Annotated in this window: 85 protein-coding genes and 2 riboswitches (2 of these 87 cut by a window edge); of the genes, 40 read left to right on the top strand and 45 right to left on the bottom strand. The window is 71.0% G+C overall.

Annotated elements, in window-relative coordinates; translation table 11 throughout:
- Window positions 1-504, bottom strand: the 5' portion of a protein-coding gene (locus ACZ3II_RS14430; protein ID WP_465518102.1) for a glycerophosphodiester phosphodiesterase. The gene continues 258 nt to the left of window position 1, outside the view; only the first 504 of its 762 coding nucleotides appear in the window; the start codon lies at window positions 502-504; its stop codon lies beyond the left edge, outside the window.
- A gap of 306 nt (window positions 505-810) precedes the next feature.
- Here ACZ3II_RS14430 and ACZ3II_RS14425 point away from each other — a divergent pair, with 306 nt between their 5' ends.
- The 9 genes from ACZ3II_RS14425 (at window position 811) to ACZ3II_RS14385 (ending at window position 12,799) form a co-directional block, all read left to right on the top strand.
- Window positions 811-2,940 carry an FAD-dependent oxidoreductase gene (locus ACZ3II_RS14425; protein ID WP_465518101.1) on the top strand — a complete coding sequence of 710 codons (2,130 nt, stop codon included), beginning with the start codon at window positions 811-813 and terminating at the stop codon, window positions 2,938-2,940.
- 271 nt (window positions 2,941-3,211) lie between these two features.
- The gene (locus ACZ3II_RS14420) at window positions 3,212-3,889 is read left to right on the top strand and encodes an L-type lectin-domain containing protein (protein ID WP_465518100.1); all 678 of its coding nucleotides are present in this window, start codon (window positions 3,212-3,214) and stop codon (window positions 3,887-3,889) included.
- A 79-nt stretch (window positions 3,890-3,968) separates the two neighbouring features.
- Entirely contained in the window at window positions 3,969-4,817 is an 849-nt protein-coding gene (locus ACZ3II_RS14415) for a glycosyltransferase family 2 protein (RefSeq protein WP_465518099.1), read from the top strand.
- Window positions 4,814-5,914 (top strand): glycosyltransferase family 4 protein, encoded by a 1,101-nt coding sequence (locus ACZ3II_RS14410; RefSeq protein WP_465518098.1) that lies wholly within the window; start codon window positions 4,814-4,816, stop codon window positions 5,912-5,914. The genes ACZ3II_RS14415 and ACZ3II_RS14410 overlap by 4 nt, the downstream gene beginning before the upstream one ends.
- Entirely contained in the window at window positions 5,911-7,809 is a 1,899-nt protein-coding gene (locus ACZ3II_RS14405) for a hypothetical protein (RefSeq protein WP_465518097.1), read from the top strand. Before ACZ3II_RS14410 ends, ACZ3II_RS14405 begins: the two co-directional genes overlap by 4 nt.
- Window positions 7,806-8,855, top strand: coding sequence for a hypothetical protein (locus tag ACZ3II_RS14400; protein ID WP_465518096.1), 1,050 nt, complete (start codon window positions 7,806-7,808; stop codon window positions 8,853-8,855). The genes ACZ3II_RS14405 and ACZ3II_RS14400 overlap by 4 nt, the downstream gene beginning before the upstream one ends.
- Window positions 8,849-10,366, top strand: a complete 1,518-nt coding sequence (locus ACZ3II_RS14395; RefSeq protein WP_465518095.1) for a lipopolysaccharide biosynthesis protein — start codon at window positions 8,849-8,851, stop codon at window positions 10,364-10,366. Before ACZ3II_RS14400 ends, ACZ3II_RS14395 begins: the two co-directional genes overlap by 7 nt.
- Entirely contained in the window at window positions 10,363-11,604 is a 1,242-nt protein-coding gene (locus ACZ3II_RS14390; RefSeq protein WP_465518094.1) for a glycosyltransferase family 4 protein, read from the top strand. Before ACZ3II_RS14395 ends, ACZ3II_RS14390 begins: the two co-directional genes overlap by 4 nt.
- Complete coding sequence (locus ACZ3II_RS14385) at window positions 11,579-12,799, top strand: glycosyltransferase family 4 protein (protein WP_465518093.1); 1,221 nt, start codon at window positions 11,579-11,581, stop codon at window positions 12,797-12,799. Before ACZ3II_RS14390 ends, ACZ3II_RS14385 begins: the two co-directional genes overlap by 26 nt.
- On the opposite strand, the gene ACZ3II_RS14380 is transcribed toward ACZ3II_RS14385, so the two are convergent.
- From ACZ3II_RS14380 to ACZ3II_RS14365, 4 genes are all read right to left on the bottom strand, one after another.
- Window positions 12,727-14,262, bottom strand: a complete 1,536-nt coding sequence (locus tag ACZ3II_RS14380) for a cellulase family glycosylhydrolase (RefSeq protein ID WP_465518092.1) — start codon at window positions 14,260-14,262, stop codon at window positions 12,727-12,729. The genes ACZ3II_RS14385 and ACZ3II_RS14380 overlap by 73 nt on opposite strands.
- Window positions 14,263-14,463: 201 nt before the next feature.
- A complete protein-coding gene (locus tag ACZ3II_RS14375) occupies window positions 14,464-16,065 on the bottom strand; it encodes a precorrin-2 C(20)-methyltransferase (RefSeq protein ID WP_465518091.1) in 1,602 nt (533 codons plus the stop codon).
- 17 nt (window positions 16,066-16,082) lie between these two features.
- Window positions 16,083-16,700 carry a precorrin-8X methylmutase gene (locus tag ACZ3II_RS14370; RefSeq protein ID WP_465518090.1) on the bottom strand — a complete coding sequence of 206 codons (618 nt, stop codon included), beginning with the start codon at window positions 16,698-16,700 and terminating at the stop codon, window positions 16,083-16,085.
- A 4-nt stretch (window positions 16,701-16,704) separates the two neighbouring features.
- Entirely contained in the window at window positions 16,705-18,090 is a 1,386-nt protein-coding gene (locus ACZ3II_RS14365) for a precorrin-3B synthase (RefSeq protein WP_465518089.1), read from the bottom strand.
- Window positions 18,091-18,186: 96 nt separating this feature from the next.
- A riboswitch (cobalamin riboswitch) is annotated at window positions 18,187-18,313 on the top strand.
- A 30-nt stretch (window positions 18,314-18,343) separates the two neighbouring features.
- On the opposite strand from ACZ3II_RS14365, the gene cobN reads away from it, so the two are divergent.
- Together cobN and ACZ3II_RS14355 are read left to right on the top strand one after the other, a co-directional pair.
- Window positions 18,344-21,928 (top strand): cobaltochelatase subunit CobN, encoded by a 3,585-nt coding sequence (gene cobN, locus ACZ3II_RS14360; protein ID WP_465518088.1) that lies wholly within the window; start codon window positions 18,344-18,346, stop codon window positions 21,926-21,928.
- Complete coding sequence (locus ACZ3II_RS14355) at window positions 21,925-22,422, top strand: GNAT family N-acetyltransferase (protein WP_465518087.1); 498 nt, start codon at window positions 21,925-21,927, stop codon at window positions 22,420-22,422. Before cobN ends, ACZ3II_RS14355 begins: the two co-directional genes overlap by 4 nt.
- A 38-nt stretch (window positions 22,423-22,460) precedes the next feature.
- Here ACZ3II_RS14355 and cobF read toward each other — a convergent pair whose 3' ends face one another.
- Window positions 22,461-23,219 (bottom strand): precorrin-6A synthase (deacetylating), encoded by a 759-nt coding sequence (gene cobF, locus ACZ3II_RS14350; RefSeq protein WP_465518086.1) that lies wholly within the window; start codon window positions 23,217-23,219, stop codon window positions 22,461-22,463.
- Between the two features lie 203 nt (window positions 23,220-23,422).
- On the opposite strand from cobF, the gene ACZ3II_RS14345 reads away from it, so the two are divergent.
- Window positions 23,423-24,190, top strand: coding sequence for a hypothetical protein (locus tag ACZ3II_RS14345; RefSeq protein ID WP_465518085.1), 768 nt, complete (start codon window positions 23,423-23,425; stop codon window positions 24,188-24,190).
- 110 nt (window positions 24,191-24,300) lie between these two features.
- Here ACZ3II_RS14345 and dinB read toward each other — a convergent pair whose 3' ends face one another.
- A complete protein-coding gene (dinB, locus tag ACZ3II_RS14340) occupies window positions 24,301-25,641 on the bottom strand; it encodes a DNA polymerase IV (protein ID WP_465518084.1) in 1,341 nt (446 codons plus the stop codon).
- Between the two features lie 122 nt (window positions 25,642-25,763).
- Here dinB and ACZ3II_RS14335 point away from each other — a divergent pair, with 122 nt between their 5' ends.
- On the top strand, window positions 25,764-26,171 hold the full coding sequence (locus ACZ3II_RS14335; protein ID WP_465518083.1) for an Hsp20/alpha crystallin family protein: 408 nt from the start codon (window positions 25,764-25,766) through the stop codon (window positions 26,169-26,171).
- On the opposite strand, the gene ACZ3II_RS14330 is transcribed toward ACZ3II_RS14335, so the two are convergent.
- The 7 genes from ACZ3II_RS14330 to ACZ3II_RS14300 form a co-directional block, all read right to left on the bottom strand.
- A complete protein-coding gene (locus tag ACZ3II_RS14330) occupies window positions 26,146-26,772 on the bottom strand; it encodes a carbohydrate-binding protein (RefSeq protein WP_465518082.1) in 627 nt (208 codons plus the stop codon). The genes ACZ3II_RS14335 and ACZ3II_RS14330 overlap by 26 nt on opposite strands.
- Window positions 26,773-26,786: 14 nt before the next feature.
- Entirely contained in the window at window positions 26,787-27,833 is a 1,047-nt protein-coding gene (locus tag ACZ3II_RS14325) for an ABC transporter ATP-binding protein (RefSeq protein WP_465518081.1), read from the bottom strand.
- A gap of 12 nt (window positions 27,834-27,845) precedes the next feature.
- Window positions 27,846-28,931 (bottom strand): ABC transporter ATP-binding protein, encoded by a 1,086-nt coding sequence (locus ACZ3II_RS14320; protein WP_465518080.1) that lies wholly within the window; start codon window positions 28,929-28,931, stop codon window positions 27,846-27,848.
- 35 nt (window positions 28,932-28,966) lie between these two features.
- A complete protein-coding gene (locus ACZ3II_RS14315) occupies window positions 28,967-29,950 on the bottom strand; it encodes an ABC transporter permease (protein ID WP_465518079.1) in 984 nt (327 codons plus the stop codon).
- A gap of 102 nt (window positions 29,951-30,052) precedes the next feature.
- Window positions 30,053-31,747, bottom strand: a complete 1,695-nt coding sequence (locus ACZ3II_RS14310) for an ABC transporter substrate-binding protein (RefSeq protein WP_465518078.1) — start codon at window positions 31,745-31,747, stop codon at window positions 30,053-30,055.
- 74 nt (window positions 31,748-31,821) lie between these two features.
- On the bottom strand, window positions 31,822-32,841 hold the full coding sequence (locus ACZ3II_RS14305) for an ABC transporter permease (RefSeq protein ID WP_465518077.1): 1,020 nt from the start codon (window positions 32,839-32,841) through the stop codon (window positions 31,822-31,824).
- Window positions 32,842-33,497: 656 nt separating this feature from the next.
- A complete protein-coding gene (locus ACZ3II_RS14300) occupies window positions 33,498-34,403 on the bottom strand; it encodes an LLM class flavin-dependent oxidoreductase (protein ID WP_465518076.1) in 906 nt (301 codons plus the stop codon).
- Between the two features lie 228 nt (window positions 34,404-34,631).
- Here ACZ3II_RS14300 and ACZ3II_RS14295 point away from each other — a divergent pair, with 228 nt between their 5' ends.
- Complete coding sequence (locus ACZ3II_RS14295) at window positions 34,632-35,072, top strand: TIGR03618 family F420-dependent PPOX class oxidoreductase (RefSeq protein ID WP_465518075.1); 441 nt, start codon at window positions 34,632-34,634, stop codon at window positions 35,070-35,072.
- Window positions 35,073-35,129: 57 nt separating this feature from the next.
- Here ACZ3II_RS14295 and ACZ3II_RS14290 read toward each other — a convergent pair whose 3' ends face one another.
- The 5 genes from ACZ3II_RS14290 to ACZ3II_RS14270 all read right to left on the bottom strand — a co-directional run bounded on the left by ACZ3II_RS14290 (window position 35,130) and on the right by ACZ3II_RS14270 (window position 42,121).
- Complete coding sequence (locus ACZ3II_RS14290; protein WP_465518074.1) at window positions 35,130-37,859, bottom strand: putative bifunctional diguanylate cyclase/phosphodiesterase; 2,730 nt, start codon at window positions 37,857-37,859, stop codon at window positions 35,130-35,132.
- A gap of 90 nt (window positions 37,860-37,949) precedes the next feature.
- Window positions 37,950-38,606: a response regulator gene (locus tag ACZ3II_RS14285; RefSeq protein WP_465518073.1), complete on the bottom strand. Its 657-nt coding sequence runs from the start codon at window positions 38,604-38,606 to the stop codon at window positions 37,950-37,952.
- A complete protein-coding gene (locus tag ACZ3II_RS14280; protein ID WP_465518072.1) occupies window positions 38,603-39,703 on the bottom strand; it encodes a sensor histidine kinase in 1,101 nt (366 codons plus the stop codon). The genes ACZ3II_RS14285 and ACZ3II_RS14280 overlap by 4 nt, the downstream gene beginning before the upstream one ends.
- A gap of 103 nt (window positions 39,704-39,806) precedes the next feature.
- Window positions 39,807-40,766, bottom strand: coding sequence for a DNA polymerase domain-containing protein (locus tag ACZ3II_RS14275; protein WP_465518071.1), 960 nt, complete (start codon window positions 40,764-40,766; stop codon window positions 39,807-39,809).
- Window positions 40,767-40,855: 89 nt separating this feature from the next.
- Window positions 40,856-42,121, bottom strand: coding sequence for an ABC transporter substrate-binding protein (locus ACZ3II_RS14270; protein WP_465518070.1), 1,266 nt, complete (start codon window positions 42,119-42,121; stop codon window positions 40,856-40,858).
- A 97-nt stretch (window positions 42,122-42,218) separates the two neighbouring features.
- Here ACZ3II_RS14270 and ACZ3II_RS14265 point away from each other — a divergent pair, with 97 nt between their 5' ends.
- Window positions 42,219-42,527: a hypothetical protein gene (locus ACZ3II_RS14265; RefSeq protein ID WP_465518069.1), complete on the top strand. Its 309-nt coding sequence runs from the start codon at window positions 42,219-42,221 to the stop codon at window positions 42,525-42,527.
- Here ACZ3II_RS14265 and rnhA read toward each other — a convergent pair.
- Window positions 42,470-42,970 carry a ribonuclease HI gene (gene rnhA / locus ACZ3II_RS14260; protein ID WP_465518068.1) on the bottom strand — a complete coding sequence of 167 codons (501 nt, stop codon included), beginning with the start codon at window positions 42,968-42,970 and terminating at the stop codon, window positions 42,470-42,472. The genes ACZ3II_RS14265 and rnhA overlap by 58 nt on opposite strands.
- A gap of 142 nt (window positions 42,971-43,112) precedes the next feature.
- Here rnhA and ACZ3II_RS14255 point away from each other — a divergent pair, with 142 nt between their 5' ends.
- The 9 genes from ACZ3II_RS14255 to ACZ3II_RS14215 all read left to right on the top strand — a co-directional run bounded on the left by ACZ3II_RS14255 (window position 43,113) and on the right by ACZ3II_RS14215 (window position 63,785).
- The gene (locus tag ACZ3II_RS14255; RefSeq protein WP_465518067.1) at window positions 43,113-44,054 is read left to right on the top strand and encodes an ABC transporter ATP-binding protein; all 942 of its coding nucleotides are present in this window, start codon (window positions 43,113-43,115) and stop codon (window positions 44,052-44,054) included.
- Complete coding sequence (locus tag ACZ3II_RS14250; RefSeq protein WP_465518066.1) at window positions 44,051-44,806, top strand: ABC transporter permease; 756 nt, start codon at window positions 44,051-44,053, stop codon at window positions 44,804-44,806. The genes ACZ3II_RS14255 and ACZ3II_RS14250 overlap by 4 nt, the downstream gene beginning before the upstream one ends.
- 134 nt (window positions 44,807-44,940) lie before the next feature.
- Window positions 44,941-45,777 (top strand): ABC transporter ATP-binding protein, encoded by an 837-nt coding sequence (locus ACZ3II_RS14245; RefSeq protein ID WP_465518065.1) that lies wholly within the window; start codon window positions 44,941-44,943, stop codon window positions 45,775-45,777.
- Window positions 45,774-46,562, top strand: coding sequence for an ABC transporter permease (locus ACZ3II_RS14240; protein WP_465518064.1), 789 nt, complete (start codon window positions 45,774-45,776; stop codon window positions 46,560-46,562). The genes ACZ3II_RS14245 and ACZ3II_RS14240 overlap by 4 nt, the downstream gene beginning before the upstream one ends.
- On the top strand, window positions 46,559-47,695 hold the full coding sequence (locus tag ACZ3II_RS14235; protein WP_465518063.1) for a sensor histidine kinase: 1,137 nt from the start codon (window positions 46,559-46,561) through the stop codon (window positions 47,693-47,695). The genes ACZ3II_RS14240 and ACZ3II_RS14235 overlap by 4 nt, the downstream gene beginning before the upstream one ends.
- Complete coding sequence (locus ACZ3II_RS14230; RefSeq protein ID WP_465518062.1) at window positions 47,692-48,309, top strand: response regulator; 618 nt, start codon at window positions 47,692-47,694, stop codon at window positions 48,307-48,309. Before ACZ3II_RS14235 ends, ACZ3II_RS14230 begins: the two co-directional genes overlap by 4 nt.
- Before the next feature lie 130 nt (window positions 48,310-48,439).
- Window positions 48,440-55,423 carry a Calx-beta domain-containing protein gene (locus ACZ3II_RS14225; protein ID WP_465518061.1) on the top strand — a complete coding sequence of 2,328 codons (6,984 nt, stop codon included), beginning with the start codon at window positions 48,440-48,442 and terminating at the stop codon, window positions 55,421-55,423.
- Window positions 55,424-55,428: 5 nt separating this feature from the next.
- Window positions 55,429-59,946 (top strand): Calx-beta domain-containing protein, encoded by a 4,518-nt coding sequence (locus ACZ3II_RS14220; protein WP_465518060.1) that lies wholly within the window; start codon window positions 55,429-55,431, stop codon window positions 59,944-59,946.
- Between the two features lie 304 nt (window positions 59,947-60,250).
- A riboswitch (cyclic di-GMP riboswitch) is annotated at window positions 60,251-60,329 on the top strand.
- Window positions 60,330-60,383: 54 nt separating this feature from the next.
- Window positions 60,384-63,785, top strand: a complete 3,402-nt coding sequence (locus ACZ3II_RS14215) for a Calx-beta domain-containing protein (protein WP_465518059.1) — start codon at window positions 60,384-60,386, stop codon at window positions 63,783-63,785.
- A 53-nt stretch (window positions 63,786-63,838) separates the two neighbouring features.
- Here the strand turns inward: ACZ3II_RS14215 and ACZ3II_RS14210 are convergent, their stop codons facing one another.
- The 3 genes from ACZ3II_RS14210 to ACZ3II_RS14200 are packed head-to-tail and all read right to left on the bottom strand — an operon-like array spanning window position 63,839 to window position 68,144.
- Complete coding sequence (locus tag ACZ3II_RS14210) at window positions 63,839-65,749, bottom strand: ABC transporter ATP-binding protein (RefSeq protein ID WP_465518058.1); 1,911 nt, start codon at window positions 65,747-65,749, stop codon at window positions 63,839-63,841.
- Window positions 65,746-67,485 (bottom strand): ABC transporter ATP-binding protein, encoded by a 1,740-nt coding sequence (locus ACZ3II_RS14205; RefSeq protein WP_465518057.1) that lies wholly within the window; start codon window positions 67,483-67,485, stop codon window positions 65,746-65,748. The genes ACZ3II_RS14210 and ACZ3II_RS14205 overlap by 4 nt, the downstream gene beginning before the upstream one ends.
- Window positions 67,479-68,144, bottom strand: a complete 666-nt coding sequence (locus tag ACZ3II_RS14200) for a TetR/AcrR family transcriptional regulator (RefSeq protein WP_465518056.1) — start codon at window positions 68,142-68,144, stop codon at window positions 67,479-67,481. Before ACZ3II_RS14200 ends, ACZ3II_RS14205 begins: the two co-directional genes overlap by 7 nt.
- A 127-nt stretch (window positions 68,145-68,271) precedes the next feature.
- On the opposite strand from ACZ3II_RS14200, the gene ACZ3II_RS14195 reads away from it, so the two are divergent.
- Window positions 68,272-69,903, top strand: coding sequence for a sulfatase-like hydrolase/transferase (locus ACZ3II_RS14195; RefSeq protein ID WP_465518055.1), 1,632 nt, complete (start codon window positions 68,272-68,274; stop codon window positions 69,901-69,903).
- Window position 69,904: 1 nt separating this feature from the next.
- Here the strand turns inward: ACZ3II_RS14195 and ACZ3II_RS14190 are convergent, their stop codons facing one another.
- Window positions 69,905-70,870 carry an Acg family FMN-binding oxidoreductase gene (locus ACZ3II_RS14190; RefSeq protein WP_465518054.1) on the bottom strand — a complete coding sequence of 322 codons (966 nt, stop codon included), beginning with the start codon at window positions 70,868-70,870 and terminating at the stop codon, window positions 69,905-69,907.
- A 71-nt stretch (window positions 70,871-70,941) separates the two neighbouring features.
- On the opposite strand from ACZ3II_RS14190, the gene ACZ3II_RS14185 reads away from it, so the two are divergent.
- A complete protein-coding gene (locus tag ACZ3II_RS14185) occupies window positions 70,942-71,481 on the top strand; it encodes a GNAT family N-acetyltransferase (protein WP_465518053.1) in 540 nt (179 codons plus the stop codon).
- A 10-nt stretch (window positions 71,482-71,491) separates the two neighbouring features.
- Window positions 71,492-72,160, top strand: a complete 669-nt coding sequence (locus ACZ3II_RS14180; protein ID WP_465518052.1) for an adenosylcobinamide amidohydrolase — start codon at window positions 71,492-71,494, stop codon at window positions 72,158-72,160.
- Here the strand turns inward: ACZ3II_RS14180 and ACZ3II_RS14175 are convergent.
- Window positions 72,157-72,687 carry a substrate-binding domain-containing protein gene (locus ACZ3II_RS14175; RefSeq protein ID WP_465518051.1) on the bottom strand — a complete coding sequence of 177 codons (531 nt, stop codon included), beginning with the start codon at window positions 72,685-72,687 and terminating at the stop codon, window positions 72,157-72,159. The genes ACZ3II_RS14180 and ACZ3II_RS14175 overlap by 4 nt on opposite strands.
- Window positions 72,688-72,971: 284 nt before the next feature.
- Here ACZ3II_RS14175 and ACZ3II_RS14170 point away from each other — a divergent pair, with 284 nt between their 5' ends.
- The 5 genes from ACZ3II_RS14170 to ACZ3II_RS14150 all read left to right on the top strand — a co-directional run bounded on the left by ACZ3II_RS14170 (window position 72,972) and on the right by ACZ3II_RS14150 (window position 79,110).
- Window positions 72,972-73,949: a class I SAM-dependent methyltransferase gene (locus ACZ3II_RS14170; protein WP_465518050.1), complete on the top strand. Its 978-nt coding sequence runs from the start codon at window positions 72,972-72,974 to the stop codon at window positions 73,947-73,949.
- A gap of 306 nt (window positions 73,950-74,255) precedes the next feature.
- Window positions 74,256-74,765 carry an FBP domain-containing protein gene (locus ACZ3II_RS14165; protein ID WP_465518049.1) on the top strand — a complete coding sequence of 170 codons (510 nt, stop codon included), beginning with the start codon at window positions 74,256-74,258 and terminating at the stop codon, window positions 74,763-74,765.
- 63 nt (window positions 74,766-74,828) lie between these two features.
- Window positions 74,829-75,968, top strand: a complete 1,140-nt coding sequence (locus tag ACZ3II_RS14160; RefSeq protein WP_465518048.1) for an N-acetyltransferase — start codon at window positions 74,829-74,831, stop codon at window positions 75,966-75,968.
- A gap of 14 nt (window positions 75,969-75,982) precedes the next feature.
- Window positions 75,983-77,641, top strand: coding sequence for an NAD(P)/FAD-dependent oxidoreductase (locus ACZ3II_RS14155; protein WP_465518047.1), 1,659 nt, complete (start codon window positions 75,983-75,985; stop codon window positions 77,639-77,641).
- Between the two features lie 2 nt (window positions 77,642-77,643).
- The gene (locus tag ACZ3II_RS14150) at window positions 77,644-79,110 is read left to right on the top strand and encodes an ATP-binding protein (protein ID WP_465518046.1); all 1,467 of its coding nucleotides are present in this window, start codon (window positions 77,644-77,646) and stop codon (window positions 79,108-79,110) included.
- A 118-nt stretch (window positions 79,111-79,228) separates the two neighbouring features.
- Here ACZ3II_RS14150 and ACZ3II_RS14145 read toward each other — a convergent pair whose 3' ends face one another.
- From ACZ3II_RS14145 to ACZ3II_RS14125, 5 genes are all read right to left on the bottom strand, one after another.
- On the bottom strand, window positions 79,229-79,945 hold the full coding sequence (locus ACZ3II_RS14145; protein WP_465518045.1) for a hypothetical protein: 717 nt from the start codon (window positions 79,943-79,945) through the stop codon (window positions 79,229-79,231).
- Between the two features lie 33 nt (window positions 79,946-79,978).
- Window positions 79,979-81,259, bottom strand: a complete 1,281-nt coding sequence (locus ACZ3II_RS14140; protein WP_465518044.1) for an MFS transporter — start codon at window positions 81,257-81,259, stop codon at window positions 79,979-79,981.
- A gap of 105 nt (window positions 81,260-81,364) precedes the next feature.
- The gene (locus tag ACZ3II_RS14135; protein WP_465518043.1) at window positions 81,365-83,200 is read right to left on the bottom strand and encodes a S9 family peptidase; all 1,836 of its coding nucleotides are present in this window, start codon (window positions 83,198-83,200) and stop codon (window positions 81,365-81,367) included.
- 4 nt (window positions 83,201-83,204) lie between these two features.
- Window positions 83,205-84,977 (bottom strand): N-acetylglutaminylglutamine amidotransferase, encoded by a 1,773-nt coding sequence (locus ACZ3II_RS14130; RefSeq protein WP_465518042.1) that lies wholly within the window; start codon window positions 84,975-84,977, stop codon window positions 83,205-83,207.
- A 12-nt stretch (window positions 84,978-84,989) separates the two neighbouring features.
- Window positions 84,990-87,566 carry a glutamate--cysteine ligase gene (locus ACZ3II_RS14125; protein WP_465518041.1) on the bottom strand — a complete coding sequence of 859 codons (2,577 nt, stop codon included), beginning with the start codon at window positions 87,564-87,566 and terminating at the stop codon, window positions 84,990-84,992.
- A gap of 197 nt (window positions 87,567-87,763) precedes the next feature.
- On the opposite strand from ACZ3II_RS14125, the gene ACZ3II_RS14120 reads away from it, so the two are divergent.
- Complete coding sequence (locus tag ACZ3II_RS14120) at window positions 87,764-88,834, top strand: NAD-dependent epimerase/dehydratase family protein (RefSeq protein ID WP_465518040.1); 1,071 nt, start codon at window positions 87,764-87,766, stop codon at window positions 88,832-88,834.
- A 120-nt stretch (window positions 88,835-88,954) separates the two neighbouring features.
- Window positions 88,955-91,069, top strand: a complete 2,115-nt coding sequence (locus ACZ3II_RS14115; RefSeq protein WP_465518039.1) for a SulP family inorganic anion transporter — start codon at window positions 88,955-88,957, stop codon at window positions 91,067-91,069.
- Window positions 91,070-91,186: 117 nt separating this feature from the next.
- Here the strand turns inward: ACZ3II_RS14115 and ACZ3II_RS14110 are convergent, their stop codons facing one another.
- The 11 genes from ACZ3II_RS14110 to ACZ3II_RS14060 form a co-directional block, all read right to left on the bottom strand.
- Entirely contained in the window at window positions 91,187-92,131 is a 945-nt protein-coding gene (locus tag ACZ3II_RS14110) for an endonuclease domain-containing protein (protein ID WP_465518038.1), read from the bottom strand.
- 254 nt (window positions 92,132-92,385) lie between these two features.
- On the bottom strand, window positions 92,386-93,159 hold the full coding sequence (locus ACZ3II_RS14105; RefSeq protein WP_465518037.1) for a ComEA family DNA-binding protein: 774 nt from the start codon (window positions 93,157-93,159) through the stop codon (window positions 92,386-92,388).
- Between the two features lie 28 nt (window positions 93,160-93,187).
- Window positions 93,188-93,673, bottom strand: a complete 486-nt coding sequence (locus tag ACZ3II_RS14100; RefSeq protein WP_465518036.1) for a hypothetical protein — start codon at window positions 93,671-93,673, stop codon at window positions 93,188-93,190.
- A complete protein-coding gene (locus ACZ3II_RS14095) occupies window positions 93,670-94,155 on the bottom strand; it encodes a YcxB family protein (RefSeq protein ID WP_465518035.1) in 486 nt (161 codons plus the stop codon). The genes ACZ3II_RS14100 and ACZ3II_RS14095 overlap by 4 nt, the downstream gene beginning before the upstream one ends.
- Window positions 94,156-94,218: 63 nt before the next feature.
- The gene (locus tag ACZ3II_RS14090; RefSeq protein WP_465518034.1) at window positions 94,219-97,500 is read right to left on the bottom strand and encodes a galactose-binding domain-containing protein; all 3,282 of its coding nucleotides are present in this window, start codon (window positions 97,498-97,500) and stop codon (window positions 94,219-94,221) included.
- A gap of 33 nt (window positions 97,501-97,533) precedes the next feature.
- Window positions 97,534-99,774, bottom strand: coding sequence for a discoidin domain-containing protein (locus tag ACZ3II_RS14085; RefSeq protein WP_465518033.1), 2,241 nt, complete (start codon window positions 99,772-99,774; stop codon window positions 97,534-97,536).
- A 58-nt stretch (window positions 99,775-99,832) separates the two neighbouring features.
- A complete protein-coding gene (locus ACZ3II_RS14080; protein ID WP_465518401.1) occupies window positions 99,833-101,365 on the bottom strand; it encodes a glycoside hydrolase family 13 protein in 1,533 nt (510 codons plus the stop codon).
- Between the two features lie 5 nt (window positions 101,366-101,370).
- Window positions 101,371-102,240: a carbohydrate ABC transporter permease gene (locus ACZ3II_RS14075; protein WP_465518032.1), complete on the bottom strand. Its 870-nt coding sequence runs from the start codon at window positions 102,238-102,240 to the stop codon at window positions 101,371-101,373.
- Window positions 102,237-103,172, bottom strand: coding sequence for a carbohydrate ABC transporter permease (locus ACZ3II_RS14070; protein ID WP_465518031.1), 936 nt, complete (start codon window positions 103,170-103,172; stop codon window positions 102,237-102,239). The genes ACZ3II_RS14075 and ACZ3II_RS14070 overlap by 4 nt, the downstream gene beginning before the upstream one ends.
- Window positions 103,173-103,174: 2 nt before the next feature.
- A complete protein-coding gene (locus ACZ3II_RS14065; RefSeq protein WP_465518030.1) occupies window positions 103,175-104,554 on the bottom strand; it encodes an ABC transporter substrate-binding protein in 1,380 nt (459 codons plus the stop codon).
- 199 nt (window positions 104,555-104,753) lie between these two features.
- Complete coding sequence (locus ACZ3II_RS14060) at window positions 104,754-105,758, bottom strand: LacI family DNA-binding transcriptional regulator (RefSeq protein WP_465518029.1); 1,005 nt, start codon at window positions 105,756-105,758, stop codon at window positions 104,754-104,756.
- A 394-nt stretch (window positions 105,759-106,152) separates the two neighbouring features.
- Between ACZ3II_RS14060 and ACZ3II_RS14055 the strand changes: the two genes are divergently transcribed.
- From ACZ3II_RS14055 to ACZ3II_RS14035, 5 genes are all read left to right on the top strand, one after another.
- On the top strand, window positions 106,153-106,656 hold the full coding sequence (locus ACZ3II_RS14055) for a methyl-accepting chemotaxis protein (RefSeq protein WP_465518028.1): 504 nt from the start codon (window positions 106,153-106,155) through the stop codon (window positions 106,654-106,656).
- A gap of 159 nt (window positions 106,657-106,815) precedes the next feature.
- Window positions 106,816-107,175: a YchJ family protein gene (locus ACZ3II_RS14050; RefSeq protein ID WP_465518400.1), complete on the top strand. Its 360-nt coding sequence runs from the start codon at window positions 106,816-106,818 to the stop codon at window positions 107,173-107,175.
- Between the two features lie 27 nt (window positions 107,176-107,202).
- Complete coding sequence (kynA, locus tag ACZ3II_RS14045) at window positions 107,203-108,054, top strand: tryptophan 2,3-dioxygenase (protein ID WP_465518027.1); 852 nt, start codon at window positions 107,203-107,205, stop codon at window positions 108,052-108,054.
- Complete coding sequence (gene kynU, locus ACZ3II_RS14040) at window positions 108,051-109,283, top strand: kynureninase (RefSeq protein WP_465518026.1); 1,233 nt, start codon at window positions 108,051-108,053, stop codon at window positions 109,281-109,283. Before kynA ends, kynU begins: the two co-directional genes overlap by 4 nt.
- Window positions 109,284-109,408: 125 nt before the next feature.
- Window positions 109,409-110,464, top strand: coding sequence for an amidohydrolase family protein (locus ACZ3II_RS14035; protein ID WP_465518025.1), 1,056 nt, complete (start codon window positions 109,409-109,411; stop codon window positions 110,462-110,464).
- A 34-nt stretch (window positions 110,465-110,498) separates the two neighbouring features.
- Here the strand turns inward: ACZ3II_RS14035 and ACZ3II_RS14030 are convergent, their stop codons facing one another.
- Complete coding sequence (locus ACZ3II_RS14030; protein WP_465518024.1) at window positions 110,499-111,524, bottom strand: Gfo/Idh/MocA family protein; 1,026 nt, start codon at window positions 111,522-111,524, stop codon at window positions 110,499-110,501.
- Between the two features lie 221 nt (window positions 111,525-111,745).
- On the opposite strand from ACZ3II_RS14030, the gene ACZ3II_RS14025 reads away from it, so the two are divergent.
- Complete coding sequence (locus ACZ3II_RS14025; protein ID WP_465518023.1) at window positions 111,746-112,573, top strand: methyltransferase domain-containing protein; 828 nt, start codon at window positions 111,746-111,748, stop codon at window positions 112,571-112,573.
- A 52-nt stretch (window positions 112,574-112,625) separates the two neighbouring features.
- On the opposite strand, the gene ACZ3II_RS14020 is transcribed toward ACZ3II_RS14025, so the two are convergent.
- The 3 genes in view from ACZ3II_RS14020 to ACZ3II_RS14010 are tightly spaced (at most 2 nt apart) and all read right to left on the bottom strand, a layout consistent with a single transcriptional unit that may run on beyond the window.
- Window positions 112,626-114,110 carry a glycoside hydrolase family 130 protein gene (locus tag ACZ3II_RS14020; protein ID WP_465518022.1) on the bottom strand — a complete coding sequence of 495 codons (1,485 nt, stop codon included), beginning with the start codon at window positions 114,108-114,110 and terminating at the stop codon, window positions 112,626-112,628.
- Window positions 114,107-115,189, bottom strand: a complete 1,083-nt coding sequence (locus tag ACZ3II_RS14015) for a glycosyltransferase (protein WP_465518021.1) — start codon at window positions 115,187-115,189, stop codon at window positions 114,107-114,109. The genes ACZ3II_RS14020 and ACZ3II_RS14015 overlap by 4 nt, the downstream gene beginning before the upstream one ends.
- 2 nt (window positions 115,190-115,191) lie before the next feature.
- Window positions 115,192-115,343, bottom strand: partial view of a glycosyltransferase gene (locus ACZ3II_RS14010; protein ID WP_465518020.1) — the end only. The gene runs 1,003 nt beyond the window's last position; only the last 152 of its 1,155 coding nucleotides appear in the window; its start codon lies beyond the right edge, outside the window; the stop codon is at window positions 115,192-115,194.

Below are 115,343 nucleotides of genomic sequence, written 5' to 3'. Positions count from 1 at the left end.
GGCGATCCGGAGCCGGGCCACCGAGCCCATGCCGAGGGAGGTGGCGAGCCGGGCGCCGCCGAGGGCGCGGGCCCGGGCGAGGCGGGCGTCGCTGAACGAGGCGAGCAGCACCCGGTCCTCGGCGCCGGTGTGCCGGATCGAGGCGACGGCCGGCTCGACCACCGCGTCGGACTTGACGTCGACGTTGAACCGGATCTCCGGCCAGGCGTCCAGCACCTCGTCGAGGCGGGGCACCACGGACGCCCCGCCGACCCGGACGGTGGACAGGTCGGTCCAGGTCAGGTCGGCGACCCGGGCGCGCTGCCCGGCGACCCGGTCCAGGTTCGCGTCGTGGATGACCACCGGCACGTGGTCGGCGGTGGCGTGCACGTCGGTCTCGATGTACCGGTATCCCATCGCGGCGGCCCGCCCGAAGGCGCCGGCGGTGTTCTCGTCCCCGGTGGCGGCGCCGCCACGGTGAGCGAAGGCGAGCGGCCGCGGAGCGTCGAGGAACGGGTGATCCACAGGGGCAGTATGCCGGGCTTGTTGCACAGGTGTAAAAGACGACTCGGGCCATTGACCGGGGCGGCCCTCGTGATGATCCTTGTCCACAGTTCGCGGGGTGGCGGCCCGAGTGGGAGAGGTGGCTCGAACTGGACACGATCGAAGGCGACGTGACGGTCCGGCGGCCGTTGTGTTCGCGTGCGCTCAAGACCCGGCTGGTGACCCGGCGCTTCGGCGCCCGGCGGGGCGCCCGCCTGCGGTCCGTGCCGAGATGGCCCCGGTTGCGGTGGCCGGCCCAGCCGGCCGGGAGCCGGGCGGGCTGAGGCGGTGACCGGGCCGGCCGTGGTGATCATCGGTGCAGGGATCGTCGGATGCGCGCTGGCCGACGAACTCACCGCCCGCGGCTGGACCGCTGTCACGGTGCTGGACCAGGGCCCGCTCTTCGTCACGGGCGGGTCCAGCTCGCACACGCCGGGCCTGGTGTTCCAGACCCATCCGTCGCGGACCATGACCCGGCTGGCCCGGTACACCGTGGAGAAGTACGCCCGGCTCGGCTGTTTCCAGGCGGTCGGCAGCCTGGAGGTGGCGACCGCCCCGGAGCGGCTCACCGAGCTGCACCGGCGGTTCGGCCTCGGCCAGTCCTGGGGCGTCGGCTCGGCGGTCGTCGAGCCGGACGCCTGCGCGGCCCTGTTCCCGCTGCTCGACAGGTCGATCGTGCTCGGCGGCCTGCACGTCCCGGGAGACGGTCTGATCCCGGCGATCCAGGCGGCGCAGACGCAGGCGGAACGCGCCGGATCACGCGGCGCACGATTTATCGGAAATAAGCGGGTCAGCAATATTTTATCGAATAACGGCCGGGTCACCGGTGTGCTGACCGCCGACGACGAGACCCTGCCGGCCGATGTCGTGGTCGCGTGCACCGGGTTCTGGGCCGCCGAACTGGCCGGCGTCCCGGCGCTGCCGGTGGTCCGTCAGCACGTGCGGACCACTCCGGCCGGCGCGTCCGACGGCCTGCCGATCCTCCGGCATCCCGGCCGTGACCTGTCCTTCCGGGCGTACGGGGACCGGTTCGGCATCTGCGCGCACCGCGGCGACCCGATCCCGTCCGGTCTCGACGACCTGCCCGGCGATGGGCATCCGGCGAAGCTGCCGTTCGTGCCGGAACGGTTCAAGCAGTCCTGGACGGCGGCCACCGAGCTGATCCCGGCGCTGCGCGGCACCGCCCTCGACGACGCCTCCGGCGGGGTGCTGGCGGTGACAGCGGACGGGTTCCCGCTGCTCGGCGAGGTGGAGGCGCCCCGCGGACTGTGGACCGCCGCCGCCGTCGAGGTGGCGCACTCGGCCGGCGCGGCGAAGGCGCTCGCCGAATGGATCGTCGACGGGCGGCCCGGCATCGACCTGCGCGAGTGCGATCTGCACCGTTTCACCACCGGTCAGCGTGCTCCGGCGTACCTCCGGGCAAGTCTTTCCAAGCCCGTCCGGGGCCTTCTGACCGGGCCGTTCCACGCACGCCAGGCCGAGCTGGGCGCGGTCTTCGGCGTTGCGGCCGGGTGGGAGAGGCCCCTCTGGTACGACACCGACCCGCCCGCCGGCGACGCCCGCCCCGGTTCCCCGGCGGCCGGGACCGAGGCCCGGCTGACCCGCCGCAAGGTGGGCCTGTTCGATCTGACCGCGGCCACCCGGATCGAACTGACCGGTCCGGTGGGTGGCCAGCCGGTGGGCTCGGTGATCGAGTCCGGCGCGATGATCGTCGCGCGCCCCGCCGAGCACCGCATGCTGGCCGTCGGTGGCCCGCTCGACCTGGACCGGCTGCGGCGGCAGGCCCCGCCGGGGGTCACCGTGCGTGACGTCAGCGGGGGCACCTGCGGCCTCGGCGTCTGGGGGCCGGTCGCCCGGGAGCTGGTCGCGCCGCTCGCCGGCTGGCGGACCACCGGCGAACCGGACGCCTGGGAGGGTTTCCTGGGCATGGTCCCGGTGACCGCGCTGCGGTCGCCGGTTCTGGGGGAGCCGGGCTGGGAGATCTACACCGCAGCGGGGTACGGCGCCCGGCTGTGGGACACGTTGTGGGCGGCGGGCCGGGAGTTCGGGCTGATCGCCGCCGGTCACCTCGCGTTCGAGAGTCTGCGGCTGGAGGCCGGCCGGCGGGTCGACCCGGAGGCCGAGGACCGGGCGGTCCCGGACCGCCGGCTGACCTGCCTGCTGCCGGCCGGGGACGGGGAGGTCCCGGCCGGTGGTGAGCCGGTGTACGCGGGCGGTTTCGTGGTGGGGCACGTGGCTGAGGCGGCGTACGGCTGGACCGTCGGCGCCCCGATCGCGTACGCCTGGTTGCCCGCCGTCCTGGCCGCCCCCGGCACGCAGGTGGAGATCGGATCCGCCGGTCGCCGGCTGCCCGCCTCGGTGGTGGCGGAACCGCTCCTCGACCGGGAGCACGCGGCGCATTCCCGCATCACTCGGTAACCGGTTAGGCCGGGATATACCGCATTTTCCCGATTTTCCGACATGCACTGGCCCTGCTGTGCCTACGATCGGTGACGACTCGCGTGGGATCACCATCCCTCGGGGGTAAATAGCGCGACTCGCTCACACGGCTTCGCGGACTGACCTAGCTTAGGCCAGGTCTAAGTCGGGCAAAGCCGTTGAAAGGGAGCATGTCGTGCGCTTTTCTCGTTCGTCCAGGACCGTCCGGGGCGGTGTCTGGGCCTCCGCCCTGCTTTCCATAGTGGCCGCGGTGAACGCGGGATCGGCCGGAGCGGCCGGCGCCGACCCGTCGTACAAACCGCCACTCGCCCTCAACGGAACCGCCTCGCTGATGTGGCGCGCGGGTGACGACGAGCGGGTCATCCGCCTCACCGACGGCGGCTACAAGCAGGTCGGATCGGCCTGGAGCACCCAGGCGGTGGACGTCAACAGCTCGTTCGAGACCGCCTTCACCGTCCACATCCGGGACGGGAAGAAGGGCGCCGACGGCATCGCCTTCGTGGTGCAGGGCGAGGGCCCGCGGGCGCTCGGCGGCTGGGGCGGTGGCATGGGCTACCGGGGCATCCACGACAGCGTGGCGATCGAGTTCGACACGTACCAGAACCCGAAGGACCCCGACGACAACCACCTCGCGGTCGTGCTCGGCGGCAGCCCGGAGCACCCGTCGGTGGTCGGCCGCACGACGGTCCCGCTGAAGGGCCGGCCGTTCCGGGCCCGCGTCAACTACGACGCCGACACCACCCGGCTGCGGGTGTACGTGCGCCCCGCCGCCAACGGTGCGAAGGAGCAGCTCGTCCTGGACCACGCGATCGAACTGGCCGACCGGGCCGGCATCGACCGCGCCTGGGTCGGCTTCACCGGATCCACCGGCGATCTGACCGCACGCCAGGACGTCTACCAGTGGACGCTCGGCGCCCCGCAGTCCTGACCGCGCGCCCGACCCCCTCCCTCTGACCGCCCTCCGGCCCGGCCCGGGCCGACTCCACCCTGCCCGATCGGAGAAAGATATGCCCACGGTCGACCGTGTGCTCCCCGCCGAGACCGAAGCCGTTCTCGAGCTCCCCGGCGTCCCGGACATCACCGCGATCCCGGAGGGGAACGCCGAGCCGGAGCCCCGGATCAGCGTCATCGTCCCGGCCCTGAACGAGGCCAAGAACCTGCCGCACGTCTTCGCCCGCCTCCCGCAGGTCGACGAGATCGTCCTGGTCGACGGCGGATCCACCGACGACACCGTCGCGGTGGCCCGCCGCCTGCGGCCCGACATCCGCGTGGTCCGGCAGAACCGCAAGGGCAAAGGCAACGCTCTGGCCTGCGGATTCGCCGAGGCGACCGGCGACATCATCGTCATGATCGACGCCGACGGGTCGACCGACCCGATGGAGATCCCGCGTTTCGTCGAAGCGCTGCGCGAGGGCGCCGACTTCGCCAAGGGCTCCCGCTTCCAGGCGACCGGCGGCAGCGCCGACATCACCCGGCTGCGCCGGGCCGGCAACAAGTGCCTGAGCATGCTGGTCAACGTCATGTTCCGGACCCGGTACAGCGACCTCTGCTACGGCTACAACGCCTTCTGGGCGCACTGCCTCGACGTGTTCGACCTGGACAGCACGTCCCCGAAGCCGGACAACGCCGACGGCCGGCTGTGGGGCGACGGGTTCGAGATCGAGACCCTGCTCAACCTGCGCGCGGCCCGCGCCGAACTGAAGATCACCGAGGTGCCGAGCTTCGAGCACAACCGCATCCACGGTGTCAGCAACCTCAACGCGCTCACCGACGGGATGCGGGTGCTGCGCACCATCGCCCGCGAGTGGCCGCGCCGGACCCGGGCCGCCCGCGTCGCGGAGCGTGCCGCCCGATGAGGATCGGTGTCGTCTCGAACGCCTATCACCCCGACATCGGCGGGGTGGAGACCCATGTGAAACGCCTGTGCGCCGGCCTGGTCGCCGCCGGCGACGACGTCGAGGTGATCACCCAGCACAGTGTCCAGTCGGTGGAGAACATCGACGGCGTGGTGGTACGCCGGTTCCCGCTCACCGTCCCGGCCGGCAACTACCGGCTGTCCGTCCCGCTCTGGCGCTGGCTGCGCGCCCACGCCGGCGAGTACGACGTCCTGCACGCCCACAGCTACCACGCCCTCGCCGCGCTCTGCGCCGCCCTGGGCAACCGGTCGCCGCTGGTGTTCACGCCGCACTACCACGGGACCGGGCACACCCGGTTCCGGGCCGCGCTGCACCCGCTCTACCGGCCGCTCGGCCGGACCGTCATGAACCGCGCCTCGGCGGTCGTCTGCGTCACCTCGGCCGAGCGGGACCTCGTGCTCCGGGACTTCCCCGAGGTCGGCAGCCGGGCCGTGGTGATCCCCAACGGCACCGACCCGCGCCCGGCGGCGACCCGCCGCCCGGCCACCGGCAAGACCCGCCGGATCCTCTGTGTCGGGCGGCTCGAACAGTACAAGCGCGTCGACCGGGTGATCCGGGCGATGACCCGGCTCGGCCCCGAGCACCGCCTCGACGTGGTCGGCACCGGCCCGTCCGCCGACCGGCTGCGCCAGCTCGCCGCCGGCCTCGGGCTGGCCGGCCGGGTGGTCTTCCACGGCCGGCTCGACGACGCGGCCTTCGAGTCCTGCGTCGCCCAGGCGTCGGCTGCCGTCTCCGCCTCCGCGCACGAGGCGTTCGGCATGTCCGTCGCCGACGCCCTGGCCGCCGGGCTGCCCACCGTCGCCACCCCGATCCCGGCGCACCGCGAGGTCGCCGGCCTGGCCGGGGACAGCGCGTGGCTGCGGTTCGCCGACCCGGACGACGAGACGGCCCTCGCGGCCGCGCTCGAAGCCGCCGCCGCGGCCGGGCGGACCCGGCCGGCGATCCTGCCGACCTGGGACGACGTGGTCGGCGCGACCCGCAACATCTACGCCGCGGTCGCCCACCGCACCACCCCCGTGGGGGCCGTCGCTCGATGATCGCTGCCACGGCCAGTCACACCGTCGGGCGGCGGGACGGACGCGAAACCGGGCCGGTCATCCGGGCCCGGTTCGCCCCGGCCGCGGCCGCCGCCAGCCTCACCATCGCCGCGGCGGCCGGCGCCACCGCCCTGGTCATCGCCTATCAGCGGGCCGCATGGGGACAGGACGGCGCGTTCACCTGGTTCTGGGCGGGCATGCTGATCTTCAGCCTGCCCGCCGTCTGGTGGGCGGTCCGGCGCGGATCGAGCGCCCGGCTGCGCCTCGCCGTCCTGATCGGCTACGCCTGCTTCACCTACCTGCCGAAACTGCTGCGCAACCCGGCCGGGCCGCTCTACCACGACGAGTACGCCCACTGGGGGCAGGCCCACGACATCCTCCTCGACGGCGTGCTGTTCCAGCAGAACCCGATCGTCCGGGTCATCGGCGACTACCCCGGCCTGCACGCCTGCGTCGCCTCGCTGGCCACGCTCACCGGCGTCACCGTCTGGCACGCCGCCGTGTTCGTCCTGGTCTGCGCGCACGTGCTGCTCACCCTCGGCGTCGCCGCGCTGGCCGGGCAGCTCTGGCCGGACGCCCGGATCGCCGCCGCGGCCGCCGTCGTCTACAGCTTGAACAGCTCGTACCTCTACTTCGACACCCAGCTCGGCTACGAGTCCCTCGCCATCGGCCTGCTGGTGTGGGCGCTGGTCGCCGCGCTCCGCGCGATCCGCGGCGGCCGGGCCGGCTGGTCCGCGCTGTTCGTGCTGCTCACCGTGGCGATCGTGGCGACCCACCACCTGACCGCGATCTGGCTCACCGGCATGCTCGGCCTGGTCGCCGTCGCCTGCACGGTCGTCAAGGCGCCGGCCCGTACCGCCTGGCTCCTGACCGCGACGTCCGGGCTGTCGGTGGCCCTGTGGATGGCAGCCGTCTCGCCGCGCACCGGCAAGTACCTCGAGCCGTACCTGGGGCGGGCCCTCGGCCAGTTCAGCGGCCTGGCCGGCGGTGGCTCCGGCGGCCGTACCCTGTTCAGCCAGTCGGTCGCCCCCTGGTGGGAGCAGTACGCCGCGTTCGCCGCGCCCGGCTGCGCGGCCCTCGCCACGGCCGGCGCCGCGATCCTGTGGTGGCAGCGCCGCGGCCGTACCGAGCCGTTCACCAAGGCGGCCTCCGCCGCGATGCTGCTGCTCGGCGCCCTCTATTTCCCGGCGACCCTGCTGATCCTCACCCCGTCCGGGGCGGAGGGCGCACGCCGGTCCTGGGCGTTCAGCTACCTCGGCATCGCCGTGGCCGCCGCCCCGTTGATCATCGCACTGCTGGACCGCGCGCGCCGCCCGATCAGCGGTTCCGGTGCGCTTCTTCTGGCCGGGTGTGGTCTGGTCATGGTCGGCAACACGGCGGCCGGGATGAATCCGTCGTACCGCTTCCCCGGCCCCCCGGTCTTCGGCTCCGACACCCGGGCCGCCACCCCGGAGGTCCTCGCCGCGTCGGAGTGGCTGCGCACGACCCACGGCCGCGGCGCCCGGCTGGTCGCCGACCGCTACTCCGGGCTGATCTTCGGTTCGTACGGCGCCCAGGAACCGTCCACCGGCTCGGAGAGCTTCCCCGCCTACGACCTCTACCTGGCCGACCCCGGCGAGCCGATGCCCGCCGCACTGATGGCCCAACTGCGCGACTGGCGCTTCCAGTACCTCGTCGTGGACCGCCGGATGGCCGAACAGGTCCCCGAAATCAAGATCTACTTCGAGACCAACGAGCCGATCCCGCACACCGCTTCACCCGGCTTCACCACGGCTCAGCTGACCAAGTTCGACACCCTGCCCTGGCTGATCAAGGTCTACGACGGCCCGCACATCGCGATCTACCGTTTCGACTTCGACAGCCTCGGCCAGACCGTCCACAGGGGGGCGCTGTGACCTATCGGCTGCTGCTTCTCGCGTACCTCGCCCTCGCCGCCCTCCTCCCGGCCGCGGGCCGCCCCTGGCTCACCGTCCCGTTGTGCCTCACGGCGCTCCTGGCCATCGGCGCCCTCTGGACCCGCGCCCTGATCTCCCCGGCGCCTTCCCCGGTAGCTTCACCGCTTCCCACGCTGCGGGCCGGTCTCGCGGCGGCGGCCGCCCTCGTCACGCTGCCGCTTCTGGCGGTGCTGCTGCACGCGCTGGGCCAGCCGGTGCGCCCGGTCCCGCTGGTCGTCGCCTGCGCGGCGCTGGCCACCCTGCTCGGCGCGACCGCCGCCACCCGCGAACATCTGACCGCACGGCGTACGCCCACCCCGGCGAGCCTCCCGGCCCAGCGCAACGGGTCCGGCGAGCCGGTTCCCGGCGTTTCCCTCACCGCACGGTCCGCGGTCGGGGAGGACCAGGCTTCGGGGTACGGCCACCCGCCCACCCCCGGCGACCATCCCTCCTCTACCTCGGGCGAGGTTTCGGCCCTGCCCGCCTCGGGTCATGTCACCGCCTTGCCCACCTCGGGCCACGTTCCTTCCCCGGTCGAGCCCGGGTACCTCCGGACCACCGTGGCCGTGGCGGTCCCCGTCGTCCTGGCGGTAGCTGTCGGAACGGTGGCGGTCCGCGCCTACCTGGAAATGCCCGGTCCCGCCGAACCGGGCTACCTGAGCGTCGCCCTCAACGGCTGGGCCGCCGGGATCGACCGCCCGGTCACCGTCCCCCGCAGCGGCCTGGTGGTCCCGGTCCGGGTGGCCAGCGCCGGCCTCGCCGACGTCACCACGGCTCTCCGGGTGAGCGTCGGCGGCCAGCTGATCACCACGAAACCGCTGACCGTCACCGCCGAGACGGTCCGCTCGGTCGGCGTCTACGTTCCGGCCCTGCCACCCGACGGCTGCCTGCGCGCGGTCAACATCAGCATCAGCCCCATCGGCACCGGCTCCACCAGCACCGGCTTTTACGCCCGCGGCGCAGCTCTTGCCACCACCACGGCCGGTGCGCGGGGGGCGGCGTGCTGATCAGGGCCGCCCGGCGGCTCTCCCGGGACTCGCTGGCCCGCAACAGTCTGTTGATCATGGCGACCACGGTGACCAACGGCGGGCTCGGATACCTCTACTGGATGCTGGCGGCGAGGACCGTACCTCCGGAAAGAATCGGAACCGCCACCGCCGTGATCTCCGCCGCCACCGCGGTCAGCATGATCGCGAACCTGGGCGCGGGGCACATGTTCATCCAGCGCCTGCCCGGCAGCGACAGCGCGACCTGGCCCCGGATCGTCGGTTCCGGCCTGCTGTGCGCCTCGGCCACCACCACGGCAACCGCCACCGCCGCGGCGCTGACCGTTCCGATGTTCTCCGGAAACTTCGGTTTCCTGACCGGTCCGATCGGCATGATCGCGCTGGCCGCCGGGGCGGTCGCGGTCACCCTGACCACCCTGCTGGACAACCTGTACGTCGCCCACCGCGCCGGCCGCGGCATGCTGATCCGCAATCTCGCGGTCGCCACCGGCAAGATCGTCACCCTGTTCACGGTCCTGGCCGCCGGTTTCCACGGCGCCGGGGCCGTTCTGCTTTCCTACGTCCTCCCCACCCTCCTGATCAGCCTGGTCACCATCGGCGCCGCGCTCCGCCACCTCCGCCCTTCCCGCCCCGGCCCCCGCGGATCCGATGCCCGTACCAGTGGATCCGGTGCTTGGATCGGCGGATCCCGGATGCGGGCATGGGCGGCCGGACTCCGGACGGAACTTCCGCACCTCGGAGCGGCGGTGACCGGCCATCACCTGATCAACCTGACCCAGGCCGGCCCGGCCGCGCTGCTGCCGGTGCTGGTCACGGCCCGGCTCGGCGCCGACGCGAACGCCCACTTCTACCTGGCGTGGATGACCGCGTCGATGCTGTTCATGGTGTCGCCGGCGGTGGCGTCGGCGCTGTACGCCGAACGCACCAACGCCGTCGCCGTCAGCGTCTCCCGCGCCGCCCTCGTGGTTCTGGCCGTCGTCGGGGCGCCCACCGCCGTGCTGCTGTTCGCCGGCGACCGGATCCTGGCCCTGTTCAGCGCGGGGTACGCCGTGGAAGCCGGCCCGCTGCTCCGGATCCTGGTACTGGCCGCGCTCCCGGACGCGGTGATCAACCTGGCCGTGGCGCACTGGCGTTCCCAAGGTCTGTTCCGCCGCTGCCGCCGCTTGAACCTGGTTCGTGCCGGCACCTGCCTGGCGCTGGCCTGGATGCTGCTGCCCGGTTCCGGGGTGGCCGGCGCGGGCGTCGCCTGGCTGGCGGGCCAAACTGCCGCCGCCCTGCTCGTAGCAGTGCTCGCAACTACCCGCCGCAAACCCCCGGCTGATCCTCACGGCTGTCTCGACGCGCTCGAGACAGCCACCACGACCAGCCGGGGTTTGACGGGGGCCGGCGAGGGTCGGGTGGGTCCGGCTGGTTCTCAGGGCTGCCTCGACCCGCCCGAGACAGCCCGGAGAACCAGCAGGGAGCGCGGACGGCGTACCGCGGAAAGGGAACGAACCGGGAGGGACGCATGAGGATCCTGCACTTGTCCAATCTCTACGCGCCGGTGATCGGCGGCCTGGAGCGCAGCATCGCCACCAGCGGTGAGGAGATGGTGCGCCGGGGGCACGAGATCACCGTTCTCACGCTGGCGACGCCGGCGGCGCCGGAGGACGAGACGATCAATGGGATCCGGGTGATCCGGGTCCGGAGTTTCGGGAACACCCTTTTTCCCGGGATGAACCGGGACCCGGGGAAGCCGTTCCACCCGACGGTCGCGGATCCGCTGGTCACCGCCGGGATCGCCGCCGTGCTCCGGGAGAACACGTTCGACCTGGTGCACAGTCACGACTGGCTGATGTACAGCTATCTGCCGCTGCACTCGGGGCCGCTCGGGCTGCCGCATGTGCACACCGCCCACGATTTCGGGCTGACGTGTGTGCGCAAGACGTTCGCCCGGCAGGGCCGGCGCTGCGAGGACGGCCCGAGCCTGGGACGGTGCGTGCCGTGCGCCGCCGACCAGTACGGGACACCGAAGTCGGCCCTGCTCACCGCCGGTCTGCGGGCGCAGCGGCACCGCGGCATCGACTGCCTGACCGCGATCTCCCGCTCGGTGGCGTCGGCGCTGAACCTGGCCCGTCTGCCCGAGGATCTGCTGCCGGTACGGGTGATCTCCAGCCTGGTCCCGGACGGCCTCGACGAGCTGGCCCGCGCCACCCCGCGGCCAACCTGGCTGCCGGACCGGCCGTACCTGCTGTTCGTCGGGCAGCTCGGCCCGCACAAGGGGATCGACGTGCTGTTCGACGCGTACGAGAAACTGCGCGTCGACACCGACGTCGCGCTCGTGTGCATCGGCACCCAGCGTCACGACACCCCACCGGTCCCGGAGGGCGTGACGGTGCGTACCGACGTGCCGCATCCGCAGGTGATGTCCGCGTGGCGGCACGCCGCCGCCGGTGTGGTGCCGTCCGTGCTGGAGGGCATGGGCCAGGTCGCGGTCGAGGCGATGCTGGCCGGCGCCCCGCTGATCGCCTCCGCCGCCGGGGGCCTGCTGGACGTGGTCGGCGACGGCGGGGACGGCGTCAACGGCCTGCTCGTGGCGCCCGGCGACGTCGGCGCCCTGCACGCCGCGATGCTGCGGGTGCTCACCGACCGTGACCTTGCCGCCCGTCTGCGCGTCAACGGTCAGCAGCGTGGCCTCGATTTCACCGCGGCCCGCGTCGTCCCCCAGATCGAGGAGGTCTACCGTGCCTGCATCGCCGCCGCCCGCTGAGTTCCCGAGGATCCTGGTCGTCGGATCCGGATGGCATTTCCTCTCCGGGATCAGCTACTACACCTGCCGGCTCAGCAACGCGCTCTCCGAACGTTTCCCGGTGGGCACGATCCTGATGCGCCGGCTGCTCCCGGCGCGGCTCTACCCCGGGCGGGAGCGTGTCGGTCACCGCCTGTCCGACCTGGCCTACACCCCGGGGGTACGGGTTTTCGACGGCGTCGACTGGTGGGCGGTCCCCAGCCTGTTCCGGGCGCTCCGTTTCCTGCGCCGTTTCCGGCCGGACGTGCTGGTGCTGCAGTGGTGGACCGGGGCGGTGCTGCACTCGTACCTGCTGCTGACGCTCGCGGCCCGGCGGCTCGGGATCCGGGTGATCGTCGAGTTCCACGAGGTCCAGGACACCGGGGAGGCCCGGCACCGGTGGGCGGCCCGGTACGTGCGCCAGTGCATCCGGCCGCTGCTGAGCCGCACCGACGGGGTGATCGTGCACTCCCGGTTCGACCGGGCGGCGCTCGACGAGGCGTACGGGCTGGGGGAGGTGCCGGCCGAGATCGCGCTGCACGGGCCGTTCGACCACCACCTGCCGGACCGGCCGGTACGCGAGCCGGGCGACGACGTCTGCCGGCTGCTGTTCTTCGGGACGATTCGGCCGTACAAGGGCCTTGAGGATCTGATCGCCGCGTTCGCCGACCTCGGCCCGCAGTACCACCTGACGGTCGTCGGGGAGACCTGGGAGGGCTGGACCCTGCCCGGCGAGATGATCGCGGACTCGCCGGTGCGGGACCGGATCGAGTTCGTCAACCGGTACGTCGCCGACGCCGAGGTCAACGAGTTCTTCGCGCGGGCCGACGTGGTGGTCCTGCCGTACCGGCGCAGTTCGGCGAGCGGGCCGCTGCACATCGCGATGAGCCACGGCCTGCCGGTCGTCGTCACCGCGGTCGGCGGCCTGGTGGAGGCCGCCGAACCGTACAGCGGAACCGTCTTCGTGCCCGCCGCCGAACCGGGTGACCTGCGGGAGGGCATCACCCGTGCCGCCGGCCTGGCCGGCCGGCGGCACGCCGATCCGTCGTCGTGGGAGCGTACGGTCGACGCCTACGCCCGCCTGCTGCACCGGATCGGGTTCCCTCAGGACCGCTCGACCGACAGCGACACGTCGTCGAACCAGACCGTCCCGGTGTTGTCACCCGACTTGAGGTGAAGCTGGACGCTGGTCGCCCCGGCCGGGGCGACCGCGTCCACGGTCAGCCGCGTCCAGTCGCTGGCGCCCTCGGCCACCCGCGCCGACGTGTGCTGCCCCAGCCAGCGGTCGTTGATGTCGAACCAGCTCAGCGACACCTCGTTCACCCCGGTCACGGCGCTGCCACGGGCCCACGCCGAGGCGTGCCAGGCCTGGCCGCCGCGGACCGGCGTCACCGGCGACGTCCGGATCGACGGCATGGCCGTGTCACCGCGGCCGGTGCCGGTGAACCGGGCCGCGTACGTCCCGGTCCGGGCCTCCCGGGAGCGCATCGCCACCCCGAGCTCGGGCCGGTACGCCCGCCACGGCGAACTCGCCCGGCTCGCTTCGAACCCCAGGTCCAGGACCTCCTCGGCCAGCGTCTCGCCGGTCCACGCGGTGCGGACCACCGACGCCGACGCCTTGGCCGTCCCGTCCGCCTTGAACAGGCCGTACCGGTACTGCGCCGGCGCCTTCGACACCGCCGAGTTCGCCGGGATGGCGCCCGCCGCGAAGTCGTAGAGCGTCCACGGCGCCACCGAGCGCACCCCGGCCTCACCTGCCGCCCGGAACACCCGGGCCAGGTACGCCGCCTGGTCGCCCTCACTGCCGGCCGACGTGCTCAGACCCGTCTCGCCGATCACCAGTGGCGCCGGGTCGACCGCTGCCTGCGCCCGGTGGATCTCGGCGAGCGCCCGCTCCGAGTTGCCGTAGAAGTGGAAGTCGTAGTAGTCGAGCGGGCAGTCGGCCAGCGACGCCTTGATCCGGGCCAGGCCGGCCGCGCCGCTCTGCCCGTCCACCGACAGGGTCAGCGGCATCTCCGGCAGGGCCGCGCGGACCGCCGGGATCAGCTCCCGCACCCAGGCCACGGCGGCCGGGTCGGCCGACTGGAACTCGTTCTTCAGCTCCACGGACAGGATCCGGGGGTCGGTCGCGTACGGCTCGAGCAGCGTGCGGGCCCAGGCCGCGCTGCCCGCGGTGTCGGCGTACGTGGCCCACCAGTCGAACAGCGTCACCTTGACGGTCAGGCCGTGCGCGTCGGCGGTGCTGACGAACTTGCGGAAGCGCTCGGCGTACTCCGGCTTCGGGGTGGGGAAACCGAAGACCTGCGGGAAGACGATGGCCCGTACGTTGTCCGCGCCGAGCGCGGCCGCCTTGGCCAGATCGGCGTCCAGGCGGGCGGCGTCGAAACCGGTCCACATCGCCGACCAGCCGGCGTTCGACGGGTAGTAGTTGATGGTCTTGGCGGCCTGCACGGCGGTGAGCCTCGACTGCAGGGTCGCGGTCGTCCCGTCCGGCACGGTGATCGGCTCGAAGCCGTCGATCGGCTGGATCGTGGCGGTGGGGGTCGCGCCGGTTGCCTCCGGCGACGCCGAGGCGGGGGCGGCCAGGGCGAGCACGAGCGAAGAGGCCAGGATCGCCGCGCAGGTGCGAGCAGTACTCACGGAGGTCAGCCCTTCACATTGCTTCAGGTGTTCGGACCCCTCCCATCGGTTGCTCCCTGGCAACGGTCAGTGCGACCTCGATGCAGTGTGGTTGCCTGCGAGGAGCAACCCCTCCACAAGCCTTTCGGTACGCCCGGAGCAGCCGATCGCTGTCACTTCCGGGCCACCCGGGCCGGCCACCCGGGCCGGCCCGGAACGGTGTCAGCCGGGGTAGTGGCGCGGGGTGAAGACGGCGGTGCTGCCGTCGCCGCGCGGAACCGCCCGGGTCTGCGACGAGCCGATGATCAGCAGGCAGCGCATGTCCACGGTGGCCGGGTCGAGGCCGGCGAGAGTGGTGATCCGTACGCTCTCGGTGGGGCCGCCGACGTCCCGGCCCACCACCACCGGGGTGTCCGGGCCGCGATGGCCGCGCAGCACCTCCAGCGCCCGGACCAGCTGTTCCCGGCGGGTCTTCGAAGCCGGGTTGTAGAGGGCGATCACCAGGTCGGCCGACGCGGCCGCCGTCAGCCGGGTCTCGATCACCGGCCACGGTTTGAGCCGGTCCGACAGCGACAGGATGCAGAAGTCGTGGCCGAGCGGCGCGCCCGCCCGGCTCGCCACCGCCTGCGCCGCCGTCAGCCCGGGGACGATCCGGACCGGCACGTCGCGCCACTGCGGGTCCTCGGCGGTCTCCAACACCGCCGCGGCCATCGCGAAGACCCCCGGGTCACCGGACGACACCACCGCCACCCGGCGACCCCGTTTCGCCAGGTCCAGCGCGAACGCCGCACGTTCCGCCTCGACCCGGTTGTCCGACGGGTGCCGGCGCTGCCGCGGGTTCGGCGGAACCCGGTCCACATAGGGCCCGTAGCCGATCACGTCGTCCGCGCCGGCCAGCGCCTCCTGCGCCTCGGGGGTCAGCCAGTTCCGCGCGCCCGGGCCCAGCCCGACGACGGTCACCCCGCCGATCCCGGCCCGTACGCCGTGATCCGCGCTCTCCTGGCCGGCCTGCTCGCCGCGGTCCGTGGCGCCGGCGCCCGCGGTGCGGGCGTCGGCGAACGCCGTGGCGGCCGGGCTCGGGAGCAGGGCCAGGGAGAAGTACGGCACGGTCGCCGGATCGACGTCACGCAGCGGGCCGGAGCGTTCCCTGTCGGTGGTGGCGCGTTCGACGTACCAGGCGTCGTCGAGCCGGCCGGCCTCCTCGAGAGCCTCCCGGACGCCCTCGAAGGTGCGGCCCAGCTTCATCACGGCAGCCGAGTCGGTGGCCGCCAGCCGGGCGGCCAGGTCCTTCGGCTCCAGGGTGCCGGGGAGGACGGTGAGAACCTCGTCGCGTTCCATCAGCGGCCGGCCGAGCACCGCCGACGCCGCGCTGACCGAGGTGACACCGGGGACGACAGTGGCCTCGTACCGGTCGGCGAGCCGCTTGTGCATGTGCATGTAGGACCCGTAGAACAGCGGGTCGCCCTCGGCGAGCAGCACCACGTCCCGCCCGGCGTCCAGATGCGCCGCGAGCCGCTCCGCCGCCTCGGTGTAGAACTCGTCGATCGCCCCCTGATATCCGCCCGGGTGATCGGTCGTCTCCGTCGTCACCGGGTAGACCAGGGCCTCCTCGATCTGCCCGGGCCGCAGGTAACCGGCGGCGATCGCCCGCGCGTTGCTGCGCCCGTGCCGCGCCGAGTGGTACGCGATCACGTCGGCCGCGCCGATCAGCCGCGCCGCCTTGACCGTCACCAGCTCGGGATCCCCGGGGCCCAGCCCGACCCCGAACAGTCGTCCGGTCCTCGAGCCCGCGCCGGTGTCGTTACGGGGTGCGTCGTTCGTCATGTTTCTTCCGTTCCGGCCTATTCCGCTTCCGAGGCGAGCGCGTTCACCGCGGCCGCTGTGATGGCACTGCCGCCCCGGCGGCCCCGCACGATCAGGTACTCCAGGCCGGACTCCGCCAAGGCTTCCTTGGACTCGGCCGCGCCGATGAACCCCACCGGGATCCCGAGCACCGCCGCCGGTCGCGGCGCACCGGCCGCGACCATCTCCAGCAGCCGGAACAGGGCCGTCGGCGCGTTCCCGATCGCCACCACCGCGCCGCCGAGCCGGTCTCCCCACAGGTCCAGGGCGGCCGCGCTGCGGGTGTTCCCGATCTCCGCCGCCAGCGCCGGAACCGCCGGATCCCGCAGCGTGCACAGCACCTCGTTGGCGGCGGGCAGCCGGGTCCGCGTCACCCCCGACGCGACCATCTCGGCGTCGCAGAGGATCGGCGCCCCACCGAGCAGCGCCTTACGCGCCGCCGTGACCACTCCCGGACTGAACCGGACATCCTCCACCAGATCCACCATCCCGCAGGCGTGGATCATCCGCACCACCACCCGCGACACGTCCTCCGGCAGCCCCGACAGATCCGCCTCGGCCCGGATCGTGGCGAACGACCGCCGATAGATCTCCGCGCCGTCGCGCACGTACTCCATATCCTCAGGGCCTCCTAGCCACAGCCACCACGTCCGCCAGCATCCGCGTCCCCGCCTCCCACACCGACGGCCCACCCGTCCCGTTTCCGGTGCGGTTCCCGTTTCTGGCCTGGGTCTCGTTCCCGTTTCCGGCCTCGGACCGGCTCCTGCTCCCGCCGCCGGTGTGGGGGAAACGGGTGATCCGGTAGCCCTCGGGGGTGGCCTCCGCGCGGACGTGCCGACCGGCAGGGCTGCCACAGGCGCGGTCACAGCCGACCCAGTGGACCGGGAGGCCGTCGACGAACCGGGCCGCGGCGGCGGCGTCCGCACGCACGTCGGCCAGGGATTTCGCGCAGCCGGGCCGGCCGGCGCAGGCGGTCACCCCGGTCCACGGCGAACCAGGCGTCACGGCGAGATCGATTTCGGTCAGGCGGGCCGCCCAGGCCACGGCCGCCTGCGGCGGCAGATCAGGCACGACCACTCCGCGCCAAGGCGTCACCACCAGGCGTTCCGCCTGTTCCAAGACCCTGAGTCGTACGCCATCGAGCCGTCCCAACGGCACCAGCGCCGCAACCGCGGTCAGCCCGTCGTCCTGCCGCAGCGGCCCGATCAGGTCAGCAGGCTCCGGCGCGCTGACCGGCGCCGCGGCTTCCACCGGAGCCGTCGTCAAGCCGAGTGCCGCCACCACCCGCGCCGAGACCCGGGCCGGGCCGTCGGTCAACTCCCGCAGCCGCCAGGCCGCCGGCCCGTCGTGACGCTGCGCCTCTCGCTCCGCCAGGAACGCGTGTGCGGCCGCGATGAGCACCGGCACGACCCGCTCGAACGTCACCCGGACCCCGGTGTCGTGCCCCGCGAACCTGATCGCGAACGCTGCGTTGCCGGCCCGCTCATCGCCGAGCCCCACCGGGGCCGGCGCGTGGGAGGAGGCGGCGGCCGAGGGAATGCCAAGCAGGTGGGGAATGAGCGGGATGGCGGCCACGTCGGAGGCGAGCGGCACGTGGCCGATCGCGAAGAGGAACTTGCCGGGAAGGTGCGGGAGGCCGGGATCGTCCTGGATGGCCAGGTCCAGCTCGCTCACGAGGGTGCGGAGCGACGGTCCGAGCAGAGGCGGGGCGGCGATGTTCCGTACATTGTCGTGAGTCGGGGAAGGCAGCAGCCCGGCCTCGCGCAAGCGGGCCGCCACAGCCGGAGCGTCGCCTGCCCGCAAGGCTCTGATCTGGAGATTCGCCCGGGAGGTCAGCTCCAGATGGCCGTCCCCGAACTCCTCGGCAAGCTCCCGCAGCGACCGCAGCTGAGCCCCGGACAGCATCCCGCCGGGCAGCCGCACCCGGGCCAGCATGCCGTCGGCCGCGGCGTGCAGCCGCAGCGCGCCGGGGCAGGCGTCCGTGTCGGAGGATCGGCGGGCAGACATGGCCCGGATACTACGGCGACCCCCCGACACGGATTCACCTTCGGGTCGGGAGCGTCACAGCGGGCCTCCCGCCTTGACGGCGGATACCGGGGTTCGGAAAGGTTATGGGTCCACGAGCGGCGACGCCGCGGAGGAAGCCGGTGTGAGACCGGCGCGGTCCCGCCACTGTGACCAGGGATGTTCCCTGGGAGCCAGGAACTCCGGTCGCTGTGACATCCGACTACCCGGGGCGCGGACCCCGAGGGGAGTGCGCGTGTTCCTGCTGCTGTCGACGTCCGACACCGACCTGCTCAGCGCCCGGGCCAGCGGTTCGGCCTGGCGCCTGGCCAACCCGGCGCGGACCGGCGTCGCCGATCTTCCGGCTCTCCTCGACGGGGTCGACCTTGTCGTGGTGCGGATCCTCGGGGGCCGCCGGGCCTGGGAGGAGGGCCTGGACACGCTGCTCGCGGGCAGTGTGCCGGTGGTGGTGCTCGGTGGCGAGCAGGCGCCGGACGCGGAGCTGATGAAGCTCTCCACGGTTCCGGCGGGTGTGGCCGCGGACGCGCACACCTACCTGGCCCAGGGCGGCGCGGAGAACCTGGCGTCGCTGCACGACTTCCTCTCCGACACGGTGCTGCTGACCGGCAACGGGTTCGCCCCGGCGGTGGAGGCGCCGCAGTGGGGCATCCTGCCGCGCGACCCGGGCGTGACGGGCCCGGCGACCGTCGCGGTGCTCTACTACCGCGCGCACCACATGGCCGGGAACACCGCGTTCGTCGAGGCGCTGTGCCAGGCGATCGAGGCGAAGGGCGCACGGCCGCTGCCGATCTACACGGCGTCGCTGCGGACCGCCTCCCCGGAGCTGCTGGCCGAGCTGCGCAAGGCGGACGCCCTGGTGGTGACGGTGCTGGCGGCGGGCGGCACCAAACCGGCCACGGTGAGCGCCGGCGGCGACGACGAGGCGTGGGACGTCGGGGTGCTCGCCGACCTGGACGTGCCGATCCTGCAGGGGCTGTGCCTGACCAGCTCGCGGGCGGCGTGGGAGGCCAGCGACGACGGTCTGACCCCGCTCGACGCGGCGACGCAGGTGGCGATCCCGGAGTTCGACGGCCGGATCATCACGGTGCCGTTCTCGTTCAAGGAGATCGACCCGGACGGGCTGTCGGTCTACGTGGCCGACCCGGAGCGGGCGCTGCGGGTGGCCGGGATCGCTGTCGCGCACGCCCGCCTGCGGCACGTCCCGCCGGCCGAGCGGAAGATCGCGCTGATGCTGTCGGCCTACCCGACGAAGCATTCGCGGATCGGTAACGCGGTCGGGCTGGACACTCCGGCGTCCACGGTTGCGCTTCTGGCAGCACTTCGCGATAAAGGCTACAAAGTCGGAAATTTCGCGGAGTACGACGGTGACGGCCTGATCCATACGCTGATCGCGGCCGGTGGACAGGACCCGGACTGGCTGACCGAGGAGCAGTTGTCCGGAAATCCCGTGAGAATTCCGGCATCCCGCTACCGGGAGTGGTTCGACAAGCTTCCCGCCGACTTCCGGGAGGGCGTCGAGCGGCACTGGGGCACGGCGCCGGGCGAGCTCTACGTGGACGGCGACGACATCGTGCTGGCCGCGCTCCGCGACGAGAACATCGTGGTGATGGTGCAGCCGCCGCGCGGTTTCGGCGCCAACCCGGTGGCGATCTACCACGACCCCGACCTGCCGCCGAGCCACCACTACCTGGCCGCGTACCGCTGGCTCGCCGACGAGTTCGGCGCGCACGCCGTCGTGCACGTCGGCAAGCACGGCAACCTGGAGTGGCTGCCCGGCAAGAACGTGGGCATGTCCGCCTCGGACGGCACCGACGCGGCCCTCGGCGACCTGCCGCTGATCTACCCGTTCCTGGTCAACGACCCGGGCGAGGGCACCCAGGCCAAGCGCCGCGCGCACGCCACCCTGGTCGACCACCTGATCCCGCCGATGGCACGCGCCGAGTCGTACGGCGACATCGCCCGCCTGGAGCAGCTGCTCGACGAGCACGCCAACATCGCGGCGCTGGACCCGGCGAAGCTGCCGGCGATCCGGGCGCAGATCTGGACCCTGATCCAGGCCGCCAAGATGGACCACGACCTGGGCCAGCAGAACCGGCCGGACGACGAAGAGTTCGACGACTTCATCATGCACATCGACGGATGGCTGTGTGAGGTCAAGGACGTGCAGATCCGCGACGGGCTGCACGTGCTCGGGGCGGCCCCGCGGGGCGAGGCCCGGATCAACCTGGTCCTCGCCATGCTGCGGGCGCGGCAGATGTGGGCGGGGAAGGTGGCCGCGCTGCCGGGTCTGCGGGAGGCGCTGGGCCTGCCCGAGGACGCTTCCACGGCGGCGACGGACGCGGTGGAGGCGCAGGCCCGCGCGCTGGTGACCGCTATGGAGGAGGCGGGCTGGCCGACCGGCGTCACCCCCGATTTCGTGACCGCGGCGCTGGCCGGCCTCCCGGAAGAAGAGTCGGGTGCGGCAGGGAGAGATGCCGAGGCGGTGGTTCGGGTGCTCGAATTCGCCGCGACCGAGGTCGTGCCCCGGCTCGCGAAGACGACCGACGAGCTGACCCACGTGCTGCACGCCCTGGACGGCGGCTACGTGCCGGCCGGGCCCAGCGGATCACCCCTGCGCGGCCTGATCAACGTGCTGCCGACCGGCCGCAACTTCTACTCCGTCGACCCCAAGGCGATCCCCAGCCAGCTCGCCTGGGAGACCGGCCAGGCGATGGCCGACTCGCTGCTCAACCGGTACCGCGCTGACTACGGCGACTGGCCGAAATCGGTCGGCCTGTCCGCCTGGGGCACCAGTGCGATGCGGACCGCCGGCGACGACATCGCCGAGATCCTGGCGCTGATCGGCGTGCGGCCGATCTGGGACCCGGCGTCGCGACGGGTCACCGGTCTGGAGCCGATCCCGGCGGCGGAGTTGGGCCGCCCGCGGATCGACGTGACGGTCCGCATCTCCGGGTTCTTCCGGGACGCGTTCCCGCACGTGGTGGCGATGCTCGACGACGCCTTCCGGATGGTCGCCGAGCTGGACGAGCCGGACAACTACGTGCGCGAGCACGCGCTGCGCGACCAGGGCGGGCACGGCGACTGGCGGCGGGCCACCACGCGGATCTTCGGGTCCCGGCCGGGGGCGTACGGGGCCGGCATCCTGCCGCTGATCGACAGCCGGAACTGGCGCGACGACGCGGACCTGGCCGAGGTGTACGCGGTGTGGGGCGGCTTCGCCTACGGACGGGACCTGGACGGCGTGCCGGCCCGCGAGGACATGGAGAACGCGTACCGGCGCATCGACGTCGCCGCGAAGAACATCGACACCCGCGAGCACGACATCGCCGACTCCGACGACTACTTCCAGTACCACGGCGGCATGATCGCCACGGTGCGCGCGCTGACCGGGCGCGCGCCGGCGGCGTACATCGGCGATTCCACCAACCCGGACCAGGCGCGGACCCGCAGCCTGACCGAGGAGACCGCACGCATCTTCCGGGCCCGGGTGGTGAACCCGCGCTGGATCGCCGCGATGCGCCGGCACGGCTACAAGGGCGCCTTCGAGCTGGCCGCCACCGTCGACTACCTCTTCGGGTACGACGCGACGGCCGGTGTCGTCACCGACTGGATGTACGAGCAACTCGCCGCGAGTTACGTGCTCGACGACGAGAATCAGAAGTTCATGCGCCAGTCCAACCCGTGGGCGCTGCACGGCATCACCGAGCGTCTCCTCGAGGCCGCCGACCGTAATCTGTGGGAGCAGCCCGACCCGGCGACCCTGGACGCGCTGCGGCAGCTCTACCTGGAGACCGAGGGCGACCTGGAGGACAGTCAGTGATCATCAGGCGGGAGACGGCGGAGGACGTGCCGGGCATCCGGGCGGTGACCCTCGCGGCCTTCGGCCAGCCGGTCGAGGCCGGGCTGGTCGATGCGCTGCGCGCCGACCAGGGCTGGCTGCCCGCCCTCTCGCTGGTCGCCGTGGACGCCGGCGAGGTGACCGGGCACGTACTGTGCACCCGCGGTCACGTCGGCCGGGCGCCGGCTCTCGGGCTGGGCCCGCTCAGCGTCCGGCCGGATCACCAGAAGCGCGGGGTCGGCGCGGCGCTGATGCACGCGGTGCTGGGCGCCGCCGATGCCCTGGACGAGCCGCTGGTGGTGCTGCTCGGCGACCCGGCGTACTACCGGCGGTTCGGGTTCCGGCTCGCCGCCGAGCACGGCATCGAGCCGCCGGTGCCGCAGTGGGCGCCGCACTTCCAGGCCCGTCCGCTCACGGCGTACCACGCCGGGTTGCGCGGCGAGTTCAGTTACGCCACACCCTTCAACGACCTCTGAAACCGGCGTGTGTAGTTCGGGTGCGCATAGCGGCCGAACTACACACGCGGGGTTTTGCGGCGCAGCAGGTACGTGTCCATGATCCAGCCGTGGTGTTCCCGGGCTTCGGTCCGGGTTGCCACGATCTCGTCGGCCACCTCGGCGACCGGCCCGGAGGCGAGCAGCTCGTCCGGCGTGCTGACATAGGCGCCCCAGTAGATGTGCGCCTCCGGGTGCTTCGTGAAGGCGTGCTGCGCGTCGAGCATCACGACCACGTCGTCGACACCCTCCGGCCAGCCCTCGGCGAGCCGCCGCCCGGTGGTGACCTGGAACGGCTGCCCCACCCGGTTCAGCCCGATCCGGTGCTTGGCGGCGAGCGCGGAGACGCTGCTGATCCCGGGGATCACCTCGAACGCGAAGTCGATCGCCCCGCGCTCCAGGATCTCCTCCAGGATCGCGATGGTCGAGTCGTAGAGCGACGGGTCGCCCCACACCAGGATCGAGCCGATCTCCTCGTCGTGCAGGTGCTCGATGATCAGCTCCTCCAGCACCAGGGACCGGCGGTGCCGCCAGTCGGCGATGGTGCCGGTGTAGTCGGCGGGGGTGCGGTCCCGGTCCGGGTCGCGGCCCTCGACGATCCGCTTGTGCGGGTGCCCGTAGTTCTTGATCAGCCGTTCCCGCAGCTCGACCAGGCTCGCCTTGGCCTCACCCTTGTCCAGCAGGAAGAACACGTTGGTCCGGCCGATCGCCTTGGCCGCCTGCAGGGTGAGATGGTCCGGGTCGCCCGCGCCGATACCGACTACATAGATCTTCCGCACACCGAGAAGTCTGCCTCAGCCCGCGTCCGGCGTTTCCCCCGGGAGCAGTCGGCGCGGGTAGGGCTGGGCATACCCGCGGTACGGGAGTCTGCCGTAGTGCCCCGGCGGGAACGCGCTGCTGTACTCGACCCGTGCGATCCTCTCCCACGAACACCATGACGGGCGCCCTCCGCCGAGGCCCGGGCCGACTGGGCTCGCGACCCGTGATCGGGTTGCTTCTGGCCGCCGGCGCGGCGCTGGTGGCGGCATTCATCGTCGCCCCGGCTGCCATCCTCGACGGGCCGTTCCGCGACCACGCCGCACTGCGGGACGCGGTCGGCCGGGGCCTCGTCGAGTACTGGCGGGACGGCGGGCCCGGATTCCCGGAACTCCTCACGGCACTCGTCGACCACTGGTTCCGATGGCATGCGATCAAAGTGGTGATCAGCGCGTCGATGATCGCGGTGTTCGCCCTGCTCGCCGTCGCGCTGTGGCGGAGATATCGGTACGGCCCGGCCGGGTACGCGGTGGCTGCCGTCGGCGCGACCGTCTTCACCGTCGTCGCGACGGGACTGCTGGTCCTGAACGTTCAGGCGACTGCGGTGCCGCTCGTCGCGTTACTGCCGCTGGTGCCGGGCGCGCGGGCCGGCAGCGAACTCGGCCGTACCCTCCACGAGATGCGCGACGGGCTCACCGCGGCGACCGGCCCGCACGCCGGGTCACCGGCCCTGACGGTGCTTCTCGGTGAAGTCGGGCGCTACCACTGGATCATGGTCGCGATGGCGGCCACGCTGATGGCGGCGACCGGGGCGGCGAGCGTGTTCCTGTGGAGGCGGCGAGCCGCCGGTGACTCCCGAGTCGGTTTCCTGCGCCGGACCCTGAGCGTCGTCACGGCTCTCACCACGGGCCTGTTCCTGCTCGTGGTCGCGGTCAGTGTGATCTCGGCCCTTCAGCCCGCCGAGACGCTACGCGCCGTCATGGGCGCCGGGTGACCTTCCACCGGGGCGCGGGCGCTTGCCGGCGGCGCAGCTGATTCCCGGCGGGGCGGGCATTCCCCCGGCTCGGGCGAGTGCGGAGAACCGAGGGCCGCCGGGGAGAACGGTCAGTCGGGAAGCAGGGGAACCGAGGAGTGCAGGTCCCGGCCGATCATCGCGGCCCGCCGCAACGCAGCCGCGCCGAACCGATCTCGCACCCGGTCCATCGCAGCGTCCAGCCCGTCGGCACGGCCCGCGACGTCCAGGGCGCCGGCTCGCGCTGACGTCTGGCGGCTGCCGGTGTGGGTCGTCGTCTCGCGGTTGCCGGTGTCGGCTGCCGGCTGCCGGCGGCCGGCTCGGGCCGCCGTCTCCCGCCCACCGGCATCGGCTGCCGTCTCGATGATGCCGATGCCGGACGGCTCGAACGGAAGCTCCAGCTGGACCGCGCCCACACCGTCGAGGTTGCTCACCGCCACCCCGACCAGGGTCAGCCCGCGCGCCGTGATCAGCGGCCAGGCCTCCCGCAGCAGTTCGACGGCGGTCCGCGAGACCGTATCGGTCCGCATGGTCGGCTCGAGCAGGCTCCGCGAGCGGGTGGCCCGGCTGAAGTCGGCGAACCGCAGCCGCACCGTGACCGTGCGCCCGGCCCGGTCCGCGCGCCGCATCCGGTGGGTGACGCGGTCGACGAGGGCGCCGAGCACGGCCTCCACCTCGCTGCGGGACCGGCCGGCGGAACGGCCCAGCGCGCACTGCGCCCCCATCGACCCGCGCCGCCTGCCGGTCTGCACCCGGCGTGGGTCGTGGTTGTGGGCGAGCGCGTGCAGATGCCGGCCCGCGTTGCCGCCGAGCAGGGCGATCAGCGCGGCCTCGCCGATCCGGGCGACGTGCCCGACCGTGTGGATCTGCCGTTCACGCAGCTTGGCGGCGGTGACCGGGCCGACGCCCCACAGTTTCTCCACCGGCAGCGGGTGCAGGAACGCCAGTTCGCCGCCGGGCGGCACGACCAGCAGCCCGTCCGGTTTGCCGGCGCCGCTGGCCACCTTGGCCAGGAACTTGGTGGGCGCCACCCCGACGGTGATCGGCAGCCCGGTCCGCTCGCGCACCTCGGCCCGCAGCCGCCGGGCGATCCGCTCGGGGGAGCCGCTGATCCGGCGGAGCCCGTCCACGTCGAGGAACGCCTCGTCGATGGAGAGCGGCTCGACGATAGGCGTGATGTCGTGGAACACGTCGAAGACGGCCCGGCTGGCCGCGGTGTAGGCCCGCATCCGGGGAGGCACCACGATCGCCTGCGGGCACAGCGCCCGGGCCCGGGACAGGCTCATCGGGGTCCGCACCCCGAATGCCTTCGCCTCGTACGACGCGGCGAGCACCACCCCGCCGCCGACCAGGACCGGCCGGCCGCGCAGCGCGGGATCGTCGCGCTGCTCGACCGACGCGTAGAAGGAGTCCAGGTCAGCGTGCAGGATCACGGTGCCACCCTAGTACACGTGTTCTAAAGCGGCGACCGTCACAACCGGGACAGGAATCCTGCCCACCTCGTTCCGGTTTCCCGACTTGAGTCACCCACGCTCAAGTATCTGAGGAGCCACCCATGTTGCTCACCACCCCGACCATGCGCGATCTGGAGCGTCTCACCGCCCGGGTCCTCGAGACCTCGGCCCGCGACGCCGGGGCCCGCCTGGACGCCTACCGTGAGGGCGGGACCTTCTACATCGACATCGACCTGCCCGGTGTCGACCCCGCCTCGATCGACGTCACGATCGACGGCAAGGTGCTGACCGTTCGGGCCGAGCGCCGCCGGACCGCCTCGGAGGACCGCCGCATGGTGATCGCCGAGCGCCCGACGGGCGCCGTCGCCCGGCAGATCCGCCTCTCCGAGCGGCTCGACACCGACCGCCTGGAGGCGCGCTACGACGACGGCGTCCTCACCCTGAGCATCCCGATCCTGGAGCGGACCGCCCGCCGGATCGAGCTCAGTGGCCGAACCGCAACCAGTTGATGTTCATCAGCTCGGTGCCGTCCGCCGAGCTGAACGTGAGGAACACGGTGTGCACCCCGGTCACCGGCTTCAGCACCGCGGTGGTGGTGCCCCAGGACTGCCAGCCGCCGCTGTTGCTGACCGAGATCTCACCGACCGGCGGGCTGTCGCGGCTGTCCAGCCGGATCTGCAACCGGCCGGACGCCGAGGAGCCGGAGGCCACCCGGATCGCGGCCCGGGTGGCCGGCACCTCGCCGAAGTCGAAATTGTCGAACCGCAGGTGGTCGTCCCGGTTGATCCAGGCCGCGTTCCGGCCGCCGCCCTCGTCGGACGTGTCCTCGGTCTCCACCCCGGCCAGCTCGGTCGCCGACTCGGCCTGCAGCACGGCGTACGCGATCGGGGTGGGTTTCGGGCTCGCCGTGGTCGTCACGGGCGCGGCGGAGACCGTGGGGGAGGCCGGGGCGGTGACCACCACCGGCGGCGCCTGGGCGGCGGGCGTGTCCTGCCAGCGGCCGAGAAGGTAACCCAGCAGCAGAAGACCGCCGCCGCCGAGCGCGGTGAGCACTCGGCGGCGGGTCTGCCACGATGTGGTGCGATAGACGGTCGGAGATTCCTGATCCACCCGGACAGGGTAGATCAGTTGGTGACCGCCACGATCGACTCCGCCGGAGGCTCCGCGAAGTGGCAGGCGGTGTGCAGGGTCGGCGCGGTGTCGAGCAGCGCCGGGTCCTGGGTGGCGCAGATGTCCTGCGCCTTCCAGCAACGGGTGCGGAAACGGCAGCCGGACGGCGGGTCGACCGGGCTGGGCACGTCGCCGGTCAGGCGGATCCGGGTCTTCGGCGGCACGCCGCGCACCACGCCGATGTCCGGCACGGCGGAGAGAAGAGCTTGGGTGTACGGGTGATGCGGCTGCTCGTAGAGCGTGTCCCGGCCACCCTCCTCGACGACCCGGCCCAGGTACATGACGGCGACCCGGTCACAGAAGTGCCGGACCACGCCGAGGTCGTGGGCGATGAACACGAAGGCGATGCCCAGCTCCGACCGCAGGTTCTCCAGCAGGTTCATCACCTGCGCCTGGATCGACACGTCGAGGGCGGAGACCGGCTCGTCGGCGACGATCACCTTGGGCCGGGCGGCGAGCGCGCGGGCGATGCCGATGCGCTGCCGCTGGCCGCCGGAGAACTCGTGCGGGTACCGGTTGTAGTGCTCCGGGTTGAGGCCGACCATCTCCAGGAGCTCCTGGACCCGCTTCAGCTCGCCGGACTTGGGCACCATGTCGTGGGTGCGCAGCGCGGTGCCGATGATGGTGCCGACGGTGTGCCGCGGGTTGAGTGACGAGTACGGGTCCTGGAAGATCAGCTGGATCTCCCGGCGGTACGGCCGGAGCTGCCGTTCCTTCATGTGGGCGATGTCCACGCCCTGGAACCGGATCTGGCCACCGGTCGGCTCGAGGAGCCTGGTGATCAGCCGCGCCGTGGTCGACTTGCCGCAGCCGGACTCGCCGACCAGGCCCAGCGTCTCACCCTGCTGCAGGCTGAAGCTCACCCCGTCCACCGCCTGGACCTTCTTGGCCCCGCGGGACAGCAGCCCGTCGCCCTTGATCTGGAAGTGCATCTTGACGTCGTCGAGTTCGAGCAGCGGTGCGCCGTCGACCTTTCGCACGCCCTTGACGGAAGCGGTCATCGTCGTGGTTCCTTACGGCAGCCGGGGCAGGACTTCGGTCTCGAACACCCGGTCGGGGTCCTTGAGGTGGCAACGCGAGGCGCGGCTGGTGTCCGCGGTCCGGGGGATCAGCTCCGGGCGCAGCGTGCGGCACATGTCGCCGGGCACCCGCTCCCGGAACTCGCAGCGCGGGTTGAAGGCGCAGCCGCTCGGCATGGCCAGCAGGCTCGGCGGCGAGCCGGGGATCGGGTGCAGCGGCCCGGGCGTGCCGGAGACAGCCGGGATGCTCTCCAGCAGGCCCCAGGCGTACGGGTGCAGCGGCGTCCCGAGGATCTTCTCGACCGAGCCGTGCTCCACCGCGTTGCCGGCGTACATCACCAGGATGTCGTCGGCGATCTCGGCCACCACGCCGAGGTCGTGGGTGATGAAGACGACCGCCGAGCCGAAGTCGCGCTGCAGGTCCGCGATCAGGTCCAGGATCTGCGCCTGCACCGTCACGTCGAGAGCCGTCGTCGGCTCGTCGGCGATCAGCAGCTTCGGGTCGTTGACCAGCGCCATCGCGATCATCGCGCGCTGGCGCATGCCGCCGGAGAACTCGTGCGGGAACTGGTCGACCCGGCGCTGCGGGTTCGGGATGCCGACCCGGTCGAGCATCTCGATCGCCCGGGTCTTGGCCGCCTTCTTGGAGACCTTGTTGTGCTGCCGGTACGACTCCATGATCTGGTCGCCGACGGTGAAGTACGGGTGCAGCGACGACTGCGGGTCCTGGAAGATCATCGCGGCCTCGGCGCCCCGGACCGTGTTCAGCTCCTGCTCGCTCATCCCGATGATCTCGCGACCACCGATCTTGATGGAGCCGGACATGAACGTGCTCTTCCGGTCGTGCAGGCCCATCACGGCCATGCTGGAGACGCTCTTGCCGGAGCCGGACTCGCCGACGATCGCGAGCGTGCGGCCCAGCGGCAGCGAGTACGTCAGACCGTCGACCGCCTGCACGACGCCGTCGGCGGTGGGGAACCGGACCTGGAGGTCGGTGACCTCGAGGTACGCCTCCTCGCCGGGCACGCGCGGGCGCCGGCCCCGGAAATCGGTCTGCGCTTCCTGAGTGGTCTGATCCATGTCGCCGCCTTGCGTGACGCGGGAGCCGGGCGCGGTCACGCGAGCCGGACCCGTGGGTCGAGGAACGTGTAGAGGATGTCGATCAGCAGGTTCATCAGAACCAGGACGGTCGAGCCGACCAGGACGCTGCCGAGCAGCACCGGCAGGTCGTAGGTGTTGAACGCGTTCAGGGTCAGCCGGCCGAGGCCCGGCAGGCCGAAGATGCTCTCGGTGAAGAGGGTGTTGGTCAGCTGGTACGCGATGTCGAGACCGACGATCGTGACCACGGGGGTGAGCCCGGCGCGCACGCCGTGGCGGTACACCACGCGGCGCTCACTGATGCCCTTGGAACGGGCCGTCCGGACGTAGTCCTGGCCCAGCGACTCGATCATCGAGGCCCGGGAGTACCGGGTGTACGACGCGGCGTTGGTCAGGCCGAGCGTGATCCATGCGGCGACCAGACCGGCGGCCCAGGCCAGCGGATTCTCCAGTAACGGCACATACTGCGCGGCGGGCAGCACCACGTTCGTCGCGTAGAGGGCGACGAGCAGGACCACGATGAAGTACGGCACCGAGTTGATGGTGAGGCTGGAGCCGACAGCGACCCGGTCCAGCGTCGTCCCGCGATGCCGGGCCGCCAGGGTGCCGACGAGCACACCGACGGAGAAGTAGACCACCGCGCCGCCGAGCACGATGGAGAGGGTGACCGGCAGGGCGTCGGCGATCAGCTCGGTGACCGGCCGGCCCAGGGCGAAGGAGTAACCGAGGCAGGGCGCGTCGCACTCGCGGACCGTGCCGCCGATCTCGTACTCCCGGCCGACGACGATGCCCTTGAGGTAGACCCCGATCTGCTGAAGAGCCGGATCCTCCAGGTGCAGGGCCGCGCTGATGTCAGCGGCCCGGTCGGGGGTGCACTTCGGCCCGCAGATGGTGCCGACCGGGTCGGTCGGCGCCAGGAGGAAGAGCGCGTAGCTGGCGACCAGCGTGGCGAAGATTACCGAGATCGCACTCGCCGCGCGTCGCAGGAAGTACAACAGCACCGCAAACTCCTCGTCTTACTGTTGCGGATCGATCGAACGTAGGCATTTCGGGCCGATGGCCCGGCCCGAGGACGGGCCGGACCATCGGGTGTCACCGAAGAATCAGCTCTTCAGGTGCAGGTCGGGCAGGAACGGGAAGCCCATGGTCGGGTCGTTCTGGATCATGCCGACGTTCTTGCCGAAGACCACGGCGGTCTTCTCGTACGTCATCGGGATCGCGACGTACATGTCCATGATCTTCTTGTCGAGCGCGCCCCACTTGGCGGTGGACTGGTCGCTCGGCAGCTTGGTCAGGGCGTTGATCTCCTCGTCGAGCGCCTTGTCCTGGAGCATGCCCCAGCTCTGGCCCTCTCCGACGCTCTGGCTGCGGAACAGCACCGGGAACCAGCTGTTGCCGGTCGGCCAGTCGGAGCACCAGCCACGCGGGGTCTGACCGAAGTTGACCGGCGCGTTGTAGTCGCCGCCCTTCTTCCGCAGGTCCGCGCTCGGGATGCCGACCGGCTTGGCCTTGAAGCCGGCCGCGTTCAGCGCGGTCGCGATGGTGTTGGCGACCTGCTGCGGGACGGTCTTCTGGTTGTCGAAGTACCAGCTGATCTCGAAACCGGACTTGCCGGCGGCCTCGAGCATCTGCTTCGCCTTGGCCGGGTCACCGGCGCCCTCGCCGCTCAGACCCTCGGCGGGGGTGTACTTGGTGTAGCCCGGGACGCTCGGCGGCATGATCGTGCTGGCGCGCTCGGCGGTGTACGGGTTGTAGCCGTTGGCCTTCCAGACACCGTCGTACGGCCACGCCACGGCGAGGGCCTTACGGACCTCCAGCGGAACCTTCCGGGTGTCGATGCTCCAGGCCCGGGTGCAGGGGCTGGCGCCCTGGAGGAGCTGGCTCTCCTTGCCGGCGAGCTGCGGAACCAGGGTGGCGTCGATGTTGAAGGTGTTGATCGCGTTGGCGTCGTCGCCGTTGCTGTTCAGCACCTGCTGCTGGGTCTTGACGTCCTCCTGGCCCCACTTGAACACGACGCTGTCCAGGTACTGGTGGCGCACCGGGTCGGTGTTCGGGTCCCAGTTGGTGTTCTTCACGAGCTTGAGCTCGCTGCCCACGCTGTACGACTCGACCTGGTAGGGGCCGGTCGCCATCGGCTTGAGCTGGTACTCCTGCTTGGTGTCCTTCGCCTCGGGGATCGGCGTGAACATCGGGAAGGTCATGTAGAACGGCAGGTCCGAGAACGGCTGCTTGAGGTGGATGATCAGGGTGTCGGTGCCCTGGGTCTCCACGCCGGCGTAGGCGCCCTTGTCCGCGTACGGGCCCTTGTACTTGTCGCCGTCCTTGAAGTACGACATCTGGTACGTGGGGCCGTTCGAGTACACGTCGTGAGCGAAGGACCGCTTGATGGCGTACGCCATGTCCTCGACCTTGATCGGCGTGCCGTCGTGGTACTTGATGTTCGGCTGGAGCTTGAACGTCCAGGTCAGGCCGTCCGCGGAGGCCGTGCCCAGGTCGGTCAGGTCGGGCACGAGGACCGGCTGGCCGTTACGGATGTCGTACGTGGTCGGCGTGCGGTAGAGCAGCTTGCCGATCTCGTTCGCGTCGACGTAGTACGTGTCGGTCGGGTCGATCGTGGAGACCGTGGACAGCTGGTAGACGGTGACCGTGCCGCCCTTCTTCGCCCCGGGGATCTCCTCGGCCGGACCCTTGGCCGCCGCGTCGATGGTCTGGGTGGCGGTCTCGATCTTGCCGCCCTCCGCCTTCGACTTGTCGGAGTTGCTCGACGGGCTGCCACAGCCCGCGATACCCAAGGTCACGGCAGCAGCGGCTGCCATGACGAATCTGGCTCGTCTCGCCATTTCTCCTCTTCTCAACTTGTACTGCAGGGTCCTCACCGCCGGGTGCGCGGATCGAACGCGTCACGGATGGCGTCGCCGAGCAGGCTCAGCGAGATCACCAGGATCGTGATACCGAGGACGGGGATCCACAGGTACAGCGGGTCCTCTCGGTAGTAGCTCGTAGCGGCGGAGATCGTCAGACCCCACGACGGCGTCGGCTCGCTCAGGCCGACACCCAGGACGGTCAGACCGGCCTCGGTCACGATGTACGTCGGGAGCGCCAGCGAGGACGCGACCACGATCGGCGCGACCAGGTTCGGCAGCAGCTCCTTGAAGAGGATCTTGTGAGTCGGCACGCCGAGCACCTTGGCGGCCTGGATGAACTCGCGTTCCCGCAGCGAGAGCACCTCACCGCGGATCAGGCGGGCGAGGTTGGCCCAGCCGACGAAGGACAGCACGAAGATGAGCGAGTAGAACCTGACGTCGGAGGTCTGCTCGGCCGAGACACCCTCCTGGGCGCCGTAGATGACCGAGACGGCGACGGCCGGAACCGCGATCGCGAAGAGCAGGCTCGGCAGGCTCAGGGTGAAGTCGATGACCCAGGAGAACACTCGGTCGACCCAGCCCCGGGCGAAGCCGGCGATCAGGCCGATCACGACGCCGAGGAAGGTCGAGATGACGGTCGCGGAGGCGGCCACGATCAGCGACGGGCGGGCGCCGTAGACCCAGCGGGCGAAGTTGTCCCGGCCGAGCCGCGGCTCGACGCCGAACCAGTGCTCCGAGGTGGGGCCGATCGTCGGGAAGCCGTAGTCGTCGACCAGATCCATGTGGTAGGTCGTCGGGTCCTGGCCCTCCAGCTTGGCCAGCAGCGGCGCGAAGATCGCGATCAGGACGAAGAAGATCACGATGGAGAGACACACCATCGCCGTCTTGTCCTTGCGCAGCCGCGCCATCGCGATCTGCGTCAGCGACTTGCCCTGGGTGCCGCTGCCGGGCTTCTTCTTGGTGACCGTTCCGGGCTCGGCGGAAAGCGGCTTCCCGGTCAGCGCGGGGTCATCGATCAACGGTTCCACGCTTGTGGTTCACCTCCATGGACGACACACCTCACATGCGCCGTGCGTGAGAGGTATTCGGATGCTGCGGTTGGCAAACGTAGCCGGGAAACCGGCCGTAGGAAATGAGTTGACGTCTCGAATGAATAACTAGAGCCGGGCACGACCATATGGATTAGGTCATACCATCACCTAGGGAAGTACTTCTCGAAAATCCAGATATCTGGCTAAATCCGGACCAAAGCTCCTGGCGGTATGGCCGTTTTGTCGGATATGAAGGACCAGAGGGCAATCGTGCGGTTGCGCAGAGTCATCAAGATGACGGTCTCCGGCTGTCGCACCGCCGTTTCTTCAGCGTTTCAAGATCATGTCCTTCATTGCCGCCTGCGCCGTGGGTCCTCCGGCGTGTGCGCCGGATCACCGCAAAATTTACGGTCCGTGACCGTCTTGACCGTATATCGATGTGCTTCACGGGCACCCGGGCCGATCAGGCCCGGTGCGTGCTCTCCGGGCCCCGCTGTGTCAATTCGATAACCATTCCGGCCATCGAAACGCGCCATTGACGGCATCCGAAGGACGCGATCATCGCGGTCCGGCACGGTCACGCCACAGCGCGTCGATCAACGACACCGCGAAACCGCCATGATCACGTTCCGTAGGTGCTCGTGAACGGACGATCAGAGCCGGGGCGCGAGACCTGCGAGGATCTCCGCGCCGAGCTCCGCCGACGCACGGGGGTCCGCGTCCGGACCGCCGATCCGCGGGTCCCAGTTGGGCTCGTAGAACAGCTCGGTGGCGCCGGCCTCAGCGTACCGCTGCGCCCCCGCGCGGATCTGATCCCAGTCCCCGGACAGCGGAACGGACTCGTCGCGCCGTCCGGCATGGACGACGCCCCGCACAACAATACGTAGCGTAGCGGGATCCCGTCCGGCGCCTTCAGCCGCCTCCCGCACGATCCGCGCGCCCCGCTCGAACTCCGCCAGACTCGTCCGGCTGCTGCTCACCCATCCCGCCGCGATCCGCCCGGCCCGCCGCAGCGCCACGTCCGCGGTCCCGCCCAGCAGCACCGGCGGGCCGCCCGGCTGTGCCGGCTTCGGGGCCATCCGGCTCGGCGGCAGCTGGTAGAACCGCCCGCCGAAGGACACCTCGTCGCCGGTGAACAGTGCTCTCAGCACGGTCAGGTACTCCTCGGTACGGGCCCCGCGCGGGTTCGGATCCGATCCGGTCGCGATGAACTCCGGCTCCGACCAGCCGGTGCCCAGCCCCAGGTCGAACCGCCCGCCGGACAGCACGTCCAGTGTGCTGACCTGCTTCGCCAGGTACGCCGGTGACACGTACGGCAGGTTGATCACCGACACGCCCAGCCGGATCCGTGAGGTCACCGCCGCCGCCCAGGTCAGCGCCACCACCGGATCCAGCACGCTCCGGTACGGCGAGGCGAGATCCTGCCCGCGCCCGAGCAGCAGCCGCTGAAACCCCCACAGCCCGTGATAGCCGAGCCCCTCCGCCTGCCGCGCGATCGTGGTCAGCGTCTCGGCGCGAGCCCACGCCCCGGACACCGGCAGTCCAAAACTGATCAGCATGCCCGCAACCTAGCCCGCCCCCGGCGCACGGTCGCGACGTGTCGCCCTTCACCCTTTTCCGGGTACGGCGCCCCTCCGGCTGGCCGTGAGTGCTGTCTCGGGGGTGGTCGAGACAGCACCCACAATCAGCCGAGCAAGGTCCGCCGCTGCCAGGAAGCCCTCGGCCGAGGGTTGCGTGGTGACTTTCGGTGCGGAGGCAACGGCGGGTGGCGGACGTAGGGTCGGGGGATGGGTGCGCTTGAGGATGCCTGGGAGCTCAGCCGGGCGGAGACGGGTCTGGCGATCGTGTCGACGGTGCGGGGCGATCGCAGTGTGCAGTCGACACTGGTCAACACCGGGGTGATCGAGGGGCCCGCGGGTGGTGGGCCGGTGCTGGCGTTCGTCACGTACGGGGCGGTGAAGCTGCGGAACCTGCGGGAACGGCCGGCGGTGGCGGTGGCGTTCCGCACCGGGTGGCGGTATGCGACGGTCGAGGGCACGGCGGTGCTCGCGGGGCCGGACGATCCGCAGCCGTGGCTCGACGGGGAGCGGCTGCGGCTGCTGTTGCGGGAGATCTTCACGGCGGCGGGCGGCACCCACGACGACTGGGCGGCATATGACCGCACCATGGCCGAGCAGCGGCGGGCCGCGGTGCTGATCACGCCCACGCGGATCTATGCGAGCCGCTGAACCTCCGATGCCGTGTCGTGACCTGAGCCGGGTCCGCAACCCCGGACAACGCGGAGGTCACGAGAGAACCGGGCTGCCGGCCCCTTCGAGGAACAGCCGGCCGGCTTCGGCGGGCGGGACCGGGCGGGAGAAGTAGTACCCCTGAGCGAACCCGCACCCCATCTCCCGCAGGGCCGCGAGCTGGCCGAACTCCTCGATCCCCTCCGCCACCGTCGCCATGCCCAGGGACTTGCCGAGGCGGACGATGGTGTCGGTCAGGGCGGTGTCGTCGGCGATGACGCCGAGGCTCTCCACGAACGAGCGGTCGATCTTGAGGGTGTCCACCGGGAAGCGGCGCAGGTACGCCAGCGACGAATATCCGGTCCCGAAGTCGTCGATGGCCAGGGTGAGGCCGAGCGCCTTGAGGCGCAGCAGCTGCTCCAGATTGGCCTCGGTGTCGGTCATCAGGACGCTCTCGGTCATCTCCAGGCAGAGCCGGTCGGCCGGCATGCCAGTCTCGGCGAGCACCGCCGCGACGGTCTCGGCGAGGTCGGCCCGGTCGAACTGGCGCACCGACACGTTCACCGACATCTTCAGCGGGCGGCCCCCGGCGGCGGTGGACCATTCGACCGCCTGCCGGCAGGCCTCGTGCAGGACCCAGTGACCGAGCGGCGCGATCAGGCCGGTGGCCTCGGCGATCGGGATGAAGTCGAGGGGGTTGATCATGCCGCGGGTCGGGTGCGGCCAGCGGACCAGCGCCTCGAAGCCGACCACCTGGCTGGTCTCCAGGTCGATGGTGGGCTGGTAGTGCAGCTTCAGCTCACCGCGGTCCAGGGCGCCGCGCAGGTCGTTCTCCAGTTCGAGGCGTTCGACCAGGCCTTCGCGCATCCGCGGGCGGTAGTCGGCGAACACCCCGCCGCCGGCCGACTTGGCCTGGTGCATGGCCAGGTCGGCGTTGCGCATCAGCTGGTCGGCGCGGTCGGTCTCCTGCTCGCCGTCGGTCTCGGTGAGCAGGGCCGCCGACGCCACGCCGATGCTGGCCCGGACGTGGATGAGCCGGGTGCCGACCTGGATCGGGGCCTCCAGGTCGTCGAGGATGCGGCGCGCGATGGCTTCGGCGTCCTCCGCAAGAGCGAGGATCGCGAACTCGTCGGCGCCGAACCGGGCCACCACGTCGGTGTCCCGTACGCACGCCGTGATCCGGTCCGCGACCTGGACCAGCAGCTGGTCGCCGGCCAGGTGGCCGAGGCTGTCGTTGACCCGCTTGAAGCCGTCCAGGTCCAGGTGCAGCACCGCGAGGTCGCCGGTGCGGCGCAGCGCCGCGGCCGTCCGGTCCCGGAACAGGGCACGGTTGCCGAGCTGGGTGAGCGCGTCGTGGTACGCCTCGTGCATCAGCTGGTCCTGCAGCTCCTTGCGCTCGCTGATGTCCCGGGTGTTCAGCACGAAGCCGTTCACGCGCGGGTCGTCCACCAGGTTCGTGACGATCACCTCGGACGGCCGCTTCCGCCCGTCCCGGTGGGTGTGCACGAGTTCCAGGGTGGTGTTGGCGAACGGCCGGGCCGCGACCTGCCGGATCGCCTGGGCGAGCCGCAGCGCGACCTCGTCGTCGACCAGGTCGGTGTAGTGGCGGCCGAGGAACACCTCGGGGGAGTAGCCGAACACCCGCTGCATCGACTCGCTCTGGTAGCGGATCAGGCCGTCCGCGCCGATCACCGTGACCACGTCCGAGCTGTGCCGGATCAGCGCGTGGAACCACTGCTCGCGGGCGTGGAGCTCGGCGGTGCGGTCGGCGACCCGGCTCTCCAGGGTGCGGGTCAGCGCCCGGTTCTCCAGCTGGGTGAGCAGCTGCCGGCCGACGATCAGCAGGATCAGGAAGGAGCGGGTGTACGCCACGAACGGGTGGCTGTGCCCGGTCTGCACGTGGAACATCACGCTGGAGCCGAGCGCGGCGAGCACCGCCAGGTACGGGACCATGACCGCGGTGTTCCAGACGCCGGGCGGCAGGTCGACCGGGCCGGCCGTGGCGTCCCGGGGCCGGAGCGCGCCGATGGTGATCAGCACGTACCCGGCGAGTGAGGCCAGGTGCACCAACGGGGCGTCCTGGTGGTCGCGGATGAGTTCGAGGTAGACGTGCCCGACGTCGCCGATCGTGAACGCGACCATGCCGGCGCCGAAGAAGGCCAGGTCGGAGCCACCGCCGTTCTGGCGGCGCCGCAGCGGAAGCATGTACCCGACCATGGTGGCCAGCACGACGTCGATGAGCGGGAAGATCAGGTTGACGTAGAAGTCCGCGCCGTGCGCGCTGTTCTCCAGGTGCCGGTCCAGCACGAACACCCAGGCGACCAGCACCAGCGAGGCGGCGATCAGCAGGCCGTCGAGGATGCTGCGCAGGCGGTTCACCAGCGGCTGCGAGGCGCTCGGCAGGATCAGCAGGCCGGCCGGGATCAGCACGGTCAGGCCGAGCACGGACGGGCCGGTGAAGAACGGGCTCAGGTCGGGAACGCCGCCGGGAAGGGGCCACCGGGTGAACCAGGCGAACTGGCTCAGGCCCCAGAGCAGCAGCCCGCCGCCGAGCACCGCCCAGCCCCAGCGGGCCCGGCCGGTGAACCCGCGGGACCGCCACAGGCAGGCGCCGGCGGCGAGGACCACCCCGGCGAGCAGCGCCCAGGCGAAGATCGCCCGGCTGGTCTGCGGCCCGCCGAATCCGGCGGCCACCACTCCGGCGACGACGGCGAAAGCGGCTCCGAGCAGGGCGCTGAGGCGTGTCCAGGCCCCGGTCGCGCGCGGGCTCCGGCTGTCGACAGGCATCCGTGCCACCCCTTTCCGATTCCGCCACCTTCAGAGGTGGTCGACCGGGAGATCGGGCCGGGCAGGGTGGTCCTGAGAAGATCCTGACAATCAGTTACCGACGAGGCCGTCCTGGTAGGCGACGATCACCAGTTGCACCCGGCCCCGTACGCCGAGTTTGGCGATCGCCCGGGTGACGTGCGTTTTCGCGGTCAGTGGACTGATCACCAGCGTGGTCGCGATGTCGTCGTCGGAGAGGCCGGAGGCGACCAGCCGGACCACCTCCCGCTCACGCTCGGTCAGCACGGCGAGCCGGTCGCCGCCGGGTGTGGCGGCGGCCGGGACCGGGCGGTGCGCGAACTGGCCGACGACCCGGCGGGTGACGCTGGGCGAGAGCAGCGCGTCACCGGCGGCGACCACCCGGACCGCGGCGCGCAGCCCGTCCGGGTCGATCTCCTTGGTGAGGAAGCCGCTGGCCCCGGCGGCGAGCGCGGAGAACACGTACTCGTCGGTCTCGAAGGTGGTCAGAATGATCACCTTCGTGTCCAGGAAACCCAGGATCTCCCTGGTCGCGGTGATCCCGTCCATGCCGGGCATGCGGATGTCCATCAGGATCACATCGGGCCTGAGGGTACGGGCGGCGCGGACCGCCTCGTCACCGGTGGACGCCTCGCCGACGACGGTGAGGTCCCGGCCGCGCCGCAGCAGACTGCGGAACCCGGCGCGGACCAGGTGCTGGTCGTCGGCGAGGAGCACCGAGATGGTCATGCCGCCTCCGTCAGGGGGATGGTGGCCCGTACCGTGAACCCGCTCGTGCCGGGACCGGCGGTGAGCGCGCCGCCGAGCGCGGCCACCCGCTCCCGCATCCCGGAGATGCCGTGCCCTTCGATGATGTCCGCCGGGCCGGAGCCGTCGTCCCGCACGTCGACGAGCACATCGGCCGGCGCGTACCGCACGGTGACCGTGGCCCGGGTGGCGCCCGCGTGCCGGACCGTGTTGGTCAAGGACTCCTGCACCACCCGGTAGACCGCGGTGGCCACCGGCGCGGGCAGGTCGACCGGGTCGCCGACCTCGTTCAGGGATACCGCGAGACCGGCCGCACGCAGCTGGCCGAGCAGCCGGTCGAGGCTCTCCATCGCCGGCAGCTCACCCTCGCGCAGCACCCCGACCAGCGCTTTCAGGTCGGTCATGGCCCGGCCGCGAACCTCCTGGGCCAGTTTCAGCGACGCCTTCGCCTCGTCCGGCTCGGTGTCGAAGGCGTCGATCGCCACGTTCAGGTGCACGCCGACGACGGCGAGCGTGTGCGAGACGACGTCGTGCAGGTCCCGGGCGATCTCCACCCGCTCCTCGGCCCGCCGGCGGCCGGCTTCGAGCCGCCGCTGCTGCTCGTCGGCGGCGATCCGGTGGGCGACCTCGGCACGCCAGCGGAGCGTGTTGCGGTACGCCGTGGCGGCGGCCAGCACCGCGCCCACCCACAGCGCCTCCCCGCCGAGGTGCGCGAACACCCAGTCGGCCGGGTGCGGATCGGCGAACGTGTCCCAGTTGAGGCCGTACAGCAGGGTGAACGCGGCCGCGACGATCGCGGTCCGCAGCCGCCCGGCCAGCACCAGCGCGACCAGGGCGGCGGAGGCCGGCCAGACCCAGCCGGTCGCGATCAGCCCGGCGATGCGCCAGGCCGCGACGGTGGCGAAGGTGAGCAGGAAGACGGTCAGCGGCCGGCGCCGGGCGGCCAGGACCAGGGCGGCCAGCCAGACGGCGAGGCAGCCGGTGAGCACGGGCTGGGTGTTGCCGCCGGTGATCGCGAGGCCGGTCGGCACCCAGGCGAGGGTGAGCGCGGCGGCGGCGCGGGTCAGGTTCTTCGTCATGCCGGGGACGCTAGGGTCGCCGGGCGGTCCGGCGCGTCGTCCCGCCGCTGTCACCCGCATCGACGCCTCCCGACTACGGGCCTACACCATTCGATGTACGACCCTAGCCCTTCCCGCCGTCCGCCTCCCGCCGCGCGCGGGCCCGCCGCTTGCCCTCGTGCATGGCCTGGACCCGGGCCACCGGGATGGTGTGGCCCTCGGCGACCAGGCCGGCGTCGAGCTTCTGCGGCGCGGGCATGTCCTCCGCCCACGGGTCCCGGTCGCCGAGCAGGCCGGGCGCGGTGTGCACGGTGAAGTCGGCGGGGGTGACGTCGTCCAGGCCGGACCAGGCGACCGGGAACGACACCGGCACCCCGGGCCGGGCCCGCGGGCTGTACGCGGCGACCACCGTCGCCCCGCCGGCCCGGGTCGCGTCCAGGAACACCTTGCCGTGCCGGTCGTCGCGGATGAACGCGGTGGTGGCCAGCTCCGGGTCGAGGCGTTCGGCGCGGGCGGCGACGGCACGCTGGGCGGCGGCCACGTCCTCGGGCGCGGGGTCGCCGGCGAGCGGCACGAAGACGTGCACCCCCTTGGCGCCGCTGGTCTTGACCGCCCCGGACATCCCGGCGTCGGCGAGGGCCTGCCGCACCAGCCGGGCCCCGGCCACGGCCAGGGCGAACCCGCCGTCCTCGGGCGGGTCCAGATCCATGATCAGGTGGGTGGGGTGCGGGGACCCGGCGGTGGTCAGCGCCGGGTGGTACTCCACGGCCCGCTGGTTGCCCAGCCAGAACAGGGTGCGCCGGTCGTCGGCCAGCGGGTAGGTCACCTCGCGGTGCGAGGAGTCCGCCCAGAGCGTCGCCCGGGGCACCCAGTCCGGCGTGTACTTCGGCAGGTTCTTCTGCATGAACCGGTCCTGGCCGCGGAGCACCCGGATGACCGAGAGCGGCCGGCCCCGCAGCACCGGCAGGAGACGGCCGCTCATCGCGTCGAGGTAGTCGACCAGGTCGCGCTTGGTCGCGCCGGCCCCGGGGAAGAGCTCCTGATCCAGATTGGTCAGCGGTACGCCGTCACGTTCCTCACCCATGCACCCATCTTGCCGGTTCCGTTCCGATCCGGCTGGTCGTCAGGGCTGTCTCAACGCCGCTGAGACAGCCCTCAGAACCAGCCGGAGTCTCACTGCCGGCGGGTGAACTGTTTCGCGGCGGCGGCCAGGGCGCTCTGCAGCACAGACGCGTCACCGGAGGTGGAGAAGGCGCCGAGCGCGGCGTTGGCGGCGTTCTGCCAGGGCTGTGAGCAGGCCGATCCGTGGGCGCAGGACGGCACCGGCAGTCCCGACCGCCAGTCCGCGGCCGCCGCGATCTGATAGTCGGTGAACCCGTGGGTCGGCGCGTCGGTCCGGGCCGGGATCGAACCCTTCCGTACGTTGAACGCCTGCTGCCCCTCCGGCGAGGCGACCGTCCGCAGCCAGCATCTCGCGCCGTCCGGGTTGGCGGCGCCGGTGGTCAGCGTGAACGAGTCGGCCAGCCACTGGAAGGCCGTCCCGTTGCCGGGGAAGACGAACGTGTCGTACCCGGAGAAGCTGTTCGCCGCCAGCTCGGCCGCCGCCCAGTCACCCATCAGCTGGTAACCGGCCTTGCCGTCGATGAGCAGCCGCTGCGCTTCCGGCCAGTCCAGGGAGTCCCGGTCCGGGTTGCTGTACGCCAGGAGGGCGCCGTAGATCGTGATCGCCCTCGTGACGGCCGGGCCGGTCCACGGGGTCGCGCCGGTGAACAGCCCGGTGAACCGCTGCGGCCCGAGTTCGCTGAGCAGCACCGCCTCCAGCAGCATGAGCTGGGTCCAGTCCCGGCCGAGGGCCAGCGGCGACTCGACGCCGGCCGTGCGCAGCCTCGCCAGGTCGCCGGCGAACTCGGCGAGGCTCTTCGGCGGCGCCAGGATGCCGGCGTCGGAGAGGACCTGGTCGTTGGCCCAGACGACGTTGGCCCGGTGCACCCCGGCCGGCACCGAGTAGATCCTGCCGTTCACGGTCAGGCTCTCGACCAGGCCGCCCGGCAGCGCGTCCCGCAGGCCCCACGCGCCGAACTCGGCGGTCAGGTCGGCGACCTGACCGGAGTCGATCCGGCTGAGCAGTTCCGCCCCGGCGTGCACCTGGAACGTGTCCGGCGGGTCGTTCTGCTGCAGGCGGGCGTCGAGCACGTGCTTGGCGTTGATCCCGGCGCCGCCGGCGACCACGCCGTTCTCGAACGTCTGCCCCGCGCAGCCGGAGGTGAACCGGCCGACGAGGGCGTCCAGCCCGGCCTTCTCGCCGCCCTCGGCCCACCAGGTGAAGACCTCGACCTTCGTGGCCCGGGACCCGTCGTCGCCGCCGGACCCGCAGGCGGACGCCACCAGGAGCGCGGCGGCGCTGACGACGGCAGTCAGGGCACGTCGGGTGCGGCGCATGTCTTCCCCAGAGTGAGTTGAGCCTTCGAGTTAATTCTTCGGGGGTACGTCGAACGGTCCATAGCTGATTGTCTATCTAGTTCGTCACCATTGAGGCATGAACGCACCGGGCGACACCATCCTTCTCGTCATTCTGGCCGCCGCCCTGATGGCCTGTTCCGGATATGCCGCGGGACGGCTGCACCAGCGCCGCGAGAGCGGGCCGGAACGCGAGGCGGCGTACCGGGAGGGTTACGACGCGGCGACCCGTGACGTGTTCAGCATGGCGGCCCGGGCGGCCGGGAAGGAGGCGCTCGCCCCGTCGTCGGGCCGGCACGCGGTCCCCGACGAGCTGGTCAAGGCGGCGACCTATCTGCTGTCGGCGGACCGGGTGGCGCGGGCCCGGGTGCCCGGCCCCGGAGCCTGAGCCTCGACCGCCTCGCGCAGGCCGCGGGCGGCGAGTCGGTCGGCCCGCTCGTTCTCCGGATGGCCGGCGTGCCCCTTCACCCAGTGCCAGGTCACCTCGTGCCTCCGGACCGCCTCGTCGAGCCGTTTCCACAGGTCCACGTTCTTCACCGGCTGCCGGGCCGCGGTCATCCAGCCGTTCTTCTTCCAGTTCTTCAGGTACTGGGTGATGCCGTTGCGCACGTACACGCTGTCGGTGTAGATCTCCACCGTCAGCGGCGCCCGGTTCAGCGCCTCCAGGGCCCGGATCGGGGCCATCAGCTCCATCCGGTTGTTCGTGGTCGGGTCGGCCTCGCCGCCGCACAGATCCTTCTCCGCGCGCCCCCAGCGCAGCACGGCGCCCCACCCGCCCGGCCCGGGGTTGGGGGCACACGACCCGTCGGTGTAGATCTGCACCACTCCCATGGACGGAGAGGTTACGGCCTCAGGGAGGAGGCGGGCCGGGCGGAGCGGGTGCACGGTGGGGTGAGGCAAGCCATCGGCGCGCACCGCCGGGCCGGGCTTTCCGGCGGCCACCGTATGGTGGCGGTGGCGGACGGATCTGCGAATGGCGGGACTCATGGGTGGTGGCGACGCGGCCGCGGTCGAGGTCAGAGACGTCGTGGTGCGCTACGGCGACACGACTGCCGTCGGCGGGGTGTCCCTGCGCCTGCCGCGCGGGCGGGTGCTCGCCCTGCTCGGGCACAACGGCGCCGGCAAGACCAGCCTGCTGCAGGTCTGTGAGGGCTTCCGGCGGCCGGACGGCGGCTCGGCCCGGGTGCTCGGGCTGGACCCGGTCGGCGACCACGACGCGCTGATGCCGCGGCTCGGCATCATGCTGCAGGCCGGCGGCGTCTACCCGTGGGCGACGGCGGGGGAGATCCTGCGGCTGTTCGCCTCGTTCGCGGCGAACCCCCTCGACACCGACATGCTGCTGGACCGGCTCGGCCTGCGGAAGTTCGAGCGGACCCGGTTCCGCCGGCTCTCCGGCGGCGAGCAGCAGCGGCTCAGCCTCGCGGTCGCCCTGGTCGGCCGGCCCGAGCTGGTCTTCCTGGACGAGCCCACCGCCGGCATGGACACCGAGGCCCGGCACACCACCTGGCAGCTGATCGAGGAGCTCCGCGCCGACGGCGTGTCGGTGCTGCTCACCACGCATCTGCTGGACGAGGCCGAACGGCTCGCCGACGACGTGGTGATCATGCGGGCCGGGCGGGTCGCGGCGACCGGCACCCCGGCCGAGCTGACCTCCGCCGCCGCGATCGAGGTGCTCGAGCTGCGCGCCGATCCGGGCCTGGACCTGACCGGGCTGGGCGCCCGCTGGACCGCCGCCGAGACCGCCCCCGGGCAGTACGCGATCTCCGGCGCCCTGGACACCGCCGGGCTGGCCGCGGTGCTGGCCTGGTTCGCCCGCGCCGGCGCCGACGTGACAGCGGTGAACACCCGCCGCCGCACCCTCGAGGACGTCTACCTGTCCCTGACCACGCAGACCCCGGTGGGAGCCGCCCAGTGAGCACCTTCGCCCCCGCGCCGGGGCGGGCCCCGATGCGCGCGATCCTCGCCAGCCAGATCCGGATGGAGCTGCTGCTGACGGCCCGCCGCGGTGAGGCAGTGGTGCTCGCGATGGGCGTGCCGCTGCTGGTGCTGCTCGGCGCCGGCCTGTTCGACGTGACGAACCTGCCCACCGATGACCGCCTGGGGTACGTCGTGCCCGGCGTCCTGGCGCTGACCGTCATGTCGACGGCGTTCACCGGCCAGGCCATCACCACGGGGTACGAGCGCAGTTACGGCGTACTCAAAAGGCTCGGCGCCTCGCCGTTGACCCGGCCCGGCCTGCTGCTTGCCAAGACCGCCGCGATCGGGGCCCAGATCGTCGTGCAGGTGCTGGTGCTGGCCCTGGTCGGGCTGGCCGTCGGCTGGCGGCCGGAGGCCGGCGCGGTGCTGCCCGCGCTCGGCGTGACGGTGCTGGCCGTCGCCGGTTACAGCGGCCTGGCGCTGCTGCTGGCCAGTGTGCTCAAACCGGAGACGACCACCGGCGCGGCCACCCTGATCTACGTGCTGATGCTGTCGGTCGGCGGGATCATGTTCGGCGCGCCCGACCTGGGCGTCGCGGGCTGGTTCCTGTTGCCGCTGGCCGCGCACGCCGAGGCGCTGCGGGCGACGCTGATGCACGGCGGCTCGGTTCCGGCCGGCATCTGGCTGGCCCTGGCCGCCTGGGCGATCGTGTGGCCGGCCCTGGCCGCCCGCAAGTTCCGCTGGGAGTAAATCTCGTGTGTGGAGTTGGGGCGCTATGCGCGCCCCAACTCCACACACCGGGCTCGTGTCCACCGATCGGTGGACAACCGGTGACAGCCGCGCGGTCGTCCCTCCGTCGCTGTGGACGGAGCAGGATCTGATGCATGGAAGCCATCGAGGTAACCGGACTTCGTAAGACATACGGCGGGCGGGACGCGGTCGCGGGCATCGACCTCGTCGTCGCCCGCGGCGAGATCTTCTCCCTGCTCGGCCCGAACGGCGCCGGCAAGACCACCACTGTGGAGATCCTGGAGGGACACCGCCGCCGGACCGCCGGTGACGTGCGGGTGCTCGGCGAGGACCCGGGCAAGGCGCGGTCGGCGTGGCGGGCCCGGATCGGGATCGTGCTCCAGGACGCCGCGGACGCCGCCGACCTGACGGTGTTCGAGATGGTCCGGCACATCGCCGGGTTCTACCCGGACCCGCGCAAGCCGGACGAGGTGATCGAGCGGGTCGGGCTGACCGCCAAACGCAACAGCAAGATCCGTACCCTCTCCGGTGGCCAGCGCCGCCGCGTCGACGTGGCCCTCGGCATCGTCGGCCGGCCCGAACTGCTCTTCCTCGACGAGCCGACCACCGGGTTCGACCCGGAGGCGCGCCGGCAGTTCTGGGACCTGATCCGCACCCTGGCCGCCGACGGCACCACGATCGTGCTGACCACCCACTACCTGGACGAGGCGGAGGCCCTCGCGGACCGGCTCGCGGTGGTCGCGGCCGGCCGGATCGTCGCCGAGGGCACCCCGGCCACGCTGGGCGGACGGTCCGGGGCCGAGGCCCGGGTCAGCTGGATCGAGAACGGGACGGCCCGTACCGAGCAGGTCGCCGACCCGACCGAGCTGATCCGGCGGCTGGTGCACGACGGCGCCGACCTGACCACCCTGACGGTCACCCGGCCCACTCTCGAAGACACGTACCTGAGCCTGATCGGAGCCGCCCGATGATCGCCGTCAGCCTGAGCCGTGGTCACGTGGAGGTGCTGCAGTTCCTGCGGGACCGGACCGCGGTGATCTTCACGTTCTTCTTCCCGGCGCTGCTCCTGCTGCTGTTCGGGACCATCTTCGGCAGCGAGTCCACCGAGGAGGGGGTGTCGGTCAGCCGGATCTTCACGGCCAGCATGATCGCCTACGGCATCCTGAACACGGCGTTCGTGACGATGGGGTCCGGGCTGGCGATGGACCGGGAGGACGGGACGCTCAAACGCCTCCGGGGTACGCCGATGCCCGCGGCCGCGTACCTCATCGGCAAGGGTCTTCTGGTCCTCGCCCTGAGCATCGCCGAGGCCGCCGTGCTGATCGGCGTCGGTGTCCTGGTGTTCGACATGCCGCTGCCGAGCGACGCGCAGCACTGGCTGACCTTCGCCTGGATCTTCCTGCTCTCGGTGATCGGCTGCTCGATGCTCGGCATCGCGGTGAGCGGCCTGGTCAAGAACGCCCGCAACGCCGGCGCCATCCTGAACGTGCCGGTGGTCGCGCTGCAGTTCGTGTCCGGTGTGTTCATCCACCCGATGAGCCAGCTCCCGGACTGGCTGGAGAAGGTCGCCTCGATCTTCCCGGTCCGCTGGATGGCGCAGGGCTTCCGGTACGTGTTCCTGCCCGACGAGGCGAAGGTGCAGGAGATCGGCGGCACCTGGGCGCTCGGCACGGTCGCCATGGTGCTCGGCGCGTGGTGTGTGATCGGATTGGTGCTGTGCCTGGTGACGTTCCGGTGGAGCAGCCGCGACAAATGAGCACAACGGAGTCTCCCTCGATCCGGTTGTGGGAGCTGTACTTCCTGGTCGTCGCGGTCGCCATCGCGGCCGCGACGCTCCTGGTGGACGGTCCCACCCCGGCGGCCCGGGCGGTCGCGCTCGGCGCCGTCGCCGGCATGACCGTGCTGTACCTGACCGCCGCCCGGCCGCTCCTGTCCCGTGACGAGCAGGGCGCCCCGGCGCAGCGGGTGGCCCTCGTGTTCCTGGCGCTGTTCGCCGTCGCCGTCGCCGCGGTGCAGCTCACCACCTGGCTGATGTTCGCCGTCATCCCGGTCCTCTTCATGCTGGTGCCGCTGCGCCGGGCGGTCGTGCTGGTGGTGCTCGCCAACCTGGTCCCGGTCGCGCTGGAACTCTGGTACAACCCGGTCGGCATCATGCTCGACGTCATGATCGCGGCGATCTCCACGGCCGCCGGCATCTGCATCGGCATCTGGATCACCCGGATGGCCGAGCAGAGCGAGCAGCGCGCCCAGCTCATCGCCGAGCTGGAGGCCAACCGGGCCGAGGTGGCGCGGCTGTCCCACGAGGCCGGGGTGGCCGCCGAGCGGGCCCGGCTGGCCGGCGAGATCCACGACACCCTCGCGCAGGGCTTCACCAGCATCATCACGCTGGTCCAGGCCGCCGATCCGGCGTTGCGCGACGAGCGGCTGGCGCTGGCCGTGCGTACCGCACGGGAGAATCTGGCGGAATCCCGGGCCCTGATCGCGGCTCTCTCACCGACGGCCCTGGCTTCCGCGTCACTGCCTGAGGCGGTACGCCGCCACGCTTCCCGGTTCACCGAGGAGGCGGGGGTGCCCGCCCCGGTCCGGATCACCGGCGACGTCCGTGAGCTGCCGACCCGGGTCGAGGTGGTGCTGCTGCGGGCCGCCCAGGAGGCGCTCACCAACGTGCGCCGGCACGCCGGGGCGCGGGAGGCCGGGGTGGTCCTCGCCTACATGCCGGCCTCGGTACGCCTGGTCGTGCGCGACGACGGCCGCGGTTTCGAGCCGGCCGCGGCCGACGGTTACGGTCTGGCCGGCATGCGGTCCCGCGCCGAGCAGGTCGACGGCGTCCTGACCGTGCGCAGCGACCCCGCCACCGGCACCATGATCGAACTGGAGATCCCCGCGTGATCCGCATCCTGCTCGTCGACGATCATCCGGTGGTACGGATGGGGCTGCGCGGCATGCTCGACGCCGAGCCCGACCTGACCGTGATCGGCGAGGCGTCCTCCGGTGTCGAGGGGGTCGCCGTGGCGGTGGCGGAGCGGCCGGACATCGTGCTGATGGACCTGCGGATGCCGGGCGGCGACGGTGTGGAGGCGACCGGCCGGATCCTGGCGTCCGCCCCGGGCGTCCGGGTGATGGTGCTGACCACGTACGAGTCGGACCGGGACATCCTGCGCGCGATCGAGGCCGGCGCCTCCGGGTACCTGCTCAAGGACGCCTCCCCGGCCGAGCTGGCCGACGCCGTCCGGGCCGCCGCCCGGGGCGAGACGGTGCTCGCGCCGAGTGTCGCGTCGACGCTGGTGCGGCAGGTGCGCAGCCCGGCCCCGCCGGCCCTGTCGGCGCGGGAGACCGAGGTGCTCCGCCTGGTGGCCGGCGGGGCGACCAACGCGGAGATCGGCAAGCGCCTGTTCATCAGCGAGGCCACGGTCAAGACGCACCTGCTGCGGGTCTTCAACAAGCTGGACGTCGCGGACCGGACGGCAGCGGTTACCACGGCGATGCGGCACGGCCTCCTGTAAAGCTGAATTCTCCTCATAACAGACTTTTTCGGCGGTTAAATAGCGGGGGCGATGCGCCCGCCTGCACCGTACGGCCGACGCGCGCCGGTCATCCCTCCCACCGCTGGCGAATGCCGGAGGAGCCGCCACCATGCGCGTTGATCACGAAGTCCCGTTCCGGCTGTGGGCGCCCGGCCGCCTCCACGCGTTCGTGTCGCTGACCGTGGTCGCAGCGGTCGGCTTCACCCCGGGCACCGCGTACGCCGTCCCCGCGGCGCCGTCGCCGTCGGTGACCATCGGCACGCCCGAGCCGGTCGCGGAGGGTGATGTGCTCCGATTCCCGGTGACACTCGCCGAGGCTCCGGACGCGACGCTCACCCTTCAGCTCTCCACGACGCAGAACGGCACGGCAGGCGCGGGTGACTTCTCGGCGCTGCTGAACCAGCCTCTGACGTTCGAGCCGGCGGATGATCCACTCACCAAGTACGTCGATGTTCAGACCACGCCCGACAACGAGGACGAGAGCACCGATCCGGACACGGCCGAGACGGTCGAGCTGGAGATCACCGACTTCGGTGACGCGTCGCCGGGACCGGCCATCGCCACCGGGAAGGTCCTCGACGCGGTGTTCTCGGTGGAGCCGGTCGGCGAGATCACCGAAGGTAACGGTCTCCGCACTCAGTCCTTCGACATCAACCTCAACGTCGGCTTCCAGAACGACACGTCCGTCAGATACTCGATCGCCTCCAACAGCTCCACCTCCGGCGGCGCGGAGAACACGCTGCTGGAGATCCCGGCGGGGGTGACGACGAGGCGCGTCGACATCGCCATCGTCGGCGACGACCTCTACGAGAGGGCGGACCGGCAGATCGACGTCACTCTCCTGAGCTTCGTCGGCGGCGGCGTCGGGGTCAGGGGACTGGGCACGGAGTCCTTCCCGTACCCGGAGGACGAGCCGCTCCCGGCGATCGCGTCAGTGACCGTCGACGGGCCGGTGACCGAGGACGACGACGAGATGGCGACGGTCACGGTCACACTGACCGGCAAGGTGGCGGCCGACGGCGTCGTGTCGGTGGATGACGTCGCCGGTGGCACCGCCAAGACCGCCACGCTGTTCGGGGACGACCCGATCCCGGTCGGCCAGGACGACTTCGAAGTCCCCGAGACGGTCACGATCCCGGCCATGTCGGACACCGCCACCTTCGACGTAGTGATCAAGGATGATGCGGTCTTCGAGCAGACCGAGGAGATCAAGCTCGTCATGTCGGGTGGACAGGCGCCCAACATCGACGATGCCAGTGAGTCCGTGACGATCACGGTCAACGACGACGACCCCAAGCCGACGATCGCCTTCGACGGCTTCGAGGCGAACGAGGCGGCCGAGGACGTCCCCGTCCGGTTCAGCGTGTCGGGCTCCTTCGAAGGGCCCCTGGACTGGACCGCCGAGGTCGGCCCCGACATGACCAACGAGCGCTATCCGATCTCCGGCGACGACATCGACAAGACCGGCCTCGAGCTCGCCGGAAGCCTCGCGTCCGACGCCACCACGATCGATCTGGGCTTCCTCGACGTGCCGCTCGGCAGCGCCGACGAACACGACGAGCACGTCAAGTTCTCCGTCGACGTGGCAGGTGTCGGGGTGGCCAGCGAGTTCGGCGTCGTCCACGACGATCCGAGTCACCTGCCACCCCAGCTCAGGGCGATGGACGCCAGGGTGCTGGAGGGTGATACGGCCAAGGTGCCGCCCGTGTGGGACTTCCAGTACGAGGGCAACACGGCCACCTCCTCCGAGAAACAGGTCGAGGTCGACTTCCAGACCTCTTCGGGTACGGCTGACCAGGGCACCGACTTCACGGAGAGCAGCGGAACCCTCCCGAAGGACGACGTCTTCTGGGCGATGGTGCCGACGGCAGCCGACCAGGACGAGGAGGGCAGCGAGACCTTCACGGTCACCCTGTCGAACCCGCTGAACGCCACGATCAGCGACGACATGTCGACGGTGACGATCGCCGAGTCCATCCCGTCCGTGAGCGTCGGGGATGCGGCAGCCGTCGCCGAGAGCGGCGTGCTCGAGTTCCCGCTCACCCTCTCCGAGCCGGCACCGGACCCGGTCACGGTGCAGGTCGCCACCTCGGACAACACCGCCAGCGCCGGCCCCGACTACGAGGCGGTCGTGGAGCAGGTGGACTTCCTGACCGGGGAGTCGACAGCTGTCGTGAAGGTGCCGACGCAGGCGGACTCGCTGACCGAGGGCGAGGGCGAGACGGTCTACCTGAAGATCCTTGATCCGGGGGGCCTCTCTCTGGGCAACGAGCGCTCCGAAGGCCTGATCGTCGACCCGGTGCTCACCGTGACCTCGGACGGCGCCGTCGACGAGGGTGACTCCACCGAGTACTTCGACCTCACCCTGAACAAGCCGCTCGGCGCCGACCTGACCTTCGAGTACAAGGTCGTCGCGGGCACCGCCACCGCCGGTGAGGACTTCGACGAGTTGACCACCACGCCGGTCACGATCGCGGCGGGGCAGACGTCGGCACGGATCGCCGTGCAGATCCGTGGGGACACCGTCCACGAGGACCCCGCCGAGACGTTCACCATCGTCCTCACGAGTCTCAGTGACACGATCCTCGGCGACCGTGAGCACACCTTCGCCATCGCCGACGACGACGTCCCGGCCCCGACTGTGGATGTCGGGGACGCGGTGGCCGTACCGGAAGGGGGTGTCCTGAAGTTTCCGGTGACACTCAGTGAGCCGAGCGCCGGGCCGGTCACGGTGACGGTCGGCACAACCGGCGGTACTGCCGTGCCGGACGACGACTACACGGCGCTGACCGGCAAGGAGGTGACCTTCGCGCCCGGCGACACCGCCGAGACCGTCGAGGTGGCCACCAAGGTCGACGGCACGGCGGAGAACGACCCGGAGACCGTCACCCTGGAGCTGAGCGACGCGGGCGGCGCGGTGGCGGGCACGGCGACCGCCACCGGCAAGATCGTCGACGCGGCCGTCACCCTGGCCCCGGTCGGTGAGCTCCTCGAAGGCAGCTCCGGAGGTCGTGAACAGCTCTTCGACGTGACCCTCAACATCGCTGTCGACGCGGAGGTCCGGGTCGACTACGAGATCCTCGACGACACCACCCTCGGCGGCGAGGACATCGACCTCTCGGCCGGCACACTCGTCTTCGCGCCGAACGAGACGAAGAAGCAGATCATCCTCTCGGTCCACGGCGACACGGACGACGAGGGCGCCGGTGAGGCCTTCAAGATCAGGCTCTCGAACCTGGTCGGGCTGCAGGCCTCGGGTCTCGGCGAGCACTCCTTCACCCTGATCGACGACGACGGCGCGCCGAGCATCGTCTCGGTCAGCAGCGTCTCCCAGCCCGAGGGCGACAGCTCCGGCACGGCCACCTTCACGGTGAAGCTGAGCAGCCCGGCCCTCGCCACCACGACGCTCGACGTCGCCGGCGGTGCCGGAACCGCGGTCCAGGCCGGCGGCACGGTCGGCGGCGCCGACTACACCGTGCCGCCGACGGTGGTCCTCGACGAAGGCGAGACCTCGAAGACGTTCGACGTGACGATCAACGGCGACGCGGTCCTGGAGGGGGAGGAGACCGCGCCGATCTCCGTCGACCCGCGGGAGGGCGACGTCAACGTGGTCGGCGCGGGGCGGTCCGGCACGCTGACCCTGGCCAACGACGACGACCCGCCGACGATCACCGTGAACCCGTTCACGAAGGCCGAGGGGTCCCTCGGCGTCGCCGTCTCGGCCACCGTCACCGGAGACTCGCAGGCACCCATCGTCTGGCGGGCCACCGCGGCGGGCGGCTCGGACGGGTCGAGCGATCCCGCCGAGCCCGACGACTTCGACGCCACCAACCTGACCTCCTACGGCGACCTGGCGCCCGGCACCCGGACCCTCGACCTGGGCACCATCGACCTGGACCAGGGGACCGCCGACGAGTTCGACGAGACGATCAAGGTCGGTGTGACGCTGGAGGGCTCCGCGCCCGTGGCCGGGTTCGGCACGATCCAGGACTTCTCCACGCACCTGGCGCCCGACATCTACACCCCGTCGGCGGTGACCGCGAACGAGAACGGGACCGCGACGATCCCGGTCGACCTCGACTTCGAGGGGCCGATCGGCAACACGGCCACCTCGACCGAGAAGACGGTCACCGCGGACTTCACCCTCAGCCCGGGCTCGGCCTCCGCCGGCGACGACTACGACCCGACGTCGGGCCAGGTGACGTTCGCCCCCGGTGTGACGACGCGGAACATCACCGTGCCGGTCCTGTCCGACCAGCTCGCGGACCCGGGCGAGACCTTCACCGTGAACGTCGGCAACGCCGTCAACGCCGCGTCCGGCGCCGCCTCCTCGACCACGGTGACCATCAACGAGGCGGGACCCGCGCACACCTTTACGGTGACGCCGAGCGTCACAGCGGCCGAGGGGCAGCCCGGCGCCGCCGAGTTCACCGTCCGGCTCGACGCGCCTGCCGTCGAGGACGTCGACTTCACCGTCGACGCCGCCGACGGCGCCGCCCGCCGCGCGGCCGGGGTGCCGGGCGGCGACGACTTCACCACGCCGAACGGCACGCTGCGCATCCTGAAAGGCCAGCAGAGCGGCACGATCAGCGTGCCGATCGTCGACGACGACGTCTACGAGACGGAGGAGGCCGCCGAACTCAAGGTCTATGTGGCCTCGGGTGAGACCGCCGCCACCGGCGACCCGCAGAAGGTCGCGCTGACCATCACCGACGACGACCCCGTGCCCACGATCACCCTGAACGACGCCGCGTCCGGGGCCGAGGGCGCCGCCGTCGACGTGGTCGCCACCCCGTCCGGGGTCGCCGAGGACCCGATCGGCTACCTGCTGCGCCTCAACGGTGACGCCGCGAACGGCGCCGACGCCGCCGAGGTCGAGGACTTCGCCGGCGACACCGTCGACGTCACACTGCCCGGCGGCAGCACCGGCCCGGTGACCCTGCACTCGATCGTGCTGAACAGCGACACCGTCGACGAGCCGAGCGAGACCGTCAAGGCCGTCCTGGAGAGCGTCACCGCTCCCGGTTCCCCGGTCGAGGGCCGCTACACGATCACCGACGATCCACGGGACCTGCCGCCCGCGGTCTCCATCGACCCCGTGACGGTCGCCGAGAACCAGGGTGTCGCCGAAGTGCCCGTCACCCTCGACTTCACCGGCGGCAACAACACGACGAGCACCGAACAATCGGTATCGGTCTCCTTCGACACCTTCGCCGAGACCGCCGACCACACCGACTTCCAGCCCCCGCTCGACGGCAACACGCTCGTCATCCCGGCCGGGCAGCGTAACGGCGTCATCCGGGTGCCCATCGTCGACGACCGCCGCGCCGAGAACGCGGAGACGTTCTACGTACGCCTGCTGTCCGCCGCACCGGAAGGCGCCGTGGTCAACGGCGGCCTCAGCGGTGTCGTCGTCACCGACGACGACGCGAACGCGCCCCGGCCGTCGTTCACCGTCAGCGGCGACGTGACCGCGGGAGAGGCGGGCGGCGCGGCAGGCGTCGAGATCAGGCTCAGTGAGCCGGCGCTCGGAGACGTCGACTTCGACGTCGCGATCGAGGCCGGAACCGCCGGCGTGCCCGATGACCTCGACAAACCCACGACCACGGTACGGATACCCGAAGGCCAGTCGAGCGCGGTGGTCACCGTGCCGATCCGGCAGGACGCCCTGTACGAGGGTGACGAGACCGCCGTGGCGACGGTGTCCCTCGCGGCCGGGGAACTGGACGCGTCGGGTCCCGCCCAGCGAAGCACCCTGACCATCACCGACGACGACCCGGAACCCACCGTCACACTCGCCCAGACCACCGCCACGGTCCCCGAGGGCGGCGCCTTCGAGGTGGCCGGCACGGTCACCGGGACGGCCCAGCGGGACTTCCTCATCGGTGGTGCGACGGCTGCCGCGGCGGCGGCTCCGGCGGTGCGTACCCAAGCCGTCGTACGGATCAAGCGCGGTGAGAAACGCAAGCTCGTCGTCGAGCACAAGCCCATCGTCCGGGTGGCCGGCGAGGACGCCGAGCCTGCCGACTACGACATCGGTGACGGTTTCGTCATCCCGGCCGGCACGCCGAGCGGCAGCAGGGTCACCCTGGGCACGATCCGGTTCTCCGACGACGACATCGACGAGGACGACGAGACGGCCGAGGTCTCCTTCGGCGGCGGTGTCCTCACCTTCACGATCACCGATGACCCCGCGGACCAGCCGCCGACGGTCTCGATCGGCGATGTGTCCGCCGGCGAGGACGACACGGCGGTGGAGGTGCCGGTGACTCTCGGTTTCCGGGGTGGCGCCGTCTCGACCGAGCGGGCCGTCACGGTGCCCTGGCAGACGGTGGACGGCACGGCGGACGCCGGGGAGGACTATCGCAGATCCACCGGAACCGTCACGATCGATCCACTCTCCGGATCCGCGACGGTCCGGGTGCCGCTGATCAACGACACCCGCGACGAGAAGGACCAGAGTTTCACCGTCAGGCTCGGCGCCCCCGGCCCGGCCGGGGTGTCCGTGACCGGTGGGCCCGGCACGATCACGATCACCGACGACGACAAGCCCAAGGCGCCGACCCTGACGGCCCCCGCCTCCATCGTCGGCGCGGGACGGCCCCTCCTGCAGGGCGTGGCGGGAGCCGGGGCGAAGGTGGAGCTGCTGAGCGCCGGCGGCGCCTCCGGTGGCGCGTTCAAGGTGATCGGCTCCACCGTCGCCGACGACAACGGCGCCTACTCCTTGGAACCCAACATCGGCATCGGGGTACGGTTCCAGACCCGTGCGGCCGGTCTCAGCTCGCCGGTCCGTACCGTGCAGGTCCGTCAGGAACCCACCCTGACCGCCGTCTCGAACGCGCGCGGCCAGGTCACCGTCACCGTCGCCGGAGACCCGGACGAGGGCGGCCAGACGGTACGGGTGCAGCGGCAGATCCGCGGCGAGTGGCGCGAGGTCGACGACGGCCGCCTCGGGCCGAAGGGCCGGTTCGCCACCACCGTTCGGGGCCTGACCTCCGGCGGCAACGCGGTCTTCCGGGCGGTGATCACGGCGACGCCGTCGCTGGGCATCCTCGCCGGCACCTCGGCGGCCCGCACGGTCAAGGTGAAGTGACCCTCATGCGCGCCGACGACAAAGTCCCGTTCCACGTTGCGACGTCGATAGCGGTGGCCCTCGCGGTGCCCGTCGCTCTGCCGATGTCGCCTGCGGCGGCCCGGTCGGGCGACCCGGTCCTCACGGTGACCCCGCTGGGGGAGACCATCGACGAGGGTGACGGCGGGACGGGCGACAGTGCCCAGACGTTCAACGTCACGCTGGACACCCCGCTCGAGACCGATCTGACCTTCTCCTACGCGTTCGCCGCCGGCACCGCCACCGACGGCGAGGACTTCGCCGCGGTACCCGCCACACCGGTCACGATCGAGGCAGGCCAGACCCAGGTGCAGGTCCAGGTGCCGATCCATGGCGACGAGGTCTACGAGGGCGCTGACGAGACGTTCACGATGACGCTCACCGGCCTCAGCGACACGATCCAGGGCGACCGCGAGTACACCTTCGCCATCACCGACAACGACACCCCGCCGACCATCGACATGTACGGCGGGGCCAATACGTCCGAGGGCGCGCCCCTGGGAGCCGTCTTCACCGTGACCGGCGTCGCCGACGACCCGATCCCCTGGAAGGCGACGGTCAGCGGCGTCGACGACGGCGACAACGCCCCGGCCGGCGCGCGGGACATCGCCCTCGGCGCACTCGGCGAGAACGTTCTCCGTGGAACCATCGAGCCCGGCGACCGGAGCATCACCCTGCCGGACCTGGGTTTCGTGACCGACCGCATCGACGAGTACAGCGAGTTGCTCACCGTCACCATCGACGCCGGGGTCGCCGGCTCCGCGACCGGCTGGGTCCTGGCCGCCGACTCGGAGAGCGAGAAGCCGCCCAAACTGGTCATCCCCGCCGAGACTTCGGTCACTGAGGGTGACGATGTGTCGATCCGCGTCGCCCTCGACTACAAGGAGATCTCCGGTAACACGGCTACGGCGACGGAGAAGAACCTCTACGTCGAGTACACCGTCGAGGCCGGCTCGGCGAGCTCCATCGATTACGGCGTCACCAGCGGGGAGCTGAGGATCCGGCCCGGGGAGACTCCCGGCCCGATCATCATCCCCACCGTGCCCGACGCCGCGGTAGAGGGACCCGAGACGTTCACGGTCACCTACTCCGCGATGGACGGCCTCGAGGCGATGGAGACGTCGACGGCTCGTACCACCGTCACCGTCCGGGACGCCCCGCCGGTCGCACCGAAGGTCTCGGTGCTGGCACCGGAGAGGACGGTCGCCGAAGGCAAGGCGCTCGCCTTCCCGGTCAGGCTGAGCGGCGCCAGCGACAACCCGATCACGGTACGGGTCGCCACAGCCGACGGCACGGCCAAGTCCGCTCGCGGCGACTACACCCCGGCGACCGGGAACGTCGTCTTCGCCCCGGGCGAGACGGTGCAGAACGTCCCGGTGGCGACAGTCCGGGACGCCGAGGCGGAGACCGATCCCGAGACCGTCCAGCTGACCGTCACCGATCCCGGCGCCGCGACCCTGTCGCAGCAGAGGCCGGCCACCGGCTCGGTGGTCGACGCGACCATCGTGGTGGACGCCCATACCATCATCCCGGAGGGCGACAGCGACACCTATGACTATCACTTCTGGGTGTTCCTCAACGTCGAGGTCGACGAGGAGGTCCGCGTGGACTACGAGGTTCTCGACGGCACCACCACCGGCGCGGATCTCGACAAGGTGTCGGGCACCCTCGTCTTCCCCCCGAACTCCACGGCCCATCAGCTCGTGGTGCCGATCCACGGGGACACCGAGGACGAGGGCACCGGCGAGACCTTCCGGATCAAGCTGTCCGGGCTGACCGGGGTGGAGGCCACCGGACTCGGCGAGCACGAGTTCCGGATCCTCGACGACGACGGGCTCCCGAGCATCGCGTCGGTCACCCGGGAATCCCCCGACGGCCCCGACCCCGACTGGGAGAACGAAGGGAACGCCACCGAGACGGCGCGCTTCATCGTGAAGCTGAGCCATCCCGCTCCCGGCCCGATCGTCCTGGACGTCACCGGTGAGGACGGGACCGCGGTCCAGACCGAGGGCGGGATCGCCGGCGCCGACTACAGCGTGCCGTCCACGGTGACCTTCGAGGAGGGCGAGGAGACCCAGACGTTCGACGTGACCGTCAAGGGCGACACGGTCTCGGAGGACACCGAGACCGCGATGGTCGTGGTCACCCCGCGTGACGGCGACCCGAACGTCACCGGCGACCCGGCGAGAGACGAGCTGAGGCTCAAGAACGACGACGCCGCGCCGGCGCTCACCCTGAACACCGGTGCGTCCGGCACCGAGGGCGGCACCGTCGGCGTGATCGCCACCCCGTCCGGGGTCGCCGAGGACCCGATCGGCTACCTGCTGCGCCTCAGCGGCGACCCGGGCAGCGCCGACCCCGCGGAGCCGACCGACTTCACCGGCGGCGACGTGACGGTCACACTGCCCGGCGGCAGCACCGGCCCCGTCACCCTGCACTCGATCAACCTGGCCGGCGACACCGCCGACGAGGCGGCCGAGACCGTCAAGGCCGTCCTGGAGAGCCCCCAGGGCCCGCCGGTCGAGGCACGCTACGAGATCCTCGACGACCCGCGGGACGCGCCACCCGCCGTCTCGGCCGGCTCCGTGACGGTCGCCGAGAACCAGGGCCTCGCCGAGGTGCCGGTCGACCTGGAGTTCCTCGGCACCGACGCGACGAGCACCGAACAGCGGGTCTCGGTCAGCTACGAGGTGCTCGCCGGCAGCGAGGACGTGGCGGAGCCGAGGACGGGCGTCGTCGAGTTCGCGCCGGGCCGGACGAGCGGTGTGATCCGGGTGCCGATCGTGGACGACAAGCGCGCCGAGCCCGAGGAGACCGTCACGGTCCGGGTGTTCGGTCCCAGCCCCGCCGACGTGGGCGTCGACCGGGCCGAGGGCCGCATCGTCATCATCGACGACGACAAGGACCTGCCACTGCCGGAGTTCACGGTGGGTGACGTCACGGCAGGTGAGGCAGGTGGCCCCGCCACGATCAAGGTCGGACTGAGCGGGCCGGCGGCCGGCGACCTCGACTTCGACGTCGCGATCGAGCCCCTCTCCGAGGACTTCGAGAGACCCGCGACCACGGTACGGATACCCGAAGGCCAGTCCAGTGCGCTGATCACCGTGCCGATCCTGCAGGACAGGGTGTACGAGGGTGACGAGACCGCCGTGGTCACGGTGTCGCTCCCCGGCGGCTCCTCCCACCGGGCCACCCTGACCATCACCGACGACGACCCGGAACCCACGGTCACGCTCGCACAGGCCACCGCCACTGTCGCCGAGGGCAGCAGCTTCGAGGTGGTCGGCACGGTCACCGGGACGCCGCAGCGGGACTTCGTGATCGGCGACGACGAGACGGCGGCGCGTACCCGGTCCGTCGTCCGCATCACGCCGGGTGAGAAGCGCAAGCTCGTCGTCGAACACCGGACCCTGGGCGGCGACGGCGCCGAACCGGCCGACTACGACCTGGGCGACGGCCTCGTCATCCCGGCCGGAACCCCGAGCGGCAGCCGGATCACCCTCGGCGCCATCCGGTTCAAGGACGACACCATCGACGAGGACGACGAGATCGCCGAGTTCACCCTCGGTGGCGGTGTCCTCCGTCTCCAGATCACCGACGACCCGGCCGACCGCCCACCCACCGTGTCGGTCGGCGATGTGACGGTCAGCGAGGACGACGACGCGGCGGATCTGCCGGTCACCCTGAACTTCCGGGGCGGCGCCAGTTCCACCGAGCGGGCCGTCACCGTGCCGTGGCAGACCGCCGACGGCACCGCCGAAGCCGGAAGGGACTACCGCAAGTCCGCCGGCACCGTCACGATCGACCCGCTCGAGGACTCCGGCACAGTCCGGGTGCCGCTGATCGACGACACCCGCGACGAGAAGGCGCAGACCTTCACCGTCCGTCTCGGCGTAGCGGCTCCCGCGGGCGTGTCGGTGACCGGCGGGCACGGCACGGTCACCGTCACCGACAACGACAAGGCGAAAGCACCCACGCTGACCGCCCCGGCCGGCCGATCCGGCTCCGGCAGGGTCACCCTCACCGGCATCGCGGCCGCCGGCGCCAAGGTGAAGCTGTTCAGCACGGGCGGGTCCGCCGGCGGCACCTTCAAGATCGTCGGCACGACTGTCGCCGACGACGACGGCGCCTACACGTTCCAGCCCGCCATCGGCATCGGGGTCCGGTTCCAGACCCGCGCCGCCGGGATGAGCTCGCCGGTGCGCCTGGTGCGGATCCGGCAGGAACCGGCCCTGACCGCGGTCTCCCATGCCCGCGGCGCCGTCACGCTGACCGTCGCCGGCGACCCCGACGAGGGCGGTCAGACCGTGCGGCTGCAACGCCAGATCCGCGGGGCGTGGCGGGAGGTCGACGACGGCAGGCTCGGCCCCAAGGGCCGCTTCGCCACCACGGTCCGCGGCCTCACCCCCGGCAGCAGCGCGGTCTTCCGGGCGGTGATCACCGCGACGCCGTCGCTCGGCATTCTCGCCGGAACCTCGGCGTCCCGGACGGTCACGGTGAAATAAGAGGCGATGCGGTGGTGCGGGCGGTCCTTTCGGGCCGCCCTTCCTGCGTTTTCCAACCCTGGGGGTACGACCCCCGAGTACAGTTCGCCGCTGGTCAGAGTGGTCGTCGCGGCCGGGCAGAGCCACACGTCCAGGCCGAATACCGGCTATGTGAAGGTCTTTCTACCGAAAAATGCGTTCCGCCGCGAACGGGCCGATACGCCGGTTAGATTGCAGTTAGCGCCACCCGAAGCGGAACGTCGCACCCGGTGTTTGCGCTGCTGAGGGCCGGTCAAACCGGCACCCCGAACCGCCCTAGGTGCGGTACCCGAACAGGCAAACCCGTCGCGAGACGGGGACGCAAAGCCAGGGGCCTCCCCGCTGGAGGTAGCCCAGCCGCCGAAGGAGACAGGAAGAGAATGCGTCATCGACCAATCCAAGCGGCGCCGCGAGAGCGGGTGCCGTTCACGCTCTGGGGACCCACGCGAGTCAAGCAAGCCCTGGCGACCGCCACCGCTGTCGCGATCGGCCTCGTCCCCGGCGTCTTCGTCGGCTCGCCAGCGTTCGCCGCGCCGACCGGCAACATCGACGATCTGACGATCTCGAACGCCACCAACTGGGGTGGCGGCAAGCTGACCTTCACCCTGACCTACACCGGCTCCACGTCGGGCATCTTCAGCTTCAGCACCGGCGACACGGCGGACACCGGCGACGTCAACGCTGTGGGTGGTGCGAACCTGACGGCTAGTAACGACTATGTCAGTGTCGCCCCCCGGGAGATCTCGTTCCCGGCCGTGTCCGCGGGCGGGTCGTACAAGGCGACGCTGACAGTCAACACCCGCAAGGACGCGGATACGACCGAGGCCCTCGCGCTGACGGCGACCGACGCCAGCGGATTGACGAAGAGCGGCACCGGCACGATCCTCGGGACCGACTCGAACAACCTCATCACGCTGTCCGGGGAGACGACGGTCGACGAGACGGCGACCGGTGGCGCCCAGAAGACGGTGACGATCACCGCCCGGCAGACGTTCCCGCAGACCCGTGACGTCATCGTGCCGGTCAAGACGGCCGCTGTCGCGGGTAGCACCGACTTCAAGACCGACATGGCGACGCCGGAGGGCGAGGCGAACCGGGACTACACGGCGCTGCCTGCCGATGCCATCATCACCATCCCGGCGAACAGCACTGTCGGAACGACGACGGTGACGCTCTGGGACGACAATTCCGACGAGTCCGACGTCCAGTACTTCAGCGTCAATGAGGACGTCGCTCGCAGTACTCTCGCAGGTGGTGTGACCAGCGCTGCCCTCGGCGGTAACGTCATCAGCGGCCAGGACAAGGTCAAGGTCGGCATTCGGGACGACGACAAGCTGCCCGAGGTCAGCATCGCCAACTCCGAGTCGGCGGTCGAGGGCACCTACCTGTCCTTCCCGCTGTCGCTCACCAACCCTTCGGAGAAGGGTGTCGCTGTAGAAGTCGCCGTGGCCGGTGAGGCGATCTCCGGGACGACCGCGGCGAAGGTGGCGGCCCCTGCCGGTGACGGAACGGAGGACATCCTCTGGACGAACGGCACGCCCACGACGATCCCGTCGTACGCCCCGTCGAGCAACCTGATGGTGCTGACCACGACGAACGACGACGGGCCCGACTTCGAGGGTCCCGAAGGCGTTCGGGCCACCATCAACCTCCCGAGTGGCCCGACCGCTGCGCTCGGCAAGGCCTACGCCAACGGCATCATCACCGACACGGGCTCTGGCAAAACGGTCTACTACGGCACCGCCACCGGCCCGACGACCAACGGGGCGCGCACCTGGACCGAGGGCAGCACGGGCCCGGTCGAGAAGAAGATCTACGTCAAGTTCGACACCAACTCGCCTGCTGACGCGGTGCTGAACTACACCTTCGTGGACGGCACGGCCAAGGCCGGTAGCGACTACGAGGGCAAGGCCGGGACCGTCACGGTGCCGAAGGACGCCACGAAGGAGGTGACCATCCCGGTCACCATCATCGGCGACCGTCAGGCCGAGCCGGCCGAGAAGTTCGTCCTCCGGCTGACCAGCCCGAGCGGCGTGGTGGATGCGACCTACCTGGGCGACCAGGAGTTCAACATCACCGACGACGACGCCGCGCCGTCCTGGACCACCGAGGACGTGAAGGTCCAGGAGGGCAACACCGGCACGACCCTGGCCCGGATCCCGGTCCGGCTGACCGGTCCGGCTGCCGCCGACGTCGCCTTCGACGCCACGTTCGCGGACGCCAGCGCGGTCGACGATACGGGTGTCGGCGCAGGCGACAACGACTACACCCAGCCGGTCAACAAGGTCGTGACGATCAAGGCCGGCGAGACGGTCGGATACCTCGACGTCCCGATCAACGGCGATGAGGTCTTCGAGAAGGACCAGACCTTCAACGTCACTTTCGCCCGGACCTCGGCCACGGCCTCGGCCAACAACGTGATCAACTCGGCGGACACCACCGTGTACGTCTCGCGGGTGTCGATCGGCAACGACGATGCCCAGCCGAAGCTGACCTACCAGCTGGGCACTGTCACGGAGGGCGGCACCCTACCGGTGACCGGGACCGTCGTCGGCGTCTCCGAGTACACCTACCACCTCGGCCTCACCGTGGGTGGCGGCGCGTCGGAGCCGGCGACCCCGGGCGTGGACTTCAAGGTGCCGGACACCCTGGCGGCCCTCGACATCGAGGTGCGCCGGGGCGAGTCGGGCCTGCTCACCGCAAGCGGTGGCAAGTTCGCGGCGAGTTCCGGCGGTAACGGTTACCCGGCGCAGCTCATCGAGATCCTGAGCGACACCATCGACGAGCCGAACGAGTCCATCTCGATCACCGCCAACGAGATCTCGTCGATCCTGACCGGTTTCGCCACGTCGTCGACGACCGTGAAGATCGCCGACGACCCGCTGGACCTTCCGCCGGCGGTCGCCATCTCGGACATCGTGGCGCACGAGAAGGACGGCTACGCGGAGGTGCCGGTCACCCTGGCCTTCACCGGTGAGGCGACCTCCAGCACCCAGCCGGTCACCATCCCGTTCTGGACGTCGGACGGCACGGCCAAGGCGGGCGAGGACTTCAAGTACACCAAGGGCGTGACCGAGGTCCCCGCGAACGTCCTCAAGTGGAGCATCAAGGTTCCGCTGATCAACGACGGCTGGGCCGAGGGTGACGAGTACTTCTCGGTGCGGCTCGGGGCTCCCGGGCCGATGGGCGCCTCGGTGATCAACGGTGATGCCACCGTCACGATCAAGGCGAACAGCGCGACCACCCCGACCACCCCGACCGACCCGGGCGAGCCCGGCACCCCGGCGGTGACGCCGACGCTCAGCGTCTCCGGGCCGAGCAAGGGCGCGGGCACTGCCACGATCACCGGCAAGGCGTCGCCGAACGCTTCGGTCTGGCTGTGGGGCGCCGCCCTGCCGGAGACCGACGTGAAGGACTTCAAGCAGCTGGTCTCGGTCAAGGCGGACGGCAGCGGCAACTTCCGGTTCACCCGGTCGATCACGACCGGCTGGGCGTTCGCGGTCTCGTCGAACGACAAGGTCTCGGCGGTCCGGACGGTCAAGCTGACGCAGAACCCGGCGCTGGCGATCAGCTCGCCGTCGAAGGGCAAGCTGAAGGTGGTCGTCACCGGTAACCCGAAGGCGGCCGGCCAGAAGGTCACCGTGCAGCGGCTCTCCGGCGGCAAGTGGGTCAACCTGACCACCGGCACGACGACGGCGGCGAACTTCACCAAGACCGTCAGCATCAAGTCGAAGACCAAGGTCACCATCCGGGCCACGGTCTCCGGGACGTCCGGCATCAACGCGGCCACCACCGCGGGCAAGTCCGTGACGATCAAGTAAGCGGGCAGTACCGAGACGGGGGCGGCCGACCGGCCGCCCCCGTTCCGTATGCCTCAGTCCACCTCGGCGACGGCCTGGGCGAACTGGGCGGAGTAGAGGCGGGCGTACGCCCCGTCGGCCGCGAGCAGCGAGTCGTGCGTGCCCTGTTCGACGATCGTGCCGTTCTCCATCACCAGGATCACGTCGGCGTCGCGGATGGTGGAGAGCCGGTGCGCGATCACGAAGCTGGTGCGCCCGCTGCGCAGCGTCGCCATGGCCTGCTGGATCAGCACCTCGGTACGCGTGTCGACCGAGCTGGTCGCCTCGTCCAGGATCAGGATGCTCGGCTCGGCGAGGAACGCCCGCGCGATCGTGACCAGCTGTTTCTGGCCGGCGCTGACGTTCGACCCTTCTTCGTCGATGGTGGTGTCGTAGCCGTCGGGAAGCATCCGGACGAAGCCGTCGACGTGGGCCGCCTCGGCCGCCGCCCGGACCGAGTCCCGGGTGGGGGAGTCCGCCCCGTACCCGATGTTGTCGGCGATGCTGCCGCCGAACAGCCAGGTGTCCTGCAGCACCATGCCGATCTGTTCGCGTAGCTGTTCCCGTGGCATGGTGGCGATGTCGACGCCGTCGAGGGTGATCCGCCCGCCGGTGACGTCGTAGAACCGCATCAGCAGGTTGACCAGTGTGGTCTTGCCGGCGCCGGTGGGCCCGACGATCGCCACGGTCTGCCCGGGCTCGACGGCCAGGTTCAGGTTCTCGATGAGCGGCTTGTCCGGCAGGTAGCGGAACGACACGTTCTCGAAGGCGATCCGGCCGCGTACCCGGCCGAGGTCCGCCGGGGCGGGCTCCGGGGACTGCTCGGCGGCGTCGAGCAGGGCGAACACCCGCTCGGCCGACGCCACCCCGGACTGCACCAGGTTGGCCATGCTGGCGACCTGGGTGAGCGGCTGGCTGAACTGGCGCGAGTACTGGATGAACGCCTGCACCTCGCCGAGCGACAGCGACCCGGACGCCACCCGCAGACCGCCGACGACCGCGACCAGCACGTAGTTCAGGTTGCTGATGAACATCATGGCCGGCTGGATCAGGCCGGAGATGAACTGGGCGCGGAAGCTGGACGCGTACAGCTTGTCGTTGTGCTCCTGGAAGACCGCCGACGCCTCGCCCTGCCGCCCGAAGACCTTGACCAGGGTGTGCCCGGTGAACATCTCCTCGATGTGGCCGTTGAGCTGCCCGGTGGTCTTCCACTGGGCGACGAACTGGCCCTGCGACCGCTTGCCGATCACGGTGGTCAGCCAGATCGACACCGGCACCGAGACGAGCGCGATCAGCGCCAGCAACGGCGAGATCCAGAACATCATGCCGAGTACGCCGACGATCATCAGCAGCGACGTGACGAGCTGGGCGAACGTCTGTTGCAGGGTCTGCGCGATGTTGTCGGTGTCGTTGGTGGCCCGGCTCAGCACCTCGCCGCGGGCCTGCTTGTCGAAGTACGACAGCGGCAGCCGGCCGAGCTTGTCCTCCACCTGCTGCCGCAGGTCGAAGACGGCGGCCTGGACGGCCCGGGTGGTGAGCCGGCCCTGCAGGATGCCGAAGATCCAGGCGCACACGTAGATCAGGGCGACCCAGCCGAGGATCCGCATCAGCTTGTCGAAGTCGATGCCCTGGCCGGGCACCACCTCCACGCCGGCGAACTTGTCGCCCGCGTTCGCGTCCGGCAGCTTGCTGATCACCCCGGCGAAGATCACGTCGGTGGCCTTGCCGAGCAGGTACGGCCCGTACACCGAGAGGAAGACGCTGACGGCGCCGAACCCGAGCGCCCCGGCAACGAACGCCCGCTGCGGTTCGAGCAGCTTGAGCAGCCGCTTGGTGGAGCCCTTGAAGTCCTCGAGTTTCTCCGGCGGTCCGCCCGCCATCATCATCCGGGCGGCCGGTGGTCCACCGGGGATCGGCCCGCGTCGTTGGGGAGCAGGTGCAGTCATCGGGAGGCCGCCTCTTCCAGGGTGAGCTGGGACAGAACGATTTCGCGGTACGTGGGACTGGTCTCCATCAGCTCCTCGTGCGTGCCGGTGCCGACCACCCGGCCGTCGTCGAGCACGATGATCCGGTCGGCGTCCCGGATGGTGCTGACCCGCTGCGCCACGATCACCACGGTGGCGTCCGCGATGTGCTCGGTCAGCGCCGCCCGCAGCGCCGCGTCGGTGGCGTAGTCGAGCGCCGAGAACGAGTCGTCGAACAGGTAGATCTCCGGCCGGTGCACCAGGGTCCGGGCGATCGCGAGGCGCTGCCGCTGACCGCCGGAGACGTTGGTGCCGCCCTGCGCGATCGGCGCGTCCAGCCGCTCCTCCATCGACTCGACGAACTCGCGGGCCTGGGCGATCTCCAGGGCCTGCCAGAGCTCCTCGTCTCCTGCGTCCGGGTTGCCGTACCGCAGGTTGGACGCGATCGTGCCGGTGAACAGGTACGGCTTCTGCGGCACCAGGCCGATCACCTTCGACAGCAGGTCCGGGTCGATCTCGCGGACGTCCACGCCGTCCACCAGGACCCGGCCCTCGGTGGCGTCGAACAGCCGGGGAACCAGGTTGAGCAGGGTCGTCTTGCCACTGCCGGTGCTGCCGATGATCGCGGTGACCTCACCGGGGCGGGCGGTCAGCCGTACCCCCGCAAGCACGCCCACCTCGGCCCCCGGATAGTGGAACCCGACATCCTGCAGCTCCAGCTCGCCGCGCCGGGCCAGCGTCGTGACCGCTGCCTTCGGCGGCGTCACGCTGGAGGAGGTGCCCAGGACCTCCTCGATCCGCTCGGCGCAGACCTCGGCCCGGGGGACCATCATGAACATGAAGGTCGCCATCATGATCGAGAACAGGATCTGCATCAGGTAGCTGACGAACGCGGTGAGCGCGCCGATCTGCATGCCGCCGGAGTCGATCCGGTGACCGCCGAACCAGAGCACGGCGACGCTGGAGATGTTCACGATCAGCAGGACCGTCGGGAACATCAGCGCCATGATCCGGCCGACCTTCAGCGACACGTCGGTCAGCTCGTCGTTGGCGACGCCGTACCGCTGCCGCTCGTGATCGTCGCGGACGAACGCCCGGATCACCCGGATGCCGGTGATCTGCTCGCGCATCACCTGGTTGACCCGGTCCACCCGCACCTGCATGGTCCGGAACAGCGGCCGCATCCGCATGATGATCAGGCCGATCACGGTGACCAGGATCGGGATGATCGCCAGCAGCAGCCCGGACAGCGGCACGTCCTCGCGGAGCGCCAGCACGATGCCGCCGACGCACATGATCGGCGCCGACACCATCAGCGTGAAGGTGAGCAGCACCAGCATCTGGATCTGCTGGACGTCGTTGGTGGTCCGGGTGATCAGCGTCGGCGCGCCGAACTGGCCGACCTCGCGGGCGGAGAACGTCTGCACCCGGTGGAAGATCGAGGCGCGCAGGTCGCGGCCGACGGCCATCGCCGTGCGGGCGCCGAAGTACACCGCCACACCCTGTGCGGCGATCTGGAGCAGCGTGATGCCGAGCATCCCGGCGCCGACCCGCAGCACATAGCCGGTGTCGCCGGGGACCACGCCCTTGTCGATGATGTCGGCGTTGAGCGCCGGCAGATAGAGCGTCGCGATCGTCTGCAGGAACTGGAAGAGCACCACCATGGTGATCTCGGTCCGGTACGGCTGCAGATGGACGCGAAGCAGTTTGATCAGCACGGTGTCTGATCCCCCCGTCCGTTGTTGGTCAGTTCGTCGAGCACGACGGCCGCGACATCGATCTCGGGCAGGCCGTTGAGAATGCCGTTGAGCAGCAGGGACGCCAGGTCGGCGGCGTCGAAGGTGTCGTCCGCGTAGGGGCCGAAGGTGTTGGCGCCGCAGAAGGCCAGCAGCAGCCGGGCCGCACGCCGTGGCGGGACCCGCAGCCGGGCCTCGTCGGGCGCGAAGACGTCGGCAACCGCGGACTCCAGGCGCTCGCGGCCGGCCGCCATCCGGGACTTCGTCTCCGGATCCTGCTCGCCGAGCAGGATCAGCCGGCGGGCGGCGGTGAGCAGGTGGGCGTGTTCCAGGAAGCGGGCGTAGGCCAGCTCGCCCGCGAGCGTGACGCGGACCTCCAGCGGGAGCGAACGGTCGATCGCGGCGAGGCCGTCCAGCGTCGGCTGCGGGTCGAGCGCCTTGATGACCGAACAGGTGACGAGCTGGCTCTTGCTCTCGAAGACGCCGAAGATCGTGCCCTCGGCGACGCCGGCGGCGCTGGCGATCTGCCGGGTGCTCACCTCCAGCCCGTGTTCGTGCAGCAACGGGATGGTCGCGTCGATGAGCGCGGCCCGGCGCTCCTCCGGCGCCATCGCGGGAACGCGTCTGCGTCGGGGTTCCATGGCCGCCACTCTAATGAGCGAGTACTCACTCAGCCAAATGGTTTATGGCGGTCGAACCAGACCCAGGGAGGTGGCGTATGAAGGGAATGTGAGCCAAACGAAGCCGTACCGCCGGGTTGTCAGGCATGTGACCACGGGATTCGCCGCGCTGATCGTCTTTCTGGCGCTGACCGTCCCGGACCAGATCACCCGTCTGCCGCCCGGCAACTCGGTCGTCACCGCGCTCCTGCGAGTTCCGGTCGAGGCGCTGATCGCCGGGGTGATCCTGCTTCTGCTACCGGAACGGGGGCGCCTCGGCCGGTTCCGCCGGCCTCTGGTCACCGGCCTCGGCGTGCTGCTCGGCCTGCTCACCGTGATCAAGATGATCGACATCGGGTTCTTCGCCGTGCTGGCCCGGCCGTTCAACCCGGTCCTCGACTGGATCCTGGTCGACGACGGTTTCAACTTCCTGATCGACGCCATCGGCAGACCGGCCACGGTCGGCCTGAGCATCGTCACGGTTCTTCTCACCGTCGCGCTGGTGGCCGCGATGACCTGGGCGGTGGTACGGCTCTCCACCGTTCTGCGGGCCAACCGGGTCCGCTCCTGGCGTGGCCTCGGGGCGGCCGGCGCGGCCTGGGCAGCGCTCGCCGCGATGGGCGTACAACTCATCGCCGGTCTTCCGGTCGCCTCGCACGCCGCCGCGGACCTGGCCGCGCAGACCGCCCTCGCCATCCCCAACGACCTGGCCGACCGGAAACGGTTCGCCGCCGAGGTCCAGGTCGACGCCTACCGGGACCGGCCCGGCACCCAGCTGCTGACCGCGCTGCGCGACAAGGACGTGACCATCTCGTTCATCGAGAGCTACGGGCGGACCGCTGTCGAGAACCCGGAGTTCAACGGCGCCATCCTGGACAGCCTCGCCACCCACCGGACCAGGCTGGAAGGGCTGGGCTACGCGGCCCGCAGCGGCTACCTGACCTCACCCACCACCACCAGCGGGAGCTGGCTGGCGCACTCGACGTTCCTGTCCGGGCTCTGGATCGACAACGAGCAGCGTTACCGCAGCCTGGTCGCCACCGACCGGCTCACCCTCGCCAAGGCCTTCAAGAAAGCCGGGCACCGTACGGTCGGGGTCGAGCCCGGAGTCGTCTTCGCCTGGCCGGAAGGCGACTTCTACGGGTACGACCAGATCTACGACTCGCACGCCCTCACCTACCAGGGTCCCAAGTTCGGCTGGTCCCCGATGCCCGACCAGTACGTGATGAAGAAGTTCCAGGAGCTGGAGTACGGCAAGGCCGGCCGCGGCCGGCTCCTCTCCGAGATCACCCTGGTCTCCAGCCACGCCCCGTGGGCGCCGTCGCCGACCATGCTCGACTGGGACACCCTCGGCGACGGCAGCGTCTACGGCCCGATGGCCGCGTCCGTCCCGTCCACCGCCGAGGTGTGGAAGGACGACGCGCGGGTGCGCCAGGAGTACGCCAAGTCCGTCGCCTACTCCCTCGACAGCCTGCTCGGACACCTCGAGCGGTACGGCAACGACGACACGGTGATGATCTTCCTCGGCGACCACCAGGCGTCGTCGGTGATCGTCGGCACGAACGCCAGCCGCGACGTGCCGATCACGATCGTGGCCAAGGACCCGAAGGTCCTCGACCGGATCGCCTCCTGGGGCTGGACCGACGGCCTCAAACCCGACCCGGCCGCCCCGGTCTGGCGGATGGACGCCTTCCGGGACCGTTTCCTCGCGACCTTCGGCCCGGAAGGCGACCCCCACTGAGTCACTCCACGTCGATGACCTGCCCCGCCGGGAGGCGGGGCGTCCTCGGCGGCGCCGACCGGGCCGGATCCAGCGTGCCGAGGCGCACCGCCAGGAACGGGAAACCGACGTCGCCGAGCATCCGGCGCAGCGTCTGCCGGGTGAACGGGATCTCCACCGGGCTGCTCAGCGGCAGCAGGTTCACCGCCTGCTCGGTCGCGGCCAGCCACAGCGCGCTCAGCGCCTCACCGCCGCGCAGCCAGTCCACCGCCTCGTCGCCCTCGCCGTAGAGCACCGCGTACGTCGCCGCCTTGTCGTGCCCGTCACCGACAGTGAGCGTGCCCGGCGACCGGAAGTCCCGCTCGGCGACAGTGGTCAACGGGACCTCCTCGGGCAGCGCGGACGCCGGGATCCCGGTGCCCCCGGTCCGGTCGCCGCCGACCCAGGTCGCGGTCTCCGCGGTGATCCGCTCGTCGCCGTCCTCGGCGTGCTGGGCCCGGTCAGCCGCCACGGCCAGCTCCAGCACCTGGTCCCGGTCGAGCACGTGCAGCCGGGCCCCGGCCTCCTCGGCCATCGTCACCAGGTGGCGCAGTGTGCCCTCGGGAATCTGCTCGTCGGTCACCGTCCGCCGGTCGGTCCGCCGGACCTGCAGCATCTGGAAGTGCCGGGTCGCCTCCGGTTTCGCCGGCACCCGCTCGACCGCCCGGACGACCGCGAGGGGCTCGCCGGCCGAACGTTCCACCTCGTGCCGCCAGCCCTCGGCGTCCAGCGCCACCCGGGCGTGGTGCAGCGCCGTCCCGCAGCTCAGCAGCAACATCCGGCCGTCCGGATCCTGCTCGCGGAGCTGGCGCTCGGCCACCCCGTGCAGTTCCAGCCGGTCGCCGCGGACCACCCAGCGCCACGGCTGCGTGTTGTGGATCGACGGTGCGAACCGGGCCGCGTCCGCTGCCTGGACCAGTGCGCGCTTGACCTCGTCGTCGTCGTTCATGTCTCCATGGTGCTGCCTCCACCCGGCATCAGGTACGGCCTTTGGGCCCTACCGCCCGCTAGGCTTCCCCGATGTTCTCGATCGACCTCACCGAGAGTGCTCAGTTGCGCCCGCTCGAACCGTGGCAGGCCAAGGAGTTCCTTGCGCACATGGACCGGGCCCGGGAGACCGTCGACCCGTGGATCCCCTGGGCGAGCCGCAGCCACGACCTGGCCAGCGCGACCGCCACCCTGCAGCGATACGCCGACGGCACGGCCCGCGACGGCTTGCGGCTGTACGGGATCTGGCTGGACGGCACCCTGGTCGGCGGCACCATGTTCGTGGCCTTCGACGCCGAGGTCGGCAACTGCGAGATCGGCGTCTGGCTGGAGCCGTCCGCGACCGGCCGCGGCCTGGTCACCCGCGCCGTCCGGGTCCTGATCGACTGGGCGTTCCGTACCCGCGGCCTGCACCGGGCCGAATGGCACTGCAACCCGGACAACGTCGACAGCTCCAACGTCGCCCGCCGCCTCGGCATGACGCGGGAGGGACTGCTGCGGGAGGCGTACCCGTGGAACGGCAAGCGCAACGACACGGAGATCTGGGCGATCCTGGCCCACGAGTGGAACTAGAGTCCGGACAATGTTCGCCGAACCGTCGCTGACCCACCGCCGGGAGGACGGCCTCGACGTCCCGCTGCTGCTCTGGCGTTTCCCGGAGCCGCTGCTGGCCGCCTCCAGCGCGGTCCTCGGCGGCGGCGCCGGGCCCCGCGAGTGGCTGATCAACGCGTCGGTGGCGATGTCGTACGCCCGGCCCGACCCGGACGCCCACCTGGCCGCTCTCGCCACCGGCCTGGGCCTGACCGGTCCGGGGATCGGCCTGCTCACCGGCGTCGACGTGGCCGACATGGTCACCGAGCACGACGACGGGGTCCAGGTGTACGCCACGGTCGGCCTCGGCGCCCCGATCCAGGCCGCCTCCACCGAGTCCGGCTTCGATCACATTCCGGGAACGGTCAACATCGTGATCTGGGTGCCGCAGCGGCTCGGCGACGGCGCCCTGATCAACGCGATCGCCACCGCCACCGAGGCCAAGGTGCAGGCCCTGCGCGACCTCGGCCTGGCCGCCACCGGCACCGCCACCGACGCGGTCTGCGTGCTCTGCCCGCTCACCGGAGCACCCGCCCCGTACGGCGGACCGCGCTCCCGATGGGGCGCCCCCCTGGCCCGGGCCGTCCACACCGCGGTCCGGGCCGGCGGTGCCACCAACCTGGCCACCGGCCGCTCATGGTCCGCGCGGGCGGCCCGCTAGGGCCGCAACAGACCGGAATCGATTAGGATCCGCTTGCCGTCCCCCTCCCGCAGGAAGGTGGCGAGCCCATCGGCGGGCCCTCCGGCCCGATCCAGATCGACGACGCTGAGCCGCCCGATCCGCTCCGGCTGCCCGGTCCCTACCGCCGACGGCCCATCGGCGATCAGGAGATCCGCTTTCTCACCGTCAGCGATCTTCCGGGCCATGTCACCCCCTTGCCCGTACGTGACAACGACCTCGACATTCGGATTCATCGCCTCGTACCCCTGCTCCACCCGGGTCAACGCCCCACGCAGCGCCTCGTCCGCGAACACCCGCACTTCCACGAGCCCGCCACCCGCTTCCGCCGCACCGCCGTTCGTTTTCGCCGGGTCGCCGCCCGCTTCGGCCGAGTCGCCGTTCGCTTCCGCCGCCCCGCCGCCCGGACTCGTCCGTGCCCCCGGCGCCGCATCCGTGCCGTTCTCCGGCCGGCTCGTGCCGGCACACCCACCCGCCACCAGAACCCCCACCGCAACCGCGGCCGTCAATCTCCTCATCCGCCTTGGACCACCCCACCGCCCTTTCCGGTTCCCCACCCCTGTTTCCCGCGTTTCCCGCCTTTCTCCCACCCGGCCGCACCGCCCTCGTGGCGCTCTCCTCACCGCGGCTCCCTTCGCCGCGTCGCCCCACGCTCCGGCGCTCGCACCACCGCCGTTCCCGCCCTCTCGTTCACCGCGCGAGCACAATGGCAGGGATGAATCCGGGCAAATACGTAGAAATAGCAGGCGTACCGACGTTGCGTACGTCACATGTGCCCCGGCATGCTGAGGGCGTGCCGGAACGCATCACCGAAGTGACCGCTCTCCTCGCCGAGGTCCTGACGCCCCGCGCCCCGCTCACCGTGATCGTCGACGGCGGCGACCCCGGCGCGGCGGCCACGTTCGCCTCGCACCTCGCCGCCGCGTTCCCCGCCACGGCCCGGGCCTGGCGCATCGACGCGGTTCTCGGCCTCACCGGCCCCGGCGGCGGCATGTTCGACTCGGCGCTCAACGTCCTCGAACCGGCCACCGACCGCATCCTGGTCTTCCTGCGCGGCGGCCCGCGCCACCGGTTCGCCGAGGGCGACGGCGAACGCCGCGCCCAAGTGGTGATCGACCACCGCGACCCGGACTGGCCGGTGATCCGCCACCTGCACCCCGACCTGGCCGACGTCGACCGCTGGTACCTCTCCGAGAGCCGCGCCTTCTTCGCCGCCCGCGCCGCCGACTGGGACAGCAGGTTCGGCGACGACATGCCGCGGTACACGGAGGCGGTCCGTCTCGCCGGCGTCCGCCCCGGCCACGTCGTCCTCGACGTCGGCTGCGGCACCGGCCGTGCCCTGCCCGCGCTGGCCGCCGCCGCCGGCCCGACCGGCCGGGTCGTCGGCCTCGACTTCACTCCCGGCATGCTCACCGCCGCCCACCGTGCCGGCCGCGACGATGACGCCACCCTGCTGCTCGCCGACGCCCGCCGCCTCCCGGTCGCCGACGCCCGCGCCGACGTGATCTTCGCCGCCGGCCTGGTCCACCACCTGCCCGACCCGGAAGCCGGCCTCGCCGAACTCGCCCGCGTCACCCGCCCCGGCGGCACCCTCGCGATCTTCCACCCGACCGGCCGCGCCCAGCTCGCCGCCCGTCACGGCCGCACCCTGCGCCCGGGCGAACCGATGAGCGAGGAGCGCCTCGGCCCCTTGCTGTCCTCCTCCGGCTGGCACCTGACCAGCTACGAGGACACCCCCACCCGCTTCCTCGCCCTCGCCACCCGCCACTGACCCAGCCGCACGTCCAGCAGGTCATCCGGTTGGCGTAGCAGCGCTGCCCGACGGCTCACGGTCTCAGCCGCACGTCAGGCGGGTCATCCGGTTGGCGTGGCGGGTCTGGGCGACGGCTCGCGGTCTCGGCCGCACGGCAGGCCGGTTATGCGGGCGGCGTAGGGGACTGGGCGACGGCCCATGGAGGGTGAGGCTTTGGGGAGCCGCTGACCTCGCCACGGGGCCACGGGACGGCCGGGGCTGCATACGGCGTACCGGAAAGAAAAACGGATGCCGGGAGGTTCGGGCGGGCGTAGGTTCGCCGGAATGCGAAAGCTGGAGGAGAAGGAGATCCGCGAGTCCTTCGTCAACTGCAGTAAGGGCGAGGCGAGCCGGATCAAAATGCCGCCGGGGTTCTCCGACGGCACCGTACCCTGGGATGACCTGGACTTTCTCGGCTGGACGGATCCGGGGGCGCCGTTGCGGGCGCTGCTGGTCGTGCCGGTCGGCGGCGGGCTGACGGGGCTGGTGCTGCGGCGGCCGGAGGCGCGGCGGGCCAGCGCGATGCGGTCCAGCATGTGCCGGGTGTGCCTGACCGATCATGCGTCGTCGGGGGTGGCGCTGTTCGTGGCGCCGCTGGCGGGTGCGGCGGGGCGCAACGGCAACAGTGTCGGGGAGTACCTCTGCGCTGATCTGGCCTGTTCGCTGTACCTGCGGGGGAAACGGCAGCCGAGGATGCGGCTGGTCCGCCGGGAGGAGACGCTCGGCCTGGAGGAGCGGATCGAGCGGGCGATGACGAACCTGTCCGCGTTCACGAACCGGGTCGTCGCGGGCTGACGTGCGCGGCGCCACGTGCCGGCCGGTCGCCGATCGGCGCTTCGGCGTGCGAGGCTGGCGGGCATGCGCATGGTCAAGGTCGTCGGGCTGGTGTTGCATCCGCGGCGGGACTGCGGCGCCGCGATCGAGGCGATCACCGGTTGGGCGTCCGAGCGTGGGGTGACCGTTATCGGTCTTCCGGATGAGGTCAGCCGGATCGGCGGGTGCACGGCCGAGGCGGTCGGCCCCGAGGAGCTGGTCGAGCGGTCCGGGCTGCTGGTCAGCCTCGGCGGTGACGGGACCATGCTGCGCACGATGCGCCTGGCGGAGGGTCACCAGACGCCGGTGCTCGGGGTCAACGTGGGGCGGCTCGGCTTCCTCGCCGAGGTGGACCTGGCCGGTCTCGGTGAGGCGCTGTCGGCGATCGACGAGCATCGTTACACAGTGGAGCCGCGGACGGCGGTGCGCACGGTGCTGCCGGACGGGCGCGCGGTGTCGGCGTTCAACGACATCGCTCTGGTACGGGTCCCGGGTCACGGCCTGGCCGCGGTCGGGATCCGGGTCGAGGGCCGGGGTTTCGTCAACTACGCGGCCGACGCGGTGATCGTGTCGACGCCGACCGGCTCGACGGCGTACAGCTTCTCCGCCGGCGGCCCGATCGTCTCGCCGAACGTGCAGGCCCTGATCGTGAGCGCGGCCGCCGCCCACTCGTCGTTCAACCGCTCGCTGGTGCTGGACACGTCCGAGCAGGTGGCGCTGGATGTGCTGCCGAGCAGCGGCCGCCTGGCGATCGAGGTGGACGGCATCATCGAGGGCCACGCGTCGCCGGGTGACGCGCTGGAGATCCGGCCGTCGCCGGCGGCGGCCCAGGTGATCCGTTTCGGTCGCACCTCGTTCTACGAGCGGGCCCGCCGCAAGCTGCGGGTGGAAGGCAGCGCGCAGGCGGTGGCGTACGATCCGGCCGATGCCGTGGTGGTCGACAACTTCGAGCAGCGCCGCTATGAGGTCATGCTCAGTGGCGAGGCGGTCGGATCTCTCACCTATGCCCGCGGCGACGGCCGGATCGACCTGCTGGACACCCAGGTCGACCAGGCGATGTCGGGGCGAGGGCTGGCCGGGCGCCTGGCCGCCGCCGCCCTCGCCGACGCCCGGTCGCGCGGCATCACCGTCGTGGCGACCTGCCCGTACATCAGAAGTTATCTCGAACGCCATCCCGAGAGCTGAGGACGAACCTGACCATGGGCCAAGCCGCGATCCTCACGGTCGACGACGACCCGTCCGTCTCCCGCGCCATCGCGCGTGACCTGCGCCGCCGTTACGCCGACAAGTACCGGGTCGTGCGCGCCTCCTCCGGCGACGAGGCCCTGGAGGTGCTGCGTGAGCTGAAACTGCGCGGCGGCCGGGTCGCGGTGATCCTCGCCGACTACCGGATGCCGCAGATGAACGGCATCGAGTTCCTGGAGCAGGCGATGGACCTGTTCCCGCACGCGCGGCGGGCGCTGCTCACCGCGTACGCCGACACCGACGCCGCGATCCAGGCGATCAACGTGGTCGACGTCGACCACTACCTGCTCAAGCCGTGGGATCCGCCGGAGGAGAAGCTGTACCCGGTGCTGGACGCGCTGCTCGACGCGTGGCAGGCCACCGGCGACCAGGAGCTCACCGACATCCGGGTGGTCGGGCACCGGTGGAGCGAGCCGTCCTTCCAGATCCGGGACTTCCTGGCCCGCAACCTCGTGCCGTACCGGTATTTCGGCGCCGACGAGCCGGAGGGCCGCCGCCTGCTGGAGGCCGCCGAGGTGGGGCCGGAGGGGGTGCCGCTGGTGGTCACCACGGACGGCACCGCGCTGTCCCGGCCCACCGTGCAGGAGGTCGCCGCGGCGGCCGGGCTGGCCACCAACCCGGGCCGCGACTTCTACGACCTGATCATCGTGGGTGGCGGGCCGGCCGGGCTGGGCGCCGCTGTCTACGGCGGATCGGAAGGGCTCAAGACGCTGCTGATCGAGCGGCAGGCGGTCGGCGGGCAGGCCGGGCAGAGCTCCCGGATCGAGAACTACCTCGGCTTCCCGGACGGCATCTCCGGCGCGCAGCTCACCGACCGGGCCCGGCGGCAGGCCGACAAGTTCGCCGCCGAGACGATCAGCACCCGCGAGGTGGTGGGGCTACGGGCCGACGGGTCGGCGCGCACCCTGACGTTCGCCGACGGCGGGGAGGTGTCGGCGCACGCGGTGCTGCTGGCGACCGGTGTGTCGTACCGTCCGCTGCTCGCCGAAGGCGTCTCCGATTTCACCGGGTCGGGTGTCTTCTACGGGTCGGCGTCGACCGAGGGCCCGGCCTGCGCCGGCACCGACGTCTACATCGTCGGCGGCGCGAACTCGGCCGGGCAGGCGGCGCTGTTCTTCTCCCGGTACGCCCGGAAGGTGACGTTGCTGGTCCGCGGCGACTCGCTCGAGGCGTCCATGTCGTACTACCTGATCCAGCAGCTCGCCCAGGTGCCCAACATCGAGGTGCGGACCCGCTGCGAGGTGATCGGCGCGCACGGCGACGGCCACCTGCAGGCCATCACCATCTGCGACAACAAGGCCGGCAACCGGACCACCGCCGAATGCGGCTACCTGTTCGTCTTCATCGGGGCGGAACCGCGGACCGACTGGCTCGGCGACACCCTCTCCCGGGACGAGAAGGGCTTCATCCGTACGGGCACCGACCTGCTCGTCAACGGGGAACGGCCCCGGGGATGGGATCGGGACCGGGATCCGTTCTATCTGGAGAGCAGTGTCCCCGGCATCTTCGCGGCCGGTGACGTCCGGGCCAGTTCGGTGAAACGGGTGGCCTCGGCCGTCGGCGAGGGTGCGATGGCCGTCGCGCTGGTCCACCGCTACCTGGAGGCCCGATAACGATGTCCGACCCCGACGAGATCCGTCTGGAACCCTGCGAACCCGGCCGGCTCACCCCCGATGAGCTGCGGACCCTGTTCCTGTTCGAGAAGCTGACCGGCGACCAGCTCGCCTGGCTGGCCGAGCACGGCTGCACCATGCGGGTTCCCGGCGGTGGCCTGGTGCTGCGCGAGGGCGACCCGGCCACCTCGTTCTTCGTGCTGCTCACCGGCACGATCGCGCTGACCCGCCGGGTCGGGCAGGACGAGGTGACGACGGTCCGGACCGAGCAGCGCGGCGTCTACATGGGGGCGACCCAGGCGTACCTGCGTGACGACGGGATCCCCCGCACGTACCAGGCGTCGATGCGGGCCCTGTCGGACAGCGAGTTCTTCGTGCTCTCCGCCGACGACTTCGGCGGGCTGATGCGTGACTGGTTCCCGATGGCGATCCACCTGCTCGAAGGCCTGGCGCTGGGGATCCAGAGCTCGCAGGCGGCGATCGGGGAGCGGCAGCGGCTGGCCGCGCTCGGCGCGCTGTCGGCCGGCCTGATGCACGAGCTGAACAACCCGGCCGCCGCCGCCTCCCGGGCCACCGGGGCGCTGCGCCAGCGGGTCGGCGCGATGCGGATGAAACTCGGCAAGCTCGCCGCCGGCAAGGTCGCCCCGGACCGGCTCAAAGCCCTCCTCGAACTGCAGGAGGAGGTGATCGAACGCGCCGCCAAGGCCCCCGCCATGACCGCCCTGCAGACCTCCGACCTGGAGGATCAGCTCGGCGACTGGATGGAGGACCGGGAGATCACCGCCGCCTGGGACCTCGCGCCGGTCTTCGCCCAGGGCGGCATCGACACCGGCTGCCTCACCGACCTGGAATCCCGGCTCGACTCGCCGGAGCTGCTGGACCAGGCGATCCACTGGATCGGGTACGCGCTGGAGACCGAGCAGCTGATGAGCGACATCGAGGACGCCACCGGCCGGGTGTCGAAGCTGGTGCACGCCGCCAAGCAGTACTCGCACGTGGACCGGTCCGCGCACCAGTGGATCGACGTGCACGTGGGTCTGGACAGCACCCTGGTCATGCTTGCCCACAAGATCGGCGAGGGGGTACGGGTGGTCAAGGACTACGACCGGGACCTGCCCCAGATCCCGGCCCACCCGGCGCAGCTGAACCAGGTGTGGACCAACCTCATCGACAACGCGGTCCAGGCCATGGGAGGCTCCGGGACGCTGACGATCCGCACCTGCACCGCCGACGACCGCCTGGTCGTGTCGGTCGGTGACTCCGGCCCGGGCATCACCCCGGAGGTCCGCAAGCGGATCTTCGAGCCGTTCTTCACCACCAAGGCGGTCGGCGAGGGCACCGGGCTCGGCCTGGACATCTCGTACCGCATCGTCGTTAACAGCCACGGCGGCGACATCCAGGTGGAGTCCCAGCCCGGCGACACCCGTTTCCTGGTCCGCCTCCCCTTCACCGAGCCCGCCTCCGCCTGAGTCCCGTCTTCTTCCGGCTGGCCGTCAGGGCTGTCTCGACCGCTTCGAGACAGCCCTGACAACCAGCCACGGGGTGGCCTCGGCCCGCGCGAGCCGGCCGCTCGAATGTGGGGGCCGCCTACTCTCCCGGCTGTTCCGCCTGCTCTCCCTGCTGCGCGGGGTCGGCGCCCGCGCCGGGGGCGGTGGTTTCCGGCTGGTCGCCGGTCGTGGGTGTGGCTCCGGCGGGAGCAGAATCGGCCGGGACCGGCTCCGTGGGAGTGGTGGTCGCCGGATCGGTGGGGGCCGGCTGTTCCGTTGTCGAGGTGGCCGGGGCCTCCTCGGACGGGGCAACGGCGGGCTTCTCCTGCCGCTTCTCGTCGTTCCGGTCCGCGTCGCGGTCGTCGGCGGTGGACGGGAACGTGATGGTGGGGCTGCCGCTGTCCCGGCCGCTGGTCACGTCGGCGGCGGACCGGCCGGCGAACATCTCGGCCGTGGTCAGGGTGCCGATGCCGAGCGCGAAGAACGCCCCGGCGACCAGTGCCACCCGTCTCCAGTGGATGCGGCTCGGGACCTCCCCGGAAGGGGTCTCCTCGGCGGCCGCGACGGAAGGAGTGCCCGCGGCGGCCGGGGCGACCACGAACGCGGACTGGATCTTCTTCGTGCCGTGATGGATGGAACGGTGGTAGATCTCGGTGCCGATCGAGCTGATCGCGCTGGCCAGGGCGGCCCCGATCAGAGTGCCGGCGACTCCGAGGAAGGAGCCGAGCACGGCTGCCGAAACGGCTGCGAGCGTGCCGGCGATGGTCTTCGGAACGTCGATGCCGGACCAGAAACGGCCCTCCGCCTGAACAGTCATCTCCTCCTGGATCCCTGCGCTGGGGTGCGTGGACTAGGAAGCCTTTACCTCCACGCCCGGCGTCAAACCCGACGCCTCCGCCTCGACCCGGCGGCGGGCCAGGCGGCGGGTGCGCAGAATGCCCGCCACCCCCACCGCGGCCACCAGGAACTGCACCGACATGGCGGCCTTGAAATCGTCGATGTGATAGTCGTTACCGCCGCCGGTGCGGGCGTCCAGGATCAGGCCGATCAGCTCGATGGTGACCAGCGCGGCCACGAAACCGCCCACGTTGACCAGGCCGGTCGCGGTGCCCAGGCGGCTCGGCGGGTTGAAGCTGCGGGCGAAGTCGAACCCGATCATCGACCCCGGGCCGCCCAGCCCGAGGGCCACCACCAGCAGCACCAGCACCGGCAGCGGGGCCCGGCCCGGCCAGGCCAGCACGATCAGCCAGGCGACCATGATGATCGCGACGATGCCGAGCACCAGCCAGGACCGGCGCCGCGGATGGCGCTGGGTGAGCAGGCCCAGCACCGGTCCGGCCGCCATGCCGGTCACCACGAAGACGGTCAGCAGCACCCCGGCGGTGCTGCGGCTCAGGCCCTCGCCGGCGATCAGGAACGGCACGCCCCACATCAGCGCGAACGCGGCCCCGGTGAACGCCGTCGTATAGTGCGCCCACAGCCCGAGCCGGGTGCCCGGATGCCGCCACGAGCTGCCCAGGTCGGTGCCGAGCTGCTGCCAGCTCATCGTGCTGCCGCTGTTGATCCGCCGGTCCGGCGTGTCCCGCAGGGTGGCGAGCGCGACCAGCGCGACGAACACCCCGGCGGCGGCGGTGCTCAGGAACGCCGGGTGCCACCCGGGGCCGGCCAGCAGCGCGGCCAGCGGAACCGCGGACAGGACCTGCCCGGTCTGGCCGAAGATGCCGGTGAGCTGGGTCAGCACCGGCACCTGCCGGGACGGGAACCAGTGCGGCACCAGGCGCAGCACGCTGATGAACGTCATCGCGTCGCCCGCCCCGACCAGCACGCGGGCGAGGATCGCCCCGCTCAGCCCGTCGGCGAACGCCATCAGGGTCTGCCCGGCCGCCATCACCAGGGCGCCGGTGACCACCAGCCGCAGTGATCCGAACCGGTCGAGGAGCAGGCCGACCGGGATCTGCAGGCCGGCGTAGACCACCAGCTGCAGCACGGCGAAGACGGCGAGGGCGCTCGCGCCGACCCCGAACCGCTCCTGCGCGTCGAGCCCGGCCACCCCGAGTGAGGTCCGGTGCAGCACGGCGACGATGTAGGCGGCCAGTCCCGCGGCCCACACCGCCCAGGGACGCAGGCCCATGAGACGCCTTCCGCTCGTCAGTAACGTGCTGTTCCAGCCTTCTCCCTTACCGGCGCCTGCGGCAACGTGCGTCTCCTCACTGCCGTCCCCGGGCGTACGGCCACTTCAGTGTGTTGCTTTCGGGTCACCTGTCCGGCCGAACTCCACACGCAGGTGGGTTTGCAGCCAGGTGAGGACCTCGGTCACGAACGTCTCGCGGGACGACCGGTGCAGCAGCTCGTGACCCTCGCCGGGGAAGAGCAGATAGCGGTGCGGATGACCACGTTCGGTCAGGGCGGCGACGACCTGGCTGGCCTCCACGACCGGGACGTTGGTGTCGTTGGCCCCGTGCACGATCATCAGCGGCGTGCGCAGATCACCGATCCGGTTGATCGGGGACAGGTCGTGCAGCAGTTCCGCGTCGTGGACGGGGTGGCCGTACTTGCTGACGGCGGCCGCCGCGATCCACGGTTCGGTGTGCTCATAGAAGCTCATGAAGTTGGACATGCCGCAGATGTCGATGCCGACGTCGAACAGGTCCGGGAAGCGGGTCAGCACGGCCAGCGTCAGGTACCCGCCGTAGGACCGGCCCATCACCCCCACCCGGCTCGCGATCCCGCTGTCCCGCAGGTGTCCGGCGCAGGTCCGGACGTCCTCGATCGCGGCGTACCGCAGCGCGCCGTTGTCCGCGTTCACGAACGACCGCCCGAACCCCGACGACCCGCGCACGTTGGCGGCGAACACGGCGATGCCCCGGTCCGCGAGGGTCTGGAAGAGCGGCCCGTGCCCGGGCCGTTCCTGCGCCTCCGGCCCGCCGTGCAGCCACACCACGGTCGGGTGCGGGCCGGGCGTGCGCGGCGTGAACAGCCAGCCGGTCAGCGTCAGCCCGTCGTGCGCGGGAAAGCTCAGCAGCGTGGGCCGGACCGCGCCGTCGCCGGCGGGCCGCGCGGAGACGGCGCTGATCCCGGAAGCGGAGCCGGCTTCCCGTCGCCACACCCAGACGCCGTGCGGCTGTCCCGGCCCTTCGGCCGTGAAGCCCAGCGTCGAGCCGTCGAAACTCCAGGTCAAGCCGCCGACCACCAGGCCGGGCAGGGGGCCGAGCGCCATCGGGGCGCGCGTCGCGTCGTGGTCCAGGCCGATCAGCGCGACCTCCGATTCCCCTCCCCGGACGTTCCACAACACCGCTGCGGTACGCCCATCGGCCGTGATCGTGAAGTCCTCGACCTCCCCGGGCAGGCCGCCGGTGGCCGCGGGGGAGTGCGTCAGGACCTCGACGGCGTCGCCCGCGATACGCAGCAGGGTGGGGAACTCGCCGTCCAGGCTCAGGGCGTAGACGCAGCCGCCGCCGGGACTGAACACCGCGCGCTCGCCCCGGGTGACCGGTTTCTCCGCGCCGGTGGCGAGGTCGCGCAGCACGACGTCCCGGGCGCCGCGGGGCCCGTACCGCAGAAGCGCGAAGCGCCCCGCCGGGTCCACATCGAGCAGCGAGAGAAGCTCGCCCTCGGCGACCACCGTCCGCCTGCCCTCGACCACGTCGATCAGCACGGCGGTGGTCAGGTTCTCGGTGAGGGCCAGCACCGGCCGGCCGGGCAGCCAGCGCATGTTGTCGGCGGTGCCGTCGCCGAATCCGGCGACCTGGTGCAGGTCGGTGCCGTCCGGCCGGACCAGCCACACCTCCTGGCGGGGCGCGCCGCCGGGGGCGATCTGGCAGGCCAGCCAGCCGCCCCCGGACGACCATTGCACCGCGGACACCGGCTCCGGTCCGGTGTCGACCCGGAAGGCCAGCTCACTGCCGACCGGCTGCACCCAGACGGCGGGCGAGCCACTGCGGTCGGAGACGTACGCCATGTGCCGCCCGTCCGGTGAGAGGGCCGGCGACCAGTTGCCGGCCATCACCGATTCGAGCCGGGTCCAGCCCGAGGGCAGCACTGTCACGTCGGTCCGGTGGAGCTGACCTTCCATCGAGCTAGATCCCCCTGTTCTGCAGCCACAGCTCCAGCAGCGCGAGCTGCCACAGCTGGTTCGCCCCGAGCGTGGTGCGCGGGGTGTTCGGGTCGGCGAGGAGCGCCGACACGTACTCCGGGCGGAACAGCGCCCGGTCCCGGGCCGCCGGCGCGTGCAGCGCGTCGCGGACCAGGTCCAGCACGGGTCCTTCCAGGTGCCGGATGCCGGGCACCGGGAAGTAGCCCTTCGGCCGGTCGATGACCTCGTCCGGGACCAGACCACGGGCCGCGTCCTTGAGCACTCCCTTGCCGCCGGCGGCCAGTTTCAGCTCGGGCGGGCAGGCCGCCGCGAGTTCCACCAGCTCGTGATCCAGGAACGGTACGCGCGCCTCCAGCCCCCACGCCATAGTCATGTTGTCCACCCGTTTGACCGGGTCGTCCACGAGCATCACCTGGGAGTCGAGGCGCAGGGCGGCGTCGACGGCGGTGGTGGCGCCGGGCCGGCCGAAACTGGCCTCGACGAACTCGCGGCTGACGTCCCGTCCGGCCAGCCATTCCGGGTTGAGCTGCCGGGCCAGGTCACGGTGCGGGCGGTCGAAGAACTCTTGCGCGTACGCCTCGACGGCCTGCTCCCGGGGCACCCCGTCGAGTGGGGGATACCAGCTGTAGCCGGCGAAGATCTCATCCGCCCCCTGCCCAGATTGCACGACCTTGACATGCTTTGCAACATCTTCACTGAGCAGGTTGAACGCGATGCAGTCGTGGCTGACCATCGGCTCGCTCATCGCCTCGACGGTCCGCCCGACCGCCGGCAGGAACCGCTCCTGACCGATCCTGATCTGGTGGTGCTCGGTGCCGAACTGCTTGGCGATGATGTCGGAGTACTCGAACTCGTCCCCGCTCTCCCCACCACCCGCCTCGAACCCGATGCTGAACGTGGTGAGCCCCCGCTGCCCCTGCTCGGCCAGCAGCGCCACGATGAGGCTGGAGTCCAGGCCGCCGGAGAGCAGCACACCGACCGGCACGTCGGCGACCATCCGCCGCTCCACCGCCTGCCGCAGCTTGTCCCGGACGGCCTCGGTCCACTCCTGCTCGCTCGCCGCGACCGGGCGGGTGAACGTGGCCTCCCAGTAGACCCGCTCGGTGGACGTCCCGTCGGCTTTGATCACCCGTACCGTCGCGGGTGGCAGTTTCCGCACCCCGGACAGGATGGTCCGGGGCGCCGGGACCACCGAGTGGAACGTCATGTAGTGGTGCAGCGCCACCGTGTCCAGGGTGGTGTCCACCCCGCCCGCCGCGAGCAGGGCGGGCAGGGTGGAGGCGAACCGCAGCCGGCCCGGCGACTCGGCGAGATAGAGCGGCTTGATCCCGAGCCGGTCCCGGGCCAGCGTGACCGTCCCGGTGTCGTGCTCGGCGATCGCGAAGGCGAACATCCCGAGGAACCGGGTGACACAGTCGGCGCCCCACCGGTGGTACGCCTTGAGGATCACCTCGGTGTCCGACGTCGAGACGAACTCGTACCCGTCCTTGCGCAGTTCGTCGCGCAGTTCCTGATAGTTGTAGACGCAGCCGTTGAAGACCACGGTCAGGCCCAGCCGCTCGTCCGTCATCGGCTGCGCGCCGGCCTCCGACAAGTCGATGATCTTCAGACGGCGATGACCGAAAGCGATCCGCCCGCCGTCCCAGAGCCCCTCGCCGTCCGGGCCCCGGGACGCCAGGCACGGCAGCATCCGCCTGATCGCCCCGGTGTCCGCCCGCCGCTCGCCGTATCCGATCTCACCGGCGATGCCGCACATGTATGACCTCCTCTATCCGAGCAACCAGGTGTCCTTCGAGCCGCCGCCCCGCGAGGAATTGACGATCATGCTGCCCGCCGGGGCGACCCGGGTCAGCGCGGCCGGCGCGACCACCGACTCGCGGCCGGTGAAGACGAACGCCCGCAGGTCGACGTGCCGCGGGGCGAGCCGGTGGCCGTCGAAGACGGGGTGGGTGGAGAGCTGCACGACCTCCTGCGCCACCCAGCGGTGCGGGGCGGCCTTGATCTGCCGGCGCAGCGCGTCCAGGTCCTCGGCGGTCGCGTGCGGGCCGATCACGATCCGGTCGCCGCCGTACCCGTCGACCGGCTTGCAGACCAGCTGGTCCAGGCGGCCCAGCACCTCGGCCCGCTGCTCCGGGATCCCGCACAGGTAGGTGGGGACGTCGGCGAGCAGCGGTTTCTCGCCGAGGTAGTACTCGATCAGCTTCGGGACGTACGCGTACACCGCCTTGTCGTCGGCGACGCCGTTGCCGAGCGCGTTCGCGAGCACCACGGCGTCCGCGTGCAGCGCCGACACCAGGCTCGGGCCCAGCGGCATGCCGTCCGCGCCCGGCGAGTGGACCAGGCTGTCCTCGCTCATCCGCAGGTAGATGACGTCGACCGGGTGCCGGTGGCCGTTACGCAGGCGCCACACCCGGCCCTCGTCGACGAACAGCTCCACACTGCGGACGACCGGCACCTCCATCGCCTCGGCCAGCATCCGGTGCTCGAACCAGGCCGAGTCGTCCGAGCCCTGGCTCAGCACCACCAGCGCCGGGTCGTCCCCGGCGGCCGGGCCGGCCGCCTCCAGCAGCGCCTGCTTGAGCAGCTGCGGAGTCTTCTCCACCGAGATCAGGGCGGCCGGGCGGGGCAGCTCGGGCAGGACGCTCCAGGTCAGGCGGCGGTTCTGCATGGCGTACGCGATCCCGGACGGCACCCGCAGGTTGTCCTCCAGGACACACCACTTCCCGTCGCCGTCCCGGACCAGGTCGACACCGGCCACCTGGGTCCGGACCGCCCGCCGGCTGATCAGCGCGCCGCTGGCCCGCAGCTCCGGGGAGCCGTCGACCACCCACTCCGGGATGATCCCGTCGGCCACCACCTGACGGTCGCCGTACACGTCGTCGAGAAACAGGTTGAGCGCCTTCACCCGCTGGACCAGGCCCTGCTCCAGGTGCCGCCAGTCGGCGGCCGGGACGATCCGGGGAACCAGGTCGAACGGGAACAGCCGGGTGGCGGCCTCACCGGCGACACTGAACGTGATGCCGCGGGCGCGCTGCTCGTCGTCCCGGGCGTCCTCCCGCTGCCGCAGGCCGGTCGCGCCCAGCGAGGTGAGCACCGGCAGGATCCCCGCGTACGCCGGGTCGACCCGGCCGCTGGGGAAGGCCTCGTCGCCGTCGGCGGCGTACGCCTCGATCAGCGCCGGCGCCGGAGGCCCGGCCGGACCGGCCTCGGTGACCCCGCCCCGGGTGTCGGCGACCAGCAGATCCACCACGTCGGAGAGACGGCCGCGCCGGGCCAGGGCCCGCCGTTGCCGGGCCGCCGAACTACCCCGGCTCAGCGCTCGCAGGGTCAGGTCGAACACCTGGTCCCAGTCGCCGGTCTCCTCCAGCTCCGGGCGCAGGCCGGCGACCAGCCGCTCGACCGCGACGGCGGCCGGCACCGGAACCGGCGAGCGGGGCAGATCGAGCAGGTCACCCTCCAGTCCGGAGCGGGCGGCCCGCCACATCGCGGCCCGGTGCAGCGGCGGCCGGGACGCCGGGAGCGGCAGCCCCGCCCGGTGCTCGGCCCGGGCACGCTGCACCAGGGCCCGGAAGAGCCCGGCGAGCAGCACCACCGTCTCCACGTCCGGGCTGGCGTCGGTGACCCGCAGCTCCACCGTGGGCACGTGCGCGGACGGCCGGACGTCGAAGTAGACCATCTTCGGGTCGCTGATCGTCCCGGACGCGATCAGGTCGCTGACCAGGGCGTCGAACTCGGCTGCCGAGCGCAGCGGGCCGCTGTCGCCGGCGGTGGGCCAGCGCGACCAGACCAGGGAGCGGCTGCTGGCGTACCCGGAGTCCTCACCCATCCAGTACGGCGAGCTGGTGGAGAGGGCGAGCAGCACCGGCAGCACCGGCGTCACCCGCTGGGCCACCGACACCGCCTCGTCCCGGTCCGGCACCCCGACGTGCACCTGGGTGCCGCAGATCAGCTGCTCCCGGACGAGCATCTGGTACTCGTGGAGCATCCGCCGGTACCGCGACGTCGGCGTGACCGGCAGCGCGTCCAGGTCGACCAGCGGGACGGTGCCCGCCGCGACCAGGCCCAGCCCGAGCGACTCGGCGACGCCGATCGCCTCCCGGCGCCGGGCGGTGACACCGGCCCGCAGCTCGTCCAGGGTGGTGGCCACCGGGGTGTTGGTCTCCACGACCGAGCGGTGCAGCTCGGCGGAGAAGTGTGCGGCGTCCAGCCGGTCGAGGATCTCCGGGGCGCGGGGTACGAGCTCCCGCGTCCCGAGGTCGACGACGTGGAGCTCTTCCTCCACGCCGAGCGTCGACGCGTTCCGGCCGGACGTGTGGGGGCTGGAAACCTGCAGGGACTCCGTCATCGCGACCGCCTTCGCAATCTGTCGGCAATGGCCTTGTATCCGCAGGAGCCTTCCCATCGGATGTGGCGAATCAGTGACGTGCCCATTTCGTGCCACCGTCGAACATGACGATCACGACACCCGGCGACCGGCGGCCAGACTGTTCCAGCTCACCGGTAGTCTCGCCCGGTGACGCCAGACACCTCCGGAGGTCAGCAATGAGCAGCGTCGTGGTAATCACCGGGTCCGCCGGTCTCATCGGATCCGAGGCCGTCCGGCACTTCGCCGCCCAGGGCATGGACGTGGTCGGGGTCGACAACGACATGCGCGGCTACTTCTTCGGCGCCGACGGCTCCACCCAGTGGAACCTGAAGCGGCTCACCAAGGAGGTCGGCGACCGCTACACCCACCACAGCATCGACATCCGGGACCGGGACGGCCTGGACAAGCTGTTCAGCGGCCTCGGCGCGAACATCGGCCTGGTCATCCACGCCGCCGCGCAGCCGAGCCACGACTGGGCCGCCCGTGAGCCGTTCACCGACTTCGACGTCAACGCGGTCGGCACGATCAACATGCTGGAGGCGACCCGGCGGCACGCCAAGGACGCCCCGTTCATCTTCACCTCGACCAACAAGGTGTACGGCGACACCCCGAACTCGCTGCCCCTGGTGGAGCTTTCTTCAAGGTACGAATTGCCTGAAGACCACAAATGGTACGGCGGGATCGACGAGACCATGTCGATCGACAACAGCATGCACTCGGTGTTCGGCGCCTCGAAGGTCGCCGCCGACATCATGGTCCAGGAGTACGGCCGCTACTTCGACATGCCGACCGCGGTGTTCCGGGGTGGCACGCTGACCGGTCCCGGTCACTCGGCGGCCGAGCTGCACGGCTTCCTGGCGTACGTGATGCGCTGCGTGATGGAGCAGCGGACGTACAAGATCTTCGGCTACAAGGGCAAGATGGTCCGCGATGCCATCCACTCGCACGACCTGATCACCGCGTTCCAGGCGTTCCACCGGGCGCCGCGGGTCGCCGAGATCTACAACATGGGCGGCGGCCGGTTCTCCAACTGTTCACACATCGAGGCCTTCAAGATCGCTGAGGAGATCACCGGCCTGGAGGCCCGCACCGAGTACGTCGACCAGAACCGGATGGGCGACCACCAGTGGTGGATCAGCGGCACCGGCCGGTTCGAGGAGCACTACCCGGACTGGAAGCTCACGTACGACGTGCCGGCCATCCTCCGCGAGATCTACGAGGCCAACCAGGAGGTCTGGAAGGGCTGACCGGCTCGTCACCTGCGAAGACTGCCGCCTGGCTGAGTGCCGGGCGGCAGTTTGCTGTGTCTTGACTGTAAGGGGCGTTTACGTAATCACCCGTTAACCATCATTGGGTACATTGCCGAAATGTCCGACTTGACGCAGTTGTTGCGCCGGGACTTGCCGGCGTCCATCGTCGTGTTCCTGATCGCCATCCCGTTGTCCCTCGGCATCGCCGCGGCCTCGGGGGCTCCCTTACTCGCCGGATTGGTCGCCGCCGTCGTCGGCGGCATCGTCGCGGGCGCCTTAGGCGGCGCCCCGCTGCAGGTCAGTGGGCCTGCGGCCGGGCTCACCGTGATCGTCGCCGGGACCGTCGCCGAATTCGGCTTCGCCGGCACGGCCGCCATCGTCGCGCTCGCCGGCCTCGTCCAGATCGTCCTCGGCGCCTCCCGCCTGGGCCGCGCCGCCCTCGCCCTGTCACCCGCCGTCGTGCACGGCATGCTCGCCGGCATCGGCCTGGTCATCGCGCTCAGCCAGGTGCACGTGATGCTCGGCGGCGCCCCGCAGAGTTCCGCCTGGCGCAACCTGATCGACCTGCCCGGCCAGATCGCCGCCCACCACGGCGCGGCCGCCCTGCTCGGCGTCCTCACCGTCGCCATCCTCATCCTCTGGCCCCGCCTGGTGAAGTTCTCCCTGCTCCCGGCGGCGCTCGTGGCGGTCGTCTCGATGACCGCGCTGGCCGCCGCGATGGGCGCCGACGTGGCCCGGGTCCGCCTGCCCGACGAACCGCTGTCCGGCCTGATCCGGCCGACCTGGCCGGACGCCCCGCTGCGCGAGATCACCGTGGCGGTGCTGACCATCGCCATCGTCGCCAGCGTGGAGTCGCTGCTCTCCGCCGTCGCCGTGGACCGCATGCACGACGGCCCGCGCGCCGACCTCAACCGGGAGCTGATCGGCCAGGGGGTCGCCAACACCGCCTCCGGGCTGCTCGGCGGGCTGCCGGTCACCGGGGTCATCGTGCGCAGCTCGACGAACGTGGCGGCCGGGGCGCGTACCCGGGCGTCAGCGATCATGCACGGCCTGTGGATCGCGGCGTTCGTGCTGCTCTTCGCCGACCTGCTGGAGACGATCCCGATGGCGGTGCTGGCCGCCGTGCTGATCGTCGTCGGCCTGCGGCTGGTCAGCCTGGCCCAGATCCGCACCTACGCCCGGCACCGGGAACTGCCCACCTACCTGATCACCGCCCTCGGCGTGGTCCTCACCGACCTGCTCACCGGCGTCGCCCTCGGCATGATCACCGCGGCGGTGCTGATCCTCTGGCGGCTCACCCGCTCGGACATCCGCCGGGTCGAGCGGGCCCCCGGCTCCTGGCTGGTCACCATCAACGGCACCCTGTCGTTCGTCGAATCGGCCCGGCTCAGCCGTGAGCTGCACGCGCTGCCGGAAGGCCAGGACGTCGACCTGGAACTGCACCTGGACTACCTGGACCACGGGGCCTTCGAGACGATCAGGGACTGGCGGGACGGCTATGTCCGCGCGGGCGGCCAGGTCACCGTCCGGGAGGTGCACGACTCCTGGTTCCACCAGGCCACCTCGGGCCGGCTCGGCGACGGCAAACGCACCCCGCGGCTGGTCGGCTCCTGGTCCCGCTGGCAGGACATGGACCAGCAGCGCCGGGACGCCATGGCGGCCGGCATCGCCGAGTTCGAGCGCAACGTGGCCCCGCTGGTCCGGCCGCACCTGGCCGACCTGGCCCGCGACGGCCAGAGCCCGCAACAGCTCTTCATCACCTGCGCCGACTCCCGCGTGGTGCCCAACCTGATCACCGCGAGCGGTCCCGGCGACCTGTTCTGCGTCCGCAACATCGGCAACATCGTCCCGGCGCACGGCTCCGGCGACACGTCGGTCGGCGCGGCCATCGAATACGCCGTCGACATCCTCGGCGTCACCACGATCACCGTCTGCGGCCACTCGGGCTGCGGCGCGGTGCGGGCCCTGATGAACGACGCGGCCGGTCCGGGTTCGTCGCTGGGCGCCTGGCTGGGGCTTTCCGGCGTACGGTTCACCGACGTCACCGACGAGCAGAGCTGCTGCACCGGCAACGTCCTGCAGCAACTGACGAACCTGCGGACCTACCCGGCGGTGCGCGCCGCCGAGTCCGCCGGCCGTCTCCGCCTCACCGGCATGTACTTCGACCTCGCCGAAGCCCGCATGTACGAACTCGATCCCCTGCTCGGCGACCCCCGCCCGGTAGCCGCCTGACCAAAACCAGCGTGTGGAGTTGCGGCGTGATAGACGGCCGAACTCCACACGCTGGTTCGCTGTGACGTTCCGGTGTGTGGAGTTGCGGCGTTCTGGACGGCTCAACTCCACACGCTGTCAGGGGTGCCATCCGGCGGCGGTGAGGGCGGATCGCACCTGGTCCGCCACCGCCGCCGGGCGTGACCGGATCAACGTGGCGGGAAAGCGGAGGATCCGGTCGCCGCCGATCCATATCCGGTTCTGCCGGAGCATGTCCTCCTCCCACTGCTGCACGTCGAGGTGGTGGGCCCCGTCGATCTCCACATGCAGACGCCAGGCTTTCCAGTACGCGTCCAGGTAACGCCGGCGACCGGCGGCGTCGGTGCGTGCCTGCTGCAGGCTCGGTACCGGTAACCCGAAGCGATGACACAACGCGACGAAGTCGATCTCCGACAGGGCTTCCGCTCCACCCGCCACGTCGAGGACGGTCCTTTTGATCGTCGCGTAGTACGGCAGCCGCCGACGCATCGCCAGCACCTCGAAGATCTCATCGGGTGTGACCCGGCGCTGCTGGACGGAGGCCGCGATGATCGTCCGGGCGGCGGCCGCGCTCGATGCCCAGACCGCGCCATCGACCACGGCGCGGGCGGTGATGACGCGTGGCGGGTTGCCGGCCTGCCGGTGGTCGTCAGGCAACACGCGGGTACGGCTGACCCGAACCGGGGACATGTCGGGCGGCATCGCCGGCAAGCGGAGGGTTCGACTGCGCGCCGCCGGGATCAGGATTTGCACGGGACCCTCGCGCAAACCTCGTACCCCGGCTTCGGCCAGGGCGGTCACGCCGGCAAGCAGGGCTTCGGGGCCGGCGGTCAGCACCGCCACCCATAGCTGCTGGTCCCTGTCCAGCCGGCCGTTGGTCGTGACGAGGATTCCCCGGCAGACCCGGCGCCACCGGCCTATGCCGAGGTGACGACGGACGGCATGGCGGTCCAGCAACGTGACGGCCTGCTCGGTGGTGAGCACGCCGGACTGCTGGAAACACGTCCGGGAGAACTCGTCGTCGAAGTCGGGTAGCGGTGGCATCGCGCCACAGTGCCAGCCGACGCCCGTCCACGGCCCGAGCCCTGTGGACAGCCCGCTGCAGCGTGTGGATTCGGGGCGCGATGGACGGCCGAACTCAACACGCTGGGTGGTGTGTGGATTTGGGGCGCGATGGACGGCCGAACTCAACACGCCCGATGGTGTGTGGATTTGGGGTGGGATGGACGGCCGAACTCAACACGCTGGGTGGTGTGTGGGGTTGGGGTGGGGTGGACGGCCGAAATCGGCACGTGGGTTCAGCGGGGGATGAAGATCAGGCGGTCGCGGAAGAGGTCGAGCTTGTTGGGGGTGAGGCCGTCGCAGAAGACGACCAGCTCCTCGGGGGCGCTGAGACCGTTGTGCAGCTCGCGGGCGGCGACGATCTGCTCCGCGAGGGGCCGCTCGATCGACAGGTAGCGCATCATCAGGTCGGCCGGCACGTGGTTGACGTCGATCAGGCCACCGTCGTCGTACTCCCGGCCGGGCAGGTCGGGACGGCCGATCATCAGCTCGGACGCCAGCGCCGGCTGGCTCGACTGCAGCTGGCGGGCCTCCTCACGGCGGGCGGCCCGCCACTGCGCCGCGGCGAGCGCCGGGTCGACCCGCAGCGACTGGTGCCAGGCCTGCGGGGTCTGCGGATAGTAGGTCAGGCCGGGGCGGTACGGCGCGGGGCCGGCGCCGGGCGGGTACTGCTGGGTCGCGTACCGGAAGAAGGCGTTGCGGACCTGGGTCTGCAGGAACGCGGTGTGCGCCGTGCCGCCGATCCACAGGGTGAGGTAGCTGAACCCCCACAGCAGGCTCAGGACGCCCGCCTCGGCGCCGTCGTCGCGGACGCCGGAGATCCCGCAGAGCACGAGGATCAGGGCGAAATAGCCGGCCGCGCAGATCTGATGGAACCGGGACCGCAGGCGGGCTCCGCCGATCAGCACCATCAGCGGGGTGCCGAGGCCGAAGGTGAACAGCGGCACGAGGAACCACCAGCCCGTGACGGGCGGTACGGGTGGGCGCTGCCAGCGCGGATCGGGCTGCATAGTGCGACGTTATCCCGCCGTTTCAACTTCATCGATCACGATCGTCCCTCGTACGGGTCAACCCGCCGACGAACGTGTCCAGTTCGGCTCGTTGCGCCGGGTCGTCCGGCCGGGGCAGTTCGAGAGCGACCGGACCTCCGAGGACGTACCGATCCGGGAGTACCGTGACGGACCGGACCGCCGACCACTGCCAGGTGCGGCGGCCCTCCATGGTGCGCACCTCGATCGTCTCGCCGGTGACCAGCCAGTGTTCCGGCTGGGGCGGGATGGCGCGCCGGACCCGCAGGTACACGTACAGCGCGCGGACCAGGGCGATCGTGCCGACGGCCAGGAAGAGCACGGCGGCCGCCTTGACGTCGCCGGGCGAGTGGGACCGCCAGGCCAGGTACGTCCCACCGGCGCCCACGGTCAGGAGGGGGATCGCGATCGCCCCGTTCCACCACCACATCAGGAGCCGGGAGCCGTCGTGGCCGGGCGCCCGCAGCGGCTCCTCGCGGCTGAACCGGAGGTTCATCCCGCGGCCGGGGCCAGCTCGTTCAGGAAGGTCCGCAGGTCGGCGTCCTGTTCGGCGGTCAGCGGCTCGCGCGGGATGTCGAAGATCTTCGCCTGCTTGGTGACGAGGAGATAGGCCTGCTCGGTCACCTGCACGGACCCGAACGCGCTCCAGTCCATCTCGGCGGACGAGTTCTCGGTGGACGAGGCGAAACTCGTGGTGGTGAGGACCCAGGTCCGTGGGCTCAGCCAGCTCTCCGGCACGGTCACCGCCCGCTGCCACCGCCAGAGGGCGAACCCGAACAGCCCGGCCGCCACGGTCAGCAGCCCACCCGCGGTCAGCAGGGCGTTCGGGGCGAACTCCCCGGCCAGCGCGATGAACAGCGCCGCGAAGACGAGGATGGCGGCGACCATCCGGACCGGCCCGACGATCATGGACGCGCCCCGGGCGAACTGGTGCCGGAAGTACTCGCGGGTACGGGTGAAGGTGAACTCGATGTGCACCGATGAATGGTAAGGAGCGTCGCCCGCGCCGGCTGCGCGGGCGGCGCTCCGCCCCGTGGATCCCTAGTTGCGCGTGATGGTGAAGGTGCTGGTCGGGTTCTCGATGTCCCGGTAGTTGTTGCTGAGCTGCAGGTTGGTGAAGGTGGCCGAGCCGACCGCGGGGCCCTGGCCGGCCTCCGGCATCGGGTTGGCCCAGATGGCGTACCCCGACTTGGCGTCGTACTCGTCACCGCTCCTCTGCGCGCCGGTGATGGTCACGTTGGTGAAGACGGTGTCCTTGACCGGGTTCTGCGGCTGCCCGCCGACGTAGTTGGTCTGGAACATGATCCCGGAGTACGTGGGATCGACGATGTCGACGTTGCTGACCCGGATGCCCTGGAACACCTTCGACGCGGAGAACACCCAGATCGCCGGGAAGACCTGGGAGCCCCAGAAGTGGCCGCCGGCCCGGACGATCGAGATGTTGTCGAAGACGGTCGGCGGGCTGGCCCCGAAACCGTTCATCGGGTACCCGAAGTCGAGCGAGCTGATCGTGATGCCCGAGTAGACCAGGGTGTCCGCGATGTAGATGTTCCGGAAGGTGTTGGCGTACCCGCCGTAGACCGCGATGCCCGCCGCCCGCCACGTCAGGATCGACGTGAGGTTCGAGTAGACGTTGTCGATCTCGTCGGCGCCACCCGCGTCGATCGCGGAGAACAGCGCGAAGCTGTCGTCCCCGGTGGCCCGGGCCTCGTTGTTGTCGACCAGGTTGCCGGTCGAGCCGTTGGTCATGTTCACGCCGTCGGCGAACGTGTTCCGGATCCGCGAGTTCTTGATCACCATGTTGTCGGTGTTCGCGCCCCAGTACAGGCAGACCACGTGCTCGGCCCAGATGTTGTCGATGGTGATGTTCGCGACGTTGGCGAAGTCGAAGACCTTGCCGGGGCCGTCGATGCGGATCGTGTAGTTGCCGAAGAACGCGAAGTCCGCGAACGTCGACCCGTTGGCTGTCGCGTCGGCCCGGAACCCGGCGTCCGTCTCGGTCTGCGTGGACGGGGTGTGGAAGCGGGTGTACCACGGTCCCGCGCCGACGACGCGCAGCGCCCTCCCGTACACCTGGAACTTGTTGGACGTCTGGTAATCGCCCGCCGGAAGGTAGACGCCCACCTTGGAGGTGTCCTGCCGGGCCGTGTCCAGGGCGTTCTGCACCGACTGCTGATCAAAACCGGACGGTACGACGTAGCGGGCCGGGTCCGGGTTCGGCTTGAGCGCGACCTGCTCCAGGTTGATGAAGTCGATCGCGATCGGGCCGGAGTTGGCGGCGTCCTTCTGGAGCTTGATCGTGCTGCCCGCCGGGAACGATCCGGTCAGCATGATGTTCGCTTCGTCGTAGATGTGCCGCGGGTTGCTGCCGGAGTTCTGCGGGGCCGCCTCGTTGCCGTACAGCCAGGCGTATTTCGAGGTCAGCGGCAGGGTCCTGTTGAGCGTGCCGTTGACGTAGACGTTGACCGAGCTGGTCGTGCCGTCCGGGATGGAGAACCGCGCGACCACGGTGTTCGTCGCCGCCCGGCTGGTCCACTGGACGTACGACCCGGTCTGGTTGAGCGTGACCGCCTTGCGCCCGGACGCCTCCCCGGCCAGGTCACCGACCCTCCGGTTGGGGCCGGCGACCGCCGCGCCGCCACCGGTCTGACCGTCCTCGGCCTCGTAGAAGTCGAACGGCATGTTCGCGCCGCGCCCCACGAAGAACGGCTTCTCGCTGGTGTTGTTGCCCTGCTTGACCGGCAGTTCCGCGGAGTCCGGCGCGACCACGGTGCGGACCGTGTACCTGCCGTTCGCCGCGGTCCACGAACCGAGGTTCAGCACCGTCGAAGCGCCCGCGGCGAGGGTGCCGGTGTACGAGCCGGCCAGGGTACGGACCACCGACGAGCCGCTCAGGACCGTCAGCGTCACGCCGTGCGCGCCGGACGACGTGGCCGCCGAACCCTGGTTGCGCAGGGTGACGGAGAACGACACGGCGGTGCCGGGCGCCGGGGTGGCCGGCGTCCACGTGACGGCGGAAGCGACCAGGTCGGCGCTGCTCACCGGGGTGACGACCAGCGCGGACGGGTGGGTCCAGGCGTTGTTGGCCTCGTTGGTCTCGACGACCGTGCCGGCCTCGTCGACCTTCGCGGACAACTGATAGCTGCCGGCGTTTCGGGCCCCGATACTCACGCTCACCGTCTGTGACTGGCCGGCGGTGAGAGCCGGGACGGCCACGGTGCCTGCTTTGGCCGTACCCAGATAGAAGTTGACGTTGGTGGCGGCCGACGACGCCGTGCCCGCGTTGCGGACCGTGGCCGACGCGGTGATCGCGTCCGTCTCCACCGGCGCGGACGGGGAGAAACCGGTGCCGGTGATCGTCAGATCCGGGTTGGGCGCCCAGGAGCCGAACGCCTGCACCTCCGCGACCTGGCCGCTCGGCGCCCCGGTGTTGCCGGTGAAGGAGAGGCGTAGGTCAGCGAGGGTCGCCGACACCGGAACGGTCACCGTGTTGCCGCTTGCGGGATCGAAGGCGTACGCCTTGCCGGCCGCGACCGTGGTGAACGCGGAGGCGTTCTGGGCCCGCCCGAGGACCGCGAAGGTCTGCGTCCGGGCGCCCCACGCGCTGGACGGGTTGAGCTTGACGACCACCGAGGTCAGGGCCGCGTTCGCGCCCAGCTTGACGGTCAGGTCGGCCGGGAACCCGCCGCCCTCCCAGTAGGTCGCGGTGTCCTCGTCGTTGGCGTTGACCGCCGCGAACGTGTGCACCGTCGACGACGCCTCGGCCGGTTTCTTCGCCGCGAGGTTCGTGCCGGCCGGCGGCGGATCGGTGTCGCCGCCACCCGGCCCGTAGACCTCCAGCTCGGAGAGCTGCGCGGCGGGCCAGCCGGTGTTCGCCGTGAACGTCAGCCGGACGAAGCGGACGCTGACGGCGGTGAGCCCGATCGTGACGGTGTTCGCCGTGGCCGGGTTGAACGTGTAACCGGCCGAGGCCTTGAGGGTGCTGAACGAGGAGCCGTTCGTGCTGCCCTGCACGGTCAGGGTCTGCGTACGGGTGGCCCAGGCGGCGGCCGGCGGCAGCTTCAGGACCGCCTGGTCGATCTCGGTGGTGGCGCCGAGATCGACCTGGATCCACTGCGGGAAGGCGTTGTTCGCGCTCTCCCAGTAGCTGTTCGCGTTGCCGTCACCGGCGTTGCCCGCCGTGTAGACCTCGGAGTGGGCGGAGGCGCTGAACGTCTTGCCGGCGGCCAGGTTGGGCCCGGCGGCGGCGGACGGGGGAGCGTGGACGAGAGCGGCTATCACGCTCGCGGCTGCTGCCGCGGCTATCAGCCTGAATCGGGACATGCGGGAGCACACCTTTCGGGACGGGAGAGGTGACTAGGAGGCGTAGATCTCGAACTCGGAGAGCTGACCCGCCGGCCAGCCGGTGTTGCCGGTGACGGTGAGCCGCAGGTGCCGCTGGCTCGTCGTCACGGGGATGGTCACCGTGTTGCCGCGCGCCGGGTCGAACGTGTAACCGGCCGCGCCCTTCACGGTGGTCCAGGTGGATCCGTCGAGACTGCCCAGAACCGAGAGGGTCTGGGTACGGGTGGCCCAGGCGGCCGGTGGCGGCAAAGTGAGCACGATCCGGGCGACCGGGCGGCTCTGCCCGAGGTCGACGGTGATCGACTGTGGGAAGGCGTTGTTGCGGCTCTCCCAGTAGGTGCCGGCGTTACCGTCGGTGACGTTGCCCGGGCCGTAGACGTCGGTCTGGCTGGTCGCCGTCACCGGGCGGCCCGCCGCGAGGTTGCCGACAACAGGCGGTGTGGTCGGCTTCGAGCCCCACTGCGGGGCCGGCCAGGGACCGCAGTACGGCGTCGCCGTCTGCCACCCCGCGTTGCCACCCCCGTCGGTGATCGCCAGGGCCGCCCCCACGCAGTTGTAGGTCGGCGGGTTCTGCGCGATCCCGCTGGCCTTGACGTTGGTGAACGTGGCGGTGGCCGGGGCCTGCGCCTGCAACGCGAACGTGCCGGCGCCGGCGATGTTCACGTTCGTCAGGTTCAGCCCGGTGGTCTGGTTGCCGATCCACTGGATCGCCGCGTACGAGCTGTCCAGAATGTCGGTGTCGGTGACGTTGATGGTGGCGCCGGTGATTGCGCCCTGATCGGCCCAGAACCGCAGCGCGCCGATCCCGAAGTTCCAGTTGTAGTCGGAGTTCCCGGCCCGGATCAGGGTGTTCCGGGCCAGCGTCCAGGTGCCGGCCACCGCCGTCGGGCCGGTGACGCCCGGGTACCGGTTGCCGACGTGGATGCCGCCGCCGTTGGACACCGACTCGCTGACCACGTTGTCGGTCATCACGATGTCCCGGCCGCCATAGCTGACCAGGTGGTTCGCCAGGATCGGGGCGACGATGGTGTTGCGGGTGAAGGAGTTGCCGACGTTCGGCACGTTCTCCGCCCACATGGCCAGCGCGTCGTCCCCGGTGTTGCGGACGAACGTGTTGGTGACCGTCGAGTTCGTGACGCCGATGTGGAAGTTCACCCCGTCGGCGGTCTGATCCAGGATCCGGCTGTTACGGATGGTGAACCGGTCCATCGGCCCGTCCATCCACGCGCCGACCTTGGTGTGCTGCATCCACACGTTGTCGATGACCGAGTTCGACATGGCGCCGCCGAACGCGTTCACCTGGTGCTCGTCGACCCGCTCCTGGATGTCGCCGATGATCGCCAGGTCCTTGACCACGACGTTCTGGCTCGGGCCGCCCTGACCGGTGTACTTGCCGTAGATACCGGCCGCCTGGTCACGCTGGATGGGATGACGCCCGCCGAGCACCGAGTACCACGGCCCGGCGCCGGCCAGCGTGACCCGATCGACGATCACGTGGCTCCACAGGGTGAAGTTGCCCGGTGGCACATAGACGGCCCGGCCCGAGGCGGCGCCCGCGTTCACCGCGGCCTGGAACTTCGCTGTGGAGTCGGTGGCGCCGGTCGGGTCGGCGCCGTGATCGGCCACCACGTCGATCGCCCCGGACGGCTTGCCGATCGGTCCCGGCACGTTCTCGAAGTCGGCCAGGTCGATGGTGAAACTCGGCGACTGCGCGGTGGAGGAGACCTGGATCCGGATCTTCGTCCCGGCCGGGTACGTGGTCCCGAACATCGCCCGGGCCTCGTCGTAGAAGTGGTGCGGCCTGCCGTCCGCCGGGTTGTTGGTGAACGGGTACCAGCCGTAGTACCACGCGTATTTCGAGGTCACCGGCACCGTCGTGATCAGCGTCGAGCCGGTGCGCAGATCCAGCGAGGCGTTCCGCCCGTCCGGGACGCTGTACCGGAACGTCACGGCGTTGGCCGGTTCGGTGAGGGTGAACTCGACGTACTCACCCGCGGCGTCGAGGGTGATCGCCTCCCGCCCGGACGCCTCCGAGGAGAGCGTGCCGTAGGTCCGGTCGGTGCCGGTGGAGACCCCGGTGTGCGCGGCGTTCTCGGCCTCGAACTCGGTGAACGGCACCGTCGCGCCGCGCCCGGGGACGTCGAAGGGGGACAGGCCGGCGGCCAGCGCCGGCGGCGGTTGCCAGAGGACGGTGGTGACGGCGGCCGCGAGGACCGCGGTCAGCGTCAGAAGTGGGGCGGTGCGGTTGGCCATGGATACCTTCCCTGGTGTGGCCGGCCCCCGAGGTGTCACAAACCTCCTGCTTCTTCGTCTAGAGGCGCAGCCAGACGGCGGTGTCCTGGGGGAGGAGGTCACCGTCGAGAGGGCCGCTGGCGAGCAGGCGGGATCGGTGCTCCGGCAGGGGAACTCCAGAGCCGGAGAGATTGAGGTAGCAGGCGAACTCGTCCCCGCGGGTCCAGGCGAGCACCCGCTCGTCACCGGGCAGCCAGGCGAAGTCGCCGCTGGGGCGCAGGCGGATCGCGGAACGGTAGAGCTCGAGCATCGAACCCGGGTCGCCGGTCTGCGCCTGGACGGTCCGGTCCTTCCACTCCGCCGGCTGCGGCAGCCATGGCTCACCGGTGGAGAAATCGAACGGCGGCTCGTCACCGGACCACGGCAGCGGCACCCGGCATCCGTCCCGGGTGTGGCCGCGACGGGCGTACATCGGATCCTGAATCCGATCTTCCGGGATGTTCTCGTTCTCCCAGAGGCCCAGCTCCTCGCCCTGATAGAGGTAGGCCGCGCCGGGCAGCGACAGGGTCAGCAGCGCCGCCGCCCGGGCCCGCCGGGTGCCCAGCTCCAGATCCACCGGGACGCCGTCGAGGTTGTTGTCGAAGCTGAACGTGGTGTCGGCCCTGCCGTACCGGGTGACATGCCGGGTCACGTCATGGTTCGACAGGACCCAGGTGGGCGGGGCGCCGACGCGGGCGTGCGCGTCCAGGGTGCGATCGATGCAGGAGCGCATGAGGTACGGGTCCCACGCGCACCCCAGGAAGTCGAAGTTGAACGCCGCGTGCAGCTCGTCCGGCCGCAGATAGTTGGTGAACCGTTCCACGTCCGGCATCCACACCTCGCCGATCAGCGCCCGGTCGTCGTACTCGTCGGCGACCCGCCGCCACGACCGGTAGACGTCGTGCACCGCGTCCAGGTCATGGAACGGATGCGGCGACCCGTCCACCACCTCGGGCAGCGCCGGGTCCTTGAACAGCAGGGCCGCCGAGTCGATCCGGATGCCGTCGGCGCCCCGGTCGAACCAGAACCGCAGGATGCTCTCGAACTCGGCCCGGACGTCCGGGTGGTCCCAGTTCAGGTCGGGCTGCTGCGGGGTGAACAGGTGCAGGTACCAGTCCTCGCCGTCCGGGGTGCGGCTCCACGCCGTACCCCCGAACTCCCCGACCCAGTTTGTAGGTATATTTTGGCTTTTACGGAACCAGAAGTAGTCCCGCTCTTTTCCACCTTCGAGCGCCGCCTGGAACCACGGATGCTCACTCGAGACGTGGTTCGGGACGATGTCGATGATGATCCGGATGCCGGCCGCGTGCGCCTCCGCGATCAGCGCCTCCGCCTCGGCCAGGGTCCCGAACGCCGGGTCGATGTCCCGGAAGTCCGACACGTCGTAGCCGGCGTCCGCCATCGGCGACGGGTACCACGGGCTCATCCAGATCGCGCCGACGCCGAGATCACGCAGATGGCCGAGCCGCGCACGAACCCCCGCGATGTCACCGACCCCGTCGCCGTTGGCGTCCGCGAAACTCCGCGGGTACACCTGGTAGATCACCGCGTCGCGCCACCACTGCTCATTCATCCTGGTCATCCCTTGAGACTGCCTGCGGTCAGGCCGGACATGATGTTGCGCTGGAAGATCAGGAAGAGGATCACGGTCGGGACCGCCGAGATCACCGACGCGGCGACCACCACGTTCATCGGGGTGCCGCCGGCGAAGGCGTAGATGCCGACGCTGACCGTGCGGGTCGAGGCGTCCGGCATGACCAGCAGCGGCCAGAGGAAGTCCTTCCAGACCGCGGTGATCGCGAAGATGGACACCACGCCCAGGATCGGCCGGGACATCGGCAGGATGATCGACCAGAGGGTCCGCAGCGGCGACGCGCCGTCCACGGCGGCGGCCGACATGATCTCTTCCGGGACGGAGTCGAAGAACCGCTTCAGCAGGAAGATGTTGAACGCGTTGGCGACCATCGGCAGCCAGATCGCGAACGGGGAGTCGAGCAGGCTGACGTTCAGCACCGGCAGGCTGATCACGGTCTGGTACTGCGGGACGATGAGGACCATCGCCGGGATCATCAGGGTCGCCAGCATCGCCCCGAGGATCACGTTGCCGAAGATCGGGCGGAGCTTGGACAGCGCGTACGCCGCCGCGGTGTCCAGGATCAGCTGGAACAGCACCGCCCCCGCCGCGTAGTAGAACGTGTTGAACAGCAGTTTCGCCAGGTTCAGCGTCTGCCACGCATCGACGTAGTTGCCCACCTGTGGATCGTTCGGGAACAGCGTCGGCGGGGACTGCGCCACCTCCTGCGCGGACTTCAGCGCCCCGGTGACCATCCAGTACAGCGGGCCGATGAAGACCAGGGTGAACACCGTGACGACGGCGCCGAGCAGCGTCCAGTAGAGGACGCGCCCCTTCTTCAGCTGGGTGGAGGAGATGAGGGTCCGGCTGCTCATGAGTCCCCCTTGGTGCTCAGTCGCAGGTACATGGCCGAGAAGGCGCCCAGGACCAGCAGCATGATCACGCCGAGCGCGGCGGCGCCGTTCTGGTCGTTCTGGAAGAAGGCGTGCTGGTAGATCATGTAGGCCACCGACTTCGCCGCGTCCTGCGTTCCGGCCCCGTTGGCGAGGATCAGCGGCTCGATGAACAGCTGCATGGTCGCGACGATCTGCATCATCAGCAGCAGGGTCAGGATCACCCGGGTCTGTGGGACGGTGACGTGCCAGATCCGTTTCCAGATCCCGGCGCCGTCCAGTTCGGCGGCCTCGTACAGGTCGCCCGGGATGTTCTGCAGCGCCGCCAGGTAGATCAGGACCGCGCCGCCCATGTTCATCCAGGTCGACGCGATCACCATGGCGGGCATCGTCATGGCCGGCGACTGCACCCAGTCGGAGGTCGGCAGACCCACCGCGCTCAGCAGCGCGTTGAACAGGCCGGCCCCGCTCGGATCGAACGCGTAGAACTTGAAGAGGTAGAGGGCTGCGGCCGGCGGCAGGATCACCGGCAGGTACACCAGCACCCGCAGGTAACCCTTGGCGTGCCGGAACTCGTTGAGCAGGATCGCCACCAGGAACGGCAGCACGAACCCGAGCACCAGGGCCAGGGCGGTGAAGTAGAAGGTGTTCTTCCAGGCGGTCCAGAAACTCGGGTCGCCGGCGATCCGGACGTAGTTGTCCCAGCCGACCCACGTGGTCTCACCGCGGCGGGTGCGCTGGAAGCTCATCACGATGCCGCGGATCATCGGGTACCACATGAAGAGGGCGAAACAGGCGACCGCGCCGATCAGGAACGCGTGCCCGGTCAGGTTGTCCCGGATCCTGCGGCGCTTCTTGAGGACCCCCGCCTCGGCGGCCTGGGCAGCCGGGGCGGGGGCGGTGAGGACGGCCATGCTCAGCTACCGGCCACCAGCAGCTGGTTGACCTTCTCCTCGGCGGTCTTGAGCAGCGCGTCGATGTTCGCGTTCGGGTCGGTCAGGACCCCGGACATCGCGGCGTCCAGCACCTCGTAGACGGCCTGCGCGTTCTTCGGCTCGCCCTTGATCGGCAGCTGGGTCGTCTCGAACAGCGCGAAGTTCTCCACCGGCACGTTCGCGTTCGCCTTGCGCAGGTCGGCCTCCTGCTTCTGCGCCTCGGTGCCCGCCGCGAACAGCAGCGGCTGCGGCAGGCCGACCGGGTAGTTCTGCGGCTTCGCCCGGACGTAGTCGAACTGGCCCTTGCCCGGCGTCAGCTTCTGGTACGCGATCCACTTCATCCCGGCCTTGACCTGCTCCGGCGTGAGGTCCTTCTTGAAGAAGTAGCCCTCGCCGCCGCCGAGCGTGCCCTTGCCCAGGCCGGACTGGCCCGGCAGCGGAGCGACCGCCCAGTCCTCGAACTTGCCCTGGAACCGGCTGACGATCGCCTGGGTGGTGTCCGGCGCGCCGATGAACATACCCACCTTGCCGGCGCCCGCGTTGGTCAGCAGGTCGGCCCACTGCAGGAGTTGGCGGCTGCCCATGCTGTTGTCCCCGTACCGCATGTCCTTGAGGTTCTGCAGCACCTGCTTGCCCTCAGGGGTGTTGAAGGCGGCCTTCTTGCCGTCCTCGCTGAGGATCGTGCCGCCCTGCGAGTAGAGCAGCGAGGTGAAGTGCCAGCCGCCGGTCGCGCCGGCGCTGTACTCCGAGTACCCGGCGACGGTCTTGTCGGCGGCGGTGATCTTCTTGGCCGCCTCCCGGACCTCGGGCCACGTCTTCGGCGGCTTCGCGGGGTCCAGCCCGGCCTTCTGGAACAGGGTCTTGTTGTAGACCAGGCCCATCGAATAATTCTTGACCGGTACGGCGTACAGCTTGCCGCTGTCGGTGAAGACCTCCTTGAGCGCCGGATCGACGCTGTCCCAGGTCGGGATGTTCTCCTTGGTGGCGTACGCGGTGATGTCCATCGCCTGGCCGGAATCCAGCACCTGCTGCAGGTCCGTCATGTACCCGTAGAAGACGTCGGTCACCGTGCCACCGGCGAGCCGGGCCGTGAAGTCCGGCGGGTTGTTGCACTGCGAGCCGACGCTGATGCTCTTGATCACGATGTCGGGGTTCTGCTTCTGGAACTCGGCGACATCCGCGTTCCAGTTCGCCAGCAGGTCCTTCTCGGTGCCGACCGGCATGCAGTCGACGGTGATCGTGGTCTTGCCGGCGGCATCGGTCCCGCCGTCGTCGCTCTTGGTGGAGCACGCCGTCAGGCTGAGCCCCAGCCCGGCCACGAGCGCCAGCGCCGCGACCTTCCGGTGCTGCGGTACGGACATCTGTCCATCCCTTCGGGAACGGGTCTATGTGTCGTCCTCAGTGGTTCTAGTGAGTGCGGTCACTGTAACAAGGCGGACATGTTGCCGCAAGGTTTCGATTTTGCTTTGCAAAAACTCGACTTACTTGCGAGAAGACCGATTCCTGGTACGCGAAAGGCCGCCGACCGTGAGGTCGGCGGCCTGTGGGCCGTGCCGTGGATCAGTCCTTGCGTGCCGGCCCGGTCGACCCGCGAACCACCAGCTCCGGCTCGAACAGCAGCTCGTCGGAGAACTCCCGGGCCTCGTCGATCTGGCTCACCAGCAGATCCACCGCCGCCTGCCCCATCGTCTCGATCGGCTGCCGCACCGTCGTCAGCGGCGGATCCGTGCACGTCATGAACGCCGAATCGTCGAACCCGACCACCGACACGTCACCCGGCACCGACCGGCCCAGCCGCCGGGCCGCCCGGATCGCGCCCAGCGCCAGCACGTCACTGGCACAGATGATGCCGGTCGCGCCCCGCTCCACCAGCTTCGTCGCCGCCACCCGGGCGCCCTCCATGGAAAAACTCGACCGCTCGACGAGCGCGCCCGCCTCGGTCGCCGACTCGGCCACCGAGAGCATCGCGTTCAGCTTGCGGCGCGACGGGATGTGCCCCTCCGGGCCCAGGACCATGCCGATCCGCTCGTGCCCGAGAGAGCGCAGGTGCCCGTACGCCTGCTCCACCGCGACCGCGTCGTCGGTCGACACCCGCGGAAACCCCAGCTCGTCGACGCCCGCGTTGACCAGCACCACCGGCAGGCCGCGCTCGACCAGCCGCAGATAGTGCTCGTGGGAGGCGTCGGCCAGCGCGTAGGACCCGCCCGCGAAGATCACCCCGGACACCTGGTGGTCCAGCAGCATCTCCACGTAATCCGACTCGGGCACGCCGCCGATCGTGCGCGCGCACAGCGCCGGCGTGAACCCGCGCTGAGCCAGCGACCCGGTCACCACCTCGGCGAGCGCGGGAAAGATCGGGTTCTGCAGCTCGGGCAGGACCAGGCCGACGAGCCGGGCCCGCTCGCCGCGCAGTTTCGTCGGCCGCTCGTAGCCCAGCACGTCGAGCGCGGTCAGCACCGACGTGCGGGTGGCCTCGGAGACGCCGCTGCGCCCGTTGAGAACCCGGCTGACGGTGGCCTCGCTGACGCCGGCTTTCTTCGCCACTTCGGCAAGTCGTCTCGTCACCCCGCAATCCTACGTCACCATCCTGCAAAAACCGAATCATCCTCTGCCGTTCTTTGCAGTCACTTGCGCTCCCTGTTCATTTGGTCGTCACGGCTCTCTCCGGCGCACTGACACAGCACTGACAGCCAGCCGGGGGACGCGGTCGAACCCCGGCTGGTTGTGGGTGTGCTGTCTTGGGGGGTGAGACAGCACTGAGAGCCAGCCGGTCAGGGTCAGATCCCAGCCGGCGCTCATGGCTGTCTCGGGGCGCGGGAGACAGTCATGAGCGCCGGCTGGATGCGGTTGAGGTGCTGCGTGGGGCACTCGAAAACGGCTGGATCGGGGAAAACGCCGCGCGGCCGGTGGGGGAGGTGGGATGTTGTGAGGCGACGGGCAGAGAGGGGCCGCTATCACCATGTCCGACTGGGATCAGAACGACGGCTGGTCGGCCGGCGGCCAGCAGGACTGGTCGGCGCAGGACCGGCAGCGCGACTCCGTGCACCGGCTCGCGAACGTCAGCAACGACATGGCCGCGGCCACCGATGCGGCGGTACGGGCGGCCGAGACCGCCGTGCAGGTGATCCAGCGGCTCGAGGCGAGCAGCACCGAGATCGGCAAGGTGGTGCAGCTGATCGCGACGATCGCGAAACAGACCAACCTGCTCGCCCTGAACGCGACGATCGAGGCGGCGCGGGCCGGTGAGGCGGGCCGGGGGTTCGCCGTGGTGGCCAGCGAGGTCAAGGACCTGGCGAACGAGACGGCCACGGCGACCAGCGAGATCGGCACCCAGGTCGGCGGGATCCGGGCGGACACCCAGAACGCGGTCTCCGCCATCGAGGAGATGCAGGGCCTCATCGAGGAACTTGACCGCTGTCAGAAAGTGATCAGCGGGATCGTGGTCGAGCAGCAGGCCGGCTGACGACGGGCCAGGCGAGCGGGCGGGCGGTCTGGGGTGTCGGCCGTCGGGCAGCCAGGTGACGGTGGGCGGGTGACCGGTCTGGGCGACGGCTCGCGATCGGGGTGCGGGAGGATCGGGGGCATGGCTCGCAAACGCCCCCAGCCCCGGCCGGCCTCTTCCGTGTGCCCGTGCGGTCGTGGCCCGTACCGGCAATGTTGTGGAAGCCTGCACCAGGGCGGAGCCGCAGCCGATCCGGAAAGCCTGATGCGTTCGCGTTTCAGCGCCTACGCGCTGGACAACAGTGAGTATGTGCTCCGGACCTGGCATCCGGAGACGCGGCCGAAGGCCGTGGCGCCCGACCCCGGACTGCGCTGGACGCGCCTGGACGTGCTGGACCACAGCGGCGGCGGCGTCTTCGACGCGGAGGGGACCGTCGAGTTCCGGGCGCACTACATCGACAGTGGTCAGCCCGGGGTGATGGCGGAGCGGAGCCGGTTCGTCCGGCACGACGGCCGGTGGGTCTACTGGGGGCCGCTGTGATCTCCTTGAGGCAGGAGGTGGATCGTCATGTCGGCACAGCGGCCGCTCGAGGACGGCATCGTCAGGGACTTCAAGGTCAATCTCTCGTACGGTGAGTATCTGCGCCTGGACGAGATCCTGGGAGCCCAGCAACCGGTCAGCGTGCCGGAGCACCACGACGAGCTGTTGTTCATCGTGCAGCACCAGACGTCCGAGCTGTGGCTGAAACTGATCGTGCACGAGTTGCGCGCGGTGCAGCAGCATCTGGCCAAGGACGAGTTGCGGCCCGCGCTCAAGGGGCTGGCCCGGGTCAAGCACATCCAGCGCACCCTGACCGAGCAGTGGTCGGTGCTGGCGACGCTGACCCCGTCGGAGTACGCGGAGTTCCGGTCGTTCCTGGGCACGTCGTCGGGGTTCCAGTCGTACCAGTACCGGACGATCGAGTTCCTGCTCGGCAACAAGCACCGGGAGATGCTGAAGATCTTCGACGACCAGCCGGAGGCCCGCGAGATGCTGGCCGAGGCGCTGGCCGCGCCGAGCGTCTACGACGAGTTCCTGCACTTCCTGGCCCGGCGCGGGCACGAGGTGCCGGTCGGGATCCTGCGGCGCGACGTCACCGAGGCCTACGAGTACCGGGCCGAGCTGGTGCCGGTGTTCCAGCACATCTACGAGAACGCCGAACAGAACTGGGACGTGTACGAGGCGTGCGAGGAACTCGTCGACCTGGAGGAGAACTTCCAGCTGTGGCGGTTCCGGCACCTCAAGACGGTGGAACGGACGATCGGCTTCAAACGGGGCACCGGCGGATCCAGCGGGGTCGGCTTCCTGAAGGCCGCGCTCGATCTGACATTCTTCCCCGAGCTGTACGCCGTACGCACCGAGATCGGAGTGCCCCGTTGACCGCCGGCCTGCTCGCCCGCGCCGCCGCTCTGGACGCGGCCGATCCACTGGCCGGGCACCGGTCGCGGTTCATCACCCCGCCCGCCGCCGAGCTGCTCTCCTACCTCGACGGCAACTCGCTGGGCCGCCCGCTCGAGGCGACGGCCGAGCTGGTGGACGAGTTCATCCGGAAGCAGTGGGGCGGCCGGCTGATCCGCGGCTGGGACGAGAGCTGGCTGGAGTGGCCGCTCACCCTCGGTGACCGGCTGGGCGCGGTGGCGCTCGGCGCGGCCGCCGGGCAGACCGTGATCGGCGACTCGACCACGGTCCTGCTGTACAAGCTGGCGCGGGCCGCCGTCGACGCCCGTCCCGGCCGCCGCACCGTGGTGCTGGACACCGACAACTTCCCCACCGACCGGTACGTCCTCGAGGGCATCGCCGCCGAACGCGGCCTGCGCCTGGAGTGGATCGAGACCGACCCGGCCGCCGGCATCACGGCCGAGCAGGTCGCCGCGGTGGTCGGTGACGACACCGCGCTGGTGCTGTTCAGCCATGTGGCGTACCGCTCCGGCTGGCTGGCCGACGTCGCCGCGATCAACCGGGTCGCGCACGAGGCCGGGGCGCTGACCCTGTGGGACCTGTGCCACTCGGCCGGTTCGGTGCCGATCGCCCTCGACGAGTGGGGTGTCGACCTTGCCGTCGGCTGCACCTACAAGTACCTCAACGGCGGCCCGGGCGCGCCCGCCTTCGCGTACCTGCGGCACGAGCTGCAGGGGGAGTTGCGGCAGCCGATCCAGGGCTGGATGGGGCACCGGGCGGCGTTCGAGATGGGCCCGGGGTACGAGCCGGCGACGGGGATCCGGGCGCTGCTCAGCGGCACCCCGCCGATCCTCGCCATGGTGCCGCTGCACGCCAACCTGGACATGCTGGCCGACGCCGGGATCGAGGCGGTCCGTGCCAAGTCGCTGCAGCTCACCGACCTGGTGCTGGAGATCGCCGAGCAATGGCTTGCGGGGTACGGGGTGGAAGTCGCCGGTCCCCGCGAGGCGTCCCGGCGGGGCGGCCACGTGACGCTGCGGCGGGACGGGTTCAAGGAGTTCCTGCAGCCGTTGTGGGACAGCGGGGTCATCCCGGACTACCGCCGGCCGGACGGGCTGCGGATCGGGCCGGCGCCGCTGAGCACCAGCTTCACCGAGGTGTGCCAGGGCCTCACGGTCCTCCGCGACCTGCTGGAGAAGGCTCCCCGGTGACGCAACCCCCTGGACAAGATGCCGCCTGTGAACCTGAGGCCCGTTCGGCGGCCGGCTGTTGTGGCGCATCCGGGACGGGATGCGGGCTGGCGGCGCTGCGGCGCGGCTCCGGACCACGGCCGACGGTGACGGTCGCGGAGGAGACGCCGGCCCCCGGACAGGTCGAGTGGCTGGTCGCGGAGTCGGTCTGGTGGGGCGGTCGGCTGCGGAACGGGGTCGCGCTGCGGGTCGCGCCGGACGGCGTGGCCCGGCCGGTGCCGGCCGAGATGGCGCCCGGCGGGGAGAACACCCGGCGGCTGCCCGGAACCCTGCTGCCCGGGCTCGTCGACACGCACGTGCACTCGGCGCTGGCCGATCTCGGGACGCTACGGGCCGGGGGCATCGCGGAGGTCTGGGACCTCGGCGGGAACCCGGCGGCGGTCGCGGCCCTCGCCCAGCGGGCCGCCCTGCCGTTGGCGGGGCTGCCACGGGTGCGGTACGCGGGACCGTTCCTGATCGCCCCGGGCGGCTATCCGAGCGATCGGTCCTGGGCGCCGGCCGGGAGCTGGCGGGAGATCCGGACCGCGGCCGACGCGGGGCCGGCGGTCGCCGAGGCGTCGGCGGCGGGAGCCACGCTGATCAAGGTGACCGCGCACGCCGGGGGGCCGCAGCTCAGCCCGCAGGCACTGGAAGCTGTCGTCACGGCGGCGCACGCGGTGGAACTGCCGGTGGTGGCGCATGCGGAGGGGCCCGGGGCGGTCGCTGCCGCCTACGCCGCCGGGGTCGACATCCTGGCGCACACGCCCTGGACCGAGCGGATCGACGACACCCTGCTGCGGGCCTGCGCGGAGCGGATGACCTGGCTCAGCACCCTGGACATCCACGGCTGGGGCGAACCCGGCGACCCGGACCGGGAGGTCGCCGTCGACAACCTGCGGCGGTTCGTGGAGGCCGGCGGCACCGTCCGTTACGGGACCGACCTCGGCAACGGGCCGCTCCCGGCGGGTGTCAACGTGCGGGAGATCCGCCTGCTGCAGGCGGCCGGCCTGAGCCCGCACGCCGTCCTCACCGCGATGACGGAGAGCGTGAGCACGACGGTCTCGTGGGTGGCCGGCGGCCTCGACCTGGCCCCGGACCGGTTCGCCGACGTGCTGGCCACCGCCCGCGTGGTGGACGCGACCGTCCGCCCCCGTCCCCGGTGAGCGATGCCGCGGGGACGGAGGCGGGCGTTTTCGGTCAGAGAGTGACGGTGGTGCCGGTGGTGGCGCTGCGGCGGGCCGCGTCCAGGACCTCCATGGCGCGGACCGAGTCCCACGGGTCCACCGGGAGCGTGCCGGTGCCCTGGACCGCGGCGGCCACCGCCGGGTAGAACGTGTCCCAGCGGCCCCGGCAGCTCTCCACCGGCGCGCCGGTCGAGCCGCGGAACAGGTGGCCCCAGCGGTGCTCCGGCTCGACGCCCCAGCGGTCGCCCATCAGCTTCGGCGTCTTGCCCGCCTTGAGCAGGGTCTCCTGGTAGTCGAGCTCGGGGGAGATGTACGTGCCGGCGGTGCCGGTGACCCGGAAACGCGGGCCGGGGCCGGCCTGGCGCCACGAGCCCCACAGGTGCGACTCGGCGCCGCCGGTGTGATGCAGGGCGATGAAGAAGTCGTCGTCGAGGCCGCCGTCGGGGCCGTGGACCTCCGCGTGCACCCGCTCGGCCGGGCCGTTCAGCTGGAGCGCCTGGTCGACCAGGTGGGAGCCGAAGTCGAGCAGGGTGCCGCCGCCGGCCGCGCCGGGCAGGCGGTCCGGCGCCCAGCGCTCCACCCGGGACTCGATGCGCCGGATGTCGCCGAGCGACCCCTTCTCCGCCAGCTTGCGGACGGTCAGGAAGTCCGAGTCCCACCGCCGGTTCTGGTAGACGGTGAGCGGGACCCCGGCCTGCTCGGCGGTGGTGACCAGCTTGCGGGCGGTCTCGGCGTCCAGCGCGAACGGCTTGTCGACGACCACCGCGAGCCCGGCCTCGATCGCCTCCAGCGCGAGGGTGGCATGGGTGGCGGCGGGCGTGGAGATCGCCACCGCCTGGACCCCGTCGGCGGCGAGCGCGGCGATCGAGTCGTACGCCTCCACGCCGGGGAGCTGCGCGGTGACCTGAGCCCGGCGCTCGGGGGAGGTGGTGACCACGCCGACGAATTCGATGTTCTCAGCCGACGCGATCAGCGGCGCGTGGAAAACTCGGCCGCCGGTGCCGTAGCCGACCAGCCCGAACCTAACCCGTTCGATCATGTCCGGAAGTTTTGCACATCAGTTGCCGGCCTGTTACCTGTGATTCCGCCGGTTACGTGTGATACACGGAACATCACTGTGCGTACGGCTTGATGATCTGGCCGATCCGTGTGCGGATCGCGCACACTCGTCGCTTGATCTAGCGAAAGAGCAGGTGCCGCCCCTGTCGGATGGATGACCTGAACCGGTCTTCCGGGGTGTACCGGATGAACAATTGCGGGATGGAACCCGCGCAGAAGGACCGGACGCCCTTTTCCGACATCGACGCCCTCTCCGCGCAGATGTCCGAAATCGTGCTCGACGCGATCGTCGCGATGGGCCGGCATCCGGAGATCCAGCGGGTTCGCCGGGTCGCCTTCGACTCGCTGCGCCCGGCCACCGGCCAGCGGCTGCTCGACGCCGGGTCCGGCACCGGTGAGGTGGCCCGGCTGCTGGCCGCCCGGGTCGGCGCGCCCGGCGAGGTGGTCGCCGTCGATCACTCGACGTCGCTGACCGCCGCCGCGCTCACCCGGCACGACGGCAGCAACGTGCGGTACACGCTCGGTGACGTCCGCGCCCTCGACCTGCCCGACAACCACGTCGACGGCGTCTGGTGCGAGCGGGTGCTGCAGCACGTCGAGGGCGCCGACCAGGCGATCGCCGAGATGATCCGGGTGACCCGGCCGGGCGGCCGGATCTGCCTGGTCGACACCGACTGGGACTCGCTCGGGTTCGACGGCATGCCGGCCGGGCTCGGCGAGGCGGTGCTCGCGCACGTGCGCAGCCACTTCATCCCGCGGCAGCAGGACATGGGGCGCACGCTGCGGCGACGGCTGGTCGCGGCCGGCCTGAGCCGGGTGGCCGCGACCCCCGTCACCTGTCTGTTCACCACCCCGGCCTCGGCCGCGGTGGTGCTGCCGATGGTGAACCCGCGGGTGCCGGCGGAGAGCTGGGCCACCCCGCCCGGCCTGCGCGACGAGTGGCTGGCCAGTGTCGACGCGGCCGGGGCGAGCGGCACCTTCCTGGCCGTGCTGACCATCTGGGTGGTGGCCGGCACGGTCCCCGGCTGACCGGCGTGTCGATTTCGGGCGCCAGGGACGGCCGAAATCAACACGCCGGCTTTCAGCCGACGGGCTGCATGCGGTGGAGCAGGCGGTCCAGCGGCATGCTGGCGAAACTGATCCGCACGTCGCTGGAGGCGTACGGCAGCCAGAACCGCCCGTCGTGGACGAGACCGCCGCAGGAGTAGAGCACGTTCGGCACGTACCCCTCGCGTTCGATCTCGTCCGGGTCGATCAGGCCCTGCGGCAGGTCGGCGATCACCCGGGACGGGTCCGCCAGGTCGAGGAGCATGGCGCCGATGGCGTACCGGCGCATCGGCCCGACGCCGTGGGTCAGCACCAGCCAGCCGGCCTCGGTCTCGATCGGCGAGCCGCAGTTGCCGACCTGGATCAGGTCCCAGCCGCGGTGCGGGACCAGGAGCGGCGCCACGTGCTGGTACCGGTGCTGCTCGTCGCGGACGCACAGCCCGAGGGTCTCGCCGTCGGAGCGGCAGAGCGCGTACTTCTTCCCGTTGATGTAGCGCGGGAACATCGCCATGCCCTTGTTGCGCGCGGCCGGCCCGTGCAGCGTGGTGACCTCGAAGTGCCGCAGGTCGCGCGTGAAGATCACCCGGCCGGCGATGTTGAAGCCGTCGTAGGCGGTGTACGTCGCCTGGTACGCCGTACGCCCGTCCGGGTCGAGCACCTGCACGAACCGGGCGTCCTCCATGCCCTTGCTCTCGGTCGGCGTGGACGGCCAGAGCACCCGCTGGTGCAGCGGGGTGGTCACGTTGAAACTGACCGCGTAGTCGGCGCCGACGATCCGCCGGATCGCCTCCAGGGCCGTCGGGGTGGTGGGCCGGGACAGCAGCTCCGGCGGCAGGTGCCCGAGGATCTCCTCGAACTCGTGGTCGTCGTAGCGTTCCGGCAGGGCGGAGAGCACGTACGCCGAAGCCTCGTTGTCGATCTCCTCCTCGGCCAGCGCCGCGCACAGCTGGTGCCGCATGTGCTTGGCGCCGACCCGCTGACCGATGATCAGCGGCCCGTCCCGGTCCTCCAGGCGGATCGCGGCGCCCGGCCCGAGGATGGCGCTGCAGAACCCGATCGACGAGATGTGCCCCTCGCCGATCTGCCGCAGGCTGATCGCCACCCGCAGCTCCCCGGCCAGCAGCTCGCTCTGGTCCGGGTGCGGCACCATCGACGGGTTGCAGAGGGCGGCGGCCTCGACGGAGAACTCGTGGCTGACGTACGCGCCGATCAGTGTCCGGGCCGCCGGGGACAGCTCGATCTCGTTCGGCACCCGGTGCTGGACCACCTCGTAGTGGTGCTGGAAGACGCCGAGGATGTCGTGGTGCCGCCCGGAGAAGCGGTTCAGCACGTCGTCGAGCAGCGCGTTGATGTCGCTCTCGTCGAGCTGCAGGATCCGCTCGATCAGGCTGGACGTCCGGTTGTAGACGAGGTTGCCGTCCTCGCCGGGGACGAACAGTTTGATCACGACGCGCCGGGCGTCCGGCGCCATGGTGATGTTGTGACGGGTGATGTCGGTGGTGTTCACCGTTGCTGTCACGCTAGGCCGCCTGATGGTCGGGTCGCGCTCCGGTTCGCCAGCGTGCGGGCATGCTGCAGCGTGGCGACGAGCGCGAGGGTGGATTCGGCTCCTTGGTTCAGATTAGGACCATCTGCCGTCAATCCGTCATAACATCCGCCAGTCTCAGCGTCGTACATCTTCGTCCCGGTGTCGTTGTCCCCCAGAAACCACGCGATGGACTGGAAGAGCGGGGCGTCCCAGTACTCGTCGCCGGTGACCGCCGCGGCGGTGGCGCAGGCGTCCGCCACCGCCGCCGCCTCGATCGGCTGCTGGTCGAACCGATGCCGGGGCGCGCCGGGCCGCCACCCGCCGACCGGGACCGTGGACAGGTGGCCCTCGTGCTGCTGCATCCCGCACAGCCAGGTGAGCATCCGCAGCCCGTCCACCAGCAGGCCTTCGTCGCCGAGCAGGTCACCGGCGTCGATCAGCACCTCCGCCAGCGCCGGGTTGGCGTAGGTGAGCTCCGGTTCCGGCCACACCCAGGCCGGGTCGGAGCCGGGTACGCCGATCACCGTTGCCGCGTCGGCGAGCAGCTCGGCCACCGCCGGATCGTGCGGCCCGGCGCGCAGCACCTCGGCGGCGCCCAGCCCGGCGAACGCCATCGCCCGCGGCCAGCTCGACCGGCACCGCAGGCCCTGCCGGAACGCGGTCATCGCGTCCCGGCGGATCCAGGACGACGGGCCGCGGGCGGCGGCGGCGCCGAGCCCCCACATGGCCCGGCCCCACCAGTCGCCGGTCGACGGCTCGTCGGTCCAGCGGCGCTCGTAGCTCATCCGGTTGCGGAACGCGCCGTCGGCGCCCTGCGCGTGGGTGAGGAACGCCAGGTAGCGCTCGGACAGCCGGACCAGCTCCGGGCCGGGGTGCGGCTCGCGGACGGCGACCAGCAGGCCGCGGGACACGTCGTCGACGCAGTAGCCGTGCTCGCGCCGGACGATCCCGTCCCGGGCGTGCTCCAGCAGGCCGGTGTCGTCGGAGAGGCGCAGGACGTGGTCGAAGCGGGGCCCGGGCACGCCGGACAGCCGGATGGGCGGCGGGAGCAGCCGCAGCGTCTGCGCCATGCCTAGGCGGGGATCGTCGCGGCCGCGAGCGGCCGGCGGTCGGCGATCAGGCGGGCGGCCAGGGACTGGTAGCGCGCGGCCACCGCGGGCCAGCGCAGCGTCGGCCCGCCGGCCAGGCCGGTGAGCCGGCCGGGCATGCCGGGTTCGGCGATCA

It is taken from the genome of Actinoplanes sp. NPDC019969, assembly GCF_055562375.1.
Note: the sequence above shows the minus strand (reverse complement) of the source record. Positions and strands in the feature narration are given on the sequence as shown.

Bases quoted from the DNA above. Each gene is read 5' to 3' on its own strand.
- ACZ3II_RS14415 (WP_465518099.1), top strand. From the start codon at position 3,969: ATGCCCACGGTCGACCGTGTGCTCCCCGCCGAGACCGAAGCCGTTCTC.
- ACZ3II_RS14410 (WP_465518098.1), top strand. From the start codon at position 4,814: ATGAGGATCGGTGTCGTCTCGAACGCCTATCACCCCGACATCGGCGGG.
- ACZ3II_RS14405 (WP_465518097.1), top strand. From the start codon at position 5,911: ATGATCGCTGCCACGGCCAGTCACACCGTCGGGCGGCGGGACGGACGC.
- ACZ3II_RS14390 (WP_465518094.1), top strand. From the start codon at position 10,363: ATGAGGATCCTGCACTTGTCCAATCTCTACGCGCCGGTGATCGGCGGC.
- ACZ3II_RS14375 (WP_465518091.1), bottom strand. From the start codon at position 16,065: ATGACGAACGACGCACCCCGTAACGACACCGGCGCGGGCTCGAGGACC.
- ACZ3II_RS14370 (WP_465518090.1), bottom strand. From the start codon at position 16,700: ATGGAGTACGTGCGCGACGGCGCGGAGATCTATCGGCGGTCGTTCGCC.
- ACZ3II_RS14365 (WP_465518089.1), bottom strand. From the start codon at position 18,090: ATGTCTGCCCGCCGATCCTCCGACACGGACGCCTGCCCCGGCGCGCTG.
- ACZ3II_RS14335 (WP_465518083.1), top strand. From the start codon at position 25,764: ATGTTGCTCACCACCCCGACCATGCGCGATCTGGAGCGTCTCACCGCC.
- ACZ3II_RS14325 (WP_465518081.1), bottom strand. From the start codon at position 27,833: ATGACCGCTTCCGTCAAGGGCGTGCGAAAGGTCGACGGCGCACCGCTG.
- ACZ3II_RS14320 (WP_465518080.1), bottom strand. From the start codon at position 28,931: ATGGATCAGACCACTCAGGAAGCGCAGACCGATTTCCGGGGCCGGCGC.
- ACZ3II_RS14300 (WP_465518076.1), bottom strand. From the start codon at position 34,403: ATGCTGATCAGTTTTGGACTGCCGGTGTCCGGGGCGTGGGCTCGCGCC.
- ACZ3II_RS14295 (WP_465518075.1), top strand. From the start codon at position 34,632: ATGGGTGCGCTTGAGGATGCCTGGGAGCTCAGCCGGGCGGAGACGGGT.
- ACZ3II_RS14290 (WP_465518074.1), bottom strand. From the start codon at position 37,859: ATGCCTGTCGACAGCCGGAGCCCGCGCGCGACCGGGGCCTGGACACGC.
- ACZ3II_RS14285 (WP_465518073.1), bottom strand. From the start codon at position 38,606: ATGACCATCTCGGTGCTCCTCGCCGACGACCAGCACCTGGTCCGCGCC.
- ACZ3II_RS14280 (WP_465518072.1), bottom strand. From the start codon at position 39,703: ATGACGAAGAACCTGACCCGCGCCGCCGCCGCGCTCACCCTCGCCTGG.
- ACZ3II_RS14275 (WP_465518071.1), bottom strand. From the start codon at position 40,766: ATGGGTGAGGAACGTGACGGCGTACCGCTGACCAATCTGGATCAGGAG.
- ACZ3II_RS14270 (WP_465518070.1), bottom strand. From the start codon at position 42,121: ATGCGCCGCACCCGACGTGCCCTGACTGCCGTCGTCAGCGCCGCCGCG.
- ACZ3II_RS14265 (WP_465518069.1), top strand. From the start codon at position 42,219: ATGAACGCACCGGGCGACACCATCCTTCTCGTCATTCTGGCCGCCGCC.
- rnhA (WP_465518068.1), bottom strand. From the start codon at position 42,970: ATGGGAGTGGTGCAGATCTACACCGACGGGTCGTGTGCCCCCAACCCC.
- ACZ3II_RS14255 (WP_465518067.1), top strand. From the start codon at position 43,113: ATGGCGGGACTCATGGGTGGTGGCGACGCGGCCGCGGTCGAGGTCAGA.
- ACZ3II_RS14245 (WP_465518065.1), top strand. From the start codon at position 44,941: ATGGAAGCCATCGAGGTAACCGGACTTCGTAAGACATACGGCGGGCGG.
- ACZ3II_RS14240 (WP_465518064.1), top strand. From the start codon at position 45,774: ATGATCGCCGTCAGCCTGAGCCGTGGTCACGTGGAGGTGCTGCAGTTC.
- ACZ3II_RS14235 (WP_465518063.1), top strand. From the start codon at position 46,559: ATGAGCACAACGGAGTCTCCCTCGATCCGGTTGTGGGAGCTGTACTTC.
- ACZ3II_RS14225 (WP_465518061.1), top strand. From the start codon at position 48,440: ATGCGCGTTGATCACGAAGTCCCGTTCCGGCTGTGGGCGCCCGGCCGC.
- ACZ3II_RS14220 (WP_465518060.1), top strand. From the start codon at position 55,429: ATGCGCGCCGACGACAAAGTCCCGTTCCACGTTGCGACGTCGATAGCG.
- ACZ3II_RS14210 (WP_465518058.1), bottom strand. From the start codon at position 65,749: ATGACTGCACCTGCTCCCCAACGACGCGGGCCGATCCCCGGTGGACCA.
- ACZ3II_RS14200 (WP_465518056.1), bottom strand. From the start codon at position 68,144: ATGGAACCCCGACGCAGACGCGTTCCCGCGATGGCGCCGGAGGAGCGC.
- ACZ3II_RS14190 (WP_465518054.1), bottom strand. From the start codon at position 70,870: ATGAACGACGACGACGAGGTCAAGCGCGCACTGGTCCAGGCAGCGGAC.
- ACZ3II_RS14185 (WP_465518053.1), top strand. From the start codon at position 70,942: ATGTTCTCGATCGACCTCACCGAGAGTGCTCAGTTGCGCCCGCTCGAA.
- ACZ3II_RS14180 (WP_465518052.1), top strand. From the start codon at position 71,492: ATGTTCGCCGAACCGTCGCTGACCCACCGCCGGGAGGACGGCCTCGAC.
- ACZ3II_RS14165 (WP_465518049.1), top strand. From the start codon at position 74,256: ATGCGAAAGCTGGAGGAGAAGGAGATCCGCGAGTCCTTCGTCAACTGC.
- ACZ3II_RS14160 (WP_465518048.1), top strand. From the start codon at position 74,829: ATGCGCATGGTCAAGGTCGTCGGGCTGGTGTTGCATCCGCGGCGGGAC.
- ACZ3II_RS14155 (WP_465518047.1), top strand. From the start codon at position 75,983: ATGGGCCAAGCCGCGATCCTCACGGTCGACGACGACCCGTCCGTCTCC.
- ACZ3II_RS14150 (WP_465518046.1), top strand. From the start codon at position 77,644: ATGTCCGACCCCGACGAGATCCGTCTGGAACCCTGCGAACCCGGCCGG.
- ACZ3II_RS14145 (WP_465518045.1), bottom strand. From the start codon at position 79,945: ATGACTGTTCAGGCGGAGGGCCGTTTCTGGTCCGGCATCGACGTTCCG.
- ACZ3II_RS14140 (WP_465518044.1), bottom strand. From the start codon at position 81,259: ATGGGCCTGCGTCCCTGGGCGGTGTGGGCCGCGGGACTGGCCGCCTAC.
- ACZ3II_RS14135 (WP_465518043.1), bottom strand. From the start codon at position 83,200: ATGGAAGGTCAGCTCCACCGGACCGACGTGACAGTGCTGCCCTCGGGC.
- ACZ3II_RS14130 (WP_465518042.1), bottom strand. From the start codon at position 84,977: ATGTGCGGCATCGCCGGTGAGATCGGATACGGCGAGCGGCGGGCGGAC.
- ACZ3II_RS14125 (WP_465518041.1), bottom strand. From the start codon at position 87,566: ATGACGGAGTCCCTGCAGGTTTCCAGCCCCCACACGTCCGGCCGGAAC.
- ACZ3II_RS14120 (WP_465518040.1), top strand. From the start codon at position 87,764: ATGAGCAGCGTCGTGGTAATCACCGGGTCCGCCGGTCTCATCGGATCC.
- ACZ3II_RS14115 (WP_465518039.1), top strand. From the start codon at position 88,955: ATGTCCGACTTGACGCAGTTGTTGCGCCGGGACTTGCCGGCGTCCATC.
- ACZ3II_RS14110 (WP_465518038.1), bottom strand. From the start codon at position 92,131: ATGCCACCGCTACCCGACTTCGACGACGAGTTCTCCCGGACGTGTTTC.
- ACZ3II_RS14105 (WP_465518037.1), bottom strand. From the start codon at position 93,159: ATGCAGCCCGATCCGCGCTGGCAGCGCCCACCCGTACCGCCCGTCACG.
- ACZ3II_RS14100 (WP_465518036.1), bottom strand. From the start codon at position 93,673: ATGAACCTCCGGTTCAGCCGCGAGGAGCCGCTGCGGGCGCCCGGCCAC.
- ACZ3II_RS14090 (WP_465518034.1), bottom strand. From the start codon at position 97,500: ATGTCCCGATTCAGGCTGATAGCCGCGGCAGCAGCCGCGAGCGTGATA.
- ACZ3II_RS14085 (WP_465518033.1), bottom strand. From the start codon at position 99,774: ATGGCCAACCGCACCGCCCCACTTCTGACGCTGACCGCGGTCCTCGCG.
- ACZ3II_RS14080 (WP_465518401.1), bottom strand. From the start codon at position 101,365: ATGAATGAGCAGTGGTGGCGCGACGCGGTGATCTACCAGGTGTACCCG.
- ACZ3II_RS14075 (WP_465518032.1), bottom strand. From the start codon at position 102,240: ATGAGCAGCCGGACCCTCATCTCCTCCACCCAGCTGAAGAAGGGGCGC.
- ACZ3II_RS14070 (WP_465518031.1), bottom strand. From the start codon at position 103,172: ATGGCCGTCCTCACCGCCCCCGCCCCGGCTGCCCAGGCCGCCGAGGCG.
- ACZ3II_RS14065 (WP_465518030.1), bottom strand. From the start codon at position 104,554: ATGTCCGTACCGCAGCACCGGAAGGTCGCGGCGCTGGCGCTCGTGGCC.
- ACZ3II_RS14055 (WP_465518028.1), top strand. From the start codon at position 106,153: ATGTCCGACTGGGATCAGAACGACGGCTGGTCGGCCGGCGGCCAGCAG.
- kynA (WP_465518027.1), top strand. From the start codon at position 107,203: ATGTCGGCACAGCGGCCGCTCGAGGACGGCATCGTCAGGGACTTCAAG.
- ACZ3II_RS14030 (WP_465518024.1), bottom strand. From the start codon at position 111,524: ATGATCGAACGGGTTAGGTTCGGGCTGGTCGGCTACGGCACCGGCGGC.
- ACZ3II_RS14025 (WP_465518023.1), top strand. From the start codon at position 111,746: ATGGAACCCGCGCAGAAGGACCGGACGCCCTTTTCCGACATCGACGCC.
- ACZ3II_RS14015 (WP_465518021.1), bottom strand. From the start codon at position 115,189: ATGGCGCAGACGCTGCGGCTGCTCCCGCCGCCCATCCGGCTGTCCGGC.